The 109832-nt window shown below is 66.0% G+C and carries 117 protein-coding genes and 1 other RNA gene (2 of these 118 running past the window's edge); 58 read left to right on the top strand and 60 right to left on the bottom strand.

Annotated features, from left to right (window positions below):
• A protein-coding gene (locus DW2_RS05070) for an acetyl-CoA carboxylase carboxyltransferase subunit alpha (RefSeq protein WP_038144240.1) crosses the window boundary here: on the top strand, positions 1-513 show its 3' portion. It extends 447 nt beyond the left edge of the window; the window shows 513 of its 960 coding nt (coding positions 448-960); its start codon lies off the left edge, out of view; it ends in the stop codon at positions 511-513.
• A gap of 58 nt (positions 514-571) precedes the next feature.
• On the opposite strand, the gene DW2_RS05075 is transcribed toward DW2_RS05070, so the two are convergent.
• Genes DW2_RS05075 through DW2_RS05085 form a run of 3 tightly spaced genes read right to left on the bottom strand, consistent with a single transcriptional unit; the run spans position 572 to position 2915 of the window.
• Entirely contained in the window at positions 572-1348 is a 777-nt protein-coding gene (locus DW2_RS05075) for a lysophospholipid acyltransferase family protein (protein WP_038144241.1), read from the bottom strand.
• A complete protein-coding gene (locus tag DW2_RS05080; protein WP_038144242.1) occupies positions 1348-2244 on the bottom strand; it encodes a cell division protein FtsX in 897 nt (298 codons plus the stop codon). Before DW2_RS05080 ends, DW2_RS05075 begins: the two co-directional genes overlap by 1 nt.
• Positions 2244-2915, bottom strand: a complete 672-nt coding sequence (locus tag DW2_RS05085; protein WP_038144243.1) for a cell division ATP-binding protein FtsE — start codon at positions 2913-2915, stop codon at positions 2244-2246. The genes DW2_RS05080 and DW2_RS05085 overlap by 1 nt, the downstream gene beginning before the upstream one ends.
• Positions 2916-3050: 135 nt before the next feature.
• Between DW2_RS05085 and DW2_RS05090 the strand changes: the two genes are divergently transcribed.
• A complete protein-coding gene (locus tag DW2_RS05090; protein WP_162178886.1) occupies positions 3051-4157 on the top strand; it encodes a zinc-ribbon domain-containing protein in 1107 nt (368 codons plus the stop codon).
• A gap of 55 nt (positions 4158-4212) precedes the next feature.
• Here the strand turns inward: DW2_RS05090 and DW2_RS05095 are convergent, their stop codons facing one another.
• The 4 genes from DW2_RS05095 to argH form a co-directional block, all read right to left on the bottom strand.
• Positions 4213-6957, bottom strand: a complete 2745-nt coding sequence (locus DW2_RS05095) for a DUF4175 domain-containing protein (protein ID WP_051855441.1) — start codon at positions 6955-6957, stop codon at positions 4213-4215.
• A gap of 38 nt (positions 6958-6995) precedes the next feature.
• Complete coding sequence (gene lysA, locus DW2_RS05100; protein WP_038144245.1) at positions 6996-8261, bottom strand: diaminopimelate decarboxylase; 1266 nt, start codon at positions 8259-8261, stop codon at positions 6996-6998.
• 122 nt (positions 8262-8383) lie between these two features.
• Positions 8384-8539, bottom strand: a complete 156-nt coding sequence (locus tag DW2_RS19675; RefSeq protein ID WP_156102888.1) for a hypothetical protein — start codon at positions 8537-8539, stop codon at positions 8384-8386.
• Positions 8536-9942: an argininosuccinate lyase gene (gene argH / locus DW2_RS05105; RefSeq protein WP_038144246.1), complete on the bottom strand. Its 1407-nt coding sequence runs from the start codon at positions 9940-9942 to the stop codon at positions 8536-8538. The genes DW2_RS19675 and argH overlap by 4 nt, the downstream gene beginning before the upstream one ends.
• A 28-nt stretch (positions 9943-9970) precedes the next feature.
• Between argH and DW2_RS05110 the strand changes: the two genes are divergently transcribed.
• On the top strand, positions 9971-10516 hold the full coding sequence (locus DW2_RS05110) for a TlpA family protein disulfide reductase (RefSeq protein ID WP_238321266.1): 546 nt from the start codon (positions 9971-9973) through the stop codon (positions 10514-10516).
• A gap of 156 nt (positions 10517-10672) precedes the next feature.
• Here DW2_RS05110 and DW2_RS05115 read toward each other — a convergent pair whose 3' ends face one another.
• Positions 10673-11905: a PAS domain-containing protein gene (locus DW2_RS05115; RefSeq protein ID WP_238321267.1), complete on the bottom strand. Its 1233-nt coding sequence runs from the start codon at positions 11903-11905 to the stop codon at positions 10673-10675.
• 179 nt (positions 11906-12084) lie between these two features.
• Here DW2_RS05115 and DW2_RS05120 point away from each other — a divergent pair, with 179 nt between their 5' ends.
• The 4 genes from DW2_RS05120 (at position 12085) to yddG (ending at position 16004) form a co-directional block, all read left to right on the top strand.
• Positions 12085-12930 carry an EAL domain-containing protein gene (locus tag DW2_RS05120; RefSeq protein ID WP_038144248.1) on the top strand — a complete coding sequence of 282 codons (846 nt, stop codon included), beginning with the start codon at positions 12085-12087 and terminating at the stop codon, positions 12928-12930.
• Positions 12931-13065: 135 nt separating this feature from the next.
• The gene (locus tag DW2_RS05125; RefSeq protein ID WP_038144249.1) at positions 13066-14241 is read left to right on the top strand and encodes an acetyl-CoA C-acetyltransferase; all 1176 of its coding nucleotides are present in this window, start codon (positions 13066-13068) and stop codon (positions 14239-14241) included.
• Positions 14242-14335: 94 nt separating this feature from the next.
• A complete protein-coding gene (phbB, locus tag DW2_RS05130) occupies positions 14336-15058 on the top strand; it encodes a beta-ketoacyl-ACP reductase (protein WP_038144250.1) in 723 nt (240 codons plus the stop codon).
• Positions 15059-15122: 64 nt separating this feature from the next.
• On the top strand, positions 15123-16004 hold the full coding sequence (yddG, locus tag DW2_RS05135) for an aromatic amino acid exporter YddG (RefSeq protein WP_038144251.1): 882 nt from the start codon (positions 15123-15125) through the stop codon (positions 16002-16004).
• 52 nt (positions 16005-16056) lie between these two features.
• On the opposite strand, the gene DW2_RS19330 is transcribed toward yddG, so the two are convergent.
• The 3 genes from DW2_RS19330 to DW2_RS05145 form a co-directional block, all read right to left on the bottom strand.
• Positions 16057-16224 (bottom strand): YdcH family protein, encoded by a 168-nt coding sequence (locus DW2_RS19330; protein WP_081874863.1) that lies wholly within the window; start codon positions 16222-16224, stop codon positions 16057-16059.
• Between the two features lie 118 nt (positions 16225-16342).
• Positions 16343-17104 (bottom strand): tRNA1(Val) (adenine(37)-N6)-methyltransferase, encoded by a 762-nt coding sequence (locus tag DW2_RS05140; RefSeq protein ID WP_038144252.1) that lies wholly within the window; start codon positions 17102-17104, stop codon positions 16343-16345.
• Positions 17104-17316, bottom strand: a complete 213-nt coding sequence (locus tag DW2_RS05145; RefSeq protein WP_038144253.1) for a putative signal transducing protein — start codon at positions 17314-17316, stop codon at positions 17104-17106. Before DW2_RS05145 ends, DW2_RS05140 begins: the two co-directional genes overlap by 1 nt.
• Before the next feature lie 60 nt (positions 17317-17376).
• Here DW2_RS05145 and DW2_RS05150 point away from each other — a divergent pair, with 60 nt between their 5' ends.
• Positions 17377-18378 (top strand): polyprenyl synthetase family protein, encoded by a 1002-nt coding sequence (locus tag DW2_RS05150; protein WP_038144503.1) that lies wholly within the window; start codon positions 17377-17379, stop codon positions 18376-18378.
• 52 nt (positions 18379-18430) lie between these two features.
• On the opposite strand, the gene DW2_RS05155 is transcribed toward DW2_RS05150, so the two are convergent.
• From DW2_RS05155 to DW2_RS19015, 4 genes are all read right to left on the bottom strand, one after another.
• The gene (locus DW2_RS05155; RefSeq protein ID WP_038144254.1) at positions 18431-19318 is read right to left on the bottom strand and encodes a 4-(cytidine 5'-diphospho)-2-C-methyl-D-erythritol kinase; all 888 of its coding nucleotides are present in this window, start codon (positions 19316-19318) and stop codon (positions 18431-18433) included.
• The gene (locus DW2_RS05160) at positions 19305-21149 is read right to left on the bottom strand and encodes a tetratricopeptide repeat protein (protein ID WP_051855457.1); all 1845 of its coding nucleotides are present in this window, start codon (positions 21147-21149) and stop codon (positions 19305-19307) included. The genes DW2_RS05155 and DW2_RS05160 overlap by 14 nt, the downstream gene beginning before the upstream one ends.
• 394 nt (positions 21150-21543) lie before the next feature.
• Positions 21544-23205: an electron transfer flavoprotein-ubiquinone oxidoreductase gene (locus DW2_RS05165; protein ID WP_038144255.1), complete on the bottom strand. Its 1662-nt coding sequence runs from the start codon at positions 23203-23205 to the stop codon at positions 21544-21546.
• A 40-nt stretch (positions 23206-23245) separates the two neighbouring features.
• Positions 23246-24256, bottom strand: a complete 1011-nt coding sequence (locus DW2_RS19015) for a phosphatase PAP2 family protein (protein WP_051855460.1) — start codon at positions 24254-24256, stop codon at positions 23246-23248.
• A gap of 181 nt (positions 24257-24437) precedes the next feature.
• Here DW2_RS19015 and greA point away from each other — a divergent pair, with 181 nt between their 5' ends.
• Both greA and DW2_RS05180 read left to right on the top strand, forming a co-directional pair.
• The gene (greA, locus tag DW2_RS05175) at positions 24438-24908 is read left to right on the top strand and encodes a transcription elongation factor GreA (protein ID WP_038144256.1); all 471 of its coding nucleotides are present in this window, start codon (positions 24438-24440) and stop codon (positions 24906-24908) included.
• A 34-nt stretch (positions 24909-24942) separates the two neighbouring features.
• A complete protein-coding gene (locus DW2_RS05180) occupies positions 24943-25989 on the top strand; it encodes a hypothetical protein (RefSeq protein WP_038144257.1) in 1047 nt (348 codons plus the stop codon).
• A gap of 139 nt (positions 25990-26128) precedes the next feature.
• Here the strand turns inward: DW2_RS05180 and DW2_RS05185 are convergent, their stop codons facing one another.
• Positions 26129-26713, bottom strand: a complete 585-nt coding sequence (locus DW2_RS05185; protein ID WP_038144258.1) for a GNAT family N-acetyltransferase — start codon at positions 26711-26713, stop codon at positions 26129-26131.
• Positions 26710-27306 (bottom strand): molybdenum cofactor guanylyltransferase MobA, encoded by a 597-nt coding sequence (mobA, locus tag DW2_RS05190; RefSeq protein WP_420340832.1) that lies wholly within the window; start codon positions 27304-27306, stop codon positions 26710-26712. The genes DW2_RS05185 and mobA overlap by 4 nt, the downstream gene beginning before the upstream one ends.
• A gap of 87 nt (positions 27307-27393) precedes the next feature.
• On the opposite strand from mobA, the gene DW2_RS05195 reads away from it, so the two are divergent.
• Positions 27394-28116 carry an AzlC family ABC transporter permease gene (locus tag DW2_RS05195; RefSeq protein ID WP_038144260.1) on the top strand — a complete coding sequence of 241 codons (723 nt, stop codon included), beginning with the start codon at positions 27394-27396 and terminating at the stop codon, positions 28114-28116.
• Complete coding sequence (locus DW2_RS05200) at positions 28113-28445, top strand: AzlD domain-containing protein (RefSeq protein WP_038144261.1); 333 nt, start codon at positions 28113-28115, stop codon at positions 28443-28445. Before DW2_RS05195 ends, DW2_RS05200 begins: the two co-directional genes overlap by 4 nt.
• Before the next feature lie 165 nt (positions 28446-28610).
• Here the strand turns inward: DW2_RS05200 and rpmG are convergent, their stop codons facing one another.
• The 4 genes from rpmG to rnpB all read right to left on the bottom strand — a co-directional run bounded on the left by rpmG (position 28611) and on the right by rnpB (position 30657).
• Positions 28611-28778 (bottom strand): 50S ribosomal protein L33, encoded by a 168-nt coding sequence (gene rpmG, locus DW2_RS05205; protein WP_011750518.1) that lies wholly within the window; start codon positions 28776-28778, stop codon positions 28611-28613.
• Positions 28779-28930: 152 nt separating this feature from the next.
• Entirely contained in the window at positions 28931-29641 is a 711-nt protein-coding gene (locus tag DW2_RS05210; RefSeq protein WP_038144262.1) for a tellurite resistance TerB family protein, read from the bottom strand.
• A 78-nt stretch (positions 29642-29719) separates the two neighbouring features.
• Positions 29720-30103, bottom strand: coding sequence for a DUF302 domain-containing protein (locus DW2_RS05215; RefSeq protein ID WP_038144263.1), 384 nt, complete (start codon positions 30101-30103; stop codon positions 29720-29722).
• Between the two features lie 139 nt (positions 30104-30242).
• Positions 30243-30657, bottom strand: an RNA gene (rnpB, locus tag DW2_RS19025) — RNase P RNA component class A.
• Between the two features lie 216 nt (positions 30658-30873).
• Between rnpB and DW2_RS05220 the strand changes: the two genes are divergently transcribed.
• Positions 30874-31308 carry a DsrE family protein gene (locus DW2_RS05220; RefSeq protein ID WP_038144264.1) on the top strand — a complete coding sequence of 145 codons (435 nt, stop codon included), beginning with the start codon at positions 30874-30876 and terminating at the stop codon, positions 31306-31308.
• Positions 31309-31398: 90 nt separating this feature from the next.
• Here DW2_RS05220 and DW2_RS05225 read toward each other — a convergent pair whose 3' ends face one another.
• Genes DW2_RS05225 through gatC form a run of 4 tightly spaced genes read right to left on the bottom strand, consistent with a single transcriptional unit; the run spans position 31399 to position 34545 of the window.
• A complete protein-coding gene (locus tag DW2_RS05225) occupies positions 31399-32085 on the bottom strand; it encodes an N-acetylmuramoyl-L-alanine amidase (RefSeq protein ID WP_038144265.1) in 687 nt (228 codons plus the stop codon).
• Positions 32082-32780, bottom strand: coding sequence for a hypothetical protein (locus DW2_RS19680; protein WP_051855467.1), 699 nt, complete (start codon positions 32778-32780; stop codon positions 32082-32084). The genes DW2_RS05225 and DW2_RS19680 overlap by 4 nt, the downstream gene beginning before the upstream one ends.
• Positions 32781-32782: 2 nt before the next feature.
• The gene (gene gatA, locus DW2_RS05235) at positions 32783-34261 is read right to left on the bottom strand and encodes an Asp-tRNA(Asn)/Glu-tRNA(Gln) amidotransferase subunit GatA (protein ID WP_038144266.1); all 1479 of its coding nucleotides are present in this window, start codon (positions 34259-34261) and stop codon (positions 32783-32785) included.
• A complete protein-coding gene (gene gatC / locus DW2_RS05240; RefSeq protein WP_038077367.1) occupies positions 34258-34545 on the bottom strand; it encodes an Asp-tRNA(Asn)/Glu-tRNA(Gln) amidotransferase subunit GatC in 288 nt (95 codons plus the stop codon). Before gatC ends, gatA begins: the two co-directional genes overlap by 4 nt.
• A gap of 141 nt (positions 34546-34686) precedes the next feature.
• Here gatC and DW2_RS05245 point away from each other — a divergent pair, with 141 nt between their 5' ends.
• The 10 genes from DW2_RS05245 (at position 34687) to DW2_RS05290 (ending at position 43856) form a co-directional block, all read left to right on the top strand.
• A complete protein-coding gene (locus DW2_RS05245) occupies positions 34687-35379 on the top strand; it encodes a metal-dependent hydrolase (RefSeq protein WP_038144267.1) in 693 nt (230 codons plus the stop codon).
• Between the two features lie 83 nt (positions 35380-35462).
• Positions 35463-35831: a MerR family transcriptional regulator gene (locus DW2_RS05250; protein WP_038144268.1), complete on the top strand. Its 369-nt coding sequence runs from the start codon at positions 35463-35465 to the stop codon at positions 35829-35831.
• A 237-nt stretch (positions 35832-36068) separates the two neighbouring features.
• Entirely contained in the window at positions 36069-36464 is a 396-nt protein-coding gene (locus DW2_RS05255; RefSeq protein WP_038144269.1) for a MerR family transcriptional regulator, read from the top strand.
• Between the two features lie 27 nt (positions 36465-36491).
• Positions 36492-38267 carry an acyl-CoA dehydrogenase C-terminal domain-containing protein gene (locus tag DW2_RS05260; RefSeq protein WP_038144270.1) on the top strand — a complete coding sequence of 592 codons (1776 nt, stop codon included), beginning with the start codon at positions 36492-36494 and terminating at the stop codon, positions 38265-38267.
• Between the two features lie 149 nt (positions 38268-38416).
• Positions 38417-38779, top strand: coding sequence for a DUF6404 family protein (locus DW2_RS05265; protein WP_038144271.1), 363 nt, complete (start codon positions 38417-38419; stop codon positions 38777-38779).
• 78 nt (positions 38780-38857) lie between these two features.
• Positions 38858-39070 (top strand): hypothetical protein, encoded by a 213-nt coding sequence (locus DW2_RS05270; RefSeq protein WP_038144272.1) that lies wholly within the window; start codon positions 38858-38860, stop codon positions 39068-39070.
• Between the two features lie 17 nt (positions 39071-39087).
• A complete protein-coding gene (locus tag DW2_RS05275) occupies positions 39088-39618 on the top strand; it encodes a hypothetical protein (RefSeq protein ID WP_038144273.1) in 531 nt (176 codons plus the stop codon).
• A 189-nt stretch (positions 39619-39807) separates the two neighbouring features.
• A complete protein-coding gene (locus DW2_RS05280) occupies positions 39808-40434 on the top strand; it encodes a glutathione S-transferase family protein (RefSeq protein ID WP_038144274.1) in 627 nt (208 codons plus the stop codon).
• Positions 40435-40443: 9 nt separating this feature from the next.
• Entirely contained in the window at positions 40444-41655 is a 1212-nt protein-coding gene (locus DW2_RS05285) for an acetyl-CoA C-acetyltransferase (protein ID WP_038144275.1), read from the top strand.
• 11 nt (positions 41656-41666) lie between these two features.
• Entirely contained in the window at positions 41667-43856 is a 2190-nt protein-coding gene (locus DW2_RS05290) for a 3-hydroxyacyl-CoA dehydrogenase NAD-binding domain-containing protein (protein WP_038144276.1), read from the top strand.
• 222 nt (positions 43857-44078) lie between these two features.
• On the opposite strand, the gene DW2_RS05295 is transcribed toward DW2_RS05290, so the two are convergent.
• Together DW2_RS05295 and DW2_RS05300 are read right to left on the bottom strand one after the other, a co-directional pair.
• Positions 44079-44750, bottom strand: coding sequence for a Hint domain-containing protein (locus tag DW2_RS05295; protein WP_162178887.1), 672 nt, complete (start codon positions 44748-44750; stop codon positions 44079-44081).
• 190 nt (positions 44751-44940) lie between these two features.
• Complete coding sequence (locus DW2_RS05300; protein WP_038144277.1) at positions 44941-45588, bottom strand: sulfotransferase family 2 domain-containing protein; 648 nt, start codon at positions 45586-45588, stop codon at positions 44941-44943.
• 98 nt (positions 45589-45686) lie between these two features.
• Here DW2_RS05300 and DW2_RS05305 point away from each other — a divergent pair, with 98 nt between their 5' ends.
• Positions 45687-47315 carry an AMP-binding protein gene (locus DW2_RS05305; RefSeq protein WP_038144278.1) on the top strand — a complete coding sequence of 543 codons (1629 nt, stop codon included), beginning with the start codon at positions 45687-45689 and terminating at the stop codon, positions 47313-47315.
• Positions 47316-47327: 12 nt separating this feature from the next.
• On the opposite strand, the gene DW2_RS05310 is transcribed toward DW2_RS05305, so the two are convergent.
• The 7 genes from DW2_RS05310 to DW2_RS05340 all read right to left on the bottom strand — a co-directional run bounded on the left by DW2_RS05310 (position 47328) and on the right by DW2_RS05340 (position 55003).
• A complete protein-coding gene (locus DW2_RS05310; RefSeq protein WP_038144279.1) occupies positions 47328-48404 on the bottom strand; it encodes a tartrate dehydrogenase in 1077 nt (358 codons plus the stop codon).
• A 10-nt stretch (positions 48405-48414) separates the two neighbouring features.
• Positions 48415-49257 carry an SDR family NAD(P)-dependent oxidoreductase gene (locus DW2_RS05315; RefSeq protein ID WP_038144280.1) on the bottom strand — a complete coding sequence of 281 codons (843 nt, stop codon included), beginning with the start codon at positions 49255-49257 and terminating at the stop codon, positions 48415-48417.
• A 34-nt stretch (positions 49258-49291) separates the two neighbouring features.
• Positions 49292-50317, bottom strand: a complete 1026-nt coding sequence (locus tag DW2_RS05320) for a LacI family DNA-binding transcriptional regulator (RefSeq protein WP_038144281.1) — start codon at positions 50315-50317, stop codon at positions 49292-49294.
• A 121-nt stretch (positions 50318-50438) separates the two neighbouring features.
• Positions 50439-51332 (bottom strand): NAD-dependent epimerase/dehydratase family protein, encoded by an 894-nt coding sequence (locus DW2_RS05325; RefSeq protein WP_038144282.1) that lies wholly within the window; start codon positions 51330-51332, stop codon positions 50439-50441.
• A gap of 47 nt (positions 51333-51379) precedes the next feature.
• Positions 51380-52882 carry a sugar ABC transporter ATP-binding protein gene (locus DW2_RS05330; protein ID WP_038144283.1) on the bottom strand — a complete coding sequence of 501 codons (1503 nt, stop codon included), beginning with the start codon at positions 52880-52882 and terminating at the stop codon, positions 51380-51382.
• 63 nt (positions 52883-52945) lie between these two features.
• A complete protein-coding gene (locus tag DW2_RS05335; protein WP_038144284.1) occupies positions 52946-53878 on the bottom strand; it encodes a sugar-binding protein in 933 nt (310 codons plus the stop codon).
• 162 nt (positions 53879-54040) lie between these two features.
• Positions 54041-55003, bottom strand: coding sequence for an ABC transporter permease (locus DW2_RS05340; protein WP_051855475.1), 963 nt, complete (start codon positions 55001-55003; stop codon positions 54041-54043).
• A gap of 425 nt (positions 55004-55428) precedes the next feature.
• Between DW2_RS05340 and DW2_RS05345 the strand changes: the two genes are divergently transcribed.
• The gene (locus DW2_RS05345) at positions 55429-56112 is read left to right on the top strand and encodes an aspartate/glutamate racemase family protein (RefSeq protein ID WP_038144285.1); all 684 of its coding nucleotides are present in this window, start codon (positions 55429-55431) and stop codon (positions 56110-56112) included.
• 48 nt (positions 56113-56160) lie between these two features.
• On the top strand, positions 56161-57216 hold the full coding sequence (locus tag DW2_RS05350) for an aldo/keto reductase (RefSeq protein WP_038144286.1): 1056 nt from the start codon (positions 56161-56163) through the stop codon (positions 57214-57216).
• A gap of 19 nt (positions 57217-57235) precedes the next feature.
• Here DW2_RS05350 and otnI read toward each other — a convergent pair whose 3' ends face one another.
• Both otnI and ltnD read right to left on the bottom strand, forming a co-directional pair.
• Positions 57236-58006 carry a 2-oxo-tetronate isomerase gene (gene otnI / locus DW2_RS05355; protein WP_038144287.1) on the bottom strand — a complete coding sequence of 257 codons (771 nt, stop codon included), beginning with the start codon at positions 58004-58006 and terminating at the stop codon, positions 57236-57238.
• 3 nt (positions 58007-58009) lie between these two features.
• A complete protein-coding gene (gene ltnD / locus DW2_RS05360; RefSeq protein WP_038144288.1) occupies positions 58010-58939 on the bottom strand; it encodes an L-threonate dehydrogenase in 930 nt (309 codons plus the stop codon).
• Positions 58940-59137: 198 nt separating this feature from the next.
• Here ltnD and otnK point away from each other — a divergent pair, with 198 nt between their 5' ends.
• From otnK to DW2_RS05380, 4 genes are all read left to right on the top strand, one after another.
• Positions 59138-60415 (top strand): 3-oxo-tetronate kinase, encoded by a 1278-nt coding sequence (gene otnK / locus DW2_RS05365; RefSeq protein ID WP_038144289.1) that lies wholly within the window; start codon positions 59138-59140, stop codon positions 60413-60415.
• On the top strand, positions 60408-61046 hold the full coding sequence (gene otnC / locus DW2_RS05370) for a 3-oxo-tetronate 4-phosphate decarboxylase (RefSeq protein ID WP_038144290.1): 639 nt from the start codon (positions 60408-60410) through the stop codon (positions 61044-61046). The genes otnK and otnC overlap by 8 nt, the downstream gene beginning before the upstream one ends.
• 27 nt (positions 61047-61073) lie before the next feature.
• Complete coding sequence (locus tag DW2_RS05375; RefSeq protein ID WP_038144291.1) at positions 61074-61967, top strand: NAD(P)-dependent oxidoreductase; 894 nt, start codon at positions 61074-61076, stop codon at positions 61965-61967.
• 206 nt (positions 61968-62173) lie between these two features.
• Complete coding sequence (locus tag DW2_RS05380) at positions 62174-63193, top strand: hypothetical protein (protein ID WP_038144292.1); 1020 nt, start codon at positions 62174-62176, stop codon at positions 63191-63193.
• A 7-nt stretch (positions 63194-63200) separates the two neighbouring features.
• Here DW2_RS05380 and DW2_RS05385 read toward each other — a convergent pair whose 3' ends face one another.
• From DW2_RS05385 to DW2_RS05405, 5 genes are all read right to left on the bottom strand, one after another.
• Positions 63201-64100: an SPOR domain-containing protein gene (locus DW2_RS05385; protein ID WP_038144293.1), complete on the bottom strand. Its 900-nt coding sequence runs from the start codon at positions 64098-64100 to the stop codon at positions 63201-63203.
• A 175-nt stretch (positions 64101-64275) separates the two neighbouring features.
• The gene (gene upp, locus DW2_RS05390; protein ID WP_038144294.1) at positions 64276-64908 is read right to left on the bottom strand and encodes a uracil phosphoribosyltransferase; all 633 of its coding nucleotides are present in this window, start codon (positions 64906-64908) and stop codon (positions 64276-64278) included.
• 11 nt (positions 64909-64919) lie between these two features.
• Entirely contained in the window at positions 64920-66137 is a 1218-nt protein-coding gene (locus tag DW2_RS05395; protein WP_038144295.1) for a phosphopentomutase, read from the bottom strand.
• Entirely contained in the window at positions 66134-67459 is a 1326-nt protein-coding gene (locus DW2_RS05400; RefSeq protein WP_038144296.1) for a thymidine phosphorylase, read from the bottom strand. The genes DW2_RS05395 and DW2_RS05400 overlap by 4 nt, the downstream gene beginning before the upstream one ends.
• Entirely contained in the window at positions 67459-67851 is a 393-nt protein-coding gene (locus DW2_RS05405; protein WP_038144297.1) for a cytidine deaminase, read from the bottom strand. Before DW2_RS05405 ends, DW2_RS05400 begins: the two co-directional genes overlap by 1 nt.
• A gap of 236 nt (positions 67852-68087) precedes the next feature.
• Between DW2_RS05405 and DW2_RS05410 the strand changes: the two genes are divergently transcribed.
• The 4 genes from DW2_RS05410 to DW2_RS05425 all read left to right on the top strand — a co-directional run bounded on the left by DW2_RS05410 (position 68088) and on the right by DW2_RS05425 (position 75662).
• Positions 68088-70364: an NADP-dependent malic enzyme gene (locus tag DW2_RS05410; RefSeq protein WP_038144298.1), complete on the top strand. Its 2277-nt coding sequence runs from the start codon at positions 68088-68090 to the stop codon at positions 70362-70364.
• Positions 70365-70573: 209 nt separating this feature from the next.
• Positions 70574-72466, top strand: coding sequence for a propionyl-CoA synthetase (locus tag DW2_RS05415; RefSeq protein ID WP_038144299.1), 1893 nt, complete (start codon positions 70574-70576; stop codon positions 72464-72466).
• Positions 72467-72688: 222 nt separating this feature from the next.
• Positions 72689-74176 (top strand): hybrid sensor histidine kinase/response regulator, encoded by a 1488-nt coding sequence (locus DW2_RS05420; protein ID WP_038144300.1) that lies wholly within the window; start codon positions 72689-72691, stop codon positions 74174-74176.
• Between the two features lie 52 nt (positions 74177-74228).
• Entirely contained in the window at positions 74229-75662 is a 1434-nt protein-coding gene (locus tag DW2_RS05425) for a sigma-54-dependent transcriptional regulator (RefSeq protein ID WP_051855478.1), read from the top strand.
• Between the two features lie 10 nt (positions 75663-75672).
• Here the strand turns inward: DW2_RS05425 and DW2_RS05430 are convergent, their stop codons facing one another.
• Positions 75673-76434 carry an NAD kinase gene (locus DW2_RS05430; protein ID WP_238321268.1) on the bottom strand — a complete coding sequence of 254 codons (762 nt, stop codon included), beginning with the start codon at positions 76432-76434 and terminating at the stop codon, positions 75673-75675.
• A 174-nt stretch (positions 76435-76608) separates the two neighbouring features.
• On the opposite strand from DW2_RS05430, the gene glyA reads away from it, so the two are divergent.
• Entirely contained in the window at positions 76609-77901 is a 1293-nt protein-coding gene (gene glyA / locus DW2_RS05435; RefSeq protein WP_038144302.1) for a serine hydroxymethyltransferase, read from the top strand.
• 65 nt (positions 77902-77966) lie between these two features.
• Here the strand turns inward: glyA and DW2_RS05440 are convergent, their stop codons facing one another.
• Positions 77967-78314 carry a hypothetical protein gene (locus tag DW2_RS05440; protein WP_156102890.1) on the bottom strand — a complete coding sequence of 116 codons (348 nt, stop codon included), beginning with the start codon at positions 78312-78314 and terminating at the stop codon, positions 77967-77969.
• Between the two features lie 153 nt (positions 78315-78467).
• Between DW2_RS05440 and DW2_RS05445 the strand changes: the two genes are divergently transcribed.
• Complete coding sequence (locus DW2_RS05445; protein ID WP_038144305.1) at positions 78468-79241, top strand: alpha/beta fold hydrolase; 774 nt, start codon at positions 78468-78470, stop codon at positions 79239-79241.
• A 15-nt stretch (positions 79242-79256) separates the two neighbouring features.
• Here the strand turns inward: DW2_RS05445 and DW2_RS05450 are convergent, their stop codons facing one another.
• Together DW2_RS05450 and DW2_RS05455 are read right to left on the bottom strand one after the other, a co-directional pair.
• A complete protein-coding gene (locus tag DW2_RS05450; RefSeq protein ID WP_038144306.1) occupies positions 79257-79748 on the bottom strand; it encodes a cytochrome b in 492 nt (163 codons plus the stop codon).
• 162 nt (positions 79749-79910) lie between these two features.
• Entirely contained in the window at positions 79911-80240 is a 330-nt protein-coding gene (locus DW2_RS05455; RefSeq protein WP_038144308.1) for a hypothetical protein, read from the bottom strand.
• 345 nt (positions 80241-80585) lie between these two features.
• Between DW2_RS05455 and DW2_RS19210 the strand changes: the two genes are divergently transcribed.
• On the top strand, positions 80586-80726 hold the full coding sequence (locus DW2_RS19210) for an entericidin A/B family lipoprotein (RefSeq protein ID WP_063137145.1): 141 nt from the start codon (positions 80586-80588) through the stop codon (positions 80724-80726).
• Positions 80727-80802: 76 nt separating this feature from the next.
• On the opposite strand, the gene lepA is transcribed toward DW2_RS19210, so the two are convergent.
• A complete protein-coding gene (gene lepA, locus DW2_RS05460) occupies positions 80803-82602 on the bottom strand; it encodes a translation elongation factor 4 (protein WP_038144309.1) in 1800 nt (599 codons plus the stop codon).
• 120 nt (positions 82603-82722) lie between these two features.
• Here lepA and DW2_RS05465 point away from each other — a divergent pair, with 120 nt between their 5' ends.
• Both DW2_RS05465 and DW2_RS20330 read left to right on the top strand, forming a co-directional pair.
• Positions 82723-82914 (top strand): heavy-metal-associated domain-containing protein, encoded by a 192-nt coding sequence (locus DW2_RS05465; RefSeq protein ID WP_038144310.1) that lies wholly within the window; start codon positions 82723-82725, stop codon positions 82912-82914.
• 78 nt (positions 82915-82992) lie between these two features.
• The gene (locus DW2_RS20330; protein ID WP_337588234.1) at positions 82993-83424 is read left to right on the top strand and encodes a hypothetical protein; all 432 of its coding nucleotides are present in this window, start codon (positions 82993-82995) and stop codon (positions 83422-83424) included.
• A 13-nt stretch (positions 83425-83437) separates the two neighbouring features.
• Here DW2_RS20330 and DW2_RS05475 read toward each other — a convergent pair whose 3' ends face one another.
• Positions 83438-83896, bottom strand: coding sequence for a low molecular weight protein-tyrosine-phosphatase (locus tag DW2_RS05475; RefSeq protein ID WP_038144543.1), 459 nt, complete (start codon positions 83894-83896; stop codon positions 83438-83440).
• A gap of 28 nt (positions 83897-83924) precedes the next feature.
• Here DW2_RS05475 and DW2_RS05480 point away from each other — a divergent pair, with 28 nt between their 5' ends.
• A complete protein-coding gene (locus DW2_RS05480) occupies positions 83925-84617 on the top strand; it encodes an NAD-dependent deacylase (RefSeq protein ID WP_038144311.1) in 693 nt (230 codons plus the stop codon).
• A 12-nt stretch (positions 84618-84629) separates the two neighbouring features.
• Here the strand turns inward: DW2_RS05480 and DW2_RS05485 are convergent, their stop codons facing one another.
• From DW2_RS05485 to DW2_RS05495, 3 genes are all read right to left on the bottom strand, one after another.
• A complete protein-coding gene (locus DW2_RS05485) occupies positions 84630-86000 on the bottom strand; it encodes a glutamate--cysteine ligase (RefSeq protein ID WP_038144312.1) in 1371 nt (456 codons plus the stop codon).
• A 66-nt stretch (positions 86001-86066) separates the two neighbouring features.
• Positions 86067-86603 carry a hypothetical protein gene (locus DW2_RS05490; protein ID WP_038144313.1) on the bottom strand — a complete coding sequence of 179 codons (537 nt, stop codon included), beginning with the start codon at positions 86601-86603 and terminating at the stop codon, positions 86067-86069.
• The gene (locus DW2_RS05495) at positions 86600-87325 is read right to left on the bottom strand and encodes a 16S rRNA (uracil(1498)-N(3))-methyltransferase (protein WP_038144314.1); all 726 of its coding nucleotides are present in this window, start codon (positions 87323-87325) and stop codon (positions 86600-86602) included. Before DW2_RS05495 ends, DW2_RS05490 begins: the two co-directional genes overlap by 4 nt.
• Before the next feature lie 12 nt (positions 87326-87337).
• Between DW2_RS05495 and ubiA the strand changes: the two genes are divergently transcribed.
• The 3 genes from ubiA to DW2_RS05510 all read left to right on the top strand — a co-directional run bounded on the left by ubiA (position 87338) and on the right by DW2_RS05510 (position 90787).
• Positions 87338-88306 (top strand): 4-hydroxybenzoate octaprenyltransferase, encoded by a 969-nt coding sequence (ubiA, locus tag DW2_RS05500; RefSeq protein ID WP_038144315.1) that lies wholly within the window; start codon positions 87338-87340, stop codon positions 88304-88306.
• 76 nt (positions 88307-88382) lie between these two features.
• Positions 88383-90449, top strand: a complete 2067-nt coding sequence (locus DW2_RS05505) for an OmpA family protein (protein ID WP_038144316.1) — start codon at positions 88383-88385, stop codon at positions 90447-90449.
• A gap of 11 nt (positions 90450-90460) precedes the next feature.
• A complete protein-coding gene (locus DW2_RS05510) occupies positions 90461-90787 on the top strand; it encodes a hypothetical protein (protein ID WP_038144317.1) in 327 nt (108 codons plus the stop codon).
• 92 nt (positions 90788-90879) lie between these two features.
• Here the strand turns inward: DW2_RS05510 and fdhD are convergent, their stop codons facing one another.
• Positions 90880-91650 carry a formate dehydrogenase accessory sulfurtransferase FdhD gene (gene fdhD / locus DW2_RS05515; protein ID WP_038144319.1) on the bottom strand — a complete coding sequence of 257 codons (771 nt, stop codon included), beginning with the start codon at positions 91648-91650 and terminating at the stop codon, positions 90880-90882.
• Between the two features lie 219 nt (positions 91651-91869).
• On the opposite strand from fdhD, the gene DW2_RS05520 reads away from it, so the two are divergent.
• From DW2_RS05520 to DW2_RS05560, 9 genes are all read left to right on the top strand, one after another.
• Complete coding sequence (locus DW2_RS05520; protein ID WP_038144321.1) at positions 91870-92709, top strand: S49 family peptidase; 840 nt, start codon at positions 91870-91872, stop codon at positions 92707-92709.
• A gap of 4 nt (positions 92710-92713) precedes the next feature.
• Positions 92714-92890 (top strand): hypothetical protein, encoded by a 177-nt coding sequence (locus tag DW2_RS20050; protein ID WP_038144322.1) that lies wholly within the window; start codon positions 92714-92716, stop codon positions 92888-92890.
• On the top strand, positions 92887-93843 hold the full coding sequence (locus tag DW2_RS05530) for a calcium/sodium antiporter (RefSeq protein ID WP_038144324.1): 957 nt from the start codon (positions 92887-92889) through the stop codon (positions 93841-93843). Before DW2_RS20050 ends, DW2_RS05530 begins: the two co-directional genes overlap by 4 nt.
• Positions 93840-94616, top strand: coding sequence for an SDR family oxidoreductase (locus DW2_RS05535; protein ID WP_038144325.1), 777 nt, complete (start codon positions 93840-93842; stop codon positions 94614-94616). Before DW2_RS05530 ends, DW2_RS05535 begins: the two co-directional genes overlap by 4 nt.
• A gap of 326 nt (positions 94617-94942) precedes the next feature.
• A complete protein-coding gene (gene uvrC, locus DW2_RS05540) occupies positions 94943-96823 on the top strand; it encodes an excinuclease ABC subunit UvrC (RefSeq protein ID WP_051855514.1) in 1881 nt (626 codons plus the stop codon).
• A 31-nt stretch (positions 96824-96854) separates the two neighbouring features.
• Positions 96855-97916 (top strand): lysine-2,3-aminomutase-like protein, encoded by a 1062-nt coding sequence (locus tag DW2_RS05545; protein ID WP_038144327.1) that lies wholly within the window; start codon positions 96855-96857, stop codon positions 97914-97916.
• A gap of 45 nt (positions 97917-97961) precedes the next feature.
• Complete coding sequence (gene pgsA, locus DW2_RS05550) at positions 97962-98591, top strand: CDP-diacylglycerol--glycerol-3-phosphate 3-phosphatidyltransferase (protein ID WP_038144328.1); 630 nt, start codon at positions 97962-97964, stop codon at positions 98589-98591.
• Positions 98584-98832: a molybdopterin converting factor subunit 1 gene (gene moaD, locus DW2_RS05555; RefSeq protein ID WP_038144329.1), complete on the top strand. Its 249-nt coding sequence runs from the start codon at positions 98584-98586 to the stop codon at positions 98830-98832. The genes pgsA and moaD overlap by 8 nt, the downstream gene beginning before the upstream one ends.
• Position 98833: 1 nt before the next feature.
• Positions 98834-99274: a molybdenum cofactor biosynthesis protein MoaE gene (locus DW2_RS05560; RefSeq protein WP_038144331.1), complete on the top strand. Its 441-nt coding sequence runs from the start codon at positions 98834-98836 to the stop codon at positions 99272-99274.
• Between the two features lie 3 nt (positions 99275-99277).
• Here the strand turns inward: DW2_RS05560 and DW2_RS05565 are convergent, their stop codons facing one another.
• The gene (locus tag DW2_RS05565) at positions 99278-100096 is read right to left on the bottom strand and encodes a sulfotransferase family protein (protein WP_038144333.1); all 819 of its coding nucleotides are present in this window, start codon (positions 100094-100096) and stop codon (positions 99278-99280) included.
• A 149-nt stretch (positions 100097-100245) separates the two neighbouring features.
• On the opposite strand from DW2_RS05565, the gene DW2_RS05570 reads away from it, so the two are divergent.
• Both DW2_RS05570 and DW2_RS05575 read left to right on the top strand, forming a co-directional pair.
• Complete coding sequence (locus DW2_RS05570; protein WP_038144335.1) at positions 100246-101820, top strand: DUF5928 domain-containing protein; 1575 nt, start codon at positions 100246-100248, stop codon at positions 101818-101820.
• 10 nt (positions 101821-101830) lie between these two features.
• The gene (locus DW2_RS05575) at positions 101831-102211 is read left to right on the top strand and encodes an HIT domain-containing protein (protein WP_038144336.1); all 381 of its coding nucleotides are present in this window, start codon (positions 101831-101833) and stop codon (positions 102209-102211) included.
• Between the two features lie 37 nt (positions 102212-102248).
• On the opposite strand, the gene DW2_RS05580 is transcribed toward DW2_RS05575, so the two are convergent.
• Positions 102249-103286, bottom strand: coding sequence for an adenosine kinase (locus tag DW2_RS05580; protein WP_051855481.1), 1038 nt, complete (start codon positions 103284-103286; stop codon positions 102249-102251).
• Positions 103232-103876, bottom strand: coding sequence for an endonuclease III (nth, locus tag DW2_RS05585; protein ID WP_038144338.1), 645 nt, complete (start codon positions 103874-103876; stop codon positions 103232-103234). Before nth ends, DW2_RS05580 begins: the two co-directional genes overlap by 55 nt.
• Before the next feature lie 114 nt (positions 103877-103990).
• Between nth and DW2_RS05590 the strand changes: the two genes are divergently transcribed.
• From DW2_RS05590 to DW2_RS05600, 3 genes are all read left to right on the top strand, one after another.
• A complete protein-coding gene (locus DW2_RS05590) occupies positions 103991-104848 on the top strand; it encodes a methylated-DNA--[protein]-cysteine S-methyltransferase (RefSeq protein WP_038144339.1) in 858 nt (285 codons plus the stop codon).
• A 145-nt stretch (positions 104849-104993) separates the two neighbouring features.
• Entirely contained in the window at positions 104994-105674 is a 681-nt protein-coding gene (locus DW2_RS05595; protein WP_038144340.1) for a YiaD family glycine zipper/OmpA-like lipoprotein, read from the top strand.
• A 96-nt stretch (positions 105675-105770) separates the two neighbouring features.
• Entirely contained in the window at positions 105771-106538 is a 768-nt protein-coding gene (locus tag DW2_RS05600; RefSeq protein WP_038144341.1) for a FadR/GntR family transcriptional regulator, read from the top strand.
• Between the two features lie 72 nt (positions 106539-106610).
• On the opposite strand, the gene DW2_RS05605 is transcribed toward DW2_RS05600, so the two are convergent.
• The 5 genes from DW2_RS05605 to DW2_RS05625 all read right to left on the bottom strand — a co-directional run bounded on the left by DW2_RS05605 (position 106611) and on the right by DW2_RS05625 (position 109248).
• Positions 106611-107165, bottom strand: a complete 555-nt coding sequence (locus tag DW2_RS05605) for a F0F1 ATP synthase subunit B (RefSeq protein WP_038144548.1) — start codon at positions 107163-107165, stop codon at positions 106611-106613.
• A gap of 4 nt (positions 107166-107169) precedes the next feature.
• Complete coding sequence (locus tag DW2_RS05610) at positions 107170-107733, bottom strand: F0F1 ATP synthase subunit B' (protein ID WP_038144342.1); 564 nt, start codon at positions 107731-107733, stop codon at positions 107170-107172.
• Between the two features lie 92 nt (positions 107734-107825).
• Entirely contained in the window at positions 107826-108062 is a 237-nt protein-coding gene (locus DW2_RS05615; RefSeq protein ID WP_038144344.1) for a F0F1 ATP synthase subunit C, read from the bottom strand.
• A 66-nt stretch (positions 108063-108128) separates the two neighbouring features.
• On the bottom strand, positions 108129-108884 hold the full coding sequence (locus tag DW2_RS05620) for a F0F1 ATP synthase subunit A (protein WP_038144347.1): 756 nt from the start codon (positions 108882-108884) through the stop codon (positions 108129-108131).
• A 13-nt stretch (positions 108885-108897) separates the two neighbouring features.
• Positions 108898-109248, bottom strand: coding sequence for an AtpZ/AtpI family protein (locus DW2_RS05625; RefSeq protein ID WP_038144348.1), 351 nt, complete (start codon positions 109246-109248; stop codon positions 108898-108900).
• Between the two features lie 215 nt (positions 109249-109463).
• Between DW2_RS05625 and DW2_RS05630 the strand changes: the two genes are divergently transcribed.
• A complete protein-coding gene (locus DW2_RS05630; protein ID WP_038144349.1) occupies positions 109464-109826 on the top strand; it encodes an ArsR/SmtB family transcription factor in 363 nt (120 codons plus the stop codon).
• Here DW2_RS05630 and DW2_RS05635 read toward each other — a convergent pair.
• A protein-coding gene (locus DW2_RS05635; RefSeq protein ID WP_038144550.1) for an SDR family NAD(P)-dependent oxidoreductase crosses the window boundary here: on the bottom strand, positions 109823-109832 show its 3' end. The gene runs 743 nt beyond the window's last position; 10 of the gene's 753 nt are visible here — the last part of the coding sequence; its start codon lies beyond the right edge, outside the window — the gene reads right to left on this strand; the stop codon is at positions 109823-109825. The two genes, DW2_RS05630 and DW2_RS05635, sit on opposite strands and share 4 nt — an antisense overlap.

Raw genomic sequence — 109832 nt, forward strand, 5'->3', positions numbered from 1 at the left:
GGCCTGCCCGTGGTGACGCTGATCGACACGCCCGGCGCCTATCCGGGCAAGGGCGCCGAAGAGCGCGGCCAGTCCGAGGCGATCGCGCGCTCGACCGAGAAATGCCTGCAGATCGGCGTGCCGCTCGTGGCCGTGGTGATCGGCGAGGGCGGCTCGGGCGGGGCCGTGGCCTTCGCGACCGGCGACCGCGTCGCGATGCTCGAACATTCCGTCTATTCGGTGATCTCGCCCGAGGGCTGCGCCTCGATCCTGTGGAAGGATTCCGAGAAGATGCGCGAAGCGGCCGAGGCGCTGCGCCTGACTGCGCAGGATCTCAAGAAGCTCGGCGTGATCGACCGTATCATCCAGGAACCGCTGGGCGGTGCGCAGCGCGACCGCAAGGCGGCGGTGGCTTCGGTCGGTTCGGAAATCGCGCTGATGCTGGGCGAACTCGAGGGCAAGAAGCCGGCCGAGCTGATCAGGGCACGGCGCAAGAAGTTCCTCGACATGGGCTCGAAAGGGCTCTCGGCCTGACCTGGCTCCGGCGCGCCCCGGTCTGCGGGGAGCGTCCGGCCTCAGGCGCCAGGACGCCTCACGCCTCGGGGAAGGTGAACCCCGCCTCTTCCATCAACGCATCCGAGTGCGGTTCGACGATCGCCTCGATCTTCTGGAGCACTTCCGGCGCGCTGCCACCGGGCTCGAGCGGGGGCAGGAATTCGGTCACCGCCACGCCCGACAGGATCGGCCAGCCGCGCTTCGACCAGAACAGCCCCGCATTGGTCGCGACCGGGTAGACCGGGAGGCCGGTTGCCTCGGCGATCACGCCCGCGCCCTGCTTGTAGCGGCGGCGCTGGCCGGGCGGCACCCGCGTCCCCTCGGGATAGATGATGAGCTGGCCCAGACCGTGGCTCGCGCGCGCCTCCTCGACCGCCTGGAGCATCACCTTCATCGCCTCCGACCCTTTCGACCGGTCGATCGGGATGCAGCCTGCCTTATGCGCGAACCACCCCATGATCGGCACATGCAGCAGAACCTGCTTCATCACGAAGGCCCGCTGCGGCAGGTGATTGGCGAGGATCAGGATGTCGAAGAAGCTCTGATGCTTCGCGGCGACGATGCAATCGCCCCGGGGCGGCGTCCCGCGCAGCTCGTAGCTCAGGCCGAGATAGACCCGCGCCATCGCAAGCAGGTGCCGGGTCCAGAACCCCGCCACGCGATGCACGCCCTCGCGCCCGCGCGGCAGAACGTAGAAAAAGAACCCCAAGCCCCCGATCACCAGCGTCGCCAGCGCGATATGGACGTAATAGAGCCCGGTCATGACATGCGTCAGGGGCGTGACCTTGCCGGGACGGCGCGATCTTGCGGACATCAGCGGATCCTCCTAAGCATGCGCAGGGCGGCGAAACGGGTGGAGCCGAAGGCGACCATCGCGGCGATCGGCGGAATGATTAATGGCCAGAGCCAGGCCGCGCCCGAAAACCCGAGCCCGGTGAGGAACGCCCCCGCCGCATCGGCCGACGGCAGGAACGCCACGGCGATCATCCCCAGCACCATCCCCGCCGTGGCCCCGATCAGGCCGCGGGTGGTGAAGCGGCGCACGAAGGCGCGGGCGATGAAGGCGTCGCGCGCGCCCACCAGCCGCAGCGCCGCGATCACCTGGCCGTTGGCGGCAAGGGCTGCCTGGGCGGCCAGCGTGATCATCCCCGCCATCGCGCCGAAGATCAGCAGCAGCGACATCAGCCCCAGCATCCGGATCCGCTCGGCCGCGGCCACCAGCGGGCGCCGCCAGCGGGTGTGATCGTCGAAGATCGCGCCGGGCGCCTCGGCCTGAAGCCGCAGCCGCAGCCCGTCGGCATCCACCCCCGCGGAGGTCTCGGTCACCGCGATCAGCTTCGGCAGCGGCAGCGCGTCGACAGGCAGATCCGGCCCGAACCAGGGTTTCAGCAGCCCTTTCATCTCGTCATCGCTCATCACCCGGCTCGACGCCACGCCCGGCGTCGTCTTGAGCACCTCGAGCACGGCCGCAACCTGCGCATCCATCTGATCGGGCGCGGCGGAGATCCGGATCGTGGCGGAGCGCGCAAGCGAATCCGACCAGCGCTCCGCGAGTCGCCCCGTCGCCAGCGAAAGCGCCAGGGCGAAGACCGCGAGGAAGGCCATCGCGGCCGCGGTGAACAGCGTCAGCCGCGCAGTGAACCCGGTGGGCGGCACCACCCGGTCGGCGGTGGAGCGCTCGCTGGAAAAGAAGGTCAGAACCGCCCGCATCACAGATCCGCCCCCGCCAGATGAAGCTGCCGGTTCGCGATCCGCAGCACCCGCGCCGAGACCTGCGCCTTGGCCTGCCGGATCAGGTTGAGATCATGGGTCGCGATCATCACCGTCTTGCCCATCCGGTTGAGCTCCACCAGCAGCGACAGCAGCCGCAGCGACATCTCCCAGTCGAGATTGCCCGTCGGCTCGTCGGCAAGGATCACGTCGGGCGACATCATCACCGCGCGGGCCAGCGCCGCGCGCTGACGCTCACCGCCCGAAAGCTGCGGCGGCAGCGACTGGGCCTGTCGCTTCAGCCCGACCCAGGCCAGCAGCTCGCGCAGCTCGCCCGGATCGGCGGTGCGGCGATTCACCGAGAGCGGCAGCGCCACATTCTCCTCGAGCGAGAGATGGTCGAGGAACTGGCAATCCTGATGCACGACCCCGATGCGCTGGCGGATGCGCGCGATCTCGTCGCGCCCCATCTGCCGCACGTCCTGCCCGAACAGCGACAGATGGCCCGCGCTCGGGAGAAGCTCGGCATAGCACAGCTTGAGGAAGGTGGTCTTGCCCGCCCCCGACGGCCCGGTGAGAAAATGGAACGAGCCCGGCGCGACCTGCAGCGACATGTCGCGCAACAGATCTCCGCCGCCGTAACTCATCGCGACATGTTGCAGCTCGATCACTCCCGGCCCCTCTCGTTGGTGTGCAAAACACGGGGGAATTGCCCGTTTTTCTTGGACATTCTACGGCCGCTTGCTACAACATAAGACGAATGTTGGCCAGAACCGGAATGCGCCAACACGGCAGGGATGGACAGGATGCGGCTGGTTTGCCCGAATTGCGGTGCGCAGTACGAAGTCGATGACGGGGTCATTCCCGAAGCGGGGCGAGATGTGCAGTGCTCGAGTTGTGGCCATGGCTGGTTTCAGCCGAGCAAGGCCATGCTCGATGCGGATGTCGATCCGGTAAGCCCCGATCCCGTGCCCGAGGGCTGGGAGGCGGAACCCGAGGTCTCGATCCCCGGCGAAACCGAAGCCGGCCCCGTGCCGCAGGAAGAGCAAGAACCCGCCGTACCCGAATCCATGCCCGAGGCTGCCCCCGAGCCGGAGCCCGCCGAGCAACCGCACCCCGTTGCGCCGGCGCAGACCGCGCCCGACAGCGGCACGGATGAAAGCCAGGCCGAGGCGGCCGTGGCCGCGATGCTGGGCGATCGACCGCGAGACGACGCGGATGAGGAAGAACTCGCCCCCGCCCCGAAACCCGGCGTGACGCCGCGCAAGCCGCTCGATGACAGCCTGCTCTCGATCCTGCGCGAGGAGGCCGAGCGCGAAGCCGCGCAACGCCGCGCCGAGGGCACGAGCGAGTTGCAGACCCAGGAAGAGTTCAATCTCGAGGAACGCGAGGCCGCCGCCGATGCCGAGAAGGCCGCGGCGCTCGCGGCCGAACGGCTCGCGCAGAGCCGCAAGTCGAAGCTCGATTTCAGCGACCTCAACGAGGATTACGCGGAAGAGGAACCCGAGGAAGAAGAAGAGGAACGCGTCGCGACACTGATCTCCGACGAGGAGGAGGATCCCTACTCGATCCGCGGCCGCGAACGGCTTCCCAATATCGACGAGATCAATTCGACCCTCACCGCGACCTCGGACCGTTTCGGCGAGACGATCGCGGAATTCTCCCCGGAAATGGCGCGCCGCCGCCGGGGCGGTTTCGGCGCGGGGTTCCTGTTCGTGATCCTCGTCGCGGCGGGGCTTGCCGCGCTCTACTTCTTCGCGCCGCAGATTGCCGCGCGCGTCCCGGTGCTCAAGCAGCCGCTCGCGCAATATGCGGTGGCGGTGGACGAGGGGCGGATCTGGCTCGACCGTCAGCTCACCGGCATGATCGAGTATCTGCATCCGCAAGAGGGCGGCGCAACCCCCGCCGAATAAGCGAAACTTATTCCGGACGCTCTGTCATAAGCGTGGCTAATGCCGTCGCGTCCGTTCAGCCCTTGTTGGCGAACTGGTCGAGCAGGCGGCGCAGGTAGTCGAGCTCCTCCTCCGGGCGCAGCCGGTCGGCCGAGCGGCGCCGGATCTCGTCGAGCAGGTCCTGCGCCCGGCGATAGACATCCTCGCCCTGAAGCAGCTGCTGGTCGGTGCCGATGCGGCCGCCCTCGCCTTGCGAGCGTCCGAGCGGATCGCGCGGCGTCTCGGTGCCGCCGAACTCGCCCGCCTGTCCCATCTGCTGCTGCCCGGGCGCGCCCTGCTGGCGGGCCTGATCGCGGCGCATCGCGTCGCCGAGCGCGCGCATGCCCTCGCGCAGCGCCTCGATCGCGTCGGCCTGACGGTCGATCGCGGCGCTGTTGTCGCCCTGACGCAGCGCTTCCTCGGCCTTGTCCATCGCGCGGCCGGCCTCGTCGAAGCGCTGTTCGGCGCGCTTTCCCTCCTCGTTGCCATAGCCCGGCAGAAGGCCGCGCTGGCGGTCGAGCTCGCGGCGCAGGGCCTGCTGGCGATCCGCGAGGCTCTGCCCGTCGAGCCCGCCCTGCCCGCCGTCGAGACCGGGCTGGTCGCCCTGCCCCTGCCCGTCACGCTGAGCCTGCCCGTCCTGGCCTTCGCCCTGCCCCGGCTGATCGCCCGGTTGCTGCCCTTGGCCTTGCTGCTGGCCCTGTTGGCCCTCGCCCGGCTGCTGACCCTGCTCGCCTTGCTGACCCTGCTGGCCCTGATCGCCGTTCTGCGCCTGACGCTGGCGCTCCTCGGGGGTCATGAACTGGTCCTGAAGATTGCGGAACGCGTCGTCGGAGAGCTGCTGCTGCTTGCGCAACGTGTCCTGCAGATCGCGCATCGCCTGATTGCCGGGCATGTCGCCCTGACCGCCCTGCCCCTGCTGGACCTTGAGGTTCTCCATCATCCGCGCGAGCTGATCGAGCAGTTCCTGCGCCTCGGCCATCCGGCCTTCCTCCATCAGCTTCTGGATCTGGTCCATCATCTGCTGGATCTGATCGCCGGTGATCTGCTGGGAGGGCTGCTGCTGGCCGAATTGCGGGCCCTGATCCTGTTCCTGCGCGCGTTCGGCCAGCATCCGCAGGTAATTGTCGGTCGCGTCCTTGAGCTCCTGCATCAGCTTGGCGATCTCGTCCTTCGAGGCGCCGTTGCGGATCGCCTCGGACAGCTTCTCCTGTGCCTTCTGCATCGCGGCCAGCGCATCGGCGAGCCCGCCATCCTCGACCAGTTCGGCCATCTTCCACAGCGCCTCGGCGATCTCGTCGCGCGCCTCCGGGCTCAGGTTCGGATCGTCGAGCCGGCCGATCACGAGGCGGATCATCAGATAGACCTCCTCGCGCTTGATGAAGCCCTCGTGGCGGTTCGAGATCGCCCGCAGGAGCTGATCGGCCAGCGCCCGGTTGTCGCGCGACCACAGCAGATCGCGCCGCACCTCGATCAGGGCGGAGGCGAGCGGGTCGAAGAAGCGTTTGCCGGGCAGGACGATCTCCTGCATCGCGCTGGTGCCGGTCTGGCCGCGCCCGTCCTCGACCTCGAGCGAGATCTTCACCGGCATGTTCGCCCAGGGATGCTTGGCTGCGTCCTCGACGAGGGTCTCGGTGAATTTCGCCCGCGAGCCCGAGATCGGCAGCGGCAGGTCGAAGACCAGATCGGGGCGCGGCTCGGGCGGGATCTCGAGCCCGTAGCGGCGATCGACCTTGGCGAGATCGAGCGAAATCACCGCGCGGCCCGAGGTCACTGCGTAATCGTCCTGCGCGGTGAAGGGCTGGCTGAACTTGCCGTCGGCGCGGCGCTCGGAGATGCCCGCGAGCGTGACGGAAGGCGCGGCATCGGGGGCGACGGTGACATGGAACTCGCGCCCCATCGGCCCTTTCAGCGAGATCAGGCCGTTGCGCGCGGCCTCGAATTCGCGAAGCTCGATCCCCGCGGCGGTTTGCGCGGCGCCCTGTTCGGGCAGCGCGGCAGGGTTCGAGACGCTCTCGGAAAAGGCGATCGAGCCCGGCGCGCCGTAGAGGCGGATCGAAAACCGGGTGCCCTCGGGCACGGTGAGCGCGTCGCCCTCGACCTTGTTGAGATAGAGCCCCGGCTTGCCGGTATAGCGCGGCGGCGCGGCCCAGCCCTCCCAGCTCGGGCCGATCGCGGCCTCGGCATTGCCGGGCGCGCCATGCAGCCCCTCGGTCGGGTTCAAGAGGCGCTGCGGCACACCGAAGACGAGCGCGATCACGATCGCGGTCAGTGCGCTCAGGCGCAGCGCGTAAGGGTCGCGGCGGGCCAGATCGGGATCGGGGCGCGGCGCGCGGGCGGCGCGGGCGGCCTCGGCCATCCGGCGCAGGTGAACGGCCCAGAGCGCGCGGGCGGCCGGATCCTCGCCGCCGAGCGCGAGCTGATCGGTCAGTGCCGAGAGCGGGCGGCCCGGCAGGGTCGCATCGAGCCGGGCCAGCGCCTCGGCGCGGCGCGGCCAGCGCACCCGCCACGCGCCCCAGCCGAGGCTCGCCAGAAGTGCGACAAGCGCCACCAGCCAGAACCAGCGCGCCTGCGCGCCGAGCGCCGCGGGCAGCGCGAAGGCGATCGCGGTCGCGGTGAAGGCCATCACGGACAGGAAGGGCCAGAAGGCGCGCAGCCCGCGTTCGAGCACGAGCCCGGCATGGGTCAGCGCGATCGGGCGCGCGAAGGGCGCAAGCGCCGCCTGCCCGTCATCTGCCGTCGCCTTGCGGCGCGGCCTCCGGCTGAACCAGTCGCGAACCGACATCTCTCCCTATCCGTCGGCCCTGATTCCCCGGGTCGGGGTCAGAGCCACTCGGGGATCGTATCGCGGGAGAGCATTTCCTCAAAGCTCGGTCTTGCCCGGATCACGGCGAATTCCGAGCCTTTCACCAGCACCTCGGGGATGAGCGGGCGGGAATTGTATTCCGAGGCCATCACCGCGCCATAGGCCCCCGCAGAGCGGAAGGCGACCAGATCGCCCGGCCCGAGCGGCGTGAGCGGGCGGCCTTTCGCGAAGGTGTCACCGGTCTCGCAGACGGGCCCCACGATGTCATAGGGCGCGGCTTCGGTGCCCGGGGCGGGCTCGACGACCGGGACGATATCGTGATGGGCGTTGTACATCGAGGGGCGCACGAGATCGTTCATCGCCGCGTCGAGGATCAGGAAATCGCGGCCCTCGCCCTGCTTGAGATAGATCACCGAACTCACGAGCAGCCCGGCATTGCCCGAGATCAGGCGGCCCGGTTCGATCTCGATCTCGCAGCCCAGATCGCCGACGGTGCCGCGGATCACCTCGCCATATTCGATCGGCAAGGGCGGCGCGGAATTCGAGCGCTCGTAGGGAATGCCCAGCCCGCCGCCCAGATCGAGGCGGCGGATGTCGTGGCCATCCGCGCGCAGGGCCTCGGTGAGTTCGCGCACCTTGAGGAAGGCGGCCTCGAACGGCGTGAGATCGGTGAGCTGCGAGCCGATATGGACGTCGATGCCGACCACCTCGATGCCGGGCAGGCTGGCGGCCTCGGCATAGACCGCGCGGGCCTTGGCGATCGGGATGCCGAACTTGTTCTCGGATTTGCCGGTCGCGATCTTCTCATGGGTCTTGGCGTCGACATCCGGGTTCACCCGCAGAGCGATCGGCGCGGTGACGCCCATCGCGCTCGCGATGTCCGAGATCGCCAGCAGCTCCGGCTCGCTCTCGACGTTGAACTGGCGGATGCCGTGTTCGAGCACATAGGCGATTTCCTCGCGGGTCTTGCCGACGCCCGAGAACACCACCCGCTCGCCCGGCACGCCGGCGGCGCGGGCCCGGCGGTATTCGCCGCCCGAGACAACATCCATCCCGGCGCCCAGATCGCCCAGCACCTTGAGCACCGCGAGGTTCGAATTCGACTTGATCGCGAAGCAGACGAGGTGGTCGGTCCAGCCGAGCGCTTCCTCGAAGAGCTGGAAATGGCGCGCGAGCGTGGCGGTCGAGTAGACGTAGAACGGCGTGCCGACGGCGGCCGCGATCTCGGGGAGGGCGACGTCCTCGGCATGCAGGATGCCGTCGCGATAGAGGAAATGATCCATGGGGGCGGGGTCCGGTTACTGGGACTGCGTGGACTGCGCCTGCGAGGGCGGGACGGGCGGTCCGTCGACGCCGCAGGCGGTCAGGGCGAGAAGCGCGGCAAGCGCGAGGGCGGCGGGTCGGGTCATGGCTTCACCGTGAATGTGAGGATCCCCATTCGCGCGGTCGCTGCGGGATAGATCGTCGTCTCGCCGCGTTTCAGACCGATATCGGTGTGAAGTTCCGGATCGGAACAGGCGCAGAGCAACCCCAGCAGCGCGAACGGGGCCATCAGTTTCATCCAAGCAGGTCCTTCCAGCGGGCGATCTGGGCGCGCACCTGGTCGGGTGCGGTCCCGCCGTAAGATTGCCGCGAGGCGACCGAGTTGTGAACCCCGAGCACGTCGAAGACGCTTTCGGTGATCGCGCCGTGGACCGCCTGCATCTCCGCGAGGCTCAGATCGGGCAGATCGCAGCCCTTCTCCTCGGCCATCGCGACGAGCGAGCCGGTCACGTGATGGGCGTCGCGGAAGGGCAGCCCCGCCTCGCGCACCAGCCAGTCGGCGAGATCGGTGGCGGTCGAGAAGCCGCCCGAGGCCGCGGCCTCGAGCTTGTCCGCATTGACCGTCATGTCACCGATCATCCCCGCCATCGCGGCCAGCGCCAGCATCAGGTTGTCGGCGGCGTCGAAGACCTGTTCCTTGTCTTCCTGCATGTCCTTGGAATAGGCGAGCGGCAGCCCCTTCATCACCGTGAACAGCGCGACCGAGGCCCCGAGGATGCGGCCGATCTTGGCGCGGATCAGCTCGGCCGCGTCGGGATTGCGTTTCTGCGGCATGATCGAGGAGCCCGTCGACCACTTGTCCGACATCGCGACGAAGCGGAACTGCGCGGAGGACCAGATCACCAGCTCCTCGGCGAGACGCGACAGATGCACCGCGCAGATCGACGAGGCCGAGAGGAATTCGAGCGCGAAATCGCGATCCGAGACCGCGTCGAGCGAGTTCGCCATCGGGCGGTCGAAGCCGAGCGCTTCGGCCGTCGCGTGGCGGTCGATCGGAAAGCCGGTGCCGGCCAGCGCCGCCGCGCCCAAGGGGCATTCGTTCATCCGCTTGCGCGCGTCCTCGAAGCGGGACTTGTCGCGCGCGAACATCTCGACATAGGCCATCATGTGATGGCCGAAGGTCACCGGCTGGGCGGTCTGCAGATGGGTGAAGCCGGGCATCACCCAGTCGGCGCCCTCCTCAGCGCGAATGAGCGCGGCACGGATCAAGGCGTCGAGCCCGGAGATCGCGGCATCGCATTGCTCGCGCACCCAGAGCCGGAAATCGGTCGCGACCTGGTCGTTGCGCGACCGCGCGGTGTGCAGGCGCCCCGCCGGTTCGCCGATGATCTCCTTGAGCCGCGCCTCCACGTTCATGTGGATATCCTCGAGCGCGGCCGAGAACGGGAAGCCCCCCGCCTCGATTTCTGACAAAACCGTGATCAAGCCTTCCCCGATCGCCTCGGCATCCCTATCACTGATGATGCCTTGCGCGGCGAGCATCGCCGCGTGGGCCCGGCTGCCGCGGATATCCTGCGCGTAGAGCCGCTGGTCGAACCCGATCGAGGCGTTGATCGCCTCCATGATCGCGTCGGGACCTGCGGCGAAACGCCCGCCCCACATCGCGTTGGAGGCTTTGCTGTCTGCGGTATCGTCGGTCATGGTTCACGAGCCCTTTTACGGAGGCGACATGTTGCGGTTTCTCGTCCTTTATACGGCGCTGGCCTTGGGTGCAAATGTTGCACAGGCCGCCGATCTGACCGCCGTCAAGGAGGGGCAGATGGAGCCGCTCGTCACCTATGAGAAGCCGCTGCCCGTGCAGCCCTTCGTCTTCACCGACGAGGAGGGCGCGGAACATTCGCTGAAGGACTACGAGGGCAAGGTGGTGCTGCTCAATTTCTGGGCGACATGGTGCCCGCCCTGCCGCGAGGAGATGCCCTCGCTCAACGCGCTGCAAAGCGAGCTGGGCGGCGACGATTTCCAGGTTGTGACGATCGCGACGGGCGGGGCGAACTCGCCCAGGAAGATCGCGTCCTTCTTCGACAAGGAGGGGATCGACGCGCTGCCGCGCTTTCACGACGACACGAACATGGCCGCGCGCGCGATGGGCGTGCTGGGCCTGCCGGTCTCGGTGCTGATCGACAGGGACGGCAACGAGGTGGGCCGGATGATCGGCGGTGCGGAATGGGACACGCCGGAGGCGAAGACGGTGATCGAGACGCTCATCAAGGACTGAAGGCAAGGGCTGAACGCGTCGAATCGCGACCTGCCCGTTTCCGGGAAGCGGTTTTTGATCCGCCGCCCCCCCGCAAGGCGGGGTCACGGGCCGAACGGGTGCTCCGGGGCGTGTCCGGCTTCGCCCATCGCGCCTCGGTTCGGACGGTGAGGATCGTCAGGCCGCCAGGGCGAGCGAGCGCAGGTAGCGCGTGAGCGCCTGCTCGATCTCTTCGGAGAGATGCATGATCGCCTCGAGCCGGGCCTTGATGTCGTCATGGAAGGCGTCGAGTTGATCGATCGTCGCGCTCAAGCCCCCGCTCGCATCACGCATCCGCCCGCATTCGACGCGGCCAAGCACCCGGATCGTGTCGAGGCCGAGCATCAGGCGCCGCAGCTCGCGGCTTTGCTGTTTCATCTGGGCGGCGAATTCGCTCGCCCCCTGCATCGCCTTGCGCGCCTCTTCGTCGCCGTGGCGTTCGAGCCCGCGCAGCAGTGTCCGCTCGGTGGCGCTGTCGATCTCGCCCCCGCTGCCCTCGCTTTGCAGGATCGTGTTCATCTCGCCCACGATCCGGGTGCAGCCGAGCATGAAAAGCGCCCGCGCCACCTCCCATGACATGCGCGCGCAGAGATTGTCGCGCCCGGCGACGAATTTCCGCAGCCGCTCGGAGATCACGACGGAGGACGCCTTGTAGTTTTCGGAAATCGTCGAGACCGGTCCGCCCGAAGGCTCGAGCCGGGAGGCCACGATGCGCATGTTGTTGGGCACCGATTGCAGCGCCTCGAAACTGCGCAGGAGGCCGAGCTGCTCGCTGGTGAGCCGGCCCATCGCCTCGTTGAGATCCGCAAGCATGCGCGTGCGGGGCTCGACGGGGCGCCCGAGCCGACGATCGCGCTCGGCCAGTTCCTGGGCGAGCGCATAGCCCATGAAGGCAGTGTAGCTGGGATAGCCGCCGGCCTCGGAATTCTTGCGCAGCAGTTTTGCCGAGGCCTCCGGATCGAGGCTTTCGGCCCGCTCCCGCGCGGAGATCTCCGAATAGAGCTTCATCATGCGGTCGGAAAGCTCGCTGCTCGGCTTGAGGCGGACCGAGAGATAACCGCCCTCGATCGGCAGGATGATCGCATAGACCCAGTACCAGCCGCCGCCCTTCGCGCGGTTCTTCACATAGGCCCCCATCGGGTGCCCTTTCTGGATCGCGTCCCACAGCACGCGGAACACCGCCCGCGGCATGTCGGGATGGCGCACGATCTTGTGCGGCGCACCGACGAGATCGCTCCATTCGAAGCCCGAGACCCGGCGGAAGATCTCATTTCCGGCGATGATCACGCCGCGCTTGTCGGTGCGCGAATAGAAGAGCTCGTCGAGCGCGAAATGTACCTCGCGCTCGTGGCGCATCTCGAGGTCGTTCATCTTGTCCATCCCGGGGCCTCGGAAAGTTGCTGGCACGGACACCCTAGCGCGCGCCCGGTTACCAATCGGTTAGCTTCCGAAACTTTCGCCACCTTAACCATGGAGGCGGGAATTTTCTCCTCTTTACCGCTTGTTAGCGGAGATCGGGCCATCGTCGGACCTCCGCTCAGGAGGGTAGAATGACGAATCGGATGGCCACATCGCAGAACCCGGCGCCCCGCGCGCCCGACCCCCTGCTTGCGGACGCGCTGGCGGAACGGGAACGCCAGACTGTCGCGATGGTGCGCGAGGCGGTCGAGCGCCGCGACGTGCTGCTCGCCTTCCAGCCGGTGATCCAGACGCAGCGCCCCGAAAGGCCCGCCTTCCACGAGGGGCTGGTGCGCGTGCTCGACGAGACCGGGAAGGTCATCCCCGCGCGCGAGTTCATCGCGGCGGTCGAGACGACGGAGACCGGGCGGCAGCTCGACTGCATCGCGCTCGAGAAGGGCTTGCGGGCGCTGCTCGAACATGACGGGCTGCGGCTGTCGATCAACATGTCCGCCCGCTCGATCGGCTACCCGCCCTGGACCAAGATCCTCACCCAGGCCTTCACCATCGACCCGACGATCGCGGAACGCCTGATCCTCGAGATCACGGAAAGCTCGGCCATGCACATGCCCGAACTGGTGTCGGTCTTCATGGAGGATCTGCAGGCCTTCGGCGTCAGCTTCGCCCTCGACGATTTCGGCGCGGGCTACACCTCTTTCCGCTATCTGCGCGATTTCTATTTCGACATCCTCAAGATCGACGGGCAGTTCATCCGCGGCATCGCCCATGATCCCGACAACCAGACCCTCGCGAAAGCGCTGATCGATATCGCGCGCCATTTCGAGATGCTCACCGTCGCCGAAGGGATCGAGAACCAGGAGGATGGCGACTATCTCGCGGCGCAGGGAATCGACTGCATGCAGGGCTATTATTTCGGCGCCCCGACCATCCACCCGCCCTGGGCCGCCACCGCCGAACGCGGCCGCAAAAGCGCCTGACCTGCCCCTGCCCCGGTGCCGCGCGTCACCCATTCGTGGGCGCGATTCGGCTTGACCTCGGGTCCTCGTGCGCCATGCTGCGCGGCAGCAGGCGGGCGCGCCCACGCGCCTGCCCGAAGTGATGAGGAGATTCCCATGACAAATGTCGTCATCGTCTCGGCCGCACGGACCGCCGTTGGCTCTTTCAATGGCGCCTTCGCCAACACCCCTGCGCATGATCTGGGCGCGGCCGTGCTCGAGGCGGTCGTCGCCCGCGCCGGCATCGAGAAGGGCGAAGTGTCCGAAACGATCCTCGGCCAGGTTCTGACCGCCGGCCAGGGCCAGAACCCCGCCCGCCAGGCCCATGTCAATGCCGGCCTGCCGATCGAATCCGCCGCCTGGGGGATCAATCAGGTCTGCGGCTCGGGCCTGCGCGCGGTCGCACTCGGCGCCCAGCACATCCTGCTCGGCGATGCCGATATCGTCATCGCGGGCGGTCAGGAGAACATGTCGCTTTCGCCCCATGTCGCGCATCTGCGCGCGGGCCAGAAGATGGGCGACATGAAGATGATCGACTCGATGATCAAGGACGGGCTCTGGGACGCGTTCAACGGCTACCACATGGGCCAGACCGCCGAGAACGTCGCCAGCCAGTGGCAGATCTCGCGCGAGATGCAGGACGAATTCGCGCTCGCCTCGCAAAACAAGGCCGAGGCCGCGCAGAAGGCCGGCAAGTTCAAGGACGAGATCGTCCCCTTCACCGTCAAGACCCGCAAGGGCGAGACCGTGGTCGAGGATGACGAATACATCCGTCACGGCGCGACGATCGAGAACATGCAGAAGCTGCGCCCGGCCTTCGCCAAGGACGGCTCGGTGACCGCGGGCAATGCGAGCGGGATCAATGACGGCGCGGCAGCGGTGCTGCTGATGAGCGAAGCCGAGGCCGAGAAGCGCGGCCTGACCCCGCTGGCGCGCATCGCCTCCTACGCCACCGCGGGCCTCGATCCGTCGATCATGGGCTGCGGACCGATCCCCTCCTCGCGCAAGGCGCTGGAGAAGGCGGGCTGGAAGCCGGGCGATCTCGACCTGATCGAGGCCAACGAGGCCTTCGCCGCGCAGGCCTGCGCGGTGAACAAGGACATGGGCTGGGATACCGCGAAGGTGAACGTGAACGGCGGCGCGATCGCCATCGGCCACCCGATCGGTGCAAGCGGTGCGCGGGTCCTCAACACGCTGCTCTTCGAGATGAAGCGTCAGGGCGCCCAGAAGGGCCTCGCGACCCTGTGCATCGGCGGCGGCATGGGCGTCGCGATGTGTCTGGAGGGCCTCTGATCCCAGGCGACGCAAATTCGGAGCGCAACATTGTTGCGCTCCGGAATTGTTTTCGATAACCAAATTGCGACGAGATTCTTTGGGAGGAGAAGGCATGTCCAGAGTAGCATTGGTCACCGGCGGATCGCGCGGCATCGGGGCCGCGATTTCGAAGGCGCTGCAAGCCGCGGGCTACACGGTGGTCGCGAACTATGCCGGCAATGACGAGGCGGCGGCGAAATTCACCGAGGAGACCGGCATCAAGACCCACAAGTGGTCGGTCGCCGATTACGACGCCTGCGCGGCGGGCATCGCCAGGATCGAGGAGGAGGTCGGGCCGATCGACGTGCTGGTCAACAATGCCGGCATCACCCGCGACGCGCCGTTCCACAAGATGACCCGCGAGCAGTGGAACGAGGTGATCGACACCAATCTGAGCGGCATCTTCAACATGACGCACCCGCTCTGGGCGAAGATGCGCGAGCGCAGGTTCGGCCGGATCGTGAACATCTCCTCGATCAACGGCCAGAAGGGCCAGTTCGGCCAGGCCAATTATTCGGCAGCGAAGGCGGGCGACCTGGGCTTCACCAAGGCGCTGGCGCAGGAGGGCGCGCGCGCGAATATCACCGTGAACGCGATCTGCCCGGGCTATATCGCGACCGAAATGGTGATGGCGGTGCCCGAGAAGGTGCGCGAGTCGATCATCGGCCAGATCCCGGTCGGGCGTCTGGGCGAGCCCGAGGAAATCGCGCGCTGCGTGGTCTTCCTCGTCTCGGACGAGGCGGGTTTCATCACCGGCTCCACCATGACCGCGAATGGCGGCCAGTACCTGACCTGAATTCGCCTCTTGGCATTCCGACCCGGGGCCCGCATCTTGCGGGCCTCTTTTCGTTGGAGGCACCATGACGCGCGGCAAGGCGACCACGGTCGGATTCACGGCGGTTCTTCTCTGGGCGCTGCTGGCGCTTTTCACGGTGGGCTCCGCCCCGGTGCCGCCGCTGCTGCTCAATGCGCTCTGTTTCGCCGTGGGCGGGGCAATCGGGGTGATCTGGCTGCTCGCGACCGGTGCGATCGGACAGCTGCGGCGCGTGCCGTGGAAGGTCTATCTCGCGGGGACGGCCGGGCTTTTCGGCTATCACCTGTTCTATTTCTCGGCGCTGCGGCTCGCCCCGCCCGCCGAGGCGGGGCTGATCGCCTATCTCTGGCCGCTCCTGATCGTGCTGTTCTCGGGGCTGCTGCCGGGTGAGCGTCTGAGGCTGTGGCATGTGGCTGGTGCTGCGATGGCCTTCGCGGGTGCGGCGCTGATCCTGGGCGGCGGGATCTCGGCGGATGCGAGCGCCCTGCCCGGCTATGCGCTGGCGCTGCTCTGCGCCTTCACCTGGTCGAGCTATTCGCTGCTGTCGCGCCGGTTCGGAGCGGTGCCCACGGCGGCGGTGGCGGTCTATTGCCTTGCCACCTCGGTCCTGTCGGGGATCGCCCATCTCGCCCTGGAGCCGACGGTCTGGCCCGGGACCGCGCTTGGCTGGGCCTCGGTCCTGGCGCTTGGGCTCGGGCCGGTGGGGCTGGCCTTCTACACCTGGGATCTGGGGGTGAAGCGCGGCGATATCCAGCTTCTGGGCACGGCCTCCTACGCGGCCCCGCTGATCTCGACGCTGGTGCTGGTGGGCGTGGGGATCGCGCCGGCAAGCCCGTCCCTGCTGATCTCGGCCGCGCTGATCGCGGGTGGTGCGGGGCTCGCCGCCCTCGGGGGGCGGCGCCGGGGCCGGGTGCAGGCCGGCGCCTGAAACGAGATCGGGCCGCCTGGAGGGCGGCCCGTTGAAAGCGTGAGAAAGACCTTCAGGCCTGTTCGAGACGGTGGATCTCCTCTTTCAAACGGAGCTTCTGCTTCTTCATCTGTGCGATTTCGAGGTCGTTGATGCCCGGGCTTCGAACCGCCCGTTCAACCTCCTTCGACAGAGCTTCATGTTTCCTGCGAAGTTCGGTGATATGCGAACCAAGCGACATGGCAGTCTCCTCTCCAGTTGTCAGCTTTTAGATTGCATCACAGGTTTTGAGTCGTGTCACGGTTTTGTCGCAAAAACCCGGACGGTCCCCAGAATTTTCGCGAAATCTTGCTAATGCGTTAACGGTCGATCGGCAATTCTTGAGCATCGCGCAGGATGGCGCGCGCAATTTCCGTCAAATCCTCCGCATCGCGTGAGTGCTCGGGTGCGGCATGCAGGATCAGTGGCGCAAGCAGTTTCAGCGGCGTCTTCGCGCCCTTGCGCGCGGTCACGATCACCCGGCGCGCGGGGCGGCCCGCACGCGGCGCGATGGGCAGGACCGTGATCGCCCCCGCCCGTCCCTGAAGCCCGGTCAGCAGGTCGCCCAGCCGGTCGGCCTGCTGGATCAGCGTGATCCAGCCCTCGGGCCGGAGCCGCTTCAGCCCCGCATCGAGCCAGGCCGCGATGGGTGTCGCTTCGCGCTGCGCCCGCTCGCGCCCCGGATCGGCGGCGGGCGTGCCGTCGGTCGCGCCGAAATAGGGCGGGTTGGCGATGACATGGTCGAAGCTGCGGGCGCGCAGCTCGGGGGCCATCTGGGCCAGATCGCCCTCGATCACCTCGAAGGGCACGCCGTTTCGCGCCGCATTCTCGCGCGCGAGCGCGGCATAGGCGGGCTGCAACTCGAGCCCGGTGAGCGAGAGCCCGGCGGTGCGGTGGCCGAGGCAGAGGCTCGCCACCCCGGCCCCGCAGCCCAGTTCGAGCACGCTCTCACCCGCGCGCGCGGCGCAGGCCGCCGCGAGCAGAACCGGATCCATCGCCGCGCGATATCCCGCGCGCGGCTGCGAGATCCGCAACCGCCCTCCCAGAAATCCGTCCTCGGTCAGATCCCCGGGCGCGAACATCAGTCCGACCCGATCTCGTTGTCGCGCAGGACCGCCTGCGCCATGAACATGTCCTGGTCGCGCACCATGAGGCGGCGCGGCAATATGCCGAGGCTGCCCTCGAGCACGCTCATATGGACGTCCAGTTGAAACACCCTTATACCCTCGCCCTCGAGAAGGGCGGTGGCCATGGCCAGTTTCACCGGGTCGGTGCTGCGCAGAAGCTCTTTCATGACCCTCACTTACGGCCCCTTGAGAAGGCTGTCGAGATGAGGCAGAGCGAAGGGATGACGATGAGCCTCGACGACAAGGCGGTGAAACCGCATGACAGGCTGGCCAAGGCGCTGGCGGACGACATGGCGGCGGTCGATGTCCTAATCGGCGAGCGCATGGCCTCGGAGAACGCCCCGCGCATTCCCGAAGTGACCGCGCATCTCGTCGGCGCGGGCGGCAAGCGGCTGCGGCCGATGCTCACCGTGGCGGCCGCGCGGCTATGCGGCTACGAGGGCACGTTCCACCACAATCTCGCCGCCGCGGTCGAGTTCATCCATACCGCGACGCTTCTGCATGACGACGTGGTCGACGAGAGCCGCCAGCGCCGGGGCCGCCCCACCGCGAACCTGCTCTGGGACAACAAGTCGAGCGTTCTGGTGGGCGATTACCTCTTCGCCCGGTCTTTCCAGCTGATGACCGACACGCAGAACCTGCGGGTGCTCTCGATCCTCTCCAACGCTTCGGCGATCATCACCGAGGGCGAGGTGCTGCAGCTCAGCGCGGCCGAAGACATGAAGACCTCCGAGGAGACCTATTACAAGGTGATCCGCGGCAAGACCGCGGCGCTGTTCTCGGCCTCGACCGAAGCCGGCGCGGTGCTTTCGGGGGCGCCCGAGACGCAGGTCGAGGCGCTGCGCGACTATGGCGAGGCGCTCGGGATCGCGTTTCAGGTGGTCGATGACCTGCTCGATTACCTCAGCGACGCGGCGACGATGGGCAAGAATGTGGGCGACGATTTCCGCGAACGCAAACTCACCCTGCCGGTGATCAAGGCGATCGCCAAGGCCGACGAGGAGGGGCGCGCCTTCTGGAAGCGGGTGATCGAGAAGGGCGACCAGCGCGAGGGCGATCTGGAGCATGCACTCGAGCTGATGCAGGCCAATGGCGCCCTCGAGGAGACGCGGGCGGCGGCGCTCGGCTGGGCCGACCGGGGCCGCGCGCGGCTGGCGGAGCTGCCCGGGAGCGAGCTGCGCGACATGCTCGACGACCTGGCCGATTACGTGGTGGCGCGGCTGCGCTGAAGCCGGGGGTTTCCCACCCCAGACCCCCGTGGGGTATTTTGCCAGGTGAAGATCAGGCGCGGCTTGCGGGCTGCGCCTTTTGCGTCTGATCCCCGAGCGTGCCCGAAGCAATCCACCAACCGGGATAGGTCGCGCGGAACCTTTCGGCGGCGGCCTCGGCCGCGACGGGGGTCTCGAACAGCGCGAAACAGGTCGCGCCGGAGCCCGACATGCGGGCGAGACGGCAGCCGGGCAACGCGCCGAGGCGGGCGAGAAGCTCGGCGATGACCGGCGCGAGCGCGATGGCCGGGGCCTGGAGATCGTTGCGCTGCGCCGCGAGCCAGTCGATGCACTCGCCGGCGCCTGCGAACGCGGGCAGGCTGTCGGGCATCGGAGGGTTGGTTTTCGAGGCGAGCGCCCTGAACACGGCGGGCGTCGCGACCTCGATGCGCGGATTGACGAGAAGCGCGGGAAGGGGCGGCAGCGTCACGGGGCGCAATTCCTCTCCGATCCCGCCCACCCGCTGAGGTACGGGCGCAAGGCACATCGGCACATCCGCCCCCAGCGGGGCGAAGCTTTGCGGGGGCGGAAGCGGGTCGAGGCCCCAAAGCCGCGCGAGCAGGCGCAGCGCCGCGGCCGCATCCGATGAGCCGCCGCCGATCCCCGATGCGGCGGGCAGGCATTTCTCGAGCGTGATCCGGGCGCCCCGGCGGATATCCTGCTTCTCGGCCAGGAGACGCGCCGCCCTGAGAACCAGATTGCTTCCGTCTTCGGGCACGCCCGCGGCCTCCGGGCCGGTCACGCCGAGCGACAATTCATCCGCCGGCGCGACGCTGAGCCGGTCGCCCACGGGGGCGAAGGTCACGAGGCTGTCGAGCAGATGATAGCCGTCCGCGCGCTGTCCCGTGACATGGAGCGTCAGATTGATCTTGGCCGGCGCGAAGCCCTCAATTCTGGACATCGGCGCCGGTTTTCTGCGGCTCCCCGTGCAGCGGCGACTTGCCTTCCTCCTGGCGGACCCGATCGAGCCCGACCTCGATCTTCTGACGGATCCGGTCGAGATCGAGATCCTCGGAGGAGGCCGCCTCGTCATTGCCGAAGCTGAGCGCGCGGCGCCACTGGAACTCCGCCTCGCGCTTGCGCCCCACCGCCCAGAGCACGTCGCCCAGATGGTCGTTGAGAAGCGGATCGCGGGGTTCGAGCTCGACCGCGCGCTCCATCTCCTTCGCCGCCTCCTGGTAATGGCCGAGCTTGAAAAGCGCCCAGGCGAGGCTGTCGATGATGAAACCGGCATCGGGGCGCTCCTGTGCCGCCTTGCGGATCATCGCCAGCGCCTCGTCGAGATTCTCGCCGCGATCGACATAGGAATAGCCCAGATAGTTGAGCACCGAAGGCTGGTCGGGCGAGAGCTTGAGGGCCTCGCGGAAGCCTTTCTCCGCCTGCGCCCAGTCGCCCGAGCGCTCCTGCGCGATGGCGCGGGAATACCACACCGCCCAGTCATCGGGCTTCGGCTCGCCGAGCAATTCGATGGCCTTGTCGTAAGCCTTCGCCGCCTCGGCGAAGCGCTTCTCCCGGCGCAGCGTGTCGCCAAGCGCGGTCCAGACCCCGACCAGCTTGGGCCGGATGCGCGAGAGGTTCTCGAGCACCTCGATCGCGGCGTCGTTGCGCCCGGCGCGTACCATCGCCTCGGCCCGGCCGATCTCGGCCGCATGGTAGATCGGGCTCTTCGGCGAGACCGAGGCATAGGCGGTGATCGCCAGATCGTATTGCTTGGCCTGATCGAGCAGCGAGGCGGTCAGGATCGTCGCATCGTCGAGACCGGGGCGGATCAGACCCGCGAGGCGCGAATGGATCAGGGTGAACGTGTCGGGCGCGTCGCCCACCAGCGCCTGGGCCACCGAGTAATAGACCTCCGCCACGCCGTCGGTCGCGTTGTGCACGATGTCGAAGGGGAGCGTTTCGCCCTTCGCGAGCCGGTCACGAAGATCGGCAAGCTGCGGATCGAGATCGGAACCGAACCGGTCCTCGATCAGCTTGAGGGCCTCGGGATCGCGCTCGAGCTGCGAGAGGATCTCGGCATGAGCGATGACCCCGCGCCGGGTGGAGGTGATCGCCGCGCCATGCTCGCCCGAGAAGATCTTGTCGGCCCCCTCGTAATCGCCCACCAGCGCAAGCGCGAGCGCCTTGTGGAACTCGGAAAAGGCGCCCAGCCCCTTGTCCTTGCCGATCTTGTCGAAAGCGGCGGAGGCATCGGTCATCTTGCCCTCGCCCACCAGCGTCCAGGCCCGCGAGAGCCCGGCCATGAGCGGACCGGGATCGGCATCGCTGTCGAGCAGCTTGAGCGCCGCGCCCCAGTCGCCCGCCTTCGCATCCTGCGCCAGCAGGGTGAGCGCGGCGATCTGGCTCCCTGCGCCGGCTTCGACCATCTGCCGCGCGAGCGGCACCGCGTGATCGTAATCCGCGATCGCGATCTCGGCGACCAGCGCGGCCTCGGCGGTCGCGGCGCTGGTATCGCCCGCGGCCATCAGCTTGCGATAGTAATGCGCGGCCTGGGTGAAATCGGATTGCTGTGAGGCGATCCGTGCCGCGAGATAGGCGCCCGCGGCCTCCGGGCTCGGGTCATTGCTGGTATCGCCGGCTTCGCTCGCCGCCGCTTCGGCATCGGCGGCGTCGGCTGCGGCTTCGGCGCTGCCGGGCTTCGGCGCGTCCTGCGCATGAAGCGGGAAGGCCGCGACGGAGCCCATCAGGAATGCAATCAGGGCAAGACGCGGCGGAAGGGGAAAACTCGGCACGAAACGGTCCTTTCGATCGGTTCGCGACGAAGGTAACGGGGCACTGCGGGCATGGCAATGCGACGCGGGCGACCGCGCGGGATGCCGCCTGCGGGGAACACGCCGTTGTGACCGGCCAAGGCGCGCCGCAGACGCCCCGGCAAGCCAAAGGAAACGGCTCCACCTTCCAAATGCATAAAATATCCCGGGGGTGAGCGGCGCGAGCCGCGAGGGGGCAGCGCCCCCTCTTTGACCGCCAATTGTCGCCCTCCGGCGACGGATGGGGCAGCGCCCCCTCTTCGACTGCGGATTGTCGCCCTCCGGCGACGGATGGGGCAGCGCCCCCTCTTCGGTTGAGAACGTCGCCCTCAGGCGACGGGGGGAGAGCAGCGCCCCTGCCCGCCCCGGCCGGCGCTCACATATTGGGATAGTTCGGCCCGTCCCCACCCTGCGGCGTGGTCCAGTCGATATTCTGGCTGGGATCCTTGATGTCGCAGGTCTTGCAGTGGACGCAGTTCTGGAAGTTGATCTGGAACTTCGCCTCCGCGCCTTCGCCGATCACCTCATAGACGCCGGCCGGGCAGTAACGCTGCGCGGGTTCGGCATATTTCGGCAGGTTCACCGCGATCGGGATCGCGGGATCCTTCAGCTTCAGGTGGCAGGGCTGGCTTTCCTCGTGATTGGTGAAGGAGAAGCTCACATTGGTCAACCGGTCGAAAGACAGCTTGCCATCGGGTTTCGGATAGTCGATTTCCTTGAACTTCTTCGCCTCGCCGGTCGATTTCGCGTCCGACTTGCCATGTTTCAGCGTGCCGAAGAGCGAGAAGCCGAAGAGATCGTTGGTCCACATGTCGAGCCCGCCGAAGACGAGCGACGGGATCATCCCCCATTTCGACCACATCGGCTTGACGTTGCGGACCTTCTTGAGATCGGTCGCGATCGGCCCCGAGCGCAGGTCGGCCTCGTAATCGATCAGTTCGTCGCCCGCGCGGCCGCCCTGGATCGCCGCCGCCGCGGCTTCGGCCGCCGCGATCCCCGAGAGCATCGCGTTGTGGTTGCCCTTGATGCGCGGCACGTTCACCAGCCCCGCCGAGCAACCCAGCAGCACCGCGCCTGGCACGGTCAGTTTCGGGATCGACTGCCAGCCGCCTTCCGAGATCGCCCGCGCGCCGTAAGCCACCCGCTTGCCGCCCTCCAGCAGCTCCGCGACCATCGGGTGATGCTTGAAGCGCTGGAACTCCATGTAGGGGTACAGATACGGGTTCTCGTAGTTCAGGTGGACGACGAAACCGACATAGACCTGGTTGTTCTCGAGATGGTAGATGAACGACCCGCCGCCCGCATTCTTGCCCAGCGGCCAGCCCATCGTGTGGGTCACGGTACCCTCGCGATGCTTGGCCGGGTCGATCTCCCAGATCTCCTTCATACCGAGGCCGAATTTCTGCGGACAATGGCCCTTGGAGAGGTCGAACTTCTCCATCACGACCTTCGAGAGCGAGCCGCGCACGCCCTCGGCCAGCATCACGTATTTGCCGCGCAGTTCCATGCCGGGCTCGTAGCCCGGACCTTCGGACCCGTCGGGATTGCGGCCGAATTCACCGGCCACGACGCCGGCGACGCGATCCTTGCCGTTCTCGTCCTTGTCCCAGACGATTTCGGATGCGGCCATGCCGGAAAAGATCTCGACGCCGACCGCCTCGGCCTGTTCGGCCATCCAGCGGCAGACATTGCCCATCGAGACGATGTATTTGCCGTGATTGCTCATCAGCTTGGGCATCGGCCAGTTCGGGATGCGCATCGCCCCCGCCTCGCCGAGCATGTAGAAATTGTCCTTCTTGACCGGCACGGTGATCGGCGCGCCCTTGTCCTTCCAGTCGGGAATGAGCTGATCGAGGCCGGACGTGTCGAGCACCGCCCCCGAGAGGATATGCGCGCCCACTTCGGAGCCCTTCTCGAGGACGACGACTTCGAGATCGGGATCGATCTGCTTCAGCCGGATCGCCGCCGAGAGCCCAGCCGGCCCCGCCCCCACGATCACAACGTCGTATTCCATCGACTCGCGCGTCACGTCGCTCATCTCCCAAACCCCTCGCTTGTCGCTATAGCTCGAGTTTTGACTAGCCTACCTTGCGTAATGAGGCAATTGTGACGCTGCGATGCGGCGCAACAATCTTGCGCCCTCGCCCACCCGTCCGAAAACGCCGCAGCGCGAGATTGAGCAGGCAGACCACCAGGACGGAGGTGATGCCGTCGGTCGCATAGTGAAAGCCGGTATAGATCGAGAGCAGGAAGATCGTCACGAGATAGGCAACCGCGGGCAGCCTCAGTCCGGGCCACCGCTCCCAGATATAGAGCGTGGCAACCGATGTGGCGGCGACATGCATCGAGGGGAATGCCGAAATGCTCAGGCCGAAATCGAACCCCTCCGACAGATATCTTTGCCACAAGGCGGATTGCGTGATGCCGACCGGGCTCTGCGCCAGGCCGCTCGCACGCATCGAATCCTGCAGGCCCGCGAAGGCAGTCGTGTGCAGCAGACGGTCGTAGAATGCGGGACCGGCCGAGCTGCCCAGCAATGCGAGAATATTGCCGATCACGATCCAGGAGAGGGCGTAGAGCCAGAGATAACGGCGCTTTCGCTCCGCATCGCCATCCGTCGCGGCGACGAGAAGCGGCAAACCGAAGGCCGGCAGCGCCCAGAGCTGGAAATAGACCAGCGTGACGTCGGAAACGATCAGGTCGGGCAGGAGCCGGTGCGCCACGCGCCACGCATCCACGCCCCCGGTGAGCCAGCGGTCGATCTCGGCGAGAAACGGGTCCGCATAGAAGGGAACGAGATCGGGAATCGCGTCCTTGAGCGTCAGGAAGCCGCATTGCAGGAAGAACACGCACAGCAATGCGCCCCCGATTTCACCGAGGCGTTCCCTGCGCCGCCCATGTGCCGCGAGCACAACCGTGCCCGCAATCAGCGGCAGGCCCAGAGCCCAGAGCTTCGAGACCCCGGCAAAGACGCTCGTGGCTCCGGCCAGCGAGCGCTCCACGAACGCGATCCGCTCATCCTGAAGGAAAAGGAGGAAAATGAAGGCAAAAATTGCATAGAAGAATGCGAAGCGTATCAGTCTGGACATGACGGGTCTGCAATGCGTTCAGAGAAAATGATGGGCGCGAAATGACAGTCTTAACAAAGCTTTGAATTGTCCCAGGCTGAAAAACAATCACGGCGGAAACGTGGCAGGGTCTTGACTTCGGGGGGGCAGACCAGATTTAGATGCCCTGAATTGGGGACCACTCCGAATTCGGGAGCCTTCCATGGAAAAAGTGCCGATGACGCGCGCGGGCTATGACGCGCTCAATAAAGAATTGAAAAAGCTCAAGTCCGAGGAGCGCCCCGCGATCATCGCGGCGATTGCCGAGGCACGCGAGCTTGGCGATCTTTCGGAGAATGCCGAATACCATTCGGCGCGCGAGAAGCAGGGCTTCATCGAGGGCCGGATCAAGGAGATCGAGAGCCAGCTCGGCCGCGCCGAGGTGATCGACCCGACCAAGATGTCGGGCGCGGTGAAATTCGGCGCGACGGTCACCATCGTCGACGAGGATACCGACGAGGAGAAGACCTACCAGATCGTCGGCGAGCCCGAAGCCGATCTGGAAAAGGGCCGGCTGAACATGAAATCCCCGCTTGCCCGGGCGCTGATCGGCAAGGACGAGGGGGACTCGGTCGAGGTCCGGACCCCCGGCGGCGACAAGGCCTACGAGATCCTGAAGATCGAATTCGTCTGAGACCGGCGCGCGGGCGCCAGCGACGGAGGACGGCATGGAGAAACCGGCGGAGCGGAGCAAGGACAAGCTCGCCTTTCCGGGCGGACCGCGCCTCGCCGAGACCGCTGCGCCTCCCCGCCTCAGAGGGCCGGGCCGTGCCGAATGGATCGCGCTGGCGCTGAGCCTGCTCTGGCTCGTCCTTCTCCTCGCCTTCTGGTTCTTCGCCCCCGGCATCGCGGGCACCGCATCGCTGTTCGACACCGTCAGCCTGTTCGTCGGGATGATGCTGCCGATCATCGTGATCTGGGTCGCCGCGATCACCGCACGCGCGAGCCGGGAGATGCGCGCCGAGGCCGCCTCGATCCGGCAATCCGTCGAAGCGCTGCGCACCGCCTGGCTCAACCAGCAGGCGCTGCGGATCGACCAGAATGTCGAGAAGAAGCTCGACGAGATCGCCGCCGTCACCCGGCAGGCCGAGACCACGATCGCCACCTTCGCCTCCCGGCGTGATGCGCACTTCGTCCAGCCCTCCGCCGACCGCAAGGCCGCACTCGTCGCACCGCCCCCCGCACGGTCCGACGAGAGCGAACCGATGCTGGCGCTCGGCACCCCGGCCGAGGACCTGCGCGCGCCGCTCTCGGTGGCCGATTTCGTCCGCGCGCTGAACTTCCCCGATTCGCCCGACGATGCGGACGGGTTCCGTGCGCTGCGCCGCGCTCGCGAGGATCGCGCCACGGCGAAACTGCTGCGCTCGGCCCAGGACGTGCTGAACCTGCTCGCCCAGGACGGGATCTACATGGACGATCTCAAACCTGACCGCGCCCGCCCCGAACTGTGGCGTCGCTTCGCCAAGGGCGAGCGCGGCCGCGAGATCGCGAGCATCGGCGGGATCCGCGATCGCTCCTCTCTGGCGCTGAGCGCCGGGCGGATGCGCGGCGATACCGTGTTTCGCGACGCAGCCCATCACTTCCTGCGCCAGTTCGACCGCACCTTCGCCGAATTCGAGAAGAACGCGAGCGATCAGGAGATCGCCGAGATGACCGAGACCCGTACGGCCCGCGCCTTCATGCTTCTGGGGCGGGTGACGGGCAGCTTCGACTGAGGGGGCTCTGCCCCTTCGCGGCTCACGCCGCTCACCCCCGGGATATTTCTCTCAAGAGGAAGCGGGCTCCCTTCTTCCTCTTGATGCAAATATCCCGGGGGAGGCGCCGGATGGCGCCGGGGGCGGAGCCCCCCCCTTCTCAGAGAGCGCGACGCATCACCTGCACGGAGCGGAATTCGAAGATGAGTCGGGTGAGCGCGGAGCTGCGCCGCCCCGAGACTTCGAAGCCCAGGCGATGATAGAGCGCACGGGCGCGCAGGTTCTCCTCGATCACGTCGAGAGAGAGCGTCTCGTATCCGAGCTGGCGCGCCTCGGCGGCGAGCGCCTCGATCAGCGCGCGCCCCACGCCCGCCCCGCGCCTGTCCGGGCGCACCGCGATCCCGTCCACCATCATCACCCGCGGTTCGAGATCATGCGCGAGCAGATGCAGGCAGGCCGCGCGCCAGAGCGCACCGATCCGCCCGTAATGATCCACCAGATCGGCCCAGCTTCCGCCGACGAAGGAGCCGCGCGGGGTGCGAAAGCCGACGACACCCACGAGAGAGCCGTCCGCGTCGACCGCGCTGATCGCATGGCCTTCGCGGATCACCTGCGCGATGAAGCGCAGGGCCCGGGGCTCGGGCCCCATCACCCGGCCGAGCTTGCCGCCGAAGGCCTGCCAATAGAGCGCGGCGGCCGCTGCACGGTGGTCGCGGGAGAGACCGCGATAGAGCGCGACGCTCACGGCGCCCCCGCGTCAAGCAGGGCCTCGGCGGTGCGAAGATCCTCGGGGGAATTGAGGTTCATGAACGGGTCGGGCGTGGCGTCGAAGGCGACTTCGCGCGCGCCCGGGGCGGCCATGCGCAGCCGGCGCTCGCCCGCCGCGAAGAGGGCCGCGATCCGGTCGCGCTCGGCCAGTGGCCAGAGCGCGACGCTGGGATGGGCGCGACCCGCCGAGGCGGCGATGGCGATCTCCGTGCCGCCCCCGGCCTCGTCCAGCCGCGCCACCAGATCGCGCGGCAGAAAGGGCGTGTCGGTCGGCACGGTGAGCAGCAGGTCCATCCCCTGCGCGGCGGCCCAGTCGAGCCCCGAGAGCACGCCCGCAAGCGGCCCCTCGCCCCGGCGCTCGGGCGGATCGGCCAGGACCGGGAGCGGTGCGAAGCGCAGCGGATCGCCATTGGCCGAGATCGCGAGCGCGGCCACCTGCGGGCCGATCCGCCCGGCCACATGGGAAAAGAGAGGCCGCCCGGCGAGACCCAGCATCGCCTTGTCCGTCCCGCCCATCCTCCGGCCCTGACCGCCTGCGAGGATCACTGCCGCTATCGTTCCAGCCACGATGACGATTGCCTCCGTTACAATCCCGCGCTTTGCCTTTGCCCGCGCTTTTCCTATCTGTCCCGCAACTGGAAAGGGGAGACAAGCATCATGTCCCACAGCGCGGCCATTCGCGCGGCCTATTGGCGCGGGTTCCGCCATGGCCTGCCCTTTTTGCTGGTGATCGTGCCCTTCGGCCTGCTGTTCGGCGTGGCCGCGACGAAGGCGGGGCTGGATCTCGCGCAGGTGATGGGCTTCTCGATCATGGTGATCGCGGGGGCGGCGCAGTTCACCGCGCTCCAGCTGATGGGCGATCATGCGCCGGTGATCCTCGTGCTGGCCGCCTCGCTGGCGGTCAATCTGCGCATGGCGATGTATTCGGCCTCGCTCACCCCGCATTTCGGACGCGCGCCGACATGGCAGAAGGCGCTGGCCGCCTATTTCATGGTGGACCAGTCCTTCGCGCTTGCGATCAACGAATACGAGACCCGCCCCGCGATGAGCCGCCCCGAGAAGCTCGCCTATTATGCGGGGGCCTGCTCGCCGGTCTGTCCCAACTGGTATGTCGCGACACTGGCGGGGGCGCTGGTCGGCGCGCAGATCCCGCCCGAATTCGCGCTCGATTTCGCGGTGCCGATCACCTTCCTCGCGATGATCGGACCGGCTTTGCGCACGCTCGCCCATGTCGCGGCTGCGGCGGTCTCGGTGATCGGGGCGCTGGTGCTCTCGTTCCTGCCTTCGGGTGTGGGGCTGATGATCGCGGCGCTCGCGGCGATGGTGACCGGCGCGCAGGTCGAGCTCTGGATCGCGCGCAGAAAGGCGGTGCGGCAATGAACGGATATCCGGACTGGCTGGTCTGGGGGATCATCGCGGCCCTCGGGGTCGGAACCTTCTTCCTGCGCTATTCCTTCCTGGGCTTTCTGGGCGAGCGGCAACTGCCGGAATGGGCGCTGCGCTACCTGCGCTACACGCCGGTGGCGGTCTTGCCGGGCCTGGTGGCGCCGCTGGTGCTCTGGCCTGCGGCGACGGGCGGCGAGACCAACCCTGCGCGGCTCGTCGCGGCGCTCGCGGCCCTCGGGGTGGGCGTGGCGACACGCAACACGCTCTGGGCGATTCTGGCGGGGCTCGCGGGGCTCTATCTCTCGCTCTGGATGGTGGGGTGAGCCGCGCCCTCAAGGGCGCCCACCGGATGCCCTGAGCGGCGAGCCCGTAGGGCGGCAAGGCACAGGCACCCCTCGCACGCGCAGACGAACGGAACGGAGGGGCTGCGCAAAGAAAAAGGCCGCGCCCCGAAGGCACGGCCCCGAACCCTTCAAGGTCAGGCGATCTTACTTGATCTTGCCTTCCTTGTATTCGACATGCTTGCGCACGACCGGATCGTATTTGTTCACGGTCATCTTTTCAGTCATGGTGCGGGCATTCTTCTTGGTCACGTAGAAGTGCCCGGTGCCCGCCGTCGAGTTCAGACGGATCTTGATCGTCGTCGGCTTCGCCATTTCTTATCTCCTAGCTCCGGGCACCAATGCGCGCACCCGCGGAATCCTTGAAGCCCGCCTTTTAGCGATGCGCGATGCGGAGTCAACCGCGAAACCGGGGCGCAGATTGAAAATTCTTCCGATCTGCGACCCGGCGGGCAGGATTGCCGCGTTCAGACGAGCGGCTTGCCCATCGCCTCGTGGATCAGGGCGACCTTTTCGGTGGTGAGCCCGAGTGCTGCCGCGAGATTCGCCAGATACTGGCGCTCGGCCTCGGTATCGACGGAGATCGCCATCAGCGCCGAGGAATAGACCTGCGACTTCATGTGATCGGCGGTCGCCGCGGCGAGCGCGCCCACGTCCACCGGCGCGTCGAGCTCGGCCTTCACGAAGGCGATTTCCTCATCGGAGGCATCGGTGAGATGATCGAGGATGGTCTGGCGCTCGGTCGGGTCGATCTCGCCGTCGGCCTTGGCCGCCTGGATCATGGCACGGATCATCAGCTTGGCCTGATCCTCCATCATCGTGTTGACCGGGGTGCCCTTGGTCACCGCTCCCAGCATGTCGCCAATGCCGCTCGCGCCGGTCTTGGCGGCGCCGGTCATCGCTCCGATCAGCGCCCCGAGCCCCGCCTCCGCGGCCCCGGTGGCCGTGGCCGCCTGGGAGCCGAAGCCGGAGACCATGTTGCGCACGGTTTCCTTGCCGCCGGGCATGCCCATCTTCTCGGCCCACTCGCCCATCTGGTCGGCCATGCCGCCGGGCTCGTTTGCCTTGCCGAGCGCATCCTTCATGCCCCCGAGGCCGCCCATCTTGTTGAATTTCTCCACCCCCTTCGCGGCGGCAAAGCCGACCGCAAGGGTGGCCAGCGTCTTGACGAAGCTCATGACTCTCTCCCGTTCGAAGTTGCGTCGAAGGCAGCTTCGCGCGTCGATGCGCTTGTGGGAAGAGAAAACTCGCGACGCTCAGAGCGCCGCGATGACTTCCTGCATCAGATCGCGCACCTTGGTCGCGACCTCGCCCAGACCTTCGTTCTCGACCGCCTGCATCGAGGCGACCGGGTCGATCGCGGACACCTCGATCCCGGCATCGGTTTCGCGCAGCACGACGTTGCAGGGCAGCATCGCGCCGATCTTGGGCTCGTGACCGATCGCGGTGAAGGCGAGCTTGGGGTTGCACGCGCCGAGGATCTTGTAGCGCGGCATCTCCTCGCCGAGCTTGGCCTTCATCGTGGCCGAGACGTTGATCTCGGTCAGGACGCCGAAGCCCTTCTCGCCGAGAACTTCGCGCACCTTCTTTTCGACCGCGTCGAAATCGCCCGTCATCACCTTGTCGAACGTATAGCTCATGACCCGTCTCCTCTCCGCTTCGGGATGTCTCATCTGCTCCTAGAGTGTGGATCGGGGGGCGGAGAAGACAAGTCACATGCGCGCGGGCGCGGCGGGGCATGGCCCAACCGCGCCAAAGGGCCGCAGGCGAGGAGAAATCTTGCGCGGATGGCCTGTAAGCCGGATTCTGTCCCGAGGGCTTGCGCCCCCATGGATGACCATTCCTCTCGCCCTGCGATTGCTCGCAGGGTCCAGCCGCCAACCCGGACCGCTCGGGGCGAAGCTCCCCTGCCCCGCCCGTCTCCGGACGAGGGCGCACGATCCCTATTCGGCGTTGCTCCCGGTGGGGCTTGCCGTGCCGTGACTGTTGCCAGCCCCGCGGTGGGCTCTTACTCCACCGTTTCACCCTTACCCTGCCGTGGCAGGGCGGTATCTTCTCTGTGGCGCTTTCCGTCGGGTTGCCCCGCCCGGGCGTTACCCGGCACCGTCGCTTCATGGAGTCCGGACTTTCCTCGGGCCCCCGGCTGCCCGCTGAACGCGGGGCTACGGGCGCTCGCGGTCATCCGGCCATCCGCACGAAGAGTCAGATAGGCAATCGCGGGGCCCCGGTCAATCTCTCGACGGCGCATTGGGGAATCGCGCGACGCGGGGACGCCCCGCCGCCCCTCACTTCACGAACGCGTGAAAAACCGGCATCGGGCGAGGCTCCAAAAGATGTCTCATAGATTCCTCTTGATTTTTGAATGCGAGACTCCGACGCTGAACCTCCATAATGTGAAAGGGAGATTCACATGCTTAAGGGAGGCACCTGCCTCGGGCTCGCGCTCGCGGCAGCACTCTGGGCCATGCCGGCCCTCGCGAAACAGAAGGTCGCGATTCACGTCGACCAGAACGATCCGGCGGTGATGAACCTCGCGCTCAACAACGCTGCGAACGTCATCAGCTACTACAAGGAAAAGGGCGAAGAGGTCTCGGTCGAGATCGTGACCTATGGTCCCGGCTTGAACATGCTGCGGGCGGACAAGTCGCCGGTGAAGGATCGGATCACGCAGATGTCGATGACCGATCAGCCGATCCATTTCAGGGCTTGCGGCAACACGATAGCCGCCATGGCGAAGAACGAAGGCCAGACCCCGCCGATGATCGACGAGGCCGAGGTCGTGCCCTCGGGCGCCGTCTATCTGATGGAACTGCAGGGACAGGGCTACGCCTACGTGAAACCCTGACGCGACAGGGGGCACCCCCCTTTCGCACCGATCGTCACCCCGAGGAGCCGGACCGCGTTCGAGCCCTCGGGGACTTCGCGCGCGGAGCGCCTAGCTCGCGCGCCAGGACCCGCCATCCTCCCCGAAACGCGCCGCCAGATCGGCGATCATCGCCATGTCCGTCGCGTCGAGGGCACCGGTTTCGCGCGGGCGGAACCGCAGGCGGAACGCGGGCAGCACCAGATCGAGCGGCAGTTCGGGATAGCCGAAGCTCCGGGCCAGGGCGCAGAAGGTCTGCGGGTCGGGCGCGGAGGCGCCCCCCGGTTCGGGCCAGATCGAGAGCCCGCGCCGCGCCAGCCTCAGCCAGTCGAACCGCGGACCGGGATCGATCTTGCGCTCGGGCGCCATGTCGGAATGCCCGAGCACGTTCTCGGGCGGGATCGCCCATCGCTCCATGATCCGCGGCAACAGCCGCTCGAGCGCGGCCATCTGCGCCTCGGGGAACGGCCGGTCGCCGAGATTGTCCAGCTCGATCCCGATCGAGCGGGAATTCATGTCGCCCAGACCGCGCCAGCTGCCCAGACCCGCATGCCAGGCCCGCATCTCCTCGGGCACGAGCTGTTCGACCTCCCCGTCCGCCCCGATCAGCCAATGCGCCGAGACCTCGGCCTCGGGCAGGCAAAGCCGGGTGCGCGCAGCCGCGCAACTCGCCATCGCGGTGTAATGCAGGACGATCAGTTCGGGCCGGGCCCCGTTCCGGCGTTCACCGAAATTGGGGGACGGCCAGCTCGTGTTCACTGACGGGCTTGCTGGAACGGGGTCGGGTCCCAGCCGCAGGCGAACCCGTCGCCATCGGGATCGAGGTTCAGCCGGTCGCGCTCGGGGCCTCCGGCCGCGAGGAAGGCAAGCTGGGCCTGATCGGCCGAGACGTATTTCGCACAGGCCTTGTCGGAGGGGGTCAGGTGGATCCCACCGCGCTTGTAGACAGGGTCGCCGGGACGGTTGTGGACCGAAAGCGCGTAGGCCGCGAGGTTCGGGCCCGAATTGTCCTGATTGAGAACCGGCTGCGGCGCGGGTTGGGCCGTGGGGCTGGTCGAGGCCGTCACCGAGCTGTCCGAGCCGGTCTGCTGCAGCGCGGCCATCGCATCGGCACCGATCGAGGAGCCCGCGTCATTGCTGGCGCCCTGGCTCCCCGGCATCGGCGGGGCGGGCACCAAGGGGTCCGACCCGATCGTGCCGCTGGCGTCGATCGAGGGCGCGGAAAGCGCGTCGGTCGTGCCGGGCATCGCCGTTCCGGTGGCATTGAGCGGCGCACCGGCGGGCGAGGGATTGGCGTCGGGGGAAGCGGGCATCACGCCCTGCGCGGAGGGCGGCATGATCGGCTGACCGCGCAGGGAGGCCTCGCGCTGCGCGGCGGGGCCGGAATCGGGAATTGCGGGCACACAGGCCGCGAGAACCAGAACACCACCCAGAAGCGTCAGCGCGTTTTTCATCTTTACCACCATTTCTCGGGCTTGGCAGCGAAGCCAGCCGCTGTTTCCAACACATGGGCATGGTTGAGGAGATCGCCCTCTTCCCACGGACGCCCGATCAGCTGCAGCCCCAGCGGCAGCCCCTTCGCATCCAGCCCGCATGGCACAGAAATACCCGGAAGGCCCGCAAGGTTCACCGTCACCGTGAACACATCATTGAGATACATCGCGACCGGATCGGCATCCGCCATCTCGCCGAGGCCGAAGGCCGAGGAGGGCGTGGCCGGCGTCAGGATCGCATCGACCCCTTGCGCGAAGACCTCCTCGAAGTCGCGCTTGATCAGCGCGCGGACCTTGCGGGCGCGGTTGTAATAGGCGTCGTAGAAGCCCGCGCTCAGCACATAGGTGCCGATCATCACGCGGCGCTGCACCTCGGGGCCGAAGCCCTCGGCGCGGGTCTTCTCGTACATGTCGACGATGCCCTCGCCCGCGCCGAGCTTGGCGCGGTGGCCGTAGCGCACGCCGTCATAGCGCGCGAGGTTCGACGAGGCTTCCGCAGGCGCCACCACGTAATAGGCGGGCAGCGCGTATTTCGTATGCGGCAGCGAGATATCGACGATCTCGGCGCCCGCATCCTTGAGCATCGCGATCCCGTCTTCCCAGAGCTTCTCGATCTCGGCGGGCATCCCTTCGAGACGGTATTCCTTCGGGATGCCGATCTTCTTGCCGCGGATATCGCCGGTCAGCGCCGCCTCGAAATCCGGCACCGGAATGTCCGCCGAGGTCGAATCCTTCGGATCGTGCGAGCACATCGTGCCCAGCATGATCGCCGCGTCGCGCACCGATTTGGTCATCGGACCCGCCTGATCGAGCGAGGAGGCGAAGGCCACCACGCCCCAGCGGCTGACCCGGCCATAGGTCGGCTTGATCCCCACGATGCCGGTGAAGGCCGCGGGCTGGCGGATCGAGCCGCCGGTATCGGTGCCGGTGGCCGCGAGGCACAGATCGGCGGCCACGGCCGCGGCCGAACCGCCCGAGGAGCCGCCCGGCGTCAGTTGACGCTCATCGACCTTCCACGGGTTCACCACGGGGCCGTAGCAGGCGGTCTCGTTCGACGAACCCATCGCGAATTCGTCCATCGACAGCTTGCCGAGCATCACCGCGCCCGCGTCCCACAGGTTCTGCGTGACGGTGGATTCGTATTCCGGCTTGAACCCTTCGAGAATGTTCGAGGCGGCCTGCGAAGGCACGCCCTTGGTGCAGAACAGATCCTTGATGCCCAGCGGGATGCCGCACATCGCGGGGGCGTCGCCCGATTTGAGACGCGCATCCGCCGCCTTGGCCTGCTCGAGCGCGATCTCGGGGGTCTTGTGCACGAAGGCGTTGAGCGCCCCCGCGCCCTCGATCTCGGACAGGCAGGCCTCGGTCAGCTCGACCGAGGTCACGTCGCCCTTCTTCAGCGCGTCGCGCGCCGCGGCAATGGTCAGTTTGTTCAGGCTCATTCGACCACCTTCGGAACGGCAAAGAAGCCCTCGCGGGCATCGGGGGCGTTTTTCAGGATCTTGTCCTGGTAACCACCATCGGTCACCTCGTCGACGCGGCGCTTGAGGCGCATCGGCGTCACCGAGGTCATGGGCTCCACCCCCTCGACATCGACTTCGTTCAACTGCTCCATGAAGGTCAGGATGTTCGAAAGCTCCTGCGCGAGCTCAGGCAGGTGTTCCTCCGGCACCCGGATCCGGGCCAGATGCGCCACCTTGCGCGCGGTGTCGATATCAATGGACATTGGGTCTCTCCGCTTGTCTTGGGAGGCGGTTTAGCCCGTGCCACGGGGGCTTTCAAGCGCCCCGCCCCTTCGTGAAGGCTTCCGCCCCTGTCGCGCGCGGAAATGTGCCCTACACTCTCGGGCAGCAAAGGAGGACTCAAAATGAAACTGACCTGGCTCGGCCATTCCGGCTTCCGCATCGAGAGCGGCGACGCGGTGATCCTGCTCGACCCGTTCCTGACCGGCTCCCCCGTCTTCCCCGACGAGAAGCGCGCAGAGGCGATCGCGGGGGCGACGCATCTCCTTCTGACCCATGGCCACGGCGATCACGCCTCGGACGCGGTTCCGATCGCGAAGGAGTTGGGCATCCCGGTCTATTGCATCCACGAAATGTCGATCATCCTCGGCAAGGACGGGGCCGAGACGGTCGGCTTCGGCAAGGGCGGCACCGTCGATCTGAACGGCGTGAAGGTGACGATGGTGAACGCGACCCATTCCGCCTCGGTCGACTACAAGGGCGGCGAGCCGATCTATGCCGGCCAGCCCGCGGGCTTCATGATCGAGGCCGAGGGCCACACGATCTATGTCTCCGGCGATACCGACATCATGGCCGACATGGAATGGATGGGCGAGCTGCACAATCCCGATATCGGGATCATCGCTGCGGGCGGCCATTACACGATGGACATGAAGCGCGCGGCATGGGCGGCGAAGAAGTATTTCGACTTCAAGACGATCATCCCCTGCCACTACAAGACCTTCCCGTTGCTCGAACAGTCGGCCCAGCCGCTGATCGATGCGCTTCCGGGCGTCGAGGTGATCGAGCCCGAACTTCTCAAGTCGATCGAAATTTGAGCATCGACCTGCCCGGGCGGCGGCTCGCAGCTTGCAGCCTGCCGCCGGGCACGCTAGCTTCTCGCCTCAACGGGAGGCCCTTCATGTCCGAGTTGATGTCTTTCAAGGAGATGTGCGAGCGGTTCGACGTGACCCCCCGCACCCTGCGATATTACGAATATATCGAGCTTCTCAGTCCTCAGAAGGAAGGCCGTTCCCGCTATTACGGACCGCGCGAGGTGGCCCGGATGACGCTCATCCTGCGCGGCCGCCGCTTCGGCTTCTCGCTCGAGGAGGTGCGGCAATGGCTGATGATCTACGACCAGCAGGGCACCGACGAACAGAACCGGGTCTGGATCGAGATGGCCGACCGGCAACTGGATGTTCTGGCCCAGCAGAAGCAAGAGCTCGAGAGCGCGATCGACGACCTCAGACAATTGCGTGATCAGGTCGCCCGGCCCCTTGATTCCTGAAGATGAAGCGCTTTCCTTAGCGTCACCGCCCCTCTAAGAGGGGCCCTCCCACGTGACGAATGCAGCGGGAAACCGCGAAAGGAACGATTTACCCGACGGTGGAATTTCCCTGACATCACGTCACCAAAACCGTGACGCCACGTTACGGTGACGCGAACGTCAAGAACTCTTGTAATGTGGCTTCGGACAGACGATCTGCCGAGCCGCATTACGCAAAGGCAATGCGAGGCAGAGAGTATGACCGAGACTGTTTTGACGATCCGCGAGATGTGCGACGCGTTCAACGTGACCCCGCGCACCCTGCGGTTCTACGAGAGCAAGGAGTTGCTGTTCCCCATCCGCGAGGGCCAGAAGCGGCTGTTCACGCGACGCGATCGCGCCCGGCTGAAGCTTATCCTGCGCGGCAAGCGCTTCGGCTTCAGCCTGGAGGATATCCGCCAGCTTCTGGACCTCTACGAGATGGGCGACCAGCAGAAGACGCAACTGAGCGAGACCGTGAAGCTCGCCCATCAGCGTCTTGAGGAGATGAAACGCCAGCGCGACGAGCTGGGTCAGACGATCGACGAACTGACCCAACAGATCGACTGGGCGGAAAAGCAACTGGAGAAGGCCCGCCACGACGACGCGGCCTGATCCGCGACGACGAAAAGGGAGCGAGCCATGTCGAGCTTTATCGCCAACACCAAGGATATGCAGTTCGTGCTGCACGAGGTCCTCAAGATCTCGGAAGCGGGCGTGCCCGGCTACGAGGAGATGGACCGCGATTTCACCGAGGCCGTGCTGGATGCGGCAGGCAAGGTGTCCTCCGAGGTTCTGGCGCCGCTCAACGAAGTGGGCGACAAGGAGGGCTGCGTGCTCGAGAATGGCGTGGTGCGCACGCCCAAGGGCTTCGACGCGGCTTTCGCGGCGATGAAGGAAGGCGGCTGGACCGCGCTCGACTGCGATCCCGAATATGGCGGTCAGGGCATGCCCTACCTGCTCAACTGCGCGGTGGGCGAGATGTTCGTCTCGGCCAACATGGCCTTCAACATGTATCAGGGCCTGACGCATGGCGCCTATTCGGCGATCCACGCCCACGGCACCGACGAGCAGAAGGCCACCTATCTGCCGAAGATGGTCACCTGCGACTGGACCGGCACGATGAACCTGACCGAGCCGCATTGCGGCACCGATCTGGGGATGATGCGCACCAAGGCCGATCCGCAGGACGATGGCTCCTACCTGATCACCGGCACCAAGATCTTCATCTCGGCAGGCGATCACGACCTGAGCGAAAACGTGATCCACCTCGTGCTGGCGAAAGCGCCGGGCGGCGGCGAAGGCACCAAGGGCATCTCGCTCTTCATCGTGCCGAAATTCCTGGTGAACGCGGACGGTTCGCTGGGCGAGCGTAACTCGCTCTCGGTCGGCAAGCTCGAAGAGAAGATGGGCATCCACGGCAACGCGACCTGCGTCATGAACTATGACGGCGCGAAAGGCTGGCTGCTGGGCGACCTGCACAAGGGCATGCGCGCGATGTTCACGATGATGAACGAGGCACGTCTGGGCGTGGGCCTGCAGGGCTACGCCGTGGCCGAAGCCGCCTATCAGGAAGCCGTGGCCTATGCCAAGGACCGCACGCAGGGCCGCGCGGTGACCGGTGCCGCGGCGCCCGAGAAGGCCGCCGACCCGATCATCGTGCACCCCGACGTGCGCCGGATGCTGATGGACCAGAAAAGCTTCGTCGAGGGCGCGCGCGCCTTCACCTTCTGGGGTGCGCATCTGATCGACCGCTCGCACAAGGCGGATGACGCCGAGGCGGAAGGTCTGATCTCGCTGATGACCCCGGTCATCAAGGGCTTCCTGACCGACAAGGGCTTCGAGACCGCCGTCTCGGCGCAGCAGGTCTTCGGTGGCCACGGCTATACCGAGGACTGGCCGATGTCGCAGCATGTGCGCGACGCGCGCATCGCGATGATCTACGAGGGCGCGAACGGCATCCAGGCGCTCGACCTCGTGGGCCGCAAGCTCGCGCAGGATGGCGGCAAGCATGTCATGGCCTTCTTCGAGATGGTCAAGGCCGAGTGCAAATCGCATGACGGTGACGAGCGGATGAAGCCCTTCACCGATGCGCTCAAGGCCGCCTCGAAGCAGCTTCAGGCGGCGGGCATGTTCTTCATGCAGAACGGCATGAAGAACCCGAACGCGGCGCTGTCGGGCAGCTATGACTTCATGCACCTGATGGGCCATGTCTGTCTCGGCCTGATGTGGACGCGGATGGCGAAAGCCGCCTTTACCGCGCTCGACAACGGTGCGTCGGACAAGGCCTTCTACGAGGGCAAGATCGCCACGGGCCGCTATTACATGGCGCGCCAGCTTCCGGCCTGCGCGATGCATCTGGCGCGGATCGAGACCGGGGCCGATCCGGTCATGGCACTGGCCGACGATCAGTTCTGATCCCCTCCGGATCACGCTTCACGACGGCGGGCCCAGGCCCGCCGTCTTTCATTTCGCTCACCAGCATGTGCAGCGATGTGTCCGCCGCCGCGATTGTCTGACGCCCGGCCTGCGTTAACCTCATGGGGGAACGCAAGGACCGACGCGCCATGTATCTGGGAAGAACCGAAACCAATCGCCGCTACGCCGCCGCCCTGGCGGAGCTGCGCGCACGCGGGGTGCTTGGCACCGGCCGCCTGCCCTTTCTGCATCGGTTCCTGATCTGGGCCGGGTTCTCGCCGCGGCCGGTCTCCTACCTGCCTTGGCCACAGGTGCTGATGCTCTACGGTTCGGCCTATCTCATTCTTGCCAGCCTGATCGACTGGGCGGTGGATCTCGCGATTCCCGCTCTCTCTTCCGGCAATGACAGCGCCGCACTTCTCCTGCAGGCGATCCTGGTGGGGGGCGCGATGGCGTCGTTCCACCAGTGGCGCGCGCGCAAGCTCGGCCTGAGCGCCTGGGACCAGCTTTGAAAGGACGGCCAATCGGCAATGGCAAGTCCGCGCGAACTTTCCTAGAGTCGGAAAAACGCCAATTCCTCCGAAAGCCCCATGCCCAAACGACTCAAGCTCACCCGCCGTTTTCCCGTCGCGATGACGAACGACGCCTATCGCCGCCTCAACCGCTTCGCGCAGGAGGCCGAGATTTCCCCCGACGAGGCGCTGACCTTCTTCTTCGAGCATTTCAACTCGATCATGAACGAGGACAACCTCAATCACCGGCTGAACCTGTTCAAGGCCGAGCTCGCCGCGCGCAAGGCCTGACTGCCGCGAGGACCGTGATGCTGCGCCTCTCCCTCATCCTCGCGGCGACGATTATCTCCGCCCTGCCCGCGGCGGCTTTCGATGCGGCGGACCGCAACGCGGTGACGCAGGAGGTGGCGGGGTTCGAGAAGGCGGTGCAGGAAAAGCGATACGCCGTCTTCTTCGAGACCGTCCCGCCGAGGATGATGCAGGAGATAGCCCGGCAGGCGGGGTTGAGCGTGGACAAGCTCGAGGGGGTGATGGAGCGCCAGATCACCAAGGCGATGGCTTCGGCCACGCTCCTGAGCTTCGATATGGATCTGGGCGCGATGACGACAGGGACGACGCCCGCGGGCCGCGCCTATGCGATGATCCCGACCCGTTCGGTGATGAAGACACCCGATCTCGGCGAGGTCCGCGCGACGAACACGACCCTCGCCCTGAAGGACGGCGCGGAATGGTATCTGGTCCGCATCGACAGCCCCACCCAGCTCGCCACCCTGCGCAAGGTCTATCCCGATTTCACCAAGGTGGCATTCCCGGAAGGCCGGATCGAGGCGGTCGACTGAGCTTTCGGGCCGGCGCCTGAGCACGCCCATTCACCTTCCCTTCATCTCCCGTCACGGAACGGCCTCCCTAGCCTCGCAATCGACGCAACGTCGTGTTCGAATGACGTTGCGGCGAAACGCCCGCGAGGGGCTTACGTTCGCGTCACTTAAGGGCCAGATTGATGGCCGAGACGAGGGAGGTCCGCGACGATGGCGGCAAAGCTTTACTGCTTCGGCGAGTCCGGCAACGCCTACAAGGCGGCGCTGACGATGGAACTTGCGGGTTACGACTGGGAGCCCGTCTATGTCGATTTCTTCAATGGCGAGGCGCGCAGTTCCGACTATCGGGCACTCAACGAGATGGGCGAGGCGCCGGTCTTCGTCGAGGGCGATCTGACGCTGACCCAGAGCTGCGTGATCCAGCTCCATGTGGCCGAGAAGACCGGCAAGTTTCTCGCCGAGGACCGCAACGAGATAATGCGCTGGCTGTTCTGGGACGGGCAGAAGGGATCGGGTCAGCAAGGCTCCTTGCGGTTCCTGATGAACTTCCTGCCCGAGGAAAAGAGACCGCAAGAGGCGATCAGGTGGCTCAAGGGCCGGGTGCTGACCGCGCTCGCCACTCTGGAGGGCCATCTGCAGGGTCGCGACTGGATCGTCGGCGACGCGCCCAGCCTCGCCGATTTCGCCTGCTGCGGCTACCTCTACTACCCCGAGCCTTTCGGCTTCGAGCGCAAGGAATTTCCCAATATCGACCGCTGGCTGGATGGCATCAGTGCCCTGCCCGGTTGGAAACACCCCTATGATTTGATGCCCGGCAACCCTTCCGACCGGGCGTGAGGAGGAAAGATGACGGACGCCTATATCTATGACGCCGCGCGCACCCCGCGGGGCAAGGGCCGCAAGGACGGTTCGCTGCACGAGGTCAGCTCGGTCGCGCTCTCGGCGCGGCTGTTGACCGCGGTGAAGGAGCGCAACGGGCTCGAGGGCCACGCGGTCGAGGACGTGATCTGGGGCAATGCGACCCAGGTGATGGAACAGGGCGGCTGTCTGGCCCGCTCGGCGGTGCTGCTTTCGGATCTCGACGAGCGGATCCCGGGCCTGTCGATCAACCGGTTCTGCGCGTCCGGGATGGAAGCGGTGAACCTCGCCGCGAACCAGGTGAAGGGTGGCGCAGGTCAGGCCTATATCGCGGGCGGCGTCGAGATGATGGGACGTGTCGCGATGGGATCGGACGGGGCGGCAATCGCCGTGGACCCGAGCCTCGCGATGAAGACCTATTTCGTCCCGCAGGGGATCTCGGCCGACATCATCGCGACCGAATACGGGTTCTCGCGCGAGGACGTGGACGCGCTGGCCGTCGAGTCGCAGCGCCGCGCGGCCGAGGCGATCAAGGACAACCGTTTCGCCAAGTCGATCGTGCCGGTTCTCGACCAGAACGGGCTGACGATCCTCGATCATGACGAATTCCCGCGCCCCGGCACGACGATGGAAAGCCTCGGCGGCCTCAAGCCCTCCTTCAAGGAGATGGGCGAGGTGATGCCGGGCTTCGACAAGGTCGCGATGCTGAAATACCCGCATCTCGACCATGTGAACCACGTCCACCACGCGGGCAACAGCTCGGGCATCGTGGATGGCGCGGCTGCCGTTCTGATCGGCAACAAGGAATTCGGCGAGGCCCACGGGCTGAAACCGCGCGCGCGCATCCGCGCCACCGCGAAGATCGGCACCGACCCGACGATCATGCTGACCGGCCCGGTCCCGGTGACCGAGAAGATCCTGAAGGATTCGGGCATGTCGATCTCGGATATCGACCTGTTCGAAGTGAACGAGGCCTTCGCCTCGGTCGTGCTGCGCTTCATGCAGGCCTTCCAGGTCGATGCGTCGAAAGTGAACGTCAATGGCGGCGCAATCGCGCTTGGCCACCCGCTCGGCGCCACCGGCGCGATCATCATCGGCACGCTGCTTGATGAATTGGAACGGCGCGACCTGTCGACCGGTCTGGCCACGCTTTGCGTCGCCTCCGGCATGGGTGCCGCGACCATCATCGAGCGCGTGTAAGGGAGGACAACATGGCTGATTTCAAATACGAACTTGGCGCCGATGGCGTCGCCGTCATCACCTGGGACGTGCCCGAGAAGTCGATGAACGTGATGAGCATGGAGGGCTTCGCGCTCCTCGACAGCTTCATCGACAAGGCGCTGGCGGACGAGGCCTGCAAAGGCGTTGTCATCACCTCGGGCAAGCCCGATTTCGCGGGCGGCATGGACCTCAACGTCATTGCCGAGATGCGCAAGGGCGGCGCGCAGGCGATCTTCGACGGCGTGATGCAGATGCACCATGTCCTGCGCAAGATCGAGCGCGCAGGCATGGACCCGAAAACCAACAAGGGCGGCAAGCCGATCGCGACCGCGATCCCCGGCACCGCGCTCGGCATCGGTCTGGAACTGCCGCTCTCGACGCATCGCATCTTCGCGGCCGACAACCCCAAGGCCAAGATCGGCCTGCCCGAGATCATGGTCGGCATCTTCCCCGGCGGCGGCGGCACCACCCGCGTCTCGCGCAAGCTCGGCGCGATGGCGGCTGCGCCCTTCCTGCTCGAAGGCAAGCTGTCCGATCCGAAGAAAGCCAAGGCCGCCGGCCTGATCGACGAGGTGGTCGAGGATCCGCTGGCCGCCGCCAAGGACTGGGTGCTGAACGCGAAGGATGCCGATCTGGTGAAGCCGTGGGACGCAAAAGGTTTCAAGATGCCCGGCGGCGCGCCCTATCACCCGGCAGGCTTCATGACTTTCGTCGGCGCCTCCGCGATGGTGCACGGCAAGACCAACGGCGTCTATCCGGCGGCCAAGGCGCTGCTGTCGGCGGTCTATGAAGGGGCGCTGGTGCCCTTCGATCAGGCGATCAAGATCGAGGCGCGCTGGTTCACCCATGTGCTGATGAACCCGTCCTCGACCTCGATGATCCGTTCGCTCTTCATCAACAAGGGCGCGCTGGAGAAGGGCGCGAACCGCCCCGACGTGCCCGATCAGCGGGTCAAGAAGGTCGGCATTCTCGGCGCGGGCATGATGGGTGCAGGCATCGCCTACGTCTCGGCCAATGCGGGTATCGAGGTCGTGCTGATCGACAACAGCCAAGAGGCGGCCGACCGCGGCAAGTCCTATTCCGAGGGCATCCTCGACAAGGGCATCTCGCGCAAGAAGGTGACCGAAGAGAAGAAGGCCGAGGTGCTGGGCCGGATCAACGCGACGACCGATTACGCCGCGCTTGAAGCCTGCGACCTGATCGTGGAAGCGGTATTCGAGGATCCGGGCGTGAAGGCCGAGGTCACCAAGAAGGCCGAAGCCGTCATCCCGCAAGACGCGATCTTCGCGACCAACACCTCGACGCTTCCGATCACGGAACTCGCCAAAGCCAGCGCGCGGCCCGAGCAGTTCATCGGCATCCACTTCTTCTCTCCGGTGGACAAGATGATGCTGGTCGAGATCATCAAGGGCGCGCAGACCGGCCCGGTCGCCGTGGCCAAGGCGCTCGATTTCGTACGCCAGATCCGCAAGACCCCGATCGTGGTCAATGACGCGCGCTTCTTCTACGCCAACCGCTGCATCATCCCCTATATCAACGAAGGCATTCGCATGGTCGCCGAAGGGGTGAACCCCACGCTGGTCGAACATGCCGCGACGATGGTGGGCATGCCGCTCGGGCCGCTGCAACTGGTCGACGAGACCTCGATCGATCTTGGCGTGAAGATCGCCAAGGCCACGAAGGCGGCGATGGGCGATGCCTATCCCGACGGGGCCGTGGATGACGTGCTGTTCTGGATGGCCGACAAGGGCCGGATGGGCCGCAAGTCGAATGCGGGCTTCTACGAGTACGACGAGAAGGGCAAGCGGCAGGGTCTGTGGTCCGGGCTCGACGCGCAATATCCGCGCGCCGACGAGCAGCCCGACGTCCATCACGTTCAGCACCGTCTTTTGATGGCGCAGGTGCTGGAAGCCGTGCGCGCGTTTGAGCAGGGCGTGCTCGAAGACATCCGCGAAGGCGATGTCGGCGCGATCCTGGGCTGGGGCTTTGCGCCCTGGTCGGGTGGCCCATTCTCCTGGCTCGACATCATCGGCGCGGGCAAGGCGGTCGAGATCTGCGAGGCCCTCACCGCCCAATACGGCGCGCGCTTCGAGGCCCCGGCGCTGCTGCGCGATCTCGCCGCCAAGGGCGAGACCTTCTACGGTCGCTACGGCGAGGGACAGGCGGCGCAAGCGGCCTGATCGGAACGGCACGGCCTGCACGCGGGAACGGTTCCCACCGCCGCGCTGGCCGGGCAAGGCGCCGGGGTCGCAAGACCTCGGCGCTTTTGCGTTTTCAGCGCTGGCGCGCGCGACCCCGGATCGTGACGCCTCGCACGCTTCGTAAATGAAACCCTCCGTGAATGAGAAATGCCGCACCTGTGAGGGCGCGGCATCTCTTCTTCGGGAGGATTGCTTTGGTTCTTATTCCGCCGCGAAGGTGTAGTTTTGCGGACGGTGATCTTCGTCGATGAGCCCCGCCACGATCGAGCGGGCCATATCGAAAGGCAGGGTTTCGTAATTCACCGTGTCGCCTTCGAGGATGGTTTCGACATCTCCGTCATGAACCGATCCGCAGCGGATCATTCCCGCGCCATTGGCATAGACCACCTCGTCGCTCTCGAATTCGAGGAGGACCACTTCGACGCGGCGATGCGGCGTGACCGGGCCAATGCCGCGATAGCCTTCGAGCGCCGCGGCCGGGACCAGCACGAAGGGATCGCCGAAAAGCGCCTCGGCCATGTCGCTCTCGACGAGAACCGGCTGTTCGGGAAGCAGCAGCAGCGGGCGCTGATTGCCGAGCGCCCCCTCCGGCACCGCGAGCGGTTCGAGATGCGAGGGGCAGCGCCCGTCGCCCAGCCAGAGGTCGCTACGCTTGACCGACGCGACCGGGCGAAGCCCATGATCGAAGGTCATCACGCGGTCACCAACCGCGATCGCCTCGATCGGGCGCCAGCCCATCGCGGTCGCGATCTGGGTGCCGGCCACGATGCCTTCGGCGGGGCTGATCTCGGGAGCGTCCTCGGCGAAGGCGCGGGCGACCGCGGCATCGCGCGCGAGCTTGTCTTCCCAGATATTGGCGGCGCTTCGAAACATCTGCGTCTCCATATTGCGACCCAGCGGGGGCCACATCTCCGTCACAATCAGTGACGGCGATTCCCAAGAAAATTCCCGGGCGAAAAAGCGGCTAAAAAGTGGCATTCGCCTTTTGCGGGAAAAAAACGTCCTTAATGTACGGCCGGGATCGCGGGCTGTATTCGCATTTTGCGAAATTTTCCGGCGAAACTCAGAACCGATACCCGAAGCGAGCGATATCCTGCGCACAGATTCGCCCCACGAGAGCCGCATCGGAATCGCTGTAATAGGGCCGCCAGTCCCGATCGCGGCGCGAGGCATTGCATCGCGCGAAAGGAACGACCGGGAAACCCAGATGGGCTTGCAGCGGCGCGGCGTCCTCTTCCGCGTGTTCGAGCCGGAGGAAGAGGTCGCAGTGCTCGACCCCGTCCGGAAGGGTGAGGTAGCTCCCGTATGGCGCCGCTTCGATCGACGCCTGCGTTTCGGGCGCGTTGAGGAAGTCCGAGAAATCGCTGCTTTGCGCGCGCCGCACGGCCGGGTGCTCGAAGCGCTGGTCGCGCAGCCAGTGGTAATAGCTCACCAGCCGGTCCCATGGATTGCGCACGAGCGTGAAGGTGAAGAACACCCGTGCGTCTTGCTCGGAATAGAGCCCGAGCCCGTCCGAGAGCGTCGAATGTTTCCAGAGCCGTCCCCGCGTCTCTATGCCGTCGAGGCGACCCCTGCGCCGCTTTGCCTTCGGCGTGTCCCCCACGAGCACGTCATCCGTCAAGGCCCGCGCCTCGAGCGCCTGCATCAGTGCGGTGCCCCCGGTCTTCGGGATGTGGATGAAGATGTAGCGGCGACCGCGCGAAAGGATCATGCGCGGAGCATAGGTCGTGCGTAAGATTGCGCAACACCCCTTCCCTTTCCGCCGAGGGCACCCGAAGATGCCCCTCGACGTCGAAGGAGGAGGATCTCATGGGCTGGCTTGCCGATGAAACGGGTCTGGAGAAATGCGCGGCGAATTACGTCCCGCTCACCCCGCTGTCGCATCTCGACCGGGCGCTGGAAGTGTTTCCCGAACGCATCGCGCTGATCTACGGATCGCGCCAGTTCTCCTATCTCGACTACCATGCCCGCGTGAGCCATCTCGCCTCGGCCTTGAAGGGGCGCGGCGTCGATGCCGGAGACGTGGTGGCCACCATCCTGCCCAACAGCCTGCCGCAGATGGAGGCGCATTTCGGCGTACCCGCCTGCGGGGCGATCCTGAACGCGATCAACACGCGGCTCGACGTCGATACCGTCGCCTATATCTTCGAACACGGTCAGGCGAAGATCGTGCTTTGCGACACGGCCTTCCTTCCGGTTGCGGAAGAGGCGGTGAAGAAGATGAAGGGCCCCGCTCCGCAGATCGTGGAAGTGGCCGATCCCGAGCACGAGTTCGAGCCGACCGGGCATTACCTCGAATATGAGGACCTGGTGGCCGAGGGCGATCCGATGTTCTCCTGGATCATGCCCGAGGACGAATGGGAGAGCATCGCGCTCAATTACACTTCCGGCACGACGGGGCGCCCCAAGGGTGTCGTCTATCACCATCGCGGCGCCTATCTCTCGACCCAGGCCAACATGATCTCGTGGCGGATGCAGCTCTATCCGGTGCTGCTGACGATCGTGCCGCTCTTTCACTGCAATTCATGGACCCATGGCTGGATGGTCCCGATGCTCGGCGGCACGGTCGTGTGCTGCCGCGACGTGAGCGCGAAGAACATCTATGACGCGATCGCCGATCATGGCGTCACCCATTTCGGCGGTGCGCCGATCGTGCTGAACACGATCGTCAATGCGAAGGAGGAAGACCGCCGTCCCTTCGATCACGTGGTCGAGGTCTTCACCGCCGGGGCCCCGCCGCCCGCGGCAACGCTCGCCGCGATCGAGCCCTTGGGCTTCAACGTCACACAGGTCTACGGGCTGACCGAGACCTACGGCCCCGCCGTCGAATGCACGTGGAAACCGTCCTGGGACGGAACCACGGGCGATGCGCGCGCGGATCTCAAGGCCCGCACCGGCGTCTCGATGCCGATGATGGAGCAGGTGACGGTCTTCGATCAGGGCCGGGAGGTTGCGCGCGACGCGGCGCATCTGGGCGAGATCGTGATGCGCGGCAACATGGTGATGAAGGGCTATTACAAGAACCCGCAGGCGACGCGCGAGGCCTTCGCGGAGGGCGTCTTCCATTCCGGCGACATCGCCTTCATGCATCCCGATGGCTATATCAAGATCACCGACCGGGCGAAGGATATCATCATCTCGGGCGGGGAGAACGTCTCCTCGGTCGAGGTCGAGGGGGTGATATGCGCCCATCCGGCCGTGTCGCTCGCATCGGTTGTGGCAAAGCCGGACGAGAAATGGGGCGAGGTCCCCTGCGCTTTCGTCGAGTTGAAGGATGGGGCCGAGACGAGCGAGGAGGAGCTGATCGCCTTCTGCCGGGCGCGGCTTGCCGGGTTCAAGACGCCCAAGCGCGTGGTCTTCGCGGAGCTCCCGAAAACCTCGACCGGCAAGATCCAGAAGTTCGAGTTGCGCGCGGTGGCGAAGCTGCTCGATCCGTAAGGGCCGAGCTTCTCAGTCCTTTGCGTCAAGCGCCGCGCAGAGCCGCTCGGTCATCTGCGCGGTCGTCGCGGTGCCGCCCAGATCGGGGGTGCGCGCGGCCGGATCGGCGGTCACCGCCTCGACCGCCCGCATCAGCCGCGCCGCGGCCTCGTCCTCTCCGAGATGTTCGAGCATCATCGCGGCGCTCCAGAACGTGCCGACCGGATTGGCCACGCCCTTGCCGGTGATGTCGAAGGCCGAGCCATGGATCGGCTCGAACATCGACGGGGTCCGGCGTTCGGGATTGAGGTTCGCGGTCGGCGCGATCCCGATCGACCCGGCCAGCGCGGCCGCGAGATCGGAGAGGATATCGGCATGAAGGTTCGTCGCGACGATGGTGTCGAGCGATTTCGGATCGAGCGTCATCCGCACGGTCATCGCATCGACCAGCATCTTGTCCCATGTCACGTCGGGAAACTCGGTCGCGACCTCGGCCGCGATCTCGTCCCAGAGCACGAGCCCGTATCGCTGGGCATTGGACTTGGTGACCACCGTGAGGCGCTTGCGCGGGCGTGACCGGGCCAGCGTGAAAGCGAAACGCATGATCCGCTCGACGCCGGTGCGGGTAAAGATCGCGGTCTCGGTCGCGATCTCATGCGGCCGGCCGCGATGGCTGCGTCCGCCCTGGCCCGCATATTCGCCTTCGGAATTCTCGCGCACGATGACCCAGTCGAGATCCCCGGGACCGATCCCTTCGAGCGGGCTCGAGATTCCCGGCAGGATTCGCGTGGGCCGCACATTCGCATATTGGTCGAGCCCCTGGCAGATCGCGAGCCGCAGCCCCCAGAGGGTGACGTGATCGGGCACGTCGGGTGCCCCGACCGCGCCGAACAGGATCGCATCATACGGGAGAAGCTGGCGCGCCCCGTCCTCGGGCATCAGGGCGCCCTCGCGGCGGTAGCGCTCCGAGCCCCAGTCGAAGCGGTCCACCTCGAGGCGGAAGGCGTTCGTCTGGCGGCTCAGATGGTCGAGCGCGATCAGCGCCGCATCGACCACCTCGGGGCCGATGCCGTCTCCGGGAATGGCCGCGATGCGGTGGATGCGGGTCATCGCGGCGCCCTCACTTGTTGAGCCAGTCCTTGAAGGCCTCGCCGAAATCGGGATGCCAGCGCGACAGCGGCGGGCGGTTCTCGGTGATATCCCCGGCCGCCCAGAGGATACGTTTCTCGTCGGTCTTGCGATCCACGTCATTGTCCGGGCACAGAATGTAGAAATCGCCGCGGTCGATCGACTCGAACAGGAACTCCACGACCTGTTCCGGCGTCCACGCACCGGCGGGTTTCTCGGTCCGGCCATTGGCCGTGAGCGGCGTGAAGACGAAGCCCGGAATGAACAGCCTGGCCTCGACCTGGCAGCCGGAACGGTTGCGCAGATCGTGTTGCAGAGCCTCGGTGAAGGCTTTCACCCCCGCCTTCGAGACATTGTAGGCCGGATCGCCCGGGGGGGTCGTGATCCCCTGTTTCGAGCCGGTATTGAGGATCAGGCCGGGCGCACCGGAGGCGATCATTCGCGGGGCGTAGATCTGGCTGCCGCGGATGATGCCGCCCATGTTGACCTCGATGATCCGGTCCCAGTTGCCTTCGTCATCGAAGATCGAGCTGCCCGGCTGCATCCCGGCATTGTTCATCAGCACGTTGACCGGCCCGAATTTCGCCTCGACCGCCTCGGCCAGTGCGACGAGCTGGGCCCGGTCGGAGACATCGCAGGCCATCGCCATCACATCCGCCTCGGCCGCGCCGGCTGCGATCAGTTCGGCGGGCGCCGCGTCCAGCATCGCGCCCGGCAAATCGGCGATGCAGACGCGCAGGCCGAGGCCTGCGAGGTGGCGTGCGGCGGCGAGGCCGATCCCCGAGGCGCCCCCGGTGACGACGGCGACATTGCCCTTGGTGAGTGCGGGGTGCATGGCAGTCTCCTTATGAATTTGGCCGGGCCTGCGCTCAGGCGGTCGCTCCGGCGAAAACTTCGAAATCGGTGTCAATGATTGTCGGATGGCCGGGGCGTTCGGGCGAGGCGAGAACCTCCTCGATCGCCCGCTTGCCGATCAGGAACCGGTTCGACCGCACGGTGGAGAGCGGCTGCGGAAGCTCCTTGCCGATATCGAGCCCGTTGAACCCGAAGATGGCGAACTGGTCGGGAAGGCTGATACCCTCGGCGAGGCAGTGAAAGACGCCGCCCACCGCCATATCGTCATTCGAATAGACCGCCACATCCACCTGCGGCGCCTCGGCGCGCAACCGTGCGGTCTGGGCCCGTCCCGTCCCGACCGAGCTCGGTCCGTCGGCCATCGCATGCGCTTCGACCGAGAGGCCGGATTCCGCAAGCGCCTCGCACAGGCCCTCGTAGCGCAGACGGGCGCGCCGGTCGGCATCCCAGTCATGGCCGACATAACCGAAATGGCGATAGCCCCGCGCGATCAGATGCCGCCCGATCGCATGGCCCGCGCGCCGGTGCGAGGTCCCCACGGCGATGTCGATCGGGGTGCTGTCGATATCCATCATCTCGACCACACGGATATCGCTTTGAACCAGCATCCTGCGGGTCGCGTCCGTGTGCTCGAACCCCGCGAGCAGGATCGCGGCGGGCTTCCACGCCAGGATGCCGCGCACCACCGCCTCTTCGCGGTCGATATCGTAATCCGTGGTCGAGATCACCGGCTGCAGATCGCTGTCGGCAAGCCCCGCATGGACCCCTTGCAGCACCTCGGGAAAGACGATGTTGGACAGCGACGGGATCACGACCCCGATCAGGAAACTGTCGAGCGATGCGAGCGAGCCCGCGATGCGGTTGGGCACGTAGCCCATGGCGCGCACCGTCTCCATCACCTTCTCGCGGGTGGCCTCCGCGACAAGGCCCTTGTTGCGCATGATCCGCGAAACCGTCGATTCACTCACATTCGCGCGGCGTGCGACCTCGCGAACGGTGATCTTGCTCTTGCGGTCCGGCAAACGCTGCTTGGTTCCCATTTGCGCCAGTTCCTTCGTCTCTGTCCGGGCAGGCCCCGCCCGTCACAACAGATGCACATAGCGGGAACGCTTGCCTAGGCTATCCGGTCGGGGCGGGAAAGTCCCGCCCCGCCACTGACACTTACAGATCGACGTATTTACGCCACGGATGGGCTTCCTTGAAGCCCAGAACCTCGCGCGCCTTGCGGTTCGAGATCGGCGCCTCGTCGGATCCCATCTCGCGGGTGATCGGGGTGGTGGGGCAATGTTTCCGCAAGAATTCCGGCGTCGGCATATCCGCGGTGATCGTGTCGTTGACCGCGTTGAACACCTCGTAGCCGAGGCCGTCCTTCTCGATGCACAGATGCACGATCTCGCCCAGATCGCGCGCGTCGATATAGCTCCAGGCATTGCGCTTGCGGCTCATCGGGTTGGCGATGAAATCCTTGAACATGCCGTATTCATCGGGCTCGATCACATTGCCGATGCGCAGCGCGTAGATATCGGCGCCGTAACGCGCGGCGAAGGCCCGCGCGGTCTTTTCGTTGCAGACCTTCGACAGGCCGTAGCTGTCCATCGGATCGCTGTCGTAATCCTCGTCGAGCGGGAAACTGTGGAAATCCTTGTCGCCCTCGGCGAAGCACACGCCATAGGTGGTCTCCGAGGAGGCGATGATCACCTTGCGCACGCCCAGCTTCATCGCGGCCTCGATCACGTTGTAGGTGCTGATCACATTGGCCTCGAAGGTGACATTGTCGGGCTCGAGCAGCACGCGCGGGATCGCGGCGAAATGGACGACCGCATCGGGAGCCGAGGGCGGCGCGCCCTTCTCGTAGCCTTCGAAACCGTGATGCATAGTCAGCGCGTTGAAGACGGCACCGCTATCGGTCACGTCGGTGATCAGCGTGTTCACACCCGGCAGGTCGAGCGGCTTGAGATCGAGGTTGAGCACGTCGTAGCCCTTGCTCACCAGATGCGGCACGACATGGCGCCCCGCTTTGCCGGTCCCGCCCGTGAACACTACTCTCTTGGTCATGTCTGTCTCCAGTTCATTCGTAAAATTCGCCCGCGTTCCGCCCGGCCCTAGCCGGTGGCTGCCAGCATCACGCCTTCCTGCGTGGCCTCTTCGCGGCTCAGCTCGCCGCTGATCCGTCCTTCCTTCAATACGATCACGCGATCGCTGATCGCCAGCACCTCCGGCAGATCGGAGGACACCACGATGATCGACATGCCTTCCTCCGCCAGCCGGTTGAGCAACGCGTGGACCTCGGCCTTGGCGCCGATGTCGATGCCGCGGGTGGGCTCATCGACGATCAGGATCCGCGGCCGGCGCGCCGCCCATTTCGCCAGAACCACCTTCTGCTGGTTGCCGCCCGACAGGTTGAGCACCTTCTGCTCGGGCGAAGGCGTCTTGATGCCCAGCGTCTTGATATAGGCCTCGCAGGCAGAGGTTTCCCTGCGGCGGTTGACGAAATCGAAGCTGCAATACTCGCTCAGATGGGTCAGGGAGAAATTCTCGCGCACCGTCATCCCGAGCACAAGGCCGAGACTCTGGCGATCCTCGGTCACGAAACCGATACCGCTCTCGATCGCATCCGAGGGGGAGGCGATCCGCACCGAGCGGCCCGAAATCGAAATCTCGCCCAGATAGGGCCGGCTGCCGAAGATCATCTCCATGACCTCGGTCCGCCCGGCGCCCACGAGGCCGAAGAAACCCAGCACCTCGCCGCGGCGCAGATCGAAGCTCACGTCGGAGATATGGACACCCTCGTCATTCGCGCGTTTCTCGCTCAGGCCGCGCACGGACATCAGGACCTCGTCGGTGGCATGGCTGCGATGGTGCCCGAAGAGCTGATCGAGATCGCGGTCCACCATGAGACGCACCAGCAGATCGCGGGTCATGCCATCGGCCGGACGGGTATCCACGGTGCGGCCGTCGCGCAGCACGGTGACGCGGTCGGCGATCTCGAAGATCTCCTCGAGCTTGTGGGAGATGAAGACGATGCCGATCCCCTGCCCCGCGAGCTTGCGCACCATGCGCAGGAGCGTCGCCGACTCGTGGTGGCTGAGCGAGGCGGTCGGCTCGTCCATGATGATGAGCTTGGAGCGGTAGGAAATGGCGCGGGCGATCTCGATAAGCTGGCGCTGACCGATCGAAAGGGTGCCGACCATCGCTTCGGGGTCGATCTCGACCCCGAGTTCGGAGAGTACCGCGCGGGTCTCGGCATTCATCCGGCGCCGGTCGATCAGCCCCGAAGGCCCGAGCGGCTCGCGCGCCAGGAAAACATTCTCGGCCACGGTGAGATTGTTCACCACCGCGAGCTCCTGATAGATGATCGAAATCCCAAGGGCGCGGGCGTGGACCGGGTCCTTGATCGTCACCGGCTCGCCCTCGACCTCGATCACCCCGCCGGGATCGGCACGCAGCACGCCGGTCATGATCTTCATCAGCGTGCTCTTGCCGGCGCCATTCTCGCCCGCGAGCACATGCACCTCGCCGGCGCGCAGTTGCAGATCGACATGGTCAAGCGCCTTGACCCCGGGAAAGGTCTTGGAGATGCCGGTCATTTCGAGAAACGGTGTCATCGCGGCCTCTGGAAACTGGAAAAGTGGACGGGCCCGAAGGCGCCGTCCAAGTGGTGGGAGTACTTATTTCGTGTAGCTGCCGAGATTGTCGGCGGTCACCACTGTCACCCCGGTATCGATATCCTTGGGGTCGGTTTCCTCGCCCTTGATCTGAGCCACGAGATGCTCGACCGCGAGCTTGCCCATGGTAACGGGACGCTGGACCATGATGCCGTTGATGAAGCCTTCCTTCACGCCCTTGATGGTGTCGGGCAGATCGTCGAAGGCATAGACCTTCAGCTTGCCTTTCTTGTCAGCGAATTCCTGCTGCGCGAGAACCTTGGCGACAGCCGGGCCGCCGACCTGGCTGATCCCGAAGATGCCGGCGAGGTTGGGATGGCCGCGCAGAAGCGCCTCGGTCACCGAGACCGCGCGGGCGAGATCATCCTCGGTCCCTTCGGTCGCGACGATCTTGATGTCGGGATACGCCTGAAGGGCCTCTTTCACGCCGTCGATCCGCTCGTTGAGGTTCGACGCGCCGAGCTGACCGGTGACGATCGCCACCTCGCCCTTGCCGCCGAGCGCCTCGGCCATGGCATTGCCCATGGTGACGCCCGCCTGCTTGTTGATCGTGCCGATATACATGCTGCGGCCGCTATTGGCGCTGTCGCTGTCGAAGGTCAGGACCTTGATGCCGGCATCGGTCGCCTGCTTGATGATCCCCTCCACCGATTTCGGCTCATTGACCGAGATGGCGATGCCGTCGACATGGCGGGCCATCAGGTCCTCGATGATCTTCACCTGCGTGGAGCCCTGCGTGTTGGCAGGCACCACCCACTGATATTTCACTCCCAGTTCCTTGGCGGCCTCGGCCGCACCGGTGTTGCAGTCGTCGAAGAACGGCACCGCCACTTTCGGCACGACGGCCACGGTGATGTCCTGGGCAAGGGAAGCCGTCGCTCCCAGACCGGCCGCCAGGGCCAGAGCCGCCGCAGCGGCTTTCATTCCAATACGCATCAGTCTTTCCTCCTCCTTACCCGTCCACTCTCGGCTCGGGCCTGTTGATGCAGTTTCGTTCTCAGGCCGCTCGATCAGATCCTCCTCTGTCCGATCTTCGTGCCCCTCCTCTCCCACGAATTGCCGTTCGGCTTGTTATTCTTGCGTGTGTTGCGGCGTCGCTCAGCCGCGCCCGCCCATGCGGTTGCGCAGCACGTCGATGCTGACCGCGATCAGGATCACGCCACCGGTGATCGCTTGCTGGGCATAGGTGTTGATGTTCAGAAGCACGACGCCATTGGCGATCTCGCCGATCAGGGCCGCGCCGATGACCGCGCCCAGAACCGACCCGATGCCGCCGGCGAGGCTCGCGCCCCCGATGGCCGCCGCGGCGATCACTTCCAGTTCGGAGCCGAAGCCCGAGGCCGGTTCCGCCGACAGGTAGCGCGAGAAGGCGATGACGCCGGCCAGCGCGGAGATCGTCGAGGACAGGACATAGACGGCGAGCTTGACCCGCTCGACCTTCACCCCGCTCAGACGGGCCGCGTTTTCGTTGCCGCCCGTGGCATAGACGTGACGGCCAAAGCGCGTGCGGGTCATGATGATCGTGAAGATCACGGTCAGCACGAGCAGGATCACGACGGGCACCGGCACCGGGCCGAGATAGCCCTGCCCCAGGACACTGAAGCTGTCAGGCGTGTTCGGCGTAAGCGGAACGCCGTGTGTGATCATGTACATCATCCCGCGCCCGATGCTGAGCGTGCCGAGCGTCGCGATGAAGGGCGGCAGGCCGATCGCGGTGATCAGCAGGCCATTGGTCAGACCGAAGGCCAGACCGACGCCAAGCCCCGCCGCCACCGCCGCGTATTGCGAATAGCCCGCATCGAAGCACAGCGCGGTGATCAGCCCCGCGAGGCCCATCGCCGAGCCGACCGAGAGGTCGATCCCGCCGGTGATGATCACCATCACCATGCCGATACTCATGATCGCGGTGAGCGAGAACGCCCGCGAGACGCCCATCAGGTTGGAAACCGTCAGGAAATAGGGCGTGAACAGACTGATCAGCAGCCCCATCAGAATGAGGGCGATCAGCACGTTGAACTCACGCATGTGGCGCAGTTGAAGCAGGTATCTCAGACCGCCCATGGATTTCCTTTCCGACGGCGCAACAGAATTCTCCGACATCGCCATATTGCCTCCTCCCCTCACGATCGCACCATCCTTCCCCGTGACAAGCTACCATCAAGCGTGACGGCCTCGACTCAGCTCGGTGGGATCGCCCCGAATGCTAGCGCTGCCATATTTGGGTGACAGCGCTGTCATGATGGTGGCATGGATCCGCTCTTGTCAATCGAGAATGCAAAAAACTGAGAGCGCGCGGAGCGGCACCCCGACACGCCACCCCGTGGACGGGAGAACCGAGACGAGAAAATCCTTGTCCAGCAGGGGCCCTGGCCATTCGGGCTTGTCATCCCGAAGCGCCCGTGCTGATAATCGCGCAATGGCAGCGCTGTCATGATTGACAGCATCGGACCGCCTTGCACCGCCCGGACATAACCGCCGAGGACCCCATGACCGTCACATCGGACGAATCACCCCGCTCGCTCGCGATGATCCACACTGTCGCGGGCCTGATCCCGCAGATCGAGGCCCTGGTCGGCACGCACCTGCCGGGATGGAAGCCCTTCAACATGCTCGACGAGAGCCTGCTCCGGCTGACGATTCGCGACGGACAGCTGAGCCCGATGACGGCCCGCCGACTGGCCGGGATGATCTGGTCGGCCACCGATGCGGGCGCCGACGCGGTGCTCGTCACCTGCTCGAGCCTCGGCGATGCGGTCGAGACGATCGCCCCGCTCTGCCCGGTGCCCTTGCTGCGCATCGATGAGGGAATGGCGCAGGAAGCCGTCGCGCGCGCGAAGCGGATCGGCGTTCTCGCGACATTGCAGACGACCTTGCAACCGACCACCGCGTTGATCGAGCGCGTTGCCCGCGAAGCCGCGAAGGACTGCGAGGTGATCAGCCGGCTGGCGGAAGGCGCATTCGAAACGCTGCAGTCCGGCGACGCGGCCGGACATGACGCGCAGGTCGCCGAGGGAATCGTCGCGCTGGCGAGGGACTGCGACATCGTGGTGCTGGCGCAGGCGTCGATGGCGCGCGCGCTGGCCGGGCTCGAAGACCGCCTTGGCGGCACAGCCGTCGTGACTAGCCCCGAGCTCGGCATCGCGCATCTTGCGCGGGTCCTGACCGATTGACCGGTCGCCCGGAGAGGGCGGCACAGCATTTTCACGGAGGAGGAGAGAATGGAATACAGAACGCTCGGCCGCTCGGGCCTCAAGGTTTCGGTGCTCACGATGGGCACCTTCACCTTCGGCGGCGCCGGCGCCTTCAAGGCGGTCGGCAGTCAGGGTGTAGCGGATGCGCGCCGGCTTGTCGATACCTGCATCGATGCCGGCATCAACCTTTACGACACGGCCAACATGTACTCGACGGGGCTGTCCGAGGAGATCCTCGGCGAGGTGCTCGACGGTCGGCGCGACCAGGTCCTGATCTCGTCCAAGGCGCGGATGCGCATCGGTGACGGCCCGAATGACGAGGGTTTCTCGCGCTATCACCTGATCCGCGAATGCGAACGCTCGCTGAAACGGCTGCGCACCGACCGGATCGACATCTACCACATGCATGAATGGGATGGCGTGACGCCGATGGAGGAGATGGTCTCGGCGCTCGATACGCTCGTGAGCCAGGGCAAGGTGCGCTACATCGCCTGCTCGAACTTCTCGGGCTGGCACATCATGAAAGCGCTCGGCGTCAGCGATCGGGATCGGCGCGAACGCTTCGTCGCCCAGCAGATCCATTACACGCTGGAGGCGCGCGAGGCCGAATACGAACTGCTTCCGATTTCGGTCGATCAGGGGCTCGGCGTTCTGGTCTGGAGCCCGCTTGCGGCAGGGTTGCTCTCGGGCAAGCATCGCCGCGGCCAGGGCGCGCCGGAGGGCTCGCGTCAGTTCGCCGGCTGGACCGAACCGCCGATCCGCGACGAGGAGAAGCTGTGGGATATCGTCGACGTGCTCGTCGAGATCGGCGAGGCGCATGGCGTGGCCGCGGCCCAGGTCGCGCTCGCCTGGCTCCTGACCCGCCCGGCGGTCACCTCGCTGGTGATCGGCGGACGCAACGAACAGCAATTCCGCGACAATTTCCGCGCAGTGGATCTGAAGCTGAGCGACGACGAGCTGAAGCGGCTGAACGAGGTCAGCAAGGTGCCGATGATCTATCCCTATTGGCACCAGCAGAACTTCGCATCCAACAGGTTCTGCGCCGGCGACTGGGCGCTGCATCGCGATTACATGGAGAGCTGATCGGGCGCGCGCCTTTGGCTCAGTCGAAGGCGCGCATCCAGCCGAGCCCCGCGACGGTCTCGCCCGCGGGGCGGTATTCACAGCCCACGAAACCCTCATAGCCAAGCGCATCAAGCTCGCGCAGCACCCGCAGGTCATCGAGCTCGCCGGTGCCCGGTTCGTGCCGCTCGGGCACGCTCGCGATCTGGACATGGCCGATGATCGGCATCGTCTCACGCAGCCCCGTGAGAACGTCGCCATGAATGATCTGGCGGTGATAGATGTCGAATTGCAGCTTGAGGTTCGCCAAGTCGAGCCCCGCGATCAGATCGGCCGCGAAGTCGAAATCGTTCAGGAAATATCCGGGCATGTCGCGCGAGTTGATCGGCTCGATCACCACTTCGAGCCCTGCCTCCCCCGCCGCATCGCACAGACGCGCGAGCGCATCGCGATAGGACCGGAGCGCCGCTGCATCCTCCCGCCGAGCAAGGCCGCTCATCATGTGAATGCGCCCGACGCCCGTCGCCTTGGCATAGTCCAGCGCCGTCGCGATCGAGGCGCGAAATTCCTCAGCGCGGTCGGGCAGCGCGGCGAGACCGCGATCGCCCGCATCCCACTGCCCGGGCGGCAGATTGAAGAGCGCTTGCCTCAGCCCATGCGCCCGCAGCCGCTCAGCGATCTCTTCGGGCGCGAAGTCATAGGGAAACAGGTATTCGACCGCCGTGAACCCGGCCTCGGCCGCGGCGGCGAACCGGTCGAGGAACGGCACCTCGGTGAACATCATGGTCAGGTTGGCGGCAAAACGCGGCATGGCTTACTCCTCGGGGCTCGTCTGACCCGGCGCGGGCAATTCGAGCCCTGCGAGACCTGCCAGCATCCGGGCAACCGATGCATCGTCATCCCGACCCATCCCGGCGGCGGCGGTCATCACGAACATTTGTAGCGCCGTCGCGGCGATCGGCGTCGGGAATTTCAGACCACGCCCGATATCCGCAACGATTCCGAGATCCTTGGTGAAGATATCGACGGCGCTGCGCGGGCTGTAATCCCCTTCGAGCACATGCGGGATCCGGTTCTCGAACATCCACGAATTCCCGGCCGAGGCGGTGATCACCTCGTAGACCTTCGCGATGTCCAGATCCATCGCCTTGGCAAAAGTGATCGCCTCGCAGGCCGCCGCGATATGGACACCTGCAAGCAACTGGTTGACCACCTTGAAGGCCGCGCCCGTCCCGGCCGCGTCGCCCAGTTCGTAAACCTTCGCCGCGACGCTATCGAGCACGGGGCGGATCTTCTCGAACGCCGCAGGCGCCCCCGAACCCATGATCGTCAGCTCCCCCGCCGCGGCCCGAAGCGCACCGCCGCTGATCGGCGTGTCGAGATAATCGCGGCCCGTCTCGGCGCAGCGCATGGCGAAATCGCGTGCCAGATCAGGGGCCATCGTGGCGCAGGACATCACCGTCCCCCCTTCCGCCATCGCCGCCACCGCGCCCTTTGCCCCGAAGAGGACCTGTTCGGTCTGATCGGCATTCACCACGACCGCGATCACCACATCGGCCCCTTCGGCCCCCGCGGACGGGTCAGGCGCAACCGCCCCCCCGAGCGTCGCAAATCGCGTCATCGCCTCTTCGTTCACATCGACGCCGGTCACCGCAAATCCGTCGCGCAACAGGCTTTCCGCCATTCCGAATCCCATCGATCCCAGACCGATGACACAGACCTTCGTCTCTCGGGGTGACTTCATCTGGAATACCTCTCAATAGCGGGTTGCAGCGGTAATTTTTCCGCATTTCCGGGGTTGATCTTGTCTCGTGAAAACCGGAATGATAGCGTTGTCATTACATCGTTAGCCCGACCCGCAGCAGCTTGGCAAGGGCTATGTGACGTGACCGTCCCGGCGCTTCGGGGCGGCACTTGGTCGCTGACGAGAGGGAGGAAAGACATGCTCATCGGGGCCGTGGCCGACGATATCACCGGGGCGACCGACCTGTGCCTGATGCTCTCGCGCGCAGGCCTCAAAACCCTTCAGGTCATCGGCCTTCCCGTGCCGGAAGCGGACATCGCCGAAGCCGACGCGGTCGTCGTCGCCCTCAAGTCGCGCACCATTCCCGCCGCGCAGGCCGTGGCGATGTCGGTACAGGCGGCGGAAGCCCTGCGCGCCGCGGGTGCCCGGCAGCTGATGTTCAAATACTGCTCGACCTTCGATTCCACCGATGAGGGCAATATCGGTCCGGTCGCCGAGGCCCTGATGAATTTCACCGGCGCAGACCTGACCATTGCCTGCCCCGCCTTCCCGGCGACCGGACGCACCGTCTACAAGGGGCATCTCTTTGTCGGAGACCGTCTGCTTTCGGAAAGCCCTCTCAAGGATCATCCACTCACCCCGATGCGCGACCCCGACCTGGTGCGCGTCCTGGGCCGCCAGACCGACCTGCCGGTCGGCCTCGTCGATATCGGCACCATTCGCCAGGGTGCGGACGCCGTACGCGCGGCTTTCGATGCCGCGCGGGCCCACGGGCAGCGGATCCTCATTACAGACACGCTGGAGGAGGCGGACCTGCTCACACTCGGCGCTGCGTGCGCGGACATGCCGCTTGTCACCGGCGGCTCGGGGATCGGGCTGGGGCTTGCGGCAAATTTCCGAGACAGCGCGGCGCTGCGCCCCGCCCCGGACCGGATGCCCGCCCCCGAGGGGCGCGCGGCCATCCTGGCAGGCTCCTGCTCGGTCGCGACACGAGGCCAGATCGCCAAGGCCCAAGCGGCAGGGCTGCCGAGCCTTGCGATCGACGTCGCTGCGCTCGCCGAGGGGCGCCAAAGCGCCGAGGCGATCGCCGATTGGGCCATCGCGCAGCCCGCGGACAGCACGCCGCTGATCTATTCCAGCGCCGACCCCGAGGCCCTCTCGCAGGTCCAGTCCCGGCTCGGGCGCGAAGCTTCCGGCGCCCTTGTCGAAGACACGCTCGCCGCCGTCGCCATCCGCCTGCGCAATGCTGGCGTGACGCGGATACTGATCGCTGGCGGCGAGACGTCGGGCGCTGTGACGGCCGCGCTCGGCGTTCAGCTCCTCGAGATCGGCCCCGAGATCGACCCGGGCGTACCCTGGACCCGCAGCCTGTCGGACCGGCCGATGGTTCTGGCGCTCAAATCCGGGAATTTCGGCGCACCCGATTTCTTCCTGAAGGCATGGGACCTGCTCGCGCCGGAGGCCGAACATGTCTGACGAAACCCGGATGCGCGACCAGATCTGCGCCATCGGCCGTTCGCTCTTCGACCGCGGCCTCACCGCCGGCTCGTCGGGCAATATCTCGGCAAGGCTCCCCGACGGGGGCTGGCTGATGACCCCGACGAACGCCTCCCTCGGCGCGCTCGTTCCCGCGCGGCTTTCCCGGTTCGACGCAGTGGGGAACTTCATGTCGGGCGACAAGCCGACCAAGGAATCCTTCCTGCATTTCGCGATGTATGACGAGCGGCAGGAGGCGGGCGCGGTGATCCACCTTCACTCGACCCATTCGACCGCCGTGTCGATCATGCGCGACGTCGATCCCGAGGATGTCCTGCCCCCGCTCACCGCCTATCACGTGATGCGGGTCGGCAAGCTGCCCCTCGTGCCCTATTATGCGCCAGGCGATCCCGAGCTGGCCGAAGCCGTGCGCAGCCTCGCAAGCCGCCACCATGCCGTGCTTCTGGCCAATCACGGGCCGGTCGTGGCCGGAACCAGCCTTGCCAACGCGCAATATGCGGCCGAAGAACTGGAGGAGACGTCGAAACTCTTCCTCGCCCTTCAGGGCCACGCCATCCGTCCGCTGAGCCCGGCGCAGGTCGCCGATCTGCGGGCCCGCTTCAACCTCTGACCCTTCAAGACCCTATCGGAGCACTCAATGACCCAGACCCAGGAAACCATCGGCTTCGTCGGCACCGGCCTGATGGGCCACGGCATGGCCAAGAACATCGTCGAGAAGGGCTATCCGCTGACGGTCACCGCGCATCGCAACCGCAAGCCGATCGACGATCTGGTCTCGCGCGGGGCGACCGAGGCGCAAAACCTCGAAGAGCTCGCTTCGGCCTCCTCCATCGTGTTTCTCTGCCTCACCGGCGCCCCCGAGGTCGCCGAGGCGGTGGCCAAGCTGATCCCCGGCCTCAAGGAAGGCGCGGTGATCGTCGATTGCTCCACCAGCGACCCTACCGTGAGCGTGAAGCTCGCCGGGGATCTAGCCGAGATCGGCGTGGACTATGCCGACGCACCGCTCAGCCGCACCCCGAAAGAGGCCTGGGAGGGCACGCTCGACTGCATGGTCGGCGCGGAGGAAGGTGTTTTCGACCGCATCCGGCCCGTCATCGACACCTGGGCGGGCAAGATCGTGCGCGTGGGCGGCATCGGCGACGGGCACCGGATGAAGCTGCTCAACAATTTCATCTCGCTGAGCTATGCCGCGCTCTATTCCGAAGCGCTGGCGCTGTCGCGCAAGGTCGGCATCCCGATCGAGCAATTCGACGCGGTGATCCGGGGCGGGCGCATGGATTGCGGCTTCTACCAGACCTTCATGGGCTACGCGCTGGAAGGCAATCGCGAGGCGCATCGCTTCACGCTCGCCAATGCCTACAAGGATCTGCGCTATGTCGAGGCGATGGCGAATGACGCCACGGTCGCGACCCCGCTTGCGAGCGCCGCGAAGAACGCCTTCGCGATGGCGATGGCGACGGGTGGCGACGGCCCCGAGGATTACGTCCCGCACCTCACCGATTTCGTCGCTCGCGCGAACGGGCTGGACTGACTCGCGCTTTCCGAATGAGAACCCCTCTGGGCCTGGAGTCGATCTCCAGGCCATTTTTTTCGATCACTGCCGTTTTCCGAGGCCCGCCCCATCGCGCCCGTGTCAGCTCTCGTGACCGCGCGTGCAGTCCGGCCCGGACCACCTCAGATTGACCCCGGGGCGGGATCAGCTATCCTCTTGAGAAACAAGAGCAGTGACAGGTCCGGATGACCGCCTTATCGGAATATGAACGCCTCGAGGCCACGGGGATCTGGCGCCCCGCCCCGGACGCGCAACGCGAGGAGGTGATCCTTTCGCTGGGCGATGCGACGCTCGTGATCTCCGATGACCGGTCCGCGATCGCGCGCGCACATTGGTCGCTCGCGGCGATGATCCGGCGCAATCCCGGGGAACGCCCTGCCCTCTACGCTCCGTCCGACGAGCCCGGAGAAGAGCTCGAGATCGACGATGACCTGATGATCGCGGCGATCGAGAAGGTTCAGGCGATAATCGAGTCGCGGCGGCCGCATCCGGGGCGGTTGCGCGGTGTGCTGATCGGGCTCGCGGCGGTCACTCTGGGCGCGGTCGCGCTGTTCTGGCTTCCCGGCGCGCTGGTCGATCACGCCGCGCGCATCGCCCCGCAGGCCAAGCGCGTCGAGATCGGGCGCAAGCTGCTCGCGGAATTCACCAAGATGACCGGCACGCCCTGTCACAGCCCGGCCGGCGACGGGGCACTCGATGCGCTGGCCAAGCGCCTGCCCGGGCAGGAAGCGATCGTCGTGCTGCCCGACGCTCTCAAGGGGGCGCGGCTTCTGCCGGGCGGGCTTGCGGTGATCGGGCGCGACACGATCGACGGGCCGGATACGCCCGAGGTCGTCGCGGGCTACCTGATCTCGGCGCAGCGCAGCGCGGCTGGCGAGCGCCCCCTGCACCGGCTGCTCAGCTGGCTCGGACCCAGCGCCGCCCTGCGCCTCCTGACGACTGGCGACCTGCCCGATACGGGCATCGCCGCCTATGCGCAGCAGCTCTTGCAGAATGCGCCCGAGAGACCGAAGAGCGACATACTCCTGCGCGCCTTCCGCGACGCCGGGGTCAGTTCGATACCCTATGCCTATGCGCTCGACCCCAGCGGCGAGAGCGTCCTCGGCCTGATCGAGGCCGACCCGTTCAAGGGAAAACCCGCCCCCGACCCCGTTCTCGAAGATGCGCAATGGGTCGCGCTTCAGGATATCTGCTCGGCCGGGTGAGCCGTGCTCAGCGCAAGAGCGCGTCCGAAAACCCCGCCGCGCGCACGGATGCAAGCGCCTTGGCAAGCGCCCGGAGATCATCGAACGGTCCGGCATAGACCACCGTCAACTGCCCGGAGCGGCCTGTGGCGACCGGCAGGCCAAGTGCCCGCATCCGCGCCTTCGTGCCCTTCGCATTCGCGGGTCTTGCGAAACTGGCGACCTGAACGAACCGCTTTCCCTTGGCCGCCGGACGCATCGCCGTGCCCGCCGGAGCGGTCGATTTCGTGGAGATCGCCGTTGTCGGACGGGGCGTGTCCAGCATCTCCATCGGCACCGTATCCGACCAGCGCCGATGCATCTGCTCCGCCCCGTAATCGGCGCGCGGGCCGCGATAGGGATTGAGCCGCCCGTCATCGAAGGCAGGCCGCCAGCCGCCCGGAGGCTGCGACGAGGTGGTCACGACCGGCGCGAGCCCCCCGAGATCAACCTTCTTCGGCACCCGCGACGGGACGCTCTGCGCGACCGGGACAACCACGGTGAGGGCCGTTCCGGACTGTGCAGACGGGCGCGGCGCAGGTGTTCCGGAGGCGGGCTCGGCGTTTGCGCGGGGCGCGGGTTTGGCCGGCGCGGGTTTCGGGGCCGGTTTCGCGACGATGGCTTCCGCCTCCGGCTTCGGTGCGGGAGGTGGCGCCCCTTCCACCGCCGGCGCAGGCTCAGCCTCGGACGCCCCTTCTGTCACCGGCGCGGACATCGGCGCCGCGGCGACGGGCGCGCCTTCGGGAAAGGTCGGCGTGAAGCCGCAAACCGGCGTGCGGTCGCGGTTATAGCGCGGCACCCATTGCACCGCGTCCCCGTAATCCGCGCGCAAGAACACGCAGCCCGTGCTGTCGACATATTGCCGCCCGGAGAACGACGCCGGCGGCAATTCCGCAGGGCTCACCCCCTGCGCGGAGGCAAATGATGCCGAAATAACCGTTCCAAACCCGATGGCCGCAACAAGAGACGCCGCAGAAATTCCGCCGCCAAATCGCATGGCCTTCCCCTTATCCAATTGGCGGGGAGGATGTCGGAAGCGGACCATCGAGTAAAGAAAAAATGGCTTATTTGGTGCCGAACATCCGGTCGCCCGCATCCCCCAGACCGGGCACGATATAGGCGTGTTCGTCGAGACATTCGTCGAGCGCCGCCGTCACGATCGGCACATCCGGATGCGCCTCCTTCATGCGCTCGACGCCCTCGGGCGCCGCGAGCAGGCACATGAACCGGATACTCGTCGCGCCCTTCGCCTTGATCAGGTCGATCGCGGCGACCGAGGAATTGCCGGTGGCGAGCATCGGATCGACCACGATCGTCACCCGGTCCTCGAGATGGGAGGGCAGTTTGCAGTAATATTCGACCGGCTTCAGCGTCTCGGGATCGCGGTAGAGCCCGACGAAACCGACCCGCGCGGCCGGGATCAGCTCGAGCACACCGTCGAGGAGCCCGTTGCCCGCTCGCAGGATCGAGACCAGCGCCAGCTTCTTGCCCCCGAGGATCGGCGCCTCCATCTCGCGCAGCGGCGTCTCGATCGTCGTCGTCGTCATCTTGAGATCGCGGGTGATCTCATAGGCCAGAAGCAGGCTGATCTCGCGCAGAAGACGACGGAAGGAGGCGGTGGAGGTGCCCTTGTCGCGCATCAGCGTCAGTTTGTGCTGCACCAGCGGGTGTTCGACGACGGTCAGATGTTTGCTCATTTTCTTGTCCCTCACAGAAAGGATTTGCCCGGCCCTTGCGCCGGGATGTCCAGATGCGCGGCGATCGAGGCCGCGAGATCCACATAGCCGACCTGGCCGATCGCGCGGCTGCCGAGACCGGGGCCGAAGCCGAGCAGCGGAACGCGCTCGCGCGTGTGGTCGGTCCCGGTCCAGGTCGGGTCATTGCCGTGATCGGCGGTGAAGAACGCCAGATCGCCGGGGCGCAGGCGCGCCATGAAAGCGCCCGCCACCCCATCGAACCATTCGAGCGCGCGCGCATAGCCCGAGACATCGCGGCGATGGCCATAGAGGCTGTCGAACTCGACGAAATTGGCGAAGGTCAGACTGCCTTCGTCGGCCTCGTCGGCCAGCCGGATCAGGTGCGCGCCGAGATCTGCGTCGCTCTTGCCCTTGTGCAGATGCGTGACGCCGCGATGGCTGAAGATATCCCCGATCTTGCCGATCGCATGGGTCACGCGCCCTGCGCCTTCGGCCCAGTCGAGCAGCGTCGGCGACGGCGCCGGGATCGCGTAGTCGCGCCGGTTCGCGGTACGGGCAAATGCGCCCGGCTCTCCGGTGAAAGGCCGCGCGATCACCCGTCCCACCTTCATCGCGTGGAGCGTGGGCGCGAGATCCTCGCAAAGCTTCAGCAACCGATCGAGCCCGAAATGCTCCTCATGCGCGGCGATCTGGAAGACGCTGTCGGCGGAGGTGTAGCAGATAGGCCAGCCAGTGCGGATATGCTCCTCCCCCAGCTCGGCGATGATCATCGTGCCCGAGGCGTGGCAATTGCCGAGAATCCCCTCGGTCCCGGCCAATGAGCAGGTCCTTGCCACGAGATCCGTCGGGAAGCTGTTCTCGTGCTCGGTGAAATAGTGCCACTCCCACGGCACCGGCACGCCGGCCAGTTCCCAATGGCCCGAGGGGGTGTCCTTGCCGGGCGAGATCTCGGTCGCCGCCCCCCACAGTCCTTGGGGTGTCGCGCCGAGCCCCGGCGCCGCGTCGCCCGAGGCCAGTTCGACGGCGGCTCCAAGCCCGAGCGCGTCGAGATGCGGCAGGTGCAGCGGGCCCGACCGCCCCTCCTCCGCCCGCCCGCCGGCACAGGCCTGCGCGATATGGGCAAGCGTATTCGCCCCGGTGTCTGGCACGCCATCATTGAAGAAACGGTCGGCATCGGGCGCGCCGCCGATCCCGACGCTGTCCATCACGATCACGAAGGCCCGGCTCATCGCTGCGCATCCTCCACACCGATACGTTCATGGATCAGGGGCGGCTCCTCGCAGGGTCCGTCGCTGAGCTCGAACGCGGCGAGCACCGCGGCCTCCGCCTGCGCCGCCGCGGCGTCGTTCGCCGCGTGGATCAGCGCCAGAGGCTCGCCGCGCTCCATCTCCTCGCCCAGCATGGCCATCTCGCACAGGCCGACCGACGGATTGATCCGATCCGTATCGACCAGCCGCCCCCCGCCCAGATGCACCACCGCCTCGCCAAGCGCGCGCGTGTCGATCCGACAGACATGGCCTGCGCGCGGAGCGGGCACGGCCCGGGTGACCGGGGCCGAGGGCAGCCGGTCGGGATAGCGCTCGACGAAATCGGACGGCCCGCCGAGGGCCGCGACCATCTTTCCGAAGACCTCCGCGGCACGCCCCGAGCCGAGCACCTCGTCGATCCGCGCCGCGCCGTCGTCGGCATCCTCGGCGATGCCCGCAAGCACCAGGGCCTCGCCGCCGAGGGCCGCGGTCACGTCCCAGAGCGCCTCGTTGACCTGCGTGCCGGTCAGCGTCTCCATCACCTCGATCACCTCGAGCGCGTTGCCCGCCGAATGGCCGAGCGGCTGGTTCATGTCGGTGATCAGCGCTGTCGTCTTGCACCCGGCTCCGTTCGCGGTCGCCACGAGGCTCTGCGCCAGTGCCCTGGCATCCTCGGGCCGCGCCATGAAGGCGCCCGATCCCACCTTGACGTCGAGCACCAGCCCCTCGAGACCGGCAGCGAGTTTCTTCGACAGGATCGACGCCGTGATCAAGTCGATGCTCTCGACCGTGCCCGAGATGTCGCGAATGCCATAGAGGCGCTTGTCGGCGGGCGCGATCTCGCCGGTCGCACCGACGATGGCGCAGCCGACCTCCGCCACCACCTTGCGAAGCGCGTCGATGCCGGGCAGCGCGGTATAGCCCGGGATCGCTTCCATCTTGTCGAGCGTGCCGCCGGTATGGCCGAGCCCGCGCCCCGAGATCATCGGCACATAAACCCCGCAGGCCGCGAGCGCGGGTGCAAGCAGCAGCGAGACGGAATCGCCGACCCCGCCCGTCGAATGCTTGTCGATCACCGGGCCGGGCAGATCCCAGTTCAGCACCTGGCCGGAGTCGCGCATCGCCTTGGTCAGCGCCACGCGCCCGTCCATGCCAATCCCCTTGAGAAGAACCGCCATCGCGAAGGCACCGGCCTGCGCATCCGTGACCGATCCGTCCGCCAGCCCGCGCGCAAACCAGTTGGCCGCGTCTTCGCCCAGTCCCCGCCCGTCACGCACAGATTGAATGATGCCGCGCGCGTCCATCACGCATTATCCATGTGCGAGACGTCGAACCGGCCCGGCAGCAAATCGCCCACCGAGGTTTCGAGCCGCTCGCCTGATGTCGTGGCCAGCGTCACCGGCACATCATGACGCGAGAATTCCGCGAGCTTCTGGCGGCACCCCCCGCAGGGCGGAACCGGGGTCGGGCTGTCGGCGATCACCGCGACCTCGATGATCTGCGTCTCCCCCGCCGCGACCATAGCCGCGATCGCGCCCGCTTCGGCGCAGGTGCCCTCGGGATAGGCGACATTCTCGACATTGACCCCGTGATAGATCTGCCCGGACGCGCCGCGCACCGCCGCGCCGACCTTGAATTTCGAATAGGGAGCGTAAGCGTTCTCGCGCACCTGGCGCGCCGCATCGAGAAGCGACATGGCTGATCTCCAGACGAAGGCGGGACCGATTTTTGTCCAGCCGGTTGAGTTTTTGCGATCCTGCTCCGCGCGCGCGGAGGATGCAAGCATACGCGACGCGACGGCACTTGCCCTCGCGATCTATTCATACCCTTAGGTCAATGCCGGACTTGCATTTGTGCCGGAGGTGATATCTAGACTGCACAGACACGCGCTGCCAAGATAGTTTAAAGCTAAATCAGTTCCGGGAGGGAGCCATGGAAGAGGCTCGTCACGACAACATGCGCCAGTCGGCGCTGGATTATCACGCCAATCCCAAGCCCGGGAAACTGGAAATCCGCGCGACGAAACCGCTCGCGAACGGCCGCGATCTGGCCCGCGCCTACTCCCCCGGCGTCGCCGAGGCCAGCCTCGCGATCCGGGCGAACCCGGACACGGCGCGCGACTACACGGCCCGCGGCAACCTCGTGGCCGTGGTGACCAACGGCACCGCCGTTCTCGGCCTGGGCAATATCGGGGCTCTGGCCGCGAAGCCGGTGATGGAAGGCAAGGCGGTCCTGTTCAAGAAATTCGCCAATATCGACGCCTTCGACCTCGAAATCAACGAGAGCGACCCCGAGAAGCTGGCCGATATCGTCTGCGCGCTCGAACCCTCCTTCGGCGCGATCAATCTCGAAGACATCAAGGCGCCCGATTGCTTCATCGTCGAGAAGCTCTGCCGCGAACGGATGAACATCCCGGTCTTCCATGACGACCAGCACGGGACCGCGATCGTGGTCGGCGCCGCGGCGACCAATGCGCTGCGGATCACCGGAAAGCGCTTCGAGGACATCAAGATCGTCTCGACGGGCGGCGGCGCGGCCGGGATTGCCTGCCTGAACATGCTCCTCAAGCTTGGCGTGAAGCGTGAGAATGTCTGGCTGTGCGACATCGAGGGGCTCGTCTACGAGGGCCGCGAGACGGACATGACGCCGCAGAAGGCAGCCTATGCGCAAGGCCGCGAGGCGAAGACGCTCGACGAGGTGATCGCCGGGGCGGACATGTTCCTCGGCCTGTCCGGGCCGGGCGTGCTCAAGCCCGAGATGGTCGCCAAGATGGCGCCCCAGCCCGTCATCTTCGCGCTGGCCAACCCGACGCCCGAGATCCTGCCCGACGACGCGCGCGAAGTTGCCCCCGACGCGATCATCGCGACCGGGCGCAGCGACTTCCCCAACCAGGTCAACAACGTCCTGTGTTTCCCCTTCATCTTCCGCGGCGCGCTCGATGTCGGCGCGACGACGATCAATGACGAGATGCAGATCGCCTGCATCGAGGGGATCGCCAAGCTCGCCCGCCAGACCACCTCGGCCGAAGCCGCGGCGGCCTACCGCGGCGAGAAGCTCACCTTCGGCCCCGATTACCTGATCCCGAAACCCTTCGACCCCCGGCTGATGGGCGTCGTGGCCTCTGCCGTGGCGAAAGCGGCGATGGAGACCGGCGTGGCGACCCGCCCGCTCGAGGACCTGCCGGGCTACAAGGCGCAACTCGACGGTTCGGTCTTCAAATCCGCCCTCATCATGCGCCCGGTCTTCGAAGCCGCGGCCACTGCCACCCGGCGCATCGCCTTCTCCGAGGGCGAGGACGAACGCGTGCTGCGCGCTGCGATTGCGATGATCGAGGAGACCACCGACACACCGATCCTGATCGGCCGCCCCGAGGTGATCGAAATGCGCTGCGAACGGGCGGGCCTGCCGCTCGACCTCAATGCGGTGGAGATCGTGAACCCCGAGAACGACCCGCGCTACCGCGACTATTGGGGCACCTATCACGAGCTGATGGCGCGGCGCGGCGTCACCCCCGATCTCGCCCGGGCGATCATGCGCACCAACACCACGGCCATTGCCGGGATCATGGTCCATCGCAACGAAGCGGATTCGATGATCTGCGGCACCTTCGGCCAGTACCTGTGGCACCTGAAATATGTCCGCGAGATCCTCGCACGCGACGGTCTTCACCCGGCCGGCGCGCTGTCGCTGATGATCCTCGAGGACGGCCCGCTCTTCGTCGCCGACACCCATGTCCATCACCAGCCCACGCCCGATCAGATCATGGAAACCGTGATCGGGGCCGCCCGCCATGTCTCGCGCTTCGGGCTGAAGCCGAAGATCGCGCTCTGCTCGCACAGCCAGTTCGGCAATCTCGACACCGATTCCGGCGAACGGATGCGCGCCGCGATGGATCTGCTGATCAAGCGCGAGGTCGAGTTCGATTTCGAGGGCGAGATGCATGTCGATGCCGCGCTCGATCCCGAGGTGCGCGCGCGACTGATGCCGAAGAGCCGTTTCGAAGGGCCGGCGAACGTGCTCGTCTTCGCCAATACGGACGCGGCGTCGGGCGTGCGCAACATCCTCAAGATGAAATCGGGCGGGCTCGAGGTCGGGCCGATCCTGATGGGGATGGGCAACAAGGCCCATATCGTGACCCCGTCGATCACCTCGCGCGGCCTTCTCAACATGTCGGCGCTGGCGGGCACGCCGGTAACCCATTACAGCTGAGTCGTCCCTGCCAAAGATGAATTTGCAAAGCCGCCACGCGCTGAAAACGCCCTGAAAACTCTCGGCAGCTTTGCAAAGATCCCCGGTCGCAGCACCGTGATCTCTGCAAATTCCCCCGCACTTCCGCAGATTGTGCGCGGTAACATTCTTGCGCCAGACCCGCCCCGCTCTTAACACATCCTTCAGATGCCGGAGGAGGAGACAGGCGCATGGGCTACAAAGAGGTCTATTCCGCGTGGAAGGCGGATCCCGAGAAATTCTGGATGGAGGCGGCCGAGAAGATCGACTGGGACCGGAAGCCTTCCCGGGCGCTCTTCGACGAGAACACCCCGCTTTACGAATGGTTCTCGGACGGGATGGCGAACACCTGCTGGAACGCGGTGGACCGCCATGTCGAGGCCGGGCGCGGCGACCAGATCGCGATCATGCATGAAAGCCCGATCACCCATGCGACCAAGGGCATCACCTACAAGGAATTGCAGGCCCGCGTGGCCTCGCTGGCCGGCGCCCTGAAGATGCGCGGCGTCGAGAAGGGCGACCGGGTCATCATCTACATGCCGATGATCCCCGAGGCGCTTGAGGCGATGCTGGCCTGCGCCCGGATCGGCGCGATCCATTCGGTCGTCTTCGGCGGGTTTGCAGCCAACGAACTGGCGGTGCGGATCGACGACTGCGCTCCCAAGGCGATCATCGCGGCGAGCTGCGGGCTCGAGCCGGGCCGCGTCGTCCATTACAAGCCGCTCCTCGACGAGGCGATCGAGATCGCCGACCACAAGCCCGAATTCTGCGTGATCTTCCAGCGCGAGCAGGAAGTGGCGAAGCTGATCGAGGGGCGCGACTTCTCGTGGCACGGCTTCCAATACGGCGTGAAGCCCGCCGACTGCGTGCCGGTCGAAGGCAATCACCCAGCCTATATCCTTTATACCTCGGGCACGACCGGCCAGCCCAAAGGCGTCGTGCGCCACACCGGCGGCCATCTCGTCGCGCTGCAATGGTCGATGAAGAACATCTACAATATCGAAGCGGGCGACCGGTTCTGGGCGGCCTCGGATGTGGGCTGGGTCGTGGGCCATTCCTATATCTGCTACGGGCCCCTGATCGCGGGCGCGACCACCATCGTCTTCGAGGGCAAGCCGATCGGCACCCCGCATCCGGGCGTGTTCTGGCGCATCATCCAGAACAACCGGATCAAGAGCTTCTTCACAGCCCCCACCGCGCTGCGCGCGATCAAGCGCGAGGACCCGAGCGGCGAATGGATCAAGCGCTACGTGCTGCATGATCTTCAGGCGCTCTATCTCGCAGGCGAGCGCGCCGATCCCGACACGGTGGAATGGGCGCAGAAACACCTGAAGGTGCCGGTTGTCGATCACTGGTGGCAGACCGAGACCGGCTGGGCCATCGCGGCCAACCCGGTCGGGATCGAGGAATTGCCGACCAAGATCGGCTCCCCTTCGGTCGCGATGCCGGGCTACGACGTTCAGGTGCTCGACGAGGGCGGCCACCCGGTCCCGCCGGGTACGCTGGGCGCGATCGCGATCAAGCTGCCCCTGCCCCCCGGCACCCTGCCCACGCTGTGGAATGCCGAGGCGCGGTTCAAGAAGAGCTATCTCGAACATTTCCCGGGATATTACGAGACGGGCGATGCCGGCTATATCGACGAGGACGGCTATCTCTACATCATGGCGCGCACCGATGACGTCATCAACGTCGCGGGCCACCGCCTCTCGACCGGCGCGATGGAGGAGGTGCTCGCGGGACATGCGGATGTCGCGGAATGCGCCGTGATCGGGGTGGCGGACGATCTGAAGGGGCAGGTCCCGATGGGTTTCCTGTGCCTCAACGCCGGCTGCAATCGCGCGCCGGACGAGATCGTGAAGGAATGCGTCCAGCGCGTGCGCGATCAGATCGGCCCGGTCGCGGCCTTCAAGCTGGCCTGCGTCGTCGACCGCCTGCCGAAGACGCGCTCGGGCAAGATCCTGCGCGGGACGATGGCGAAGATTGCCGATGGCGAAAGCTGGAAGATGCCCGCGACGATCGACGATCCGGCCATTCTCGACGAGATCACCCTGGCCTTGAAGGGGCTCGGATACCCGCGCGGGTAAGCCCGATCGGGGCGCGGGAACGTCTCCTGCGCCCTTTCATTCACAAGTTGTTCATCTCGACCTCCCCTTTTCTTCGGACCGTTTGGTTCAATTTTGCTCCACACTGGGTTGATTCCTCGCCCGCTCCCGCGGATGATCAATCTGGTTACCCATATGAAAACAGCTTACCCGAGTTCTGAACCGGACGATCGTGTCGCGCCCCCCCGGGCCGCGGAGTTGGCGATGTTGCAACACGATCTCCGTGCGGGCCTCGATGAGATCATCGGGGGGGTCGACCGTGTTCTCGCGTTCGAGGTGGAGCCCCAGAAACGCGCAGAGCTAGAACGCATCCGGGTCTCGGGCGAGGAACTGGCGCGATTGCTCGACCTACTCAACGGCGGCACCGAAGCCCGCGTTGAAGACGCGGCGGACCAGAAAGCCACGCTGCTCGATATCCGCATTTTTCTGCGCACGCTCGAGCGGCGCTGGACCTGCGCGGCGCGCGACCGCGACCTGGCTTTCGAGCCGTTGATTTCCCCGCAAGTCCCCCCTGCCCTGCTCGTCGATCGCGGCCTGCTTGAACGGATCGCGGGCAATCTCCTGAGAAACGCCTTCGCGTATAGCGGGAAGGGCACGGTGCGGCTGCATCTCGAGTTCGAGCTGCCTCACTCCTTGATCCTGCGCGTGACCGACGAGGGCCCGGGTTTCGCCGCAGAGGTGATATCCGAAGCCGCGAGGCCGGGCGCCCGCGGCCCTGTCGCACGCCGCCTGCGCCCGGAAGGCCAGGGGCTGGGGCTGTCGATCTGCCGCACCCTGTGCGAGGCGCAGGGCGGATGGGTCAGCTGGGCCAATCGCCCCGAAGGCGGGAGCGAGATCAAGGCCCGGATTCCGGTCGGCATCCCCGCATCGCAGGAAAGCGCCGCCGCGAAACATACGCGGATCGAGGAATTGCCCGACCTCACTGGGTGGCGCACCCTCGTTGCCGACGACAGCGAATCAACGCGCGCGCTCTTCACGCACCTCCTCGGCGCAATGGGCGCCGATGTGCTGACCTTCTCCGATGGCGCGGGCGCGCTGAGGCGGCTTCTGGCCGAGCCCGTGGACCTTGCAGTCCTCGATGTCGAAATGCCCGAACTGGACGGGCTGGAGGTGATGCGGCGGCTGCGCGGCTCCGGGCGGGTCTGGTCGCGACTGCCGATCATCGCCTGTTCCGGGCGCAGCGGACCCGGCGATCACCGGGAGATCCGGATGGCGGGCGCGGACCTGATCCTGACGAAACCGTTAGCCGCGGTCATCCCGATCCTTCACGCGATCTGTGACGTCACCGGCCATTGTCCGCCGCCTGCGCCCCGCCCTCGCCCGAACGCCCCGGGAGACCGCCTGCTCGCGCGGCTTCTCGGTCGAACCGGGTCCAGCCTGCCCGAATTTCTCTCCGAGCAGATCGTCAACGACCTTCGCACGATCGCGCAGTCTCTTCGCGTCGCTCTCGCGCAAGGAGACCGTCTTATTTTGAGGCAACAGAGCCATAAGCTCATCGCCGTGGCAGGGGCCGGGGGTGACGATACCCTCACTCGACAGGCACGCGCGCTTGACAGCGCGGCCCGACATGGCACCTATGAGGACATTAACGAATTGGGCCAAATCGCTCTGGTCTTGTTGGATCGGCTCATCGTTAGAATGACTGAAGATTTTTTGGAAAAGAACGATTTCAATGATGAGTATTTCACATAAAGACCCTGCGAAACCGCCCGGCGGTCGAGACTGCGAGTCACAAGAGGGCGGCGTGTCTGTCCTCCCGAGCTACGCCCCCTCCTCGCCCCTCCGCTCCGTCTCGCCCAATCCCCCCGACATCAAAAGCGAACAGGTCCTTCTCATCGAGGATATCGGATCGCTCAGCGCCATTTACCAAGCCTATCTCCACGACGCGGGGTTCGTCACCCACAGCGCCACCACTGCCGAGCAAGGAATGGAGATCTTCCGCGCTCACCCGATCCGGATGGTGCTCCTCGATCTCATGCTTCCCGACAGGAATGGCGACGAACTGATCGCCGAGATGCTCGCGCTTCGTCCCCGCACAGCGATCATCGTGACCACCGCCGATCGCTCGGTGGATCGCGCGGTGCAGGCGATGCAGGCGGGCGCGGTCGATTTTCTCGTGAAACCGATCGAGGAGCCGCGCCTGCGTGCAGCGCTCGAGAACGCCCGCACCTCGAGCCTTCAGGCCGGGTTTGACGGCGAGGCCGCCCCCTCCGACGCGCCGATCGGGACTTTCATCGGCACCTCCGCTTGCATGCAGAGCGTCTACGAGCGTGCCCGCGCGGCCGCGCGCTCTTCCGCGCCCATCTACATCTGGGGCGAGAGCGGCACGGGCAAGGAACTCTGCGCCCATGCGATCCATGCCAGCGGACCACGCAGCGAAGGGCCGTTCGTCACGCTCGATTGCGGATCGCTGCCCGCCGACCGGCTCGAAAGCGAACTTTTCGGCCATTATCGCGGCGCGTTCCCGGGGGCGCTCTACGACAAGCCCGGCGCGCTGATGAATGCCGATGGCGGCACGCTGCTGCTCGACAACATCACCGATCTCGACCCGATCGTGCAGATCAAGCTGCTGCGTGTTCTCGAATCCGGTCAGGTCAAGCCCTTCGGCGCGCCCGAGCCCCTCTCGGTCGACGTCCGGGTAATCTGCGCGGCCACCCCCTCGCCTGCCGAGGTCCTCGAGAGCGGAAAGATCCGCGACGACCTGTATTACCGGCTGCATGTGCTTGCCATCGAGATGCCCGCCCTGCGCACCCATCCCGAGGATATCGGACCGATCGCCCGCATGGCGCTCGCCCGGTTTGCCGCCGAGGAGCAACGCAGCTTCACCGACATTTCCGACGCGGCGATCCGCCGGCTCGAGGAAATGCGCTGGCCCGGCAATGTGCGGCAGCTGATGAATGTGCTGCGCGCGGCGATGGTGATGAATGACGGGCCCGTGCTCGAACCCGAAATGCTCCCCGACACGATCGACGGACCGGCCCCGAATTCGACCGGAGGTCCGCTGGAGGATGGCACGCTTCAGGCCTTCGCCGGCTGCTCCCTGGCCGAGATCGAGCGCGCCGTCATCGAGGCCGCGATCGCGCGTCATGACGGGTCGATCCCGCGCGCGGCGATCGAGCTCGGCGTCGCACCCTCGACGCTCTATCGCAAGCGGGACAGCTGGGCCGAGAAGCCCTGAGTGCCTTCGCTCAGGCGAATTGCTCGCGCATGAGACGCTCCTCGAGCCCGTGGCCGGGATCGAAGAGAATATGGTGCTCGATCTCGGGTTCGGAACGCACCTCGACCCACTTCACCGGCTTCACCGAGCGCGAATCCGCATCAGCCATGACCGGCCGTTTCTCGCGTTCAAGCACCTCGAAGCGCACCGTCGCCGAATTCGGCAGGATCGCCCCCTGCCAGCGCCGGGGCCGGAAGCTCGCGATACCGGTGAGCGCGAGCACGTCGGATCCGATCGGCAGGATCGGCCCATGCGCGGAAAAATTATAGGCGGTCGAGCCTGCGGGCGTGGACACGATCGCCCCGTCGCAGACCAGCTCCTGCAGGCGCACCTTGCCGTTGATCGAGATCTTGAGCTTGGCGGCCTGCGGCCCCGCGCGCAGCAAAGAGACCTCGTTGATCGCGAGCGCCTCGTGCAGGATGCCATCCTCGGTCTCCGCCTTCATCGAGAGCGGGTTGATCACCGCGACCTCGGCCGCTTCCAGCCGCTCGGGCAGGTTTCCCGGCACATAGTCGTTCATCAGGAAGCCGACCGAGCCGCGGTTCATCCCGTAGACCGGCAAGCCCGTGCCCTCATGCAGGCATTGCAGCATGAAACCGTCCCCGCCGAGCGCGACGATCACGTCGGCGGCATAGCGCGGCACCTGCCCGTAGCGCGAGATCAGATCCTCGCAGGCGGATTGCGCGCTGTCTCCGGACGCGGCGGCAAAATGGATATGGGTGAATTTGCGCACCGTCGCGCCCCTCCCTCTGCTCTTTGCAAGGTGTTGCAAGCACATGGGGGAAAGACAAGCGCCAAAGGCCGGTGAAAATCCGGTTTTGAGCGCTTTGGACGCTTTGGGCGCTTTCAGCATCACGAAAACTGCGCTAAATGAGCCGCGAACCCGGATCTTCGCGAGGAGCGCTACATGACCGAGCAACGCGACGCTGGCTTTTTCACCGAAAGCCTCGCCACCCGTGACCCCGAGCTTTTCAAATCGATCACCGACGAGCTGGGTCGCCAGCGCGACGAGATCGAACTGATCGCCTCGGAAAACATCGTCTCGAAGGCGGTGATGGAGGCCCAGGGCTCGGTGATGACGAACAAATACGCCGAAGGCTACCCGGGCAAGCGCTACTATGGCGGCTGCCAGTATGTCGACGTCGCCGAGACCCTCGCGATCGACCGCGCCAAGGAACTCTTCGGCTGCGAATTCGCGAACGTCCAGCCGAACTCGGGCAGCCAGGCCAACCAGGGCGTCTTCACCGCGCTTCTGAAGCCCGGCGACACGATCCTCGGCATGAGCCTCGACGCGGGCGGCCACCTCACCCACGGCGCCAAGCCCAACCAGTCGGGCAAGTGGTTCAACGCGATCCAGTACGGTGTGCGCAAGCAGGACAGCCTGCTCGATTACGATCAGGTCCGCGCGCTGGCACAGGAACACCAGCCCAAGCTGATCATCGCCGGCGGCTCGGCGATCCCGCGCCAGATCGACTTCGCCAAGTTCCGCGAGATCGCGGATGAGGTCGGCGCCTACCTGATGGTCGATATGGCCCACTTCGCCGGTCTCGTGGCCGGTGGCCAGCACCCTTCGCCCTTCCCCTATGCCGATGTCGCGACCACCACGACACACAAGACCCTGCGCGGCCCGCGCGGCGGCATGATCCTCACCAACAACGAGGAAATCGCGAAGAAGGTGAACTCGGCGATCTTCCCCGGCATCCAGGGCGGTCCCCTGATGCATGTCATCGCCGGCAAGGCCGCGGCCTTCGGCGAGGCGCTGCGCCCCGAGTTCAAGGTCTATGCCGAGCAGGTCGTGAAGAACGCGCAAGCGCTCGCTGACGAGCTGATGAAGGGCGGGCTCGACATCGTCACCGGCGGCACCGACACCCATGTGATGCTGGTCGATCTGCGCCCGAAAGGCGTGAAGGGCAACGCGACCGAGAAGGCCCTCGGCCGCGCGCACATCACCTGCAACAAGAACGGTATCCCGTTCGATCCGGAAAAGCCGATGGTCACCTCGGGCATCCGTCTGGGCACGCCCGCCGGCACCACCCGCGGCTTCAAGGAAGAGGAATTCCGCGAGATCGCCCGCCTCATCGTCGAAGTGGTCGACGGTCTGGCCGCAAACGGCGAAGAGGCCAATGGCGACGTCGAAGAGGCCGTGAAAGCCAAGGTCGCGACGCTGCTGGCGCGCTTCCCGCTCTATCCCGAGCTCTGATCTTCGCGACATCATCTGAAGGCCCCCAGTTCGCGGGGGCCTTTTTCATGCCTGCGGGCCGCCCCTCAGGCGCCCTCGATCCAGAGCTTCGCCCCGAGCAACGCCAGGCCGACCACGAGCACGATGAAGGCGATCGCGCCGCCGGCGGACAGGGCCGCCGCACGCAGACGCTCGGACGCGCCAAGCGGTTCGAGATAGTCGCGGCAGGTGGCGAAGGCCGCCTCGATCGCGCGCGCATCGAGCTGTCGGGCGATCTTTGGTGCGCGGGCGCTGCGTTCGGCGGCAACGAGAACCCCCGCGGCCCGGCGAACCTTGCGCGGCAGCGCGCGCGCCCGGCTGGCGACCCGCGCCTCGAGATCGGGGCCACGCGCGCCCAGCCGCGTTGCGAGCAGCCGCGATACCTGCGCCGTCATTTCTGCGATCCGTTCGGGCCCCATGACCTCCTCCCCCAGTCACTCGACGGACGCTACCCTCCCCGGCCGGCCTGCGCAACACGCGCGCCCCGCGCGCATTTTTCTGTCGATGCCCTCTGGCCGCGTCGCGTGCTTCGCCCTAGCTTGTGCGCCATGCTGAACACCGTCTCCTACCCCGCTGACACCGATGCCCTTCCGCTCCTGATCGCGCCCGGCCTGTTCGGCTCGGCGCGCAACTGGAACGTTATCGCCAAGAACCTGAGCAAGGAGCGGAGCGTCGTCACGCTCGACCTGCGCAATCATGGCGACAGCTTCTGGCACGACGATCACAGCTATGCCGCGATGGCGGCGGACATCGCCGAGGTGATCGAGGCCAATGGCGGCAAGGCGGATGTTCTGGGCCATTCGATGGGCGGCAAGGCTTCGATGGTGCTGGCCCTGACCCGCCCCGACCTCGTGCGCCGTTTGATCGTGGCGGACATGGCGCCCAAGCCCTATCAGCACGGCGAAAACCACGGCGCACTGATCGACGCGATGCGGGAGATGAAGATCGACGACCTGACCACGCGCTCGCAGGCCGATGAGCGTCTGGCCGAACGGATCGTCGATCCGGGCACCCGCGCCTTCCTGCTGCAGTCGCTGGCATTGCGCGACGGGCCGGTGCGGTGGAAGTTCAACCTCGGCGCGCTGAAGGCGAACCTTCCCGGCATTCTCGACTGGCCCGACCAGCCCGAGAGGACACAGTTCGACGGCCCCGCCCTCTTCCTGTCGGGCGCGCAGTCGCATTACGTCCGGCCGGAGGATCATCCCCGTATCCGGGCACTCTTCCCGCAGGCCCAATTCGTGGAGGTGGAAAACGCGGGCCACTGGCTCCATGCCGAGCGCCCGCGCGAGGTCGAGGCGGAAGTGGCGCGCTTCCTTTCCTGAGGGCGCACCATTCGCTCAGGGCTGCGCTCGCATCATCCGGCGCAGCAACCCGTCCTTGAGCCAGTACTGGTGATAGAGCGCCGCGGCGACGTGGAGCCCCGCGAGGATCAGCAGCCCCGTGGTCAGGGCCGAGTGCACCTCGGCTACCCAGCGGATCGTGTAGAAATAGGCGGTCAGGCCGCTGATCGGCAGCGCAAAAAGCGTGAGATAGAGCAGCCAGTGGATCGCCTTCGCCCCGAAGCGCATCAGTTCCGGATCGTCATGCGGCGGCTCGGGCGCCCCCTGGACGAGGCGCAGGGTCAGCCGCCAGATAGCGAGCAGAAGAATCACGACGCCGAGAATGATATGGAGATAGGTGCCGAAATCCGGGTTCGCCGCCCCGCCGCGCACCATGCTGCGGAAAGTGTGCCCCATCGCGTCATTGAACAGGAATTGCGGGATGATGAGCAGCACCACCAGCCAGTGCAGCCAGATCTGCGTTTTCGAATAGCCTTGAGCTTCTGCCATGATTCTTCTCTTGATTTCGGAATGCGCGGAATGATGTCCATTATGGAATGAACGCTCGGTCGCGCCAGTTCCGACTATCACGAAGAAGGGAGCGAACGTCAGTGAGTTTCACGCCCGACCGCAGAAAGATCCCGGGCTCCGCTCAGCGCGCGAGCACCGCCCTCAGCCGCAGTCGAGCGCAAAGCGCGCCTCCCCGGTATCGCCCGGCAGGGACGGCGAGCGGTACGGCCCCCGCGCCGGTCCGGCGACGGCACAGCCCGACGCACGCTCGGCTGCGCGGACCATCAGGGGCGGCACCCGCGCCCGCTCCGCCCGGCCCAGATATCCCATCCGGATCACCTCTGCCCTGTCGGCCTTCACGAAGACGACGAAATCGATCCCGTCGAGCGTCACTTCGTGACGGGCCGCCCCGAAGAATTGCGGAGCGGGCGAGGCCGAGCATGCGACAAGGGCGAAACAGAGCCCGAGAAGCGCGAGAGAGGATCTGGACATGGAAAGGCTCCGGGGGAGGGACAACCCGGAGCCTTTCAGAGCGTCGTTAAGGGGAGGTTAACGCGCTCGGGCGGTAAAGGCGGCCCCCGCGAGGGACAGACGGGGGCCGCAAGACCATTCTGACGGGATCGTGCCTGGCGGGGCAGTCAGAACGGGTCATTCCGCTATGTTCGTTCGCTCGACGGAGTTATCGATCTCGCAATCGCCCGGTCTCGGTCAGGGTCGATTTCGGCATCTTTCCGTCTTGCCTTCCAAGCCGAAACGCGCGCTCTTGCGGAGGGTTCCGCGGAACCGTAAATTTTTTCGTACGTTGCCCGGGTGTGGCTTCATAGGAGAGCAAGAACCATGACGAAATCGGTGAAACTGACGGCTGTAATGATGGTGGCGCTGCTGGGTCTGGCGGCGTGCAACACGGTGCGCGGCGCGGGCCAGGACCTCTCGGTCGCAGGCAGCACGATCGCAAGCGAAGCCGGCCAGGCGCAGTGACCCTTCGCCGCTAAAGACAAGGCCCCGAACCGCAAGGTCCGGGGCCTTTATCATTTCGGCGAAATCCGCCCGAAACTCACTCGTCCATCTTCAACGCCGCAATGAAGGCCGATTGCGGGATTTCCACCTTCCCGAACTGGCGCATCTTCTTCTTGCCGGCCTTCTGCTTTTCCAGAAGCTTCTTCTTCCGGGTCGCATCGCCGCCATAGCATTTCGCAGTCACGTCCTTGCGCATCGCGCTCAGCGTCTCACGCGCGATCACGCGGCCGCCGATCGCGGCCTGGATCGGGATCTTGAACATGTGGCGCGGGATCAGGTCCTTGAGCTTCTCGCACATCGCGCGGCCACGGGCCTCGGCGCGGTCACGGTGAACCATGATAGAGAGCGCGTCGACCGGCTCGTCATTGACGAGGATCGACATCTTCACGAGATGGTCCTCGCGATATTCGGTGATCTGGTAATCGAAGCTCGCATAGCCCTTGGTGACCGATTTCAGCCGGTCGTAGAAGTCGAACACGACCTCGGCCAGCGGAAGGTCATAGACCACCATCGCGCGCGAACCCGCATAGGTCAGGTCCATCTGGATGCCGCGGCGGTCCTGGCAGAGCTTGAGCACATCGCCGAGATATTCGTCCGGGACGAGGATCGTCGCCTTGATGCGCGGCTCCTCGATATGATCGACATAGGTCAGATCGGGCATGTCGGCGGGGTTGTGCAGCTCGCGCACCTCCCCGTCCTTCATATGGATCTTGAACACGACCGAGGGCGCGGTGGTGATCAGATCGAGATCGTATTCCCGTTCCAGCCGGTCGCGCACCACCTCGAGGTGCAGAAGCCCGAGGAAGCCGCAGCGGAAGCCGAAGCCGAGGGCCGCGGAGGTCTCCATCTCGGCCGAGAAGCTCGCATCGTTCAGTTGCAGCTTCTCGATCGCGTCGCGAAGCGCCTCGAAATCGTTCGCATCGACCGGGAAGAGGCCGCAGAACACCACAGGGATCGAGGGCTTGAAGCCCGGCAGGGCCGTGACGCAGGGGCGTTTCTCATGGGTGATCGTGTCGCCCACCTTGGTGTCGCGCACCTGCTTGATCGAGGCGGTGAAGACGCCGATCTCGCCGGGGCCGAGCTCCGCGATATCGACCATCTTGGGCTTGAGGACCGCGAGACGGTCGAGCTTGTAGGTCGCCCCCGTCTTCATCATCTTGATCTGGTCGCCCTTCTTGATCACGCCATCCATGACGCGGATCAGGACGACGACGCCCAGATAGGAATCGTACCAGGAATCGACGAGCATCGCCTTCAGGGGCGCGTCGCGCTCGCCCTTGGGCGCGGGCAGGCGATGAACGATCGCCTCGAGCACGTCGGGAATGCCGAGGCCGGTCTTGGCCGAGATCATCACCGACTCGGAGGCGTCGATGCCGATCACGTCCTCGATCTGCTCCTTCACCCGGTCCGGCTCGGCCGCGGGCAGGTCGATCTTGTTCAGGACCGGGACGATCTCGTGATCGGCGTCGATCGCCTGATAGACATTGGCGAGGGTCTGCGCCTCGACGCCCTGCGAGGCGTCCACCACCAGCAGCGACCCCTCGACGGCCTGCATCGAGCGCGACACCTCATAGGCGAAGTCCACGTGGCCGGGGGTGTCGATCAGGTTCAGGATATAGGTCTTGCCGTCCTTCGCGGGATATTCGATCCGCACGGAGTTGGCCTTGATCGTGATACCGCGCTCGCGCTCGATATCCATCGCGTCGAGGAGTTGCTCCTTCATGTCGCGTTCGGCCACCGTCCCGGTCAGCTGGATCAGCCGGTCGGCGAGCGTGGATTTGCCGTGGTCGATATGAGCCACGATGGAGAAGTTGCGGATGCGATCGAGATCAGTCATGGGCGCGCGTATACAGGGGAAAATGGGGGCCGGGAAGAGGGATTGAACGCCGTGCCGCATTGACGTTTCCCGCCCACACACGACATATCGCCCATATGGGCAACACCTAGGAGAGTTTCCATGATCTATTCCGTCCCGAACATGACCTGCGGCCATTGCAAAGCAGCCGTGGAAGCGGCGATCGAAGAGGTCGGCGGCAAGGCGGATGTCTATCTCGACGATCGCGAGGTCGAGGTCGAGGGGCTCCCGGAGGCCACCGTGCTCAGCGCCCTGAAAGCCGCGGGCTACGAGGCGACCCCCACCGAGGAATGAACCGATCGGGGTGGCCACATCTCGTCGGCCACCCTGCTCCGCCCGCCAGAGATTGTGCGGGCCGGACCTGTCCTTTCCGTGATTGCCGTTTCGGTGCCGCTTTCATTGCCCGAAGGCACGAATCTCGTTATTATTGCTGCGCAATCAAGACGGCAGGCCGGGCACGTCAGATGCCCGCCGCAGCAAAAGGGCAGTGCGATGACTTTCAAGACCACTTTGGGACTGTGCGCCTTCGCCGGCGCCATGGCGATCGCTTCGGGCGCTTCCGCGGGCGCGATCGATTCTGCGTGCCAGACGTCGGGCCGCGCGAATGATCCGGGGATCTGTTCGTGCATCCAGCAGGTCGCCGACATGACGCTCAGCAATCGCGACCAGCGTCGGGCGGCCTCGCTGTTCCGCGATCCCGAAAAGGCGCAGGACGTGCGCATGTCCGACCGCAAGTCCGACGCCGATTTCTGGGACCGCTACAAGAACTTCGCCTCGACGGCCGAAGGTTTCTGCAACCAGTAAGCCTTCCTGCGGCTCAGCCGGTCTTCTGCTCTTCGAGAAGATCGGCAATGAGCGCCTCGGCCCCGGCCTCGATCAGATCCAGCGCGCCCTCGAAGTCGCGCGTGAAATACGGGTCGGGCACATCGTGCCGGCCGTGGCGCGCATCGAGAAAGAGCTGCATCGCCGCGGTCGCCCCGCCCGGCTGGCGATCGAGCGCGTCGCGCAGGTTGTTCTCGTCCATCGCGAGGATCAGGTCGAATTCCGAATAATCCGTGTGCGAGATCTGGCGCCCGCGCAGCGGGCTCAGATCGTAGCCGCGCGCCGCTGCGGCCTCGATCATCGGCCCGTAGGGCGGCTCTCCCACATGCCAGTCGCCGGTGCCGGCACTGTCGAATTCGGCCTCGAGCCCGGCTTCGCGGGCCTTGTGGCGGGTCACCGCTTCGGCGGCGGGCGAGCGGCAGATGTTGCCAAGGCAAAGAAACAGGATACGCATGGCGAAAGTGATAACGGAGGGCGGGGCGATGGCCAAGATCGTGATTCTGACCGGCGCGGGAATTTCCGCCGAGAGTGGCATCCGGACCTTCCGCGCCAGCGACGGGTTGTGGGAGGAGCACCGGATCGAGGATGTCGCGACGCCCGAGGGCTTCGAGCACGATCCCGACCTGGTCCATCGGTTCTACAATGCGCGCCGCGCGGCGGCGATGGCGGCCACGCCGAACCCGGCGCATGAGGCGCTGGCCGAGCTTGAGGCCGATCCGGGCCACGACCTGCTCGTGGTCACGCAAAATGTCGACGACCTGCACGAGCGCGCGGGGAGCCAGAACGTCCTTCACATGCATGGAAGCCTCTTCGGGGCGCTTTGCCATGCCTGCGAACACCGCTGGCCCGCGCCCGAGGTCATGGCGCCCAGCGACCCCTGCCCTTCCTGCGGACGCGCCGCGACGCGGCCCGATATCGTCTGGTTCGGAGAGATGCCCTATCGGATGGAAGAGATCTGGCATTCGCTGCGTGCGGCGGACCTGTTCGTCTCGATCGGCACCTCGGGCAATGTCTATCCTGCCGCCGGTTTCGTCGCGGATGCGATGCATGCGGGCGTGCCGACGCTCGAGCTCAATCTCGAGCCGTCTGCGGGCAGCCGCATGTTCGACGAGGCCCGGCAGGGCCCCGCGAGTGTTCTGGTTCCCGAATGGGTGCGCGAGCGGCTGGGCGGCTGAGCGCCCGCCCGCTCAGTAGCTGTATTCGGCGTAGATCTTGCTCAGATCGCCATTCCATTCGCCGTTGTATTTCTCAAGCAACTCGTCGGCGGGCACCCGGCCCGTTTCGACGCTCTCTTCCAGCGCGTTGAGGAAATGGGTCTCGTCGGGGATCAGCCCGTTCGCTCCGGGCCTGCCGCGCGCCTTGAGCCCGGATTTCGCGATCGCCACCGTCTCGCGCGCCAGATCGTGCAGTTTGATCCCGTTGAACTCGCCCTGCAATGCATCGACGGCCGCGGCGCGGCGCAGACCCTCGCGGGTCTCGTGATCCCAGCCCTTCACCAGATCCCAGGCCGCGTCGAGCGCGGACTGGTCATAGCACAGCCCCACCCAGAGCGCGGGCAGCGCGCAAAGACGCCGCCACGGGCCGCCATCGGCGCCGCGCATCTCGATATATTTCTTCGAGCGCGCTTCGGGGAAGACGGTGGTCAGGTGATCGGCCCAGTCGCTGAGCGTCGGCTTCTCGCCGGGCAGCGCGGGCAGTTCGCCCTTGAGGAAGTCGCGGAAGGACTGGCCGAGCGCATTGATGTACTTGCCGTCGCGGTAGACGAAATACATCGGCACATCGAGCACGTAATCGACATAGGCCTCGTAGCCCGCGCCCGCGTCGAACATGAAGGGCAGCATGCCGGTGCGCGCGTCATCGAGGTGCTGCCAGATATGCGAGCGCCACGACTTCATGCCGTTGGGCCTGCCGTCGAGGAAGGGCGAGTTGGCGAACAGCGCGGTCGCGACCGGTTGCAGCGACAGCGCCACGCGCATCTTCTGCACCATGTCGGCTTCCGAGGCGAAATCGAGGTTCACCTGCACCGTGCAGGTGCGATACATCATCTGCTTGCCCAGATCGCCGACCCTGTCCATGTAGTCGGTCATCAGCCGGTAGCGCCCCTTGGGCATCATCGGCATCTGCTCCTGGCTCCAGATCGGCGCGGTGCCGAGGCCGATGAACCGCACCCCGATCTCGTCGGCCACCGTCTGCACTTCGCGCAGATGCTCGTTCACCTCGTCGCAGGTCTGGTGGATCGTCTCGAGCGGCGCGCCCGAAAGTTCCAGCTGGCCGCCCGGCTCGAGGCTGATATTCGCGCCGTTGAGCTGCAGGCCGATCAGCTTGTCCTGCTCGTGGATCGGCTCCCATCCGAAGCGGTCGCGCAGCCCCTCGAGCATCGCCCTGATCGAACGCGGCCCGTCATAGGGCAACGGCAGCTGGTGATCCGCGCAATAGCCGAACTTCTCGTGTTCGGTGCCGATGCGCCACTCCTCGCGAGGTTTCTCGCCGGCGGCCAGGAATTCGGCCAACTGCTCGAAGCGCTCGATCGGGCCTCCGCCCTGCTGCGGTATGGACATGGGTGCCTCGCGTCATTTTGGAGCGCAACAGGTGGCGCGCAGAGGGGCTCAAGTCAAGCGCGAAACCTATTCGCGGCTCCACAGGCTTTGTGCGGCGGTCTTGCGATCGAGGGCGGCCGAAAGCGCGCCCATATCGACACCGGGCAGGCTCGCGAAAGCATCGTAGAGCGCACCTGCCCCCGCCGCGTCGAGCGGGATCAGCAACGCTTCTCCCGAGCGGCTGCGCAAACGCCAGTACTGTTTGCCTTGAAGGTTCAGCAAGCGGATCTCGACGAGTTCGCGCAACGCGATCTCGCCCCCCATCCCCAGGGAGGTCACATTTCCCGAAGGGCCCGGCAATGCGCGGGCGCGGGAAGCCGCGAAATAGGAAACCCGGCCCTCGTCGATCTCGACGAGCCCCGGCGCGTCGACCGCGCGGGCGAACCGCATCCGCCTGAGCCCGATGAGCGCCCAGCCAAGCCCGAGCGCACAGGCCGCCACGCCCAGGGGCATCAGCAGATACCCCCCGAGCCAGACCAGCCACGCCCCGAAGACGACGACCATCCCCGCCGCGATCACCTCGCGCCAGCGATGCAGGCCCTGCGCGACTTCGGGTCGGATCACCGCCAGTCCCCCAGGGTCGATTGCCAGAGCGTGATCGCCGCGCAGACGGCCGTATCCGCACGCAGGATGCGCGGACCGAGGCTCACCGGCGTCACGAAATCCAGACCGCGCAGCTTTTCGCGCTCGGGCTCCGAGAACCCGCCCTCCGGTCCGATCAGGATCGCCCAGGGGCCGGGCGGCAGGCCCGCCAGCGTCTCGGCAGGCCCGGCCAGCGCCTCGTCGGCCCAGAGGATGCGGCGTGCCGGGTCCCAGCCCGCCAGCAGCTTCGCGAGGGGCTGGAGATCCTCGACCGGCGGCACGAAGGTGCCGAGGCATTGCTCCGCCGCCTCGCGGGCATGGGCCTGCAGCCGATCCTTCCGGATCCGCGCGGAATTGGTGAACTCGGTCTGCACCGGCAGCACCTTCGCGCAGCCGAGCTCGGTCGCCTTCTCGACGATGAAATCGGTGCGCTCCTTCTTGATCGGCGCGAAGATCAGCCAGAGATCGGGCGGGGCGAGTTGCGGCGCGGCCTGCTCGATGCAGACCAGGATGCCCCGTTTCTTATGGGCCTCGGCAACCTCCGCCGTCCACTCGCCGTCGCGCCCGTTGAACAGCGCCACGCGGGCGCCGACGCCCAGCCGCATCACCGCGAAAAGGTAATTCGCCTGGTCGGGGTCGAGAGGCACGGCTTGCCCCGCGCCCAGCGGGTGCTCTACACAGAGCCTGATCTTGGCACGTTCCATGAGGCGGACTTTATGAGCGGAAAAAGCGAAACGCCAGAGGCGGCCGGCACCGTGGCCGATGCCTATCGCGGCAATTGGGTGGACCGGATCGCACCGGCCTTCTCGCGCCCCTATCTGCGCCTGAGCCGTGCCGACCGGCCGATCGGCACCTGGCTGCTGCTGCTTCCCTGCTGGTGGGGGATCTCCCTCGCCGCGGCCTCGACGGGCGGGTTCGTCTGGCACGACCTCTGGCTGGCCGTGGGCTGCGCGATGGGCGCCTTCCTGATGCGCGGCGCGGGCTGCACCTGGAACGACATCACCGACCGCAAGATCGACGCGAGCGTGGCGCGCACCCGGTCGCGCCCGATCCCCTCGGGACAGGTCTCGGTCAAGCAGGCGCTCGGCTGGATGGCGATACAGTCGCTGGTGGCGCTCGCGATCCTGCTCAGCTTCAACCTGCCCGCCATCATTCTCGGCTTCATCTCGCTCGGGCCCGTCGCGATCTATCCCTTCGCGAAGCGCTTCACCTGGTGGCCGCAGATCTTCCTCGGAATCGCGTTCAACTGGGGCGCGCTTCTGGGCTGGGTCGCGCATAGCGGGAGCCTGGGCTGGCCGACCGTGGCGCTGTACCTCTCGGGGCTCGTCTGGACGCTTTTCTACGACACGATCTACGCCCATCAGGACAAGGAGGACGACGCGCTGATCGGCGTCAAATCCACCGCGCGCCTGTTTGGCGACGACAGCGCGAAATGGCTGGGCGGATTCCTGATGGGGACGGTCGCGCTGATGACGGCCGCGGTGATGGGGGCGCTGCTGCCCGACGCCCCACCCCTGCGGCTGGTGCTCGCGCTGATCGCGCCCTGGGCGATGGGCTGGCACATGCTCTGGCAGATGCGGCAACTCGACATCGACGACCCGGATATCTGCCTCAAGCTGTTCCGCGCCAATCGCGATACGGGCCTGATTGCTGCGCTGTTTCTCGCCGCTGGCGCAATCGTGTAACGGGCTTTCGATTGATCCCCCGGGCCGTGCGCCTTAAGGAAAACGGAACAGATTCCCGAGGGAGGGTTCCAGACACATGCGCCATCGCGCCACCCTGCTCACGATCGCAGCTTTCGCTCTTGCACTGGTTCTTTCGGCCGTCATCGCGGGCGGTGCCGCGACCGTCATCGAGAAAGCCACCCGGCAGGAGGTGCGCGTGGGGATGGAGGCGCAGGGCTACGGGTGGATCCGGGTGCATACCGACGGCCTCCAGGTGATCCTCACCGGAACCGCGCCGACCGAGGCCGAACGGTTCCGCGCCGTCTCCCTGGCCGACAAATATGTCGACAGCTCGCGGGTGGTGGACAACACCGACACCCAGATCGCGAAACCCGTCACCCCGCCCGATTTCTCGCTCGAGATGCTGCGCAACGAGAACGGGATCTCGCTGATCGGGCTGGTGCCCGCCGGCGTCGATCGCAAGAAGATCGCCGAGGAGCTCAAGAAGGTCGCAGGCGACGAGGGCGTGACCGACATGCTCGAAAGCGCGGATTATCCGGTTCCGGGCGGGTGGGAGGAAGCGATGCGCTTCGGCCTCAAGACGCTCGAGACCCTGCCGCGTTCGAAGGTCTCGGTCTCTCCCGGCAAGGTCAAGGTGCAGGCGATCACCGATAGCGTAACCGAAAAGGGCCGGGTCGAGACCTCGCTTGCGCGCACCCGACCGACCGATCTCAGGCTCGATTTCGACATCTCCGCCCCGCGCCCGGTGATCACGCCCTTCACGTTGCGCTTCATCGTCGACGAGGAAGGCGCGCGCTTCGACGCCTGTTCAGCCGATACCGAGAGGGCGCGCGAGCGCATCTTCTCCGCGGCCCGCGGGGCCGGTGCGAAAGGCACGCTGAGCTGCACGATCGGGATGGGCACCCCCTCCCCCGACTGGTCGATCGCCGCCGCGATGGCGATCAAGGCGGTGGGTCAGCTCGGGGCCGCCACCGTGACCTTCTCCGATGCCGATATCGCGCTCGATGCGAAACCCTCTGTGGCGCAAAAGACCTTCGACGAGGTGGTGGGCGAGCTGGAATCGAACCTGCCCGGCGTGTTCTCACTCAAGGCCGCGCTCGAACCCTCGCCGAAAGCCAAGGCCGACGAGGCGCAGTTCATCGCGACCCGCGACGGCAAGGGCCATGTCGATCTCAAGGGCCGCGTGCTCGATGCGCGCCAGCGCGAGGCGGTCGAGAGCTTCGCCCGCGCCAAGCTCGGTCACGACAAGGTTCACGGCGCGACCCGCGTCGACAAGACCCTGCCCGCCGGCTGGCCGATCCGGACGCTTGCGGGCATCGAGGCGCTGGCCGAACTCCATGACGGCACTGTCCTCGTGACCCCGAAACTGGTGAAGGTGACCGGGGTGACCGGCAACCCGCAGGGCTCGGACACGATTTCGCGCATCCTCACCAGCCAGCTCGGCGAGGGCGCGCAGATCGACCTGAAGGTGAAATACGACAAGCGCCTCGATCCGGTGCTCGCGCTGCCGAGCGGCAAGGAATGCGTGACCCGCCTGAACGGCTCGCTGGCGAAGCAGAAGATCAACTTCGATCCCGGCTCGGCCCAAGTCTCGGCCGATAGCGTGAAGGCGCTCGACGCCCTGGCCGGCGCGATGAAGGATTGCACGGGCTTCCGGATGGAAGTCGGAGGCTATACCGACAATCAGGGCCGCGAGGAGATGAACCTGCAACTCTCGCAAGATCGCGCTCAGGCGGTGATCCGCGGGCTGCTCGATCGCGGCGTGCTCGTGGGCAATCTCGTCGCGAAGGGCTATGGCGAAGCCGCGCCGATCGCCTCGAACGACACCGAGGCCGGGCGCGAGGAAAACCGCCGCATCGAATTCACCCTGCTCGACAAGAAGCCGGTGGATGAGAGCGCCGACGGATCGCAGGACGGGGAGCCGCATTGGGACGGGGCGGTCACCGATGACGCGACACCGGCGACGGACGGGGCAGCCCCCGAAGGCAAGGACGCCGCGCCGCAGGGCGATGCGCCGGCGACCGATGCGGACGCGAATAACAGCGATGCGGCACCAGCCGCACAAGAGGAGATCCCGGTCGAGACCCCGGCAGACGACACGCCGCGTCCGAAGTTCCGGCCGAAGGATCTGACGAAGGGCTGAAGGGTAGAGACATGAACAGAACCGAATTCATCATCGCCACCGCGATCGTCCTCTTCCTCGCCTTCGCGCTTGGCTGGTTCGCCTCTTGGCTGATCCACCGCCTGACCCGGGTGAGCCGCGCCGATATGGGCGAACTCGAGCAGATGGCCCAGGCGCTGCACGAGGCCGAGGAGACCCGCGATCAGGCGCTTACCTATTTCGAACAGCGCGAGGCGGAACTGAGCAATCAGCTCAGCCAGACCGAGGCGGAGCTGCGCGCGGCGATGGACGGACTACGCGATGCGCGTCACGAGGCAGAGGAACTGCGCGCCTATATCGACCGCACGCAGAAGGCGTGACCTCGGGGGCCTTTGCCCCTGCCCCCGCGAGAAACCAGACCGGATTTCCGCACCCGCGCCCCTCCTTCTCGCGGCGGCGCGGCTCCTGTTTTTCAGGCCGTTGCGGTTTCGGGTGTCGTGTAGACGGCCAGCGCGTCGCCCGCCCGCGCGATCAGCGTCAGTCCCGCGGCCTCGGCTTCGGCCACCGCGAGCGCGGTCGGCGCGGAAGGGCCCGCGATCACCGGCACGCCGATCGTCGCCGCCTTCTGCACGAGATCGACCGAAAGGCGAGAGGTCATCACGATCGCGCCGCTCGCCGGGTCGCGCCCTTCCCGGATCATCGCGCCGATCAGCTTGTCGAGCGCGTTGTGCCGCCCCACATCCTCGCGGGTCAGGGTGATGCCCTGGCCAGGCTGCCAGAAGGCCGCGGCATGGGCGGCGCGGGTCTCGTCCTGCAGGGGCTGGCGATCGCGCAGATGCTCGAGCGCATCGGCGGCGTGGGCGGCCGACATATGCCAGTCCGGCGCGGGCAGGCGCGGCAGGCTCCGGCGCGCCTCTTCGAGTTGCTCGATCCCGCACAGGCCGCAGCCGACCGGCCCCATCGTGGCGCGCCGACGCTCGGCGAAGCGTGCCCCGGCCGGAGCGGCGAGCCAGTTGCGCGCCTCGATCCCGGCCTCGGCGCGGAAGATCTCCTGCCGAGTGATTTCCCCGGCACTCTCGATCAGGCCCTCGCTGAGCGCGAAGCCGAGCGCGAAATCCTCGAGCTCCTTGGGCGTCGCCATCATCACCGCCTGGGTCACCCCGTCGAAACTGAGCGCGACCGGCACCTCCTCGGCCAACCGGATCGGCCGTCCATCGGGCATCTTCCATTCCTTCGTCGTCATTCACTCGCCTCGATAGGTCCGCGCAGCGCTTTGCGCTCCGCCTCGAATTCATAGCCTGCCGCGCGTCGCTATCGGAAGGGACGCCGCGGCTCCGTGCTTCTAGATGTGGACGCATTTCCGCATCCGGCAAGTCGTTATGCTCGCAACCGCACCCCGGCCGGGATCAAAGCTTCGCCGTCGCGCTTGCGCGAGCGGGGGCGAGCCTCTACATCCGTTGGCATGAAACTGATCCCGCGCCTCCCCTTCGTCAAGAAAACGCCCTTCGCAGCCGTGATCCGGCTGCATGGCCCGATCGGCGTCTCGCGCCCGGGGGCTCCGGTCCTCTCGGATGCCGCGATGGCCCCGATCATCGAACGCGCCTTCTCGCGCGGTAAACCCACCGCGGTGGCGCTGCTGGTCAACTCGCCCGGCGGCTCGCCGGTGCAATCGGCGCTGATCGCGAGCCGCATCCGGCGTCTGGCCGACGAGAAGAAGATCCCCGTCCATGCCTTCATCGAGGATGTCGCGGCCTCGGGCGGCTACTGGATCGCCTGTGCCGCGGATCAGATCTGGGCCGATCCGACCTCGGTGGTGGGCTCGATCGGCGTGATCTCGGCAAGTTTCGGGCTCGACGATTTCATCTCGCGCCACGGGATCGAGCGGCGGGTGCATACCGCGGGCGGCGCGAAGAGCTTCCTGGACCCGTTCCGCCCCGAGAAGGACGAGGATGTGGCGCGGCTCAAGCGCCTGCTCGACGACATGCATGTGAGCTTCAAGGAGCATGTGACCGCGCGGCGCGGCGCCAAGCTTCCGAGCAGTCGAGACCTCTTCACCGGCGACATCTGGACCGGCCGGCAGGCGCTCGAGGACGAAACCGGGCTGATCGACGGGCTCGGGCATGTGGTCCCGACGCTCAAGGATATCTATGGCGAGAAGCTGCGCTTCGTTCCCTACGCGCCCAAGCGGCCGCTGTTCCGTCGCATCGGCGCGCAGATGGGAGCCGAGATCGGCGCGGCGAGCGCCGGAGCGCTGCTCGACGCGGCAGAGGAACGCGCGCTCTGGGCGCGCTACGGTCTCTGAGCCGATGCTGATCAAGGGCATGACCCTCTTCCTCGTCGCCATGGCGGTTCTCGCCATGTTCGGCAAGCTGCGCATGCCCGGCATCAAGCCGCCCCGGCGGGTGACCCGGCGCTGCGCGCGCTGCGGCCGCCCGAAAATCGGACGCGGGCCCTGCCCCTGCGAAGGGAAGGGCCGCGGATGATCTGGGATTTCGGCGAGATCGCTGTCGGGCTCGTGCTGCTCGTCGTGGCGGGCGACATGCTGGTGAAGGGTGCCGTCGCGCTCTCGCTGCGGCTCGGCATCCCGGCCCTGATCGTCGGCTTGACGGTCGTCGCCTTCGGCACCTCGGCGCCCGAGCTGATGGTTTCGGTCGCCGCCGTCCTGGACCATGCGCCCTCGATCGCGCTCGGCAATGTCGTGGGCTCGAATATCGCCAATATCCTGGTCGTGCTCGGCCTGCCCGCGGTGATCTCCGCGATCCGCACAGACGAACACGACACGCGCGAGAGCTTCGTGCTGATGATGGGGGCCACGATCTTCTTCGTCCTCGTCGCGTTCATGGGGCCGATCCGCTGGCCGCAAGCGCTGCTGCTGCTCGGCGCCCTGGCGGTGATCCTGTTCCGCCAGGTGCGCGAGGCCCTGACCCATCGCGCCAATCGCGATCCCGATGAAGAGGTCGCCGACACCGATCCGGAGATGCCGCTGTGGCGCCTCCTTCTCTATATCGGCGCCGGTCTTGTCGGCCTGCCGCTCGGCGCCGACCTGCTGGTCGAGGGCGCGACCGCGATCGCCCGGACGATGGGCGTCTCCGACACGGTGATCGGGCTGACACTGGTCGCGCTCGGCACCTCGCTGCCCGAGCTTGCGACCTCCATCACGGCCGCGATGCGAGGGCGCGCGGATGTCGCACTCGGCAATGTCGTCGGCTCGAACATCTTCAACCTGCTCTGCATCATCGGGGTGGCCGGCCTCTTCGGCCCGCTTCCCGTCCCCGAGCAGATGTTGCATTTCGACCTGTGGGTGATGCTCGCCGCCTCGATCCTGCTCGGCCCGTTCATCTTCGGCAATCGGCAGATCGGGCGGGGGGTCGGTATAGCTTTCACCCTCGCCTACATCGCCTATATCATCGCTCTGCTATTTGGAGGACGGGTATGAAACGGGCATTGGTCACCGGCGGCGCGAAACGTCTGGGACGCGCGATGGCGCTCTATCTCGCCGGACGCGGAGTCGATGTGGCGATCCATTACCATGGCTCGGCCGAGGCCGCCGAGGCCACCGCCGCCGAAGCGCGCGCCAAGGGGGTGCGGGCCGAAATCGTTCAGGCGGACCTGCTCGACGAGGACGCGACGGCTGAGCTGGTTCCGCAGGCGGCGCTGGCGCTCGGAGGGCCGCTCGACCTGCTCATCAACAATGCCTCGATCTTCGAGCATGACACGATCTTCAACGCCACCCGCGAAAGCTGGGACCGGCATATCGGGTCGAACCTGCGCGCGCCCTTCGTGCTCACCCAGCATTTCGCCGCGCAGGCGCCGGCAGCGGACCGGTCCGGCCCCGAACCCCATGCCCATGCGCTCGTGATCAACATGGTCGATCAGCGGGTCCGCAAGCTCACCCCCGAATTCATGACCTACACGATCGCCAAGATGGGGCTCTGGGCCTTCACCCAGACCGGGGCGCAGGCGCTCGCGCCCGATATCCGGGTCAATGCGATCGGGCCGGGGCCGACCCTTCAGGGGGCGCGCCAGACCGAAGATCACTTCGCCCGGCAGCGGGCCGCGACGATCCTCGGACGCGGCGCCGACCCCGAAAGCATCTGCGCGGCTCTGGGCTATTTCATGGACGCCCCGGCCGTGACCGGGCAGCTTTTGTGTGTGGATGGCGGGCAGCATCTGGGCTGGAGAACGCCTGATGTGCTTGGCCCCGAATAGGCGCCCCACACCGCCAGAAGCGCCAAGTTGTGCACTGCGGAACGGTCCTTAATACTTCTGTTACAAAAGTTTTAATCGTTTCAATGACTTGCCGAGCGCTCGAAAATTTTCACTTCAAAAACAATACCTTGCAAATACGCCTAAAAATTAGGCACTCGGATCACTAGCCTTTAGATTAAGGCCTTTCGCCTACCTTCCTCAGTTTTCCCAACAGAGTTATCCCCAGAATTCGTGGACATGTTTTTCCTTGAAACCTGCGGAATTAGGTTGCAGCCAGAACGGAGAATCAAGACGAGCCCATGACCGATCACGAGGACAGCTTCGAGATGGCCCAGCCGCCGGCCGCGACCCGCCCAGCCCATGGGCTGACGGGGCATGCGCTGATCGCGGATTATCTCAAGCGGCTCGATGGCTCGCCCGGCGTCTACCGGATGCTGAACGCGAAGGGCGAGGTGCTCTATGTGGGCAAGGCGCGCAACCTGAAAGCGCGGGTGTCGAACTATGCGCGGCCCTCGGGCCATTCGGCGCGGATCGCGCGGATGATCCACGAAACCGCCTCGATGATGTTTCTCACGACGCGGACCGAGACCGAGGCGCTGCTGCTCGAACAGAACCTGATCAAGCAGCTCAAACCGCGCTACAACGTGATTGCGCGCGACGACAAGAGCTTCCCCAATATCCTGATCGCGACGGGGCACCCCTATCCGAAGATCAAGAAGCATCGCGGCGCGCGCAAGGAGAAGGGCCACTATTTCGGCCCCTTCGCCAGCGCGAGCGCGGTGAACCGCACGCTCAACCATCTCGAGCGCGTCTTCCTGCTGCGCAATTGCTCGGACGCGATGTTCGACAGCCGCACCCGACCCTGCCTGCAATACCAGATCAAGCGCTGTTCGGGGCCCTGTGTCGGCAAAATCTCGGAGGCCGGCTATGCCGAGCTGGTCGAGGATGCGAAGCGCTTCCTCGAGGGCAAATCGACCACGATCCAGCGCGAACTGGCCGAGGAGATGCAGAAGGCCTCGGACGAGATGGAGTTCGAACGCGCCGCTGCCCTCCGCGACCGGATCAAGGCGCTGACCAATGTCCAGCAGAGCCAGGGGATCAATCCGCGCACCGTGGCCGAGGCGGATGTGATCGCGCTCCATCAGGAGGGCGGGCAGGCCTGTGTGCAGGTCTTCTTCATCCGCGCCAACCAGAGCTGGGGCAATCACGATTTCTACCCGCGCACCGGCTCGGGGGCCGAGGCGCCCGAGATCCTGCAGGCCTTCATCGCGCAGTTCTACACCCACCGCCCGCCGCCGCGCCTGCTGCTGTTGTCGGTCCCGGTGGAGGATGAGGACCTGCTGGCCGAACTCCTGACCGAGCGCGCCGAGCGCAAGGTCGAGATCGCCGTGCCCAAACGCGGCGAGAAGGCCGAGCTGGTCGAGAACGCGCTCCGCAACGCGCGCGAAAGCCTCGGCCGCAAGATGTCGGAAAGCGCGGCGCAGGCGAAGCTGCTCGCAGGTGTCGCGGAGGCGTTCGGGCTCGCCGCCCCGCCAGAGCGCATCGAGGTCTATGACAACTCCCATATCCAGGGTGCGCATGCGGTGGGCGGCATGATCGTCGCCGGCCCCGAAGGCTTCATCAAGAGCCAGTATCGCAAGTTCAACATCCGCAATGCCGAACTGACGCCGGGCGACGATTTCGGGATGATGAAGGAGGTGCTGACGCGCCGCTTCGCCCGACTGCTGAAAGAAGACCCGGATCGCCAGACTGACGCCTGGCCCGATCTGCTGCTGATCGACGGGGGCGCGGGGCAGGTCTCGGCGGTGCATGAGATCATGGGCGAGATGGGCGTGACCGATATCCCGATGGTCGGCGTCGCCAAGGGCATCGACCGCGATCACGGCAAGGAGGAATTCCACCGGGTAGGCCAGCGTCCCTTCGCGCTGCCGCGCCAGAGCCCGGTGCTCTATTACATCCAGCGCCTGCGCGACGAGGCGCATCGCTGGGCGATCGGCACGCACCGGGCGAAACGCGCGAAAGCCCAGATGGCCAACCCGCTCGACGAGATCCCCGGCATCGGGGCCACGCGCAAGCGGGCATTGCTGCAGCATTTCGGCTCGGCCAAGGCGGTCAGCCGCGCGGCGCCGGTGGACCTCATGGAGGTGGACGGGATTTCGGAGGCAATGGCCGAGACGATCCACAATTTCTTCAACGAGAAATCTTGACCCAAGCCCCCGCGAGGTCTAGCGCCGCCCCATGAGCGATCACGCACCCCGCCCGCGCGCCCTGACGGGCCTCGACGCGCTCGAGGCCGAGGGGCTGACCGATCCCGTCGAACGCGCCGAGCTCGCGCGCGTCGCGGAGGAATTCCGCATCCGCGTGACCTCCGAGATGCGCGGCGCGATCGCCGATCCTATGGACCCGGTCGGGGCGCAATTCGTGCCCTCCGTGGCGGAGCTGACCACCCGTCCCGAGGAGCTGGAAGATCCGATCGGAGACGAGGCGCATTCCCCCGCGCCGGGGCTTACCCATCGCTATCCCGACCGGGTGATCCTGCACGTCACCAAGACCTGCGATGTCTATTGCCGGTTCTGCTTCCGGCGCGAGACGGTGGGCGAGACCGGCCCCCTGCCCGAGGATCAGCTCGTGCAGGCGCTCGATTACATCGCGGCGACGCCGGCCATTCGTGAAGTGATCCTGACCGGGGGCGATCCGCTGACGCTGTCCACCCGGCGTCTGGGCGCGGTGCTGGAGCGGCTCTCGGGCATCGACCATCTCGATCAGATCCGTCTTCATACCCGCGTCCCCGTCGTGGCGCCCGAGCGGATTACCGAGGCGCTCTGCGCAGCCCTCCGCGCGACGCGCCCGGCTCTGTGGATCGTGCTGCATACCAACCATGTGCAGGAACTGACCGGGGCCGCGCGCGCCGCCATCGCGCGGCTCGTCGATCACGGCGTGCCGCTGCTCTCGCAGACGGTGTTGCTGCGCGCGATCAACGACGACCCCGATCGGTTGGAGGCGCTCTTGCGTGCGCTTACCGCGCTGCGCGTCAAACCCTATTACCTGCATCATTGCGATCTCGCGCGCGGCACCTCGCATTTCCGCACGACCCTCGCGGAGGGGCGCGCGATCATGGCCGAGCTTCGTCGGCGTTGCTCGGGCACGATGCTGCCCTCCTACGTTCTCGATCTGCCCGGCGGGTTCGGCAAGGTGCCGATCACTGCCGATCATGTCGCGCCCGGCGCGACCCCGGGGCAGTGGCGGATCACCGACCGGCTCGGACGGGTGCATGATTATCTCGATCCCGAGAGAGGTTAACGCGCCCTCTTCCGCTTTGCGCCTACCATCGCTAGGTTGCGCATCATGAGATGGACCATCCCCAATATCCTGACCGTACTCAGGCTCCTGGCTGCCCCCGGCGTGGCGGTCATGTTTCTTTATTTCCACCGCCCCTGGGCGGACTGGTTCGCGCTGGCGCTTTTCATCGGCGCCGCGGTGACGGACTGGTTCGATGGCTATCTCGCCCGCGCCTGGAAACAGGAGAGCAAGTTCGGCGCGATGCTCGACCCGATCGCCGACAAGGCGATGGTGGTGATCGCGCTGGTCGTGCTGACGGGATACTCGGGCATGAACCCCTGGCTGATCCTGCCCGCGACAGTCATCCTGTTCCGCGAGGTCTTCGTCTCGGGGCTGCGCGAATTTCTCGGCGCCGATGCGGGGCGGCTGCGGGTCACGAAGCTCGCCAAGTGGAAGACGACCGCGCAGATGGTCGCGATCGCGGTCCTGTTTCTCGGGACCGGGCTTGCCTATATTCAGCAGGGCCGCGCGCCGCGTGCGGGCGAGGGCGACATCCCGATGGGCCTGAGCACCGCCGATATCGCGACCCATGTCGGGATCGCGCTGATCTGGATCGCGGCGCTGCTGACGGCGATCACGGGGTGGGACTATTTCCGCAAGGCGCTCCCCTATCTGAAGGATGGCAAGGATGGTTGAGGTTCTGTATTTCGCCTGGGTCCGCGAACGGATCGGCCTGCCGCGCGAAAAGGTCGAGACATCCGCTGCCACGGTGGCCGAGCTGGTCGAAGAACTGAAGGCGCGCGAGCCGCGCTACGAGGCTGCTTTCGCCGATCTCTCCGCGCTGCGCGTGGCGCTCGATCAGGACCTGGCGGAATTCGACGCGCCGATCGAAGGCGTGCGCGAGGTGGCCTTCTTCCCGCCGATGACGGGTGGCTGAGATGAAGATCGCGGTTCAGGCCGACCCGTTCGATCTGGGCGTGGAGCTTGCCGGTTTCGGCGCCGGTCGCGCGGATGTGGGCGCGGTGGTCAGCTTCACCGGGATCGTGCGCGACGACACGGGCGCGATGGACGCCCTCGAGCTCGAGCATTACCCCGGCATGACCGAACGGGCGATCGCGAAGATCGTCGAGCAGGCGGTCGAGCGCTGGAGCCTCGCGGATGTGATCGTGATCCACCGGCATGGCCGGCTCGGCATCGGCGAGCAGATCATGATGGTCGCGACCGCCGCGCGCCACCGCGCCGCAGCCTTCGAGGCGGCCGAATTCCTGATGGACTACCTCAAGTCCCGCGCCCCCTTCTGGAAGAAGGAACACGGGCCGGAGGGCACGTCCTGGGTGGCCGCGAAGGATGCGGACGAGGACGCCCTCAAGCGTTGGTAAGGCTCAGTCGCCGAGCTTCGCGTGAACCTCGTCGAGGTCGATCTCTCCGACTGGCATCTTGTTGTCGGGATCGTCGAAATCGTATCGGAAAAGCTGGAAATCCTTCTTGTAGATTTCCCAGATCAGGTGGCGCGACAGGTCATCGAAATACGCGCTCACCTCATGCGCCCGCTTCGGCCCGTGCCCTTCGGACTCGTTGAACCGCGGCACCTGCGCGAGATCCACCTTCACCGGCGTCTCGATCGCGTCGAGCACCGTCTGCATCCCCTCGTTGAACTTCTCGGTGAAGAAGATGCTGTCGTAGCGCCCGCCATTCACGATGAAGGTCGAGATATGCCCCGACATGGCCGACCAGTGGATGTCCGGCTCCATCGGGCGGCGCCAGCGGATCGTGTCGCGCGCGAAAAGCAGGAAGCGGCGGAACGAGGCGATCTGGTCGAACTCGAACCCGTTCTCGGGGGAGCCGACCTCGATCCCGTATTTCTGCGCCAGCTGAGGCACGAGGTTGCCGCGATAGCGGCGGCCATTGCGCTGGATGCCCGCGATCTTGTCGAAGAAGGAGGAGAGGATGCGTTGATAGGGATTGCGCACGCAGGTGAAGGCATAGCTCTTGTGCGCGGTCACATTCTCCGCGATCGGCGCCTGGCTTTCCTCCTGCGACCACTTGTGCAGCCCGGTCTTGGAATCGTGGATATCCCCGTCGAAGAAGTGCCCGTGATCGGAGAAATACATGATCTGGCCGATCGACGAGCAGGCGCATTTGGGCACCACGCGATAGACCACGCTTTCGCTCTCGGTCATCCAGGTTCCGGGAAATCCCATTGCAGCACCTTCCCACTAAGCGATCGCGCATCACCGATAGCGAAGGCGCAACAAATATGACTTAAAGAGCAAAGAAATCCTGTCTTTTCAACGTCGATTGACGCTAACAATTCAAATAATCACCGCAAGCAGGCAGGCACCGTGTCCGAATGGCGAGAATAGCCTTCATTCTTCTGACCCATAAGGATCCCGAAGGCATCATCGCGCAGGCCGAGCGGCTGACCGCGACCGGCGATTACGTCGCCATCCACTTCGATGCCCGCGCCGGTCAGGCACAGTACCACAAGCTGCGCGAGGCGCTCGACCCCAATCCAAACGTCACCTTCGCGAAGAAGCGGATCAAGTGCGGCTGGGGCGAATGGAGCCTCGTCGCGGCCACGCTCGAAGCCCTGCGCGCCGCCGAGGCGGCCTTCCCGCGCGCCACGCATTTCTACATGCTCTCGGGCGATTGCATGCAGATCAAATCGGCCGAATACGCCCACGCCCTCCTCGACGCGGAGGAAGCCGACTACATCGAGAGCGTCGATTTCCACAATTCGGGCTGGATCAAGACCGGGCTCAAGGAAGACCGACTGATCTACCGCCACTGGTTCAACGAGCGCACCCAGCCGAGGCGGTTCTACGCATCCTACTCCGCACAGAAGAGACTGGGGCTGACGCGGGAAATCCCGTCGGATCTCCAGATGATGATCGGCTCGCAATGGTGGTGCCTGCGCCGGCGCACGATCGAATGGCTTCTCGATTTCATCGAGAACCGGCCCGACGTGATGCGTTTCTTCCGCACCACCTGGATCCCCGACGAGACATTCTTCCAGACGCTCGTGCGCCATGTCGTGCCCGACCGCGAGATCCGTTCGCGCACCCTCACCTTCCTGGTCTTCACCGATTACGGAATGCCCGCGAATTTCTACAACGACCATTACGACTTCCTGCTGTCGCAGGATTACCTCTTCGCGCGCAAGATCAGCCCCGATGCAACCGATCTCAAAGCCCGCCTCGGGGAGCTGTGGACGAGCGGGCGGACGGAGTTCTCGATCTCGAATGAAGGCCGCGCGCTTCACCGGTTCCTGACCGGGCGCGGACGCGTCGGCCGCCGTTTCGCACCGCGCTTCTGGGAGGCGGAATCGACCCTCGGGCGCGAGCGCATGCTGGTTCTCGTATTGTGCAAGAAATGGCATGTCGCGAAGCGGCTCATGGGCGAATTGCGCAAGCGCAGCCACATGCCCGCCTATGACTACCTCTTCAACGAGATGTCCCCCCTGCCCGATCTCGGCGGGATCGAAACGAGCCAGGAAAAGCGCAATCGCCACCGCCGGGCAGTGCTGCGGATGCTCTATGACCAGCACAATGCCGAACGGATGGTGATCTGCGTCGATCCGGCCTCCTTCCCGGTGATCGAGGATTTCGTGTCGGACAAATGCCAGACCCGGATCCTCGAGATCGAATGCAGCTTCTCCGATGCCTATCTGGCGGGGCATGCGCGGCGGGTGGGGCTCGCCGGGGAGGCGACGCCGCAACCGGTCCTCGAGCGTCTCCTGCCGACGATCCGCGCCGATCTGGCCCATGAATCCGAACGCATCCGCGAAGCCGGCTTCGAGAATTACGCCCTCCTGCGCGAAGCGGGAGACCGGGAGGACAATGCCCGCGCGCTGGCCCATGCGCTCGACATCCCTTCGGATATGGCGCAAGAACTGGCGCAGCTCGATTACATTTTCGCCGATTGAGGAGACCGCGATGGCCTATGCCTATGACGATCAGAACATCTTCGCCAAGATCCTGCGCGGCGAGATCCCCAACGACACCGTTCTGGAAACCGAGCACACGCTCGCCTTTCGCGACATCGCCCCCAAAGCGCCCGATCATGTGCTGGTGATCCCGAAAGGGACCTATGTCACGCTCGATCATTTCTGCGCCGAGGCGAGCGATGCGGAAATCGTCGATTTCAACCGTGCCGTCGCGCAGGTCTGCAAGATGATCGGTGCCGAGCCCGGCCATGGCGGCGAGGGGTTCCGCGCGATCTCGAATGCGGGCGAGAACGGCGTGCAGGAAGTGCCGCATTTCCACATGCACATCCTCGCCGGCCGTCCGCTGGGCCCGATGCTCCTGATGCGCTGAAGCGGGTGGCGCGCCCGGAACCGGGCGCGCGCAAGCCTCAGATGAGCCCGTGATTGGCGAAGAGCGCCTTCACGTCGACCTCGGGGCGCGCGCCGTAATGCGCGATCACTTCCGCGGCCGCGACACAGCCCATCCGGCCCGCCGTCTCGAGGCTCTGCCCCGTCGCGTAGCCATAGAGGAAGCCCGCCGCGAACTGGTCCCCGGCTCCCGTCGCATCGACCGGAACGACGCGCTTGACGGGCACGCTGACGCGTTCCTCACCACGGATCAGGATCACGTCATCGCCCGAACGGGTGCACACGACGAGCTCGCAATCCTCGGCAGCCTGTTTCAGCGCGGCGTCGAGATCGGTCTGGTAGAGCGACTCCCACTCGTGCTGGTTGCCGATCACGTAATCCATCTGGTCGCGCACGAGCCGACGGAAATCGGCGCGGTGACGGTCGACGCAGAACGGATCGCTGAGCGCGATGCCCGCCTTGCCGCCGCCCCGGTGACACCCCTGCGCGGCTTTCAGGAACGCGGCCTTGCCGTGATCCTTGTCGAAGAGATAGCCCTCGAGGAACAGGATCTGGGTGTTCTCGACCACGTCGAGGCTGACATCCTCGGTCGAGACCTCCGCCGAGATCCCCAGATAGGTGTTCATCGAGCGCTCGCCATCGGGCGTCACGAAGATCATCGAGCGCGACGTCGGCAGCTCGCCCTGCTTCACCGGAGGGTTCGGGAAATCGGTGCCCTCACCATGCAGTGCCGCCTCGTAGAAGCGCCCGAGCACATCGTCGCGCACCCGCCCGATGAAGGCGGTGGTGAGACCGAGATTGCCGCAGCCCGCGACGGTATTGCCCACCGAGCCGCCCGGCGCCTGCGTGCGCTCCTTCATCGCGCCATACAGCGTCTCGCCACGTTCGCGCTCGATCAGCTGCATGATGCCCTTCTCGATCCCCATGTGATCGAGAAAGCTCTCGTCGCATTGCGCGATCACGTCGACCACGGCATTGCCGATGCCCACGACCTGGTATTGCTTCACAGGGTCTTCTCCTCGAACTGGCACAGATCCGCGATCGGACAGGCTTTGCATTTGGGTTTGCGCGCCACGCAGATATACCGCCCGTGCAGGATCAGCCAGTGATGGGCATGGCGCTGGTATTCGACGGGGACGTTATCCTCGATGGCGCGCTCGACCGCGTCGACATCCTTGCCCGGACAGATCCCGGTGCGGTTGCCGACCCGGAAGATATGCGTATCGACAGCCTGCGCGGGGTGGCCGAACCACATGTTGAGAACGACATTCGCGGTCTTGCGCCCCACCCCGGGTAGGCTCTGGAGCGCCGCACGGGAACTGGGCACCTCGCCCCCGTATGTCTCGACGAGGATCTGGCTGAGCTTGATGACGTTCTTCGCCTTCTGCCGGAACAGCCCGATCGTCTTGATATGCTCGGTCAGCCCCTCGAGGCCGAGTTCGAGCATCTTCTCGGGCGTGTCCGCCACCTTGAAGAGGGCGCGCGTGGCCTTGTTCACCCCCGCATCGGTCGCCTGCGCCGAAAGCGCCACGGCCACCACAAGCGTGAAGGCGTTGACATGTTCGAGCTCCCCCTTGGGATGGGGCTCGGCGGCTTCGAACCGCGCGAAGACCTCTTTCATGGTGGCGTAATCGAACTGCTTGGCCATGCCTCCTAATGCCTTCGGCGGCCCGGAAGGGCAAGTCTTCGCGACAATACGCAGCTTTCGGGTCGCGCGCGGCACGGCGCGCGCCTAGGATCGAGTTCAGAGAAAGGCCCGACCATGACCGCGATGACCGCTCCCGAGACCGCTTATCACTACAAGCTCATCGCCCGCGCGCTCGACGAGATCGACGCCGCGCAGGCGGCTGGCATGCCGCTCTCTCTCGAGGCGCTCGCCGCCCGGCTCTCGATGAGCCCCGCACATTTCCAGCGCCTCTTCTCCGCCTGGGTCGGCGTGTCGCCCAAACGCTACCAGCAATATCTTACCCTCGATTTCGTGCGCGCTCTGCTGGCGCGGCGGATGCCGCTCGACGAGGTGGCGCATCAGGCCGGCCTCTCGGGCACCGGACGGCTGCACGATCTGGTTTTGCGGTGGGAGGCGATGACCCCCGGGGCTTTCGCGCGCGCGGGCGACGGGCTGACGATCCGCTGGGGGCGGTTCGAGACCCCCTTCGGCCCGGCGATCGCGATGGGCACGGAACAGGGGCTCTGCGGGCTCGCCTTCAGCGCCGAGATGGGCGCGCAGGAGGCGTTCGACGATCTCGCCCGACGCTGGCCGGCCGCTGCCTTCCACGAAGATCCCGAACCGCTGCGCGCATGGGTCGAGGCGGCCTTCGCCCGCCATGGCGAAGCCCGGCTGACGCTTATCGGGGCGCCGTTCCAGATCAAGGTCTGGGAGGCCCTGCTTTCGATCCCCTCGGGCCAGGTGACCACCTATTCCGACATCGCCGAGGCGATCGGCCACCCCAAGGCGGTGCGCGCGGTCGGCACCGCGGTCGGGCGCAACCCGATCTCCTTCCTCATTCCCTGCCACCGGGCCTTGCGCAAATCCGGCGGGCTCGGCGGGTATCACTGGGGACTGGGTGTTAAGCGCGCCATGCTCGGATGGGAAGCCGCGCGCGCCGAGGCCGAAGGCTGACATTTCCCCCGCGCGATCGCGGCGAGAGGGCAATGCGCGGAAACCCGCCCGGCACGAAATCTCGATGGAACAATCCGGCCGGATACGCGTATCTTTGCGTCAAGCTTCGAAACGAGAAGCTAAGAGAGAGAGCAGAGAGACCGATATGACTACCGTCCTCAAAACCAAGACCATTCTTCTGGGTGCCGCCGCTGCCATGGCGCTCGCAGCCTGTGTGCCGGGTGGCTATACCGGCGCGAACAATCCCGATCAGAGCCCCAACGCGAACCGCAATTCGGGCGCGATCACCGGCGCGCTGATCGGCGGCGCGATCGGCGCGACCCGCAAGGGCGACGAGAAACTGACGAAAGCCGCCGCGGGCGCGATCGTCGGCGGGCTCGTCGGTGGCGCAATCGGCGCCCAGCTCGACCGCCAGGCGCAGGAACTGCGCCGCGACCTGACCACCAATGGCGTCAGCGTCGTGCGCTCGGGCAACCAGCTCATCGTGACGATGCCGCAAGACGTGCTCTTCGCGACCGACAGCGCCTCGGTGCGCCCCGACCTGCAGCGCGACCTCTACACGCTCGCGGGCAGCCTCAACCGCTACCCCGACACCACCGTCGAGGTCATCGGCCATACCGACAACACCGGAACGGCCGCCTACAACCTGCAACTGTCGCAGCGTCGCGCCCAGGCGGTGTCGAACATCCTCGTCGATGCCGGCGTGCCGGGCTACCGCGTGGTGCCGATCGGTCGGGGCGAGAGCCAACCGATCGCGAGCAACCTCACGCCGGAAGGGCGCCAAGCGAACCGCCGGGTCGAATTCGTCATTCGCCCGAACCGTTAAGCGGGTTTCAAGTGTTTCGAAAGGCCGGGGAAACCCGGCCTTTTTTGTTGCCTGCCCCCCTATCTGGTCATACATCTTTACCACATGGAGGGGGCAATGCCGTTTCAAAAAATTGAATCCGAAAAACTCGCGAACGCTGTCGTGCGCCAGATCGAGGAGCTCATCTTGCAGGGCATCCTGCGGCCGGGTGAGCGCCTGCCCTCCGAGCGCGAGCTGTCCGAACGCCTCGGCGTTTCGCGGCCGAGTCTGCGCGAAGCGGTGGCCGAGCTGCAGAATTCGGGGCTTCTCACGACGCGGGCCGGTGCTGGGATCTTCGTGGCCGACGTGCTCGATTCCGCATTCTCGCCCGCGCTGATCCGCCTTTTCGCGAGTAACGAGCAGGCGCTCTTCGACTATATCTCCTTCCGGCGCGACATGGAGGGGCTCGCGGCCGAGCGCGCGGCCCAATACGGTTCCGAGACCGATCTCAAGGTCATCCAGACGCTTTTCGACCAGATGGAAGCTGCCCATTCCAAGCGCAACCCGGCCGAGGAGGCGCATCTCGACGCGCAGTTTCACATGGCGATCATCGAGGCCAGCCACAACGTCATCATGATCCACATGATGCGGGCGATGTTCGACCTGCTGGCAGAAGGCGTCTTCTACAACCGCTCGATCATGTTCCGCAATCGCGCCACCCGCGGGCAGCTTCTCGAACAGCACCGGGCGATCAATGTCGCCATCCAGCGCCGTGATGCGGCGGCTGCGCGCAAGGCCGTGGCCGCGCATATGGATTTCGTCGAGGAAGAGATGGCGGCGATGCGCCGGGCCGAGCGCAACGAGGCGACGGCGCGGCTTCGGCTCGAGCACAAGGTGGCAAAGTAATTTTCCCGAAACCGAACGAAAAACCCCGGCCACGCGGACCGGGGTTTCGTATCTTGTCGTGATCCGGGGGGATCAGTTGAGCCGTTGCTCGACCTCGCCGAGCGAGGAGTCGATCATCGCGGCACGATCCTGCGCGGAGAGCTGCTTGCTCAGGACGTCGCCCGCGGCGGCCACGGCAACCGTCACCGCGCGGTCCTTGACCTCCTTGAGCGCCTGCGCCTCGGCCGAAGCGATCTGCTCGTCGGCAGCCTTGAGCCGGCGTTCGATCGAGACCTTCAGATCGTCCTTGGCCTTTTCAGCGGCAGCCTCGGCGTCGCGCTTGGCGGCGGCGACGATCTGGTCGGCCTGGCCCTGCACTTCGCGTGCCTGACGCTCGTAGCTGGCAAGGATCGACTGGGCTTCGTCGCGCAGCTTGCGCGCCTCCTCGAGGTCCGAGCGGATGTTGTCCGCGCGCTTGTCGAGCATCTTGCCCAGCATGCCGGGAACCTTCGCCCACAGGACGATCCCGACGAAGAGCAGGAAGGCCAGCGTCACGATGAAGTTCGTGTTCCACAGCGAGAAGAACGGCCCCGAGGCCGCGAAAGCGGGCTGCGCGGCAAGCACGAGGAGAAGTGAGAGTTTCTTCATCATCTTACCCTTTCAGCCGCGCATCCACCGCCGCGCCGACGGCCGAGGCATCCGCCTTGCCCCCGAGCGCCGCAACGATCTCGCCGGCGGTGTCCTTGGCGACCTGATCGACCGCCGCCAGAGCGCCGTCGCGGATCTCCGCGATGCGTTTTTCCGATTCCGCCGAGCGTGCCGCGATCTCGGCATCCGCCTTGGCGATGGCTGCGTCGAGGTCCTTCTGGATCTCGGCACGGGTTTCGCCGGCGATTTTCTGCGCCTGGGCGCGGGCGTCGGCCAGCGCCTTTTCATAGGCCGCTTCGGCTTCTTCGGCCTTGCGCTTGAAGTCCTCGGCCGCAGCGATGTCACCCGCGATCGTACCCTGACGATCGGCGAGCACCGCCTCGATCCGCGGCAGCGCGATGCGCGAGAGCAGCCAGTAGATCACGACCAGAGCGACCAGAAGCCAGAAGATCTGGTTCGGATAGCTCGTGAAATCGAGTTGCGGCATGCCACCCTTATGGGCCGCCTGAGCAGCGCCATGGGCCGCGTCAGCGACTGCGTGCGCCGTATTTTGCGTTTCGCTTGCCATGTCGTCCCTCGACCCTGATACACAGATCCCCTTGCGGGTCACGGGATGGGCCCCGAATGGGCCCACCCGCCCTCAAGGAAAAGCGTGCTGGATCAGACGGCGAACATCAGCAGCAGCGCGACGAGGAACGAGAAGATCCCGAGCGCTTCTGCGAAAGCGATGCCGATGAAGAGGGTCGCGGTCTGGCCAGCGGCAGCCGACGGGTTGCGCAGAGCGCCCGACAGGAAGTTACCGGCGACGTTACCCACACCGATGGCCGAGCCACCCATGCCCATGCAGGCCAGGCCAGCACCGATGTAAGCACCCATTTGAACGATATTGCCTTCCATGTTCATCACTCCTTGAGGTTGGAATTGGCAGATAGAGAGTTAAGCGGTTCGTATCCCCGTCCCCGGTCAGTGGGCCGGATGCAGCGCGTCACGCAGGTACACGCAGGTGAGGATCGTGAAGACATAGGCCTGGATGAAGGCCACCAGAACTTCGAGGCCGTACATCGCGGCGATCGCGATGATCGAGAGCGGGGTCACCGCGATCCCGACGCCCGAGAGCAGGATGAGCGGCGCGAAAGCAGCAAACACCTTCATCACGGCGTGCCCGGCCATCATGTTGCCGGCAAGACGAATGGAGTGGCTGACGGGGCGCACGAAGTAGGAAATGATCTCGATAATCGCGAGGACCGGGCGCAGCGCGAGCGGCGCCGAGGACACCCAGAACAGGCTCAGGAAACCGGCACCGTTCTTCACGAAGCCGACGACGGTCACCGTCACGAAGACGAGCATCGCGAGCGTCGCGGTCACCGCGACATGCGAGGTGGTGGTGAACGAACGCGGCAGCAGGCCGAGGAAGTTCGAGAAGACGATGAACAGGAACAGGGTGAAGATGTAGGGGAAGAACTTCAGCGCGTCCTTGCCGGCGACGTCTTCGACCATCTTGTGGATGAAGCCGTAGGCCAGCTCGGCGATCGACTGGGCGCGGCTCGGAACGACGGCGCGGCCACGGGTCCCGATCACCAGCATGAAGAAGATCGCGGCGATCGCCACGGCCATCCACAGCGTCACGTTGGTCGGCGTGTACCAATGAACCGGTCCGTCACCAAAGAGCGGCTTCACGATGAACTGGTCCATCGGGTGGAAGACCAGCTCGGTGCGCATTTCCTGTTCCAGATTAGCCACGTTCGTTATCCTCTTCATCGGCCATCGAGGCCGCACGCTCCTCATTCATCTCCCGGGCCGAGCGAAGCATCACCTTCACTCCGGCCGCGAGGCCCAACAGCGTGAACAGCACCATCAGCCACGGCTGCGTGCCCAGAAGCACATCGAGCCCGTATCCGACGCCGAAGCCGATCCCCAGCCCCGAAACCATCTCGATCACCATCCGCCAGGCCATGTTGGCCTGCGACAGGTGATGATCGGCACGCTGCGCGGGAGGCTCGTGCTCCTTTCGCACCTCGGACAGCCGTTTTTCCAGCGCGGCGAGGCGCTCGGGATCGGGCTCGTCGGAGCGGCGTTCAGGCATTTCTCGGCCCCCACTCAGGTCAGGAGCGTGATAGCCGCGCCCATCCTCCGAGTCAATTCCGCAAACGCCTGGATTGCCTCGCCTCAAGCCATTGAAAACAAAGTAAATCGTGAATTTTCGATTTCGTGCGGCGTGCCCTGCCTCACGCAAATGCGAGCTTGAGCATATTCAACCGATCGGTTGACGTTTTCCCGGCAAGGCCGCATCACTGCATCATGTTGCCGTCGCCGACACCCTCTCTCGATGCGATCTTCGCCGCCCTCGCCGATCCGACCCGGCGGGCGATCCTGACGATGTTGCTCGAGGATGACATGGCGGTGACCGACGTGGCGGACCCCTTCGAGATGTCGCTCGCCGCGATCTCGAAGCATCTCGGGATCCTCGCCGATGCCGGCCTCATCAGCCAGGAAAAGCGCGGCCGGGTGAAGTGGTGCAAGCTCGAACCGGCCGCGATGGCGGCGGCGACCGTCTGGATCCAGGGCTTCGGTCAGTTCGAGCCGGTCGATCTCGACGCGTTCGAGCGGTTCCTGGAGACCGAGCTGGTCGCCGAAGCGGAGCGGTCCGGGGACAGCGCCTAGATCGAC

It is taken from the genome of Thioclava atlantica (assembly GCF_000737065.1).
GTDB classification, from domain to species: Bacteria; Pseudomonadota; Alphaproteobacteria; order Rhodobacterales; family Rhodobacteraceae; genus Thioclava; species Thioclava atlantica.

Coding starts and splice junctions, on each gene's coding strand:
- DW2_RS05075 (WP_038144241.1), bottom strand. CDS start 1,348: ATGTCCGCAAGATCGCGCCGTCCCGGCAAGGTCACGCCCCTGACGCAT.
- DW2_RS05080 (WP_038144242.1), bottom strand. CDS start 2,244: ATGCGGGCGGTTCTGACCTTCTTTTCCAGCGAGCGCTCCACCGCCGAC.
- DW2_RS05090 (WP_162178886.1), top strand. CDS start 3,051: ATGCGGCTGGTTTGCCCGAATTGCGGTGCGCAGTACGAAGTCGATGAC.
- DW2_RS05095 (WP_051855441.1), bottom strand. CDS start 6,957: ATGTCGGTTCGCGACTGGTTCAGCCGGAGGCCGCGCCGCAAGGCGACG.
- lysA (WP_038144245.1), bottom strand. CDS start 8,261: ATGGATCATTTCCTCTATCGCGACGGCATCCTGCATGCCGAGGACGTC.
- DW2_RS19675 (WP_156102888.1), bottom strand. CDS start 8,539: ATGAAACTGATGGCCCCGTTCGCGCTGCTGGGGTTGCTCTGCGCCTGT.
- argH (WP_038144246.1), bottom strand. CDS start 9,942: ATGACCGACGATACCGCAGACAGCAAAGCCTCCAACGCGATGTGGGGC.
- DW2_RS05110 (WP_238321266.1), top strand. CDS start 9,971: ATGTTGCGGTTTCTCGTCCTTTATACGGCGCTGGCCTTGGGTGCAAAT.
- DW2_RS05115 (WP_238321267.1), bottom strand. CDS start 11,905: ATGAACGACCTCGAGATGCGCCACGAGCGCGAGGTACATTTCGCGCTC.
- DW2_RS05120 (WP_038144248.1), top strand. CDS start 12,085: ATGACGAATCGGATGGCCACATCGCAGAACCCGGCGCCCCGCGCGCCC.
- DW2_RS05125 (WP_038144249.1), top strand. CDS start 13,066: ATGACAAATGTCGTCATCGTCTCGGCCGCACGGACCGCCGTTGGCTCT.
- phbB (WP_038144250.1), top strand. CDS start 14,336: ATGTCCAGAGTAGCATTGGTCACCGGCGGATCGCGCGGCATCGGGGCC.
- yddG (WP_038144251.1), top strand. CDS start 15,123: ATGACGCGCGGCAAGGCGACCACGGTCGGATTCACGGCGGTTCTTCTC.
- DW2_RS19330 (WP_081874863.1), bottom strand. CDS start 16,224: ATGTCGCTTGGTTCGCATATCACCGAACTTCGCAGGAAACATGAAGCT.
- DW2_RS05140 (WP_038144252.1), bottom strand. CDS start 17,104: ATGTTCGCGCCCGGGGATCTGACCGAGGACGGATTTCTGGGAGGGCGG.
- DW2_RS05145 (WP_038144253.1), bottom strand. CDS start 17,316: ATGAAAGAGCTTCTGCGCAGCACCGACCCGGTGAAACTGGCCATGGCC.
- DW2_RS05150 (WP_038144503.1), top strand. CDS start 17,377: ATGAGCCTCGACGACAAGGCGGTGAAACCGCATGACAGGCTGGCCAAG.
- DW2_RS05155 (WP_038144254.1), bottom strand. CDS start 19,318: ATGTCCAGAATTGAGGGCTTCGCGCCGGCCAAGATCAATCTGACGCTC.
- DW2_RS05165 (WP_038144255.1), bottom strand. CDS start 23,205: ATGAGCGACGTGACGCGCGAGTCGATGGAATACGACGTTGTGATCGTG.
- DW2_RS19015 (WP_051855460.1), bottom strand. CDS start 24,256: ATGTCCAGACTGATACGCTTCGCATTCTTCTATGCAATTTTTGCCTTC.
- greA (WP_038144256.1), top strand. CDS start 24,438: ATGGAAAAAGTGCCGATGACGCGCGCGGGCTATGACGCGCTCAATAAA.
- DW2_RS05180 (WP_038144257.1), top strand. CDS start 24,943: ATGGAGAAACCGGCGGAGCGGAGCAAGGACAAGCTCGCCTTTCCGGGC.
- DW2_RS05195 (WP_038144260.1), top strand. CDS start 27,394: ATGTCCCACAGCGCGGCCATTCGCGCGGCCTATTGGCGCGGGTTCCGC.
- DW2_RS05200 (WP_038144261.1), top strand. CDS start 28,113: ATGAACGGATATCCGGACTGGCTGGTCTGGGGGATCATCGCGGCCCTC.
- rpmG (WP_011750518.1), bottom strand. CDS start 28,778: ATGGCGAAGCCGACGACGATCAAGATCCGTCTGAACTCGACGGCGGGC.
- DW2_RS05210 (WP_038144262.1), bottom strand. CDS start 29,641: ATGAGCTTCGTCAAGACGCTGGCCACCCTTGCGGTCGGCTTTGCCGCC.
- DW2_RS05215 (WP_038144263.1), bottom strand. CDS start 30,103: ATGAGCTATACGTTCGACAAGGTGATGACGGGCGATTTCGACGCGGTC.
- DW2_RS05220 (WP_038144264.1), top strand. CDS start 30,874: ATGCTTAAGGGAGGCACCTGCCTCGGGCTCGCGCTCGCGGCAGCACTC.
- DW2_RS19680 (WP_051855467.1), bottom strand. CDS start 32,780: ATGAAAAACGCGCTGACGCTTCTGGGTGGTGTTCTGGTTCTCGCGGCC.
- gatA (WP_038144266.1), bottom strand. CDS start 34,261: ATGAGCCTGAACAAACTGACCATTGCCGCGGCGCGCGACGCGCTGAAG.
- gatC (WP_038077367.1), bottom strand. CDS start 34,545: ATGTCCATTGATATCGACACCGCGCGCAAGGTGGCGCATCTGGCCCGG.
- DW2_RS05245 (WP_038144267.1), top strand. CDS start 34,687: ATGAAACTGACCTGGCTCGGCCATTCCGGCTTCCGCATCGAGAGCGGC.
- DW2_RS05250 (WP_038144268.1), top strand. CDS start 35,463: ATGTCCGAGTTGATGTCTTTCAAGGAGATGTGCGAGCGGTTCGACGTG.
- DW2_RS05255 (WP_038144269.1), top strand. CDS start 36,069: ATGACCGAGACTGTTTTGACGATCCGCGAGATGTGCGACGCGTTCAAC.
- DW2_RS05260 (WP_038144270.1), top strand. CDS start 36,492: ATGTCGAGCTTTATCGCCAACACCAAGGATATGCAGTTCGTGCTGCAC.
- DW2_RS05265 (WP_038144271.1), top strand. CDS start 38,417: ATGTATCTGGGAAGAACCGAAACCAATCGCCGCTACGCCGCCGCCCTG.
- DW2_RS05270 (WP_038144272.1), top strand. CDS start 38,858: ATGCCCAAACGACTCAAGCTCACCCGCCGTTTTCCCGTCGCGATGACG.
- DW2_RS05275 (WP_038144273.1), top strand. CDS start 39,088: ATGCTGCGCCTCTCCCTCATCCTCGCGGCGACGATTATCTCCGCCCTG.
- DW2_RS05280 (WP_038144274.1), top strand. CDS start 39,808: ATGGCGGCAAAGCTTTACTGCTTCGGCGAGTCCGGCAACGCCTACAAG.
- DW2_RS05285 (WP_038144275.1), top strand. CDS start 40,444: ATGACGGACGCCTATATCTATGACGCCGCGCGCACCCCGCGGGGCAAG.
- DW2_RS05290 (WP_038144276.1), top strand. CDS start 41,667: ATGGCTGATTTCAAATACGAACTTGGCGCCGATGGCGTCGCCGTCATC.
- DW2_RS05295 (WP_162178887.1), bottom strand. CDS start 44,750: ATGTTTCGAAGCGCCGCCAATATCTGGGAAGACAAGCTCGCGCGCGAT.
- DW2_RS05300 (WP_038144277.1), bottom strand. CDS start 45,588: ATGATCCTTTCGCGCGGTCGCCGCTACATCTTCATCCACATCCCGAAG.
- DW2_RS05305 (WP_038144278.1), top strand. CDS start 45,687: ATGGGCTGGCTTGCCGATGAAACGGGTCTGGAGAAATGCGCGGCGAAT.
- DW2_RS05310 (WP_038144279.1), bottom strand. CDS start 48,404: ATGACCCGCATCCACCGCATCGCGGCCATTCCCGGAGACGGCATCGGC.
- DW2_RS05315 (WP_038144280.1), bottom strand. CDS start 49,257: ATGCACCCCGCACTCACCAAGGGCAATGTCGCCGTCGTCACCGGGGGC.
- DW2_RS05320 (WP_038144281.1), bottom strand. CDS start 50,317: ATGGGAACCAAGCAGCGTTTGCCGGACCGCAAGAGCAAGATCACCGTT.
- DW2_RS05325 (WP_038144282.1), bottom strand. CDS start 51,332: ATGACCAAGAGAGTAGTGTTCACGGGCGGGACCGGCAAAGCGGGGCGC.
- DW2_RS05330 (WP_038144283.1), bottom strand. CDS start 52,882: ATGACACCGTTTCTCGAAATGACCGGCATCTCCAAGACCTTTCCCGGG.
- DW2_RS05335 (WP_038144284.1), bottom strand. CDS start 53,878: ATGCGTATTGGAATGAAAGCCGCTGCGGCGGCTCTGGCCCTGGCGGCC.
- DW2_RS05340 (WP_051855475.1), bottom strand. CDS start 55,003: ATGGGCGGTCTGAGATACCTGCTTCAACTGCGCCACATGCGTGAGTTC.
- DW2_RS05345 (WP_038144285.1), top strand. CDS start 55,429: ATGACCGTCACATCGGACGAATCACCCCGCTCGCTCGCGATGATCCAC.
- DW2_RS05350 (WP_038144286.1), top strand. CDS start 56,161: ATGGAATACAGAACGCTCGGCCGCTCGGGCCTCAAGGTTTCGGTGCTC.
- otnI (WP_038144287.1), bottom strand. CDS start 58,006: ATGCCGCGTTTTGCCGCCAACCTGACCATGATGTTCACCGAGGTGCCG.
- ltnD (WP_038144288.1), bottom strand. CDS start 58,939: ATGAAGTCACCCCGAGAGACGAAGGTCTGTGTCATCGGTCTGGGATCG.
- otnK (WP_038144289.1), top strand. CDS start 59,138: ATGCTCATCGGGGCCGTGGCCGACGATATCACCGGGGCGACCGACCTG.
- otnC (WP_038144290.1), top strand. CDS start 60,408: ATGTCTGACGAAACCCGGATGCGCGACCAGATCTGCGCCATCGGCCGT.
- DW2_RS05375 (WP_038144291.1), top strand. CDS start 61,074: ATGACCCAGACCCAGGAAACCATCGGCTTCGTCGGCACCGGCCTGATG.
- DW2_RS05380 (WP_038144292.1), top strand. CDS start 62,174: ATGACCGCCTTATCGGAATATGAACGCCTCGAGGCCACGGGGATCTGG.
- upp (WP_038144294.1), bottom strand. CDS start 64,908: ATGAGCAAACATCTGACCGTCGTCGAACACCCGCTGGTGCAGCACAAA.
- DW2_RS05395 (WP_038144295.1), bottom strand. CDS start 66,137: ATGAGCCGGGCCTTCGTGATCGTGATGGACAGCGTCGGGATCGGCGGC.
- DW2_RS05400 (WP_038144296.1), bottom strand. CDS start 67,459: ATGGACGCGCGCGGCATCATTCAATCTGTGCGTGACGGGCGGGGACTG.
- DW2_RS05405 (WP_038144297.1), bottom strand. CDS start 67,851: ATGTCGCTTCTCGATGCGGCGCGCCAGGTGCGCGAGAACGCTTACGCT.
- DW2_RS05410 (WP_038144298.1), top strand. CDS start 68,088: ATGGAAGAGGCTCGTCACGACAACATGCGCCAGTCGGCGCTGGATTAT.
- DW2_RS05415 (WP_038144299.1), top strand. CDS start 70,574: ATGGGCTACAAAGAGGTCTATTCCGCGTGGAAGGCGGATCCCGAGAAA.
- DW2_RS05420 (WP_038144300.1), top strand. CDS start 72,689: ATGTTGCAACACGATCTCCGTGCGGGCCTCGATGAGATCATCGGGGGG.
- glyA (WP_038144302.1), top strand. CDS start 76,609: ATGACCGAGCAACGCGACGCTGGCTTTTTCACCGAAAGCCTCGCCACC.
- DW2_RS05440 (WP_156102890.1), bottom strand. CDS start 78,314: ATGACGGCGCAGGTATCGCGGCTGCTCGCAACGCGGCTGGGCGCGCGT.
- DW2_RS05445 (WP_038144305.1), top strand. CDS start 78,468: ATGCTGAACACCGTCTCCTACCCCGCTGACACCGATGCCCTTCCGCTC.
- DW2_RS05450 (WP_038144306.1), bottom strand. CDS start 79,748: ATGGCAGAAGCTCAAGGCTATTCGAAAACGCAGATCTGGCTGCACTGG.
- DW2_RS05455 (WP_038144308.1), bottom strand. CDS start 80,240: ATGTCCAGATCCTCTCTCGCGCTTCTCGGGCTCTGTTTCGCCCTTGTC.
- DW2_RS19210 (WP_063137145.1), top strand. CDS start 80,586: ATGACGAAATCGGTGAAACTGACGGCTGTAATGATGGTGGCGCTGCTG.
- lepA (WP_038144309.1), bottom strand. CDS start 82,602: ATGACTGATCTCGATCGCATCCGCAACTTCTCCATCGTGGCTCATATC.
- DW2_RS05465 (WP_038144310.1), top strand. CDS start 82,723: ATGATCTATTCCGTCCCGAACATGACCTGCGGCCATTGCAAAGCAGCC.
- DW2_RS05475 (WP_038144543.1), bottom strand. CDS start 83,896: ATGCGTATCCTGTTTCTTTGCCTTGGCAACATCTGCCGCTCGCCCGCC.
- DW2_RS05480 (WP_038144311.1), top strand. CDS start 83,925: ATGGCCAAGATCGTGATTCTGACCGGCGCGGGAATTTCCGCCGAGAGT.
- DW2_RS05485 (WP_038144312.1), bottom strand. CDS start 86,000: ATGTCCATACCGCAGCAGGGCGGAGGCCCGATCGAGCGCTTCGAGCAG.
- DW2_RS05495 (WP_038144314.1), bottom strand. CDS start 87,325: ATGGAACGTGCCAAGATCAGGCTCTGTGTAGAGCACCCGCTGGGCGCG.
- ubiA (WP_038144315.1), top strand. CDS start 87,338: ATGAGCGGAAAAAGCGAAACGCCAGAGGCGGCCGGCACCGTGGCCGAT.
- DW2_RS05505 (WP_038144316.1), top strand. CDS start 88,383: ATGCGCCATCGCGCCACCCTGCTCACGATCGCAGCTTTCGCTCTTGCA.
- DW2_RS05510 (WP_038144317.1), top strand. CDS start 90,461: ATGAACAGAACCGAATTCATCATCGCCACCGCGATCGTCCTCTTCCTC.
- fdhD (WP_038144319.1), bottom strand. CDS start 91,650: ATGACGACGAAGGAATGGAAGATGCCCGATGGACGGCCGATCCGGTTG.
- DW2_RS05520 (WP_038144321.1), top strand. CDS start 91,870: ATGAAACTGATCCCGCGCCTCCCCTTCGTCAAGAAAACGCCCTTCGCA.
- DW2_RS20050 (WP_038144322.1), top strand. CDS start 92,714: ATGCTGATCAAGGGCATGACCCTCTTCCTCGTCGCCATGGCGGTTCTC.
- DW2_RS05530 (WP_038144324.1), top strand. CDS start 92,887: ATGATCTGGGATTTCGGCGAGATCGCTGTCGGGCTCGTGCTGCTCGTC.
- DW2_RS05535 (WP_038144325.1), top strand. CDS start 93,840: ATGAAACGGGCATTGGTCACCGGCGGCGCGAAACGTCTGGGACGCGCG.
- uvrC (WP_051855514.1), top strand. CDS start 94,943: ATGGCCCAGCCGCCGGCCGCGACCCGCCCAGCCCATGGGCTGACGGGG.
- DW2_RS05545 (WP_038144327.1), top strand. CDS start 96,855: ATGAGCGATCACGCACCCCGCCCGCGCGCCCTGACGGGCCTCGACGCG.
- pgsA (WP_038144328.1), top strand. CDS start 97,962: ATGAGATGGACCATCCCCAATATCCTGACCGTACTCAGGCTCCTGGCT.
- moaD (WP_038144329.1), top strand. CDS start 98,584: ATGGTTGAGGTTCTGTATTTCGCCTGGGTCCGCGAACGGATCGGCCTG.
- DW2_RS05560 (WP_038144331.1), top strand. CDS start 98,834: ATGAAGATCGCGGTTCAGGCCGACCCGTTCGATCTGGGCGTGGAGCTT.
- DW2_RS05565 (WP_038144333.1), bottom strand. CDS start 100,096: ATGGGATTTCCCGGAACCTGGATGACCGAGAGCGAAAGCGTGGTCTAT.
- DW2_RS05570 (WP_038144335.1), top strand. CDS start 100,246: ATGGCGAGAATAGCCTTCATTCTTCTGACCCATAAGGATCCCGAAGGC.
- DW2_RS05575 (WP_038144336.1), top strand. CDS start 101,831: ATGGCCTATGCCTATGACGATCAGAACATCTTCGCCAAGATCCTGCGC.
- DW2_RS05580 (WP_051855481.1), bottom strand. CDS start 103,286: ATGCAAAGCCTGTCCGATCGCGGATCTGTGCCAGTTCGAGGAGAAGAC.
- nth (WP_038144338.1), bottom strand. CDS start 103,876: ATGGCCAAGCAGTTCGATTACGCCACCATGAAAGAGGTCTTCGCGCGG.
- DW2_RS05590 (WP_038144339.1), top strand. CDS start 103,991: ATGACCGCGATGACCGCTCCCGAGACCGCTTATCACTACAAGCTCATC.
- DW2_RS05595 (WP_038144340.1), top strand. CDS start 104,994: ATGACTACCGTCCTCAAAACCAAGACCATTCTTCTGGGTGCCGCCGCT.
- DW2_RS05600 (WP_038144341.1), top strand. CDS start 105,771: ATGCCGTTTCAAAAAATTGAATCCGAAAAACTCGCGAACGCTGTCGTG.
- DW2_RS05605 (WP_038144548.1), bottom strand. CDS start 107,165: ATGAAGAAACTCTCACTTCTCCTCGTGCTTGCCGCGCAGCCCGCTTTC.
- DW2_RS05610 (WP_038144342.1), bottom strand. CDS start 107,733: ATGGCAAGCGAAACGCAAAATACGGCGCACGCAGTCGCTGACGCGGCC.
- DW2_RS05615 (WP_038144344.1), bottom strand. CDS start 108,062: ATGGAAGGCAATATCGTTCAAATGGGTGCTTACATCGGTGCTGGCCTG.
- DW2_RS05620 (WP_038144347.1), bottom strand. CDS start 108,884: ATGCGCACCGAGCTGGTCTTCCACCCGATGGACCAGTTCATCGTGAAG.
- DW2_RS05625 (WP_038144348.1), bottom strand. CDS start 109,248: ATGCCTGAACGCCGCTCCGACGAGCCCGATCCCGAGCGCCTCGCCGCG.
- DW2_RS05630 (WP_038144349.1), top strand. CDS start 109,464: ATGTTGCCGTCGCCGACACCCTCTCTCGATGCGATCTTCGCCGCCCTC.